An 85,584-nucleotide genomic window follows, 5' to 3' on the forward strand; every position below is an offset into this window, starting at 1 on the left:
GCCAGGTCGGCCCGCGCGCCGGGGATGAGCACGCCGACGTCGTCCCGGCGCAGGGCCCGTGCGCCGCCGGCGGTCGCCGCCCACAGCGCCTCCGCCGGGGTCATCCGCATCTCTCGGACGGCGAGGGCGATGCAGAACGGCATCGACGAGGTGTACGACGAGCCGGGGTTGCAGTCGGTAGCCAGCGCCACGGTGACTCCGGCGTCGAGCAGCCGGCGCGCGTCCGGGTAGGGCGAGCGGGTGGAGAACTCGGCGCCGGGCAGCAGGGTGGCCACGGTGCTGGTGCCCGACCCGTCGCTGTGGGCAGTGCCGGCGAGCGCGTCGATGTCGGCGTCGGACAGGTGGGTGCAGTGGTCCACGCTCGCCGCGCCCAGCTCCACACCGAGCTGGACGCCCGGGCCGGGGCCGAGCTGGTTGGCGTGCAGCCGTACGCCCAGCCCGGCGGCCTGCCCGCAGGCCAGGATGGCGCGGGCGTGGTCCACGTCGAAGGCGCCCCGCTCGCAGAACACGTCGATCCACTTCGCGTACGGTGCGGCGGCGGCAAGCATCGGTCCGCAGACGAGTCCGACGTAGTCGTCGGGGCGGTCGGCGTACTCGGGGGGCACCACGTGGGCGCCGAGGAACGTGGTCTCGCTGCTGGTCTCGGTGGCGATCCGCAGCGAGCGGGCCTCATCGGCGACGTTCAGGCCGTACCCACTCTTGATCTCGATGGTCGTGGTGCCCTGGCGCAGCGCCTCGCCGCGCAGCCGGCGCACGGTGGCCCGCAGCTCGTCGTCGGTGGCGGCCCGGGTCGCGCCGACAGTGGTGCGGATGCCACCGCCGGTATAGCGCTCGCCGGCCATCCGGGCGGCGAACTCGGCGGCCCGGTCCCCGGCGAAGACCAGGTGCGCGTGGCTGTCCACGAAGCCAGGCAGCACGGCGGCGCCACCGGCGTCGATCCGCCGGTCGGCGGCCGGCGCGTACGCGGCCGGCCCGACCCAGGCCACCCGGCCCTCCTCGATCAGCACGGCCGCCTTGCGGCGGATGCCCAGCGGGCCCTCGCCGACGCCGTTGGTGACCAGTTCGCCGATGTTGTCGACCAGCAGACTGCTCATGAGGGGATCACCGCCTCGATGGCCGCCGACAACTCGGCAGGCACGTCGACGCTCAGGTGCCGGCCCTCGGCCACCACCACGCGGCCGTCCACCACCACCTGGTCGACGTCGGCCGCCCCGGCGGCGAAGAACGTCCCCACCGGCGGCACACCGGCGGTGCGGGCGCTGTCCAGTCGTACCGTGACCAGGTCGGCGCGGGCGCCCACGGCGATCCGCCCGGCGTCGGCCCAACCCAGCGCGGCGTGCCCGGCGGCGGTCGCCATGGTCAGCAGGCCCGCCGGCGTGAAGTGGCCACGGCGGCGGGTGCGCAGCCGCTCGTCCAGCTCCACCGCCCGGGCCTCCTCGAACAGGTCGATCACGGCGTGGCTGTCGCTGCCCAGGCTCAGCCGGATCCCCGCGTCCGCCATCCGCCGGGCGGGGCCGATGCCGTCGGCGAGGTCGCGTTCGGTGGTCGGGCAGAGGCACACCCCGGTCCGGCTGTCGCCGAGCAGCGTCAGGTCGCCGCTGGTCGGATGGGTGGCGTGCACGGCTGTGGTGTCCGGCCCGAGCACCCCGTGCTCGGCGAGCAGCGCGGTGGGCGTACGCCCGTGCACGGCCCGGCACTCGTCGTTCTCGGCGGGCTGCTCGGAGAGGTGGACGTGCAGCGGCGCGTTCCGCTCCCGGGCCCAGTCGGCGACCGCGCGCAACTGTTCGGCGGGGACCGCCCGCACCGAGTGCACGGCCGCGCCCACCCGGACGTGCGGGTCCGCCGGTGCGAACGCCGACACCCGCTGCGCCCAGCGGGCCGCGTCGCCGTCGCCGAAACGCCGCTGCGGCCCGGCGAGCGGCCGGCCGTCCACTCCGGCGCTCAGGTAGCAGGTGTCCAGCAGGGTGAGCCGGATGCCGGCGTGCGCGGCGGCCTCGACAAGCGCCGCCCCCATCGCGTTCGGGTCGTCGTACGCGCCGCCGTCGGGCCGGTGGTGCAGGTAGTGGAACTCGCCGACGCCTGTGACCCCCGCGAGGGCCATCTCGGCGTACACGGCGCGGGCCAGCGCCAGGTAGGTGTCCGGGTCCAGCCGGTCCGCCACCGCGTACATCCGGTCCCGCCAGCTGAAGAAGTCGCCCCGGCCGCCGTGGGTACGCCCGCGCAGCGCCCGGTGGAAGGCGTGCGAGTGCACGTTCGCGAGGCCCGGCAGGGTCAGGCCGGGCAGCGGCACGGCGTCGGCGTACACGTCCACACCTGCGCTCGGCCGGCCGGGCGCGGCCAACGCGGTCACCGCGGTGATCACCCCGGCGTCGGTCTCGATGAGCACGTCGGGCGTGGGCTGGGCGAGATCGGGCAGCCAGGCGTACTCGGCGAGCCAGCGCGTCGGGGTCACCGGCATGTCAGCTCCTTGAGCACGCGGGCCAGCGCGCGCACCCCGGCGGCGCAGTCGTCGTCGGTCGCGGCCTCGGCGGGGGAGTGCGACACCCCGGTGGGATTGCGGACGAAGAGCATCGCGGTGGGCAGGTGCGCGGCGAGCACCCCGGCGTCGTGCCCCGCACCGGTCGGCAGCACCGGCGCGTCGAGCAGCGTGGCCAGGCGTCTGGCCAACCCACCGTCGAAGGCGACAAGCGGGGTCACCGACTCCTCGGTGACTGTCACCTCCGTACCGTCGCGGCGGGCCCGCTCGGCGAGCTTGCCGCGCACCGCGTCGACAAGCCCGGTCAGCGTCTCCGGGTCGGCGGCGCGGGCATCCAGCCAACCGGTCACCTTCGACGGGATCGCGTTGGTGGCGTTGGGTTCGACCGCGACCCGGCCCACTGTGGCGTGCGCCCCGCGCAGCCGGGCCTCCTTGTTGGCCGCCAGCACCGTGAACGCGTAGGTCAGCATCGGGTCGCGGCGGTCGGCCATCCGGGTCGTACCCGCGTGGTTGCCCTCGCCGACCACGTCGAAGCGCCAGCGGCCGTGCGGCCAGATCGCGCTGGCCACCCCGACCGGCGCGTCCGTGTCGACGAGCGCGCGGCCCTGCTCGACGTGCAGCTCCACGAAGGCGCCGAACCGGCCCAGCAGATCCGGCCGGGCGCCCGCCGGCGCCGCGCCGAGCGCGTCGGCGAAGCTCACCCCGGCCGCGTCGCGCAGGCCGGCCGCGCGGTCGGCCGCCAGCGCGCCGGTGAGCAGCCGCGAGCCCAGACAGGGTACGCCGAAACGGGCACCCTCCTCCTCGACGAACGCGCCCAGCACCAGCGGCCGGACGGGGGTGACGCCGGCGGCGCGCAGCTCGTCCACGGCCAGGAACGCGCTGACGATGCCGAGCGGCCCGTCGTACGCCCCGCCGTGCGGCACCGAGTCGAAGTGGCTGCCGGTCAACACCGCGTCGGCGCCCTCCGGGTCACCCCAGTGGGCGAACAGGTTGCCGTTGCCGTCCTCGGTGACCGGCAGGCCCCGCCGCTGCGCCTGCGTACGGAACCAGGCCCGTAGCTCCTGCTCCGGCTCGGTCAACGCGTAGCGCAGGTAGCCGCCGCTGCCGGCGTCCCGTCCGACCGACGCGATCTCGTCCCACAGGGCCCGGAAACGGGCGGAAAGGTCGTCGCTCACGCGGGTCCCCCTTCCGTCATGGGCACCCGGACCCCGGTGCGCTCGGCCACCTCGCGGGCGCTGTCGTAGCCGGCGTCGACGTGTCGGATGACGCCCATCGCCGGGTCGTTGGTGAGAACCCGCTCGATCTTCTGCCCCGCCAGGGCGGTGCCGTCGGCCACGCAGACCTGCCCGGCGTGGATCGACCGCCCGATGCCCACGCCACCGCCGTGGTGGATCGACACCCAGGACGCCCCGCTGGCCGTGTTTACCAGGGCGTTGAGCAGCGGCCAGTCGGCGATGGCGTCGGAGCCGTCGGCCATGCCCTCGGTCTCCCGGTACGGGCTGGCGACGCTGCCGGTGTCCAGGTGGTCACGACCGATCACCACCGGGGCGGAGAGCTCACCGGACGCGACCATGTCGTTGAACCGCACACCCGCCCGGTCCCGTTCGCCCTGACCGAGCCAGCAGATCCGGGCCGGCAGGCCCTGGAAGGCGACCCGCTCGCCGGCCAGCTTGATCCATCGGGCCAGTGACTCGTTCTCCGGGAACAGGTCCAGGATGGCCCGGTCCGTGGCCGCGATGTCGGCCGGGTCGCCGGAGAGCGCCGCCCACCGGAACGGGCCCCGGCCCTCGCAGAACAGCGGCCGGATGTACGCGGGCACGAAACCGGGGAAGTCGAAGGCCCGCTGGTAGCCGCCGAGCTGCGCCTCGCCCCGGATCGAGTTGCCGTAGTCGAACACCTCGGCGCCGGCGTCGAGGAAGCCGACCATCGCCTCGACGTGCTTCGCCATCGACGCACGGGCCCGGTCGGTGAACTCGGCCGGCTTCGCGGCGGCGTAGTCGCGGGCGTCGGCCAGCTCGACCCCCACCGGCAGGTACGCCAGCGGGTCGTGCGCGCTGGTCTGGTCGGTCACGATGTCGATAGCGACGCCCCGGTTGAGCAGCTCGGGAAAGACCTCGGCGGCGTTGCCGACGACGCCGACGCTCAACGCCCGCCGCTCCCGCTTCGCCGCGAGGACCCGCTCGACGGCGTCGTTGAGGGAGTCGGCCACCTCGTCGAGGTAGCGGTCGTGCACGCGACGGTCGAGCCGGGTGCGGTCCACGTCCACGATCAGGCAGACGCCGCCGTTCATGGTGACCGCGAGGGGCTGCGCGCCACCCATACCGCCGCAGCCGGCGGTCAGCGTCAGCGTGCCGGCGAGGGTGCTTCCGAACCTCTTCGCGGCCACCGCCGCGAACGTCTCGTAGGTGCCCTGGAGGATGCCCTGAGTGCCGATGTAGATCCACGAGCCGGCGGTCATCTGCCCGTACATGGTCAGGCCGAGCTGTTCGAGGCGGCGGAACTCCGGCCAGGTGGCCCAGTCACCGACCAGGTTCGAGTTGGCCAGCAGCACCCGGGGCGCCCACTCGTGGGTGCGCATGACGCCCACCGGTCGGCCCGACTGCACCAGCATCGTCTCGTCCTCGCGCAGGTCGGTGAGCGTACGGACCAACGCGTGGTACGACGGCCAGTCCCGCGCCGCCTTGCCGGTGCCGCCGTAGACGACCAGATCGTCGGGGCGTTCGGCCACCTCCGGGTCGAGGTTGTTCATCAGCATCCGCAGGGCGGCCTCCTGCTGCCACCCGCGGGTGGTGAGCTGGCTGCCCCGTGCGGCACGGATGGGCTGGGTCATCTGCGGTCTCCTCCGGTCAACCGAGGAACAACTGTCGGCGGGCCGCGGAGGCTTCGAACGCCTCCAGACGGCGTTGGGTGTCGGCCGGCGCGGCGTCGCAGATCGCCTGCAACAGCACCATGGCCAGGGTCATCGGGGCGGTGTGCAGGTCGAAGACGAGCTGGGCGCCGACGGCGGCCGGCAGCAGCACGTCGGCGTGTTCGGCGGCCGGGCTGACCGGCGAGTCGGTGATCGCCACGACGGTCAGTCCGGCGGCACGCGCGTCGCGCAGCGCGTCCAGGGTCTCGCGGGGGTAGCGGGGCAGCACGAAGGCGAGGACGGCGGACGCCCCGGCCTCGGCGGCCTGCTCCAGGCGGTCGGTGAGCAGGCTGCCGCCGTCGTCGAGCACCCGTACGTCCGGGTGCACCTTGGCGGCGAAGTAGGCGAAGTACGCCGCCAGCGGCGCGGCGGCGCGCAGGCCGAGCACCGGCAGCGGCCGGCTGGTCGCGAGCAGCCGGCCGGTCTCGGCGATCCGATCGGTGTCGGCGAGCTGGCCGGCCAGCCGGTCGAGGTTGCCCATCTCGGCGCGTACCGCCTGCTGGAGCTCATTGCCGGCGTCCGTCGGCCCGCCGGGCGTCGTGCTGGTGAGGTCGCGCAGCCGGCGGCGCAGCGACGGATAGCCGTCATGGCCGAGCGCGACGGCGAACCGGGTGACCGACGGCTGGCTGACCCCGGCCAGTTCGGCGACCTCCGCCGCGGAGAGGTACGCCACGGCCGGCGCGTGTTGCACGAGACAGTGCGCGATCCGGCGTTGGGTCGGGGTGAGCCGTACGCCGTCGAACAGGTGGAACACCTGTTCGGCCGACGCCTGGACAGCTCCTTCATTCACTCCGTGACTCTATGCATGAAAACTTTCAGAGGGCAAGCGGCTACGCGGACAGGCTGGATGCCACAGCCGGGGCGGCCATCGATTCGGCAGCGTCGGCGAGCGACATACCCGTGTGGATGGCCAGCCTGGGTGCCGAGCGGATCCCGACGAAAACAGGTGCCCAAGAACCCGGTCCCTGCTGGTTTGCTGGGGAGAGCGAACGTCGTCGGTGTGGGCGAGAGTGCCGTCGGCGAGGGGTCCGGACGAGTGTCGGGCCGACGACCGCCGGGCCGGTGGGCGAGCGCGCTCTCTGTAGTATCCGCACGGCGGTTGAGCAGAGGAGTGCGCATGCAGCCGGTTGGCCCTTACAGGTTCACCCACATGCTGGGCGTCTGCCCTGCCGGGAAGGCATGGGCGGCTATCGACGGGCAGGGCCGATTGGTGACGATCGCCGTGCTGGACGCCGCCGTAGCCGGCACGCCGGGCTGGCGCGAGTCCTTCGCCGCAACGTCCAATGCGTTGGCACAGGCTTCCGGTGGCCAGGCGTTCGCGTACGCCGATTTCTCCGCCACCGAACCGTGGGTGGCGTACCCCGCGGAGGTCGGTCCGGGCGCGGAGCGGTTGTTCCGAGCGCTCGGTCAGGAATACCAGCCGATTCCGGCGGAGGGTGGTGCCACGGCCCCGGTTTCCGGGATACCGCAACAGGTGTCGGGCATTCCCCAGCAGGTCTCGGGGATACCGCAGCAGGTCTCGGGCATTCCCCAGCAGGTGTCTGGTGTCCCGCAGCAGGTATCGGGGCCGCCGCAGCAGGTTTCCGGCGTTCCGCAGTTGACTTCGGGACCGCCGCCGGCGCCGTGGGCGCTGCACGCCGGTCCGTCCGCTGCAGTCCCCGCCCCGACACCCGTGCAACCCGACGCTGACGCGCCGCAATCGCCCGCCGCTGCGCCGGTGGATGCGCCGTCCCATGATCCGTTCTCCGGCTCGATCCGCAGGATCCGGCCGTCGGAGCCGCCGAAGCGGCAGGCCGGGCTCTGGGGCGGACTGGTCGCGCTCGTGCTGGTGGTGGCCGTGGCCAGCGGCGGCCTCGTCTGGATACTCTCCGACGACGAGCCGGCTGGGCCCGGTACGCGACCGACGAGCGGCGTTACCGCGTTTCCGACGGCCGCCGCCGTGGATCCGCCGCTGAAGCCGTGGGCGCAAGCCGCGCCGTACAGCCCGGAGGAGCGCGCCCTGGCGGTCGCCGCGCCGTCGTTGGTCTTCGTCGAGGCGGTGTTCACCGGCTACGTCCGCGACGCCAGCACCAATGCACCGGTCCGGGCCACGCCGATCAGCTTCAGCCGCCGGTGCAGCGCATTCGTGGTCACGCCGGACGGGCATGCCCTCACCAGTAGCGCCTGCGTCAAGCCAACGCAGGACAATGCCCGCCAGATCGCCCTCGACGCCGTGGCCCGGATGCTCGTGCGCGAGAACCAACTGGACGCCGCGCAGGTCGAGACCTATGTGCGTACCAACCTGAGCAAGACCAGGTTCACCGGCATCGACCCCGGGACCGAGCCGGTCACCGAGATTCGTGGTCAGCTCAACACTGCCAAGGGCAATCTGACCACCGACACGGCGATCCCGGCGCAGGTAATCCGGACCCTGCCCAACGAGACCGGGAACACCGCGCTCATCAAGCTTGCGGGGGAAAACCTGCCCGTGGCGGAACTCAATCAGTCGGCGAGCCTCGCGGAAGGCAGTTCGCTGCTGATCCTGGGCTTCACGACCGCTGACACCGACTTCCGCACAGCCTCCTACGGCCCGCAGTCGAAGCTGGTGGACATCACGAGCACCGGCCGGCGGGGCCCGGTGTCCATCTACCGGATCAACCAGGATCTCGGTGCCAGCTCCCATGGCGGCATCGCGCTCGACCCGACCGGCCGGGTCGCTGGCATGATCGACCAGGACCAAGCCCGCCCCGACCGGGCGAATCGGGTGGTGGTGCCGTCGTCGGCCCTGGGCACGCTGCTGGGCGAGGCCGGCGTCGCCAACAGGCTCGGTGATTCCGACAAGCTCTACCGCAGTGCCCTTGACGCCTATTTCGCCGGCGAACACTCGACCGCTATCGCTCAGTTCAGCACCGTCGCGCAGACCTCCCCGGCCAACCTCCTCGCCAAGGCGTACCGGCAGAACGCCGTGGAACGGCAGCAGAACGAAATCGAATCGGGCAACCGGACGACGTGGCCCATGGTGCTGCTCGCCGCCGCCGGCGGTGCGCTGTTTGTCGGTCTGGTCGTCCTCGTGGTGATGCTGGTCCGGCGCCGTAGGAACGTGTGATGACCGGTTCGCTCGACCGAGAAGTGGCGCCGGGGGCCGGCCCGACAGAGCCGTCCTTCCGGCCCATCTCGGCGTTCCTCTCCACCGTCATCGTGGTGGTCGTCGGCGCACTGCTGGTGCACGTGCTTCTCGAGACGTGGGCCCAGGTGCTCACCGGGCCAACGAGCGAGGATCCGCGGGTCAACCTGGATAGCGCCGCGCAGTGGCCCAAGCAGTTGAAGACCGCCCTCTACCTGGGGCTCGCGGCATTGACCGTGGCCAAGGTCGCCACCGACCGCCTGTGGCACCGGTTTCGTACCGGTGCCGACCTCGCCCTGGTGGCGCTGGGGCTGGTGATGGTGCTCACCGGAGTGGTCAACGACTCCTCCACGTCGCTGATGGGCGAGGCGCTGTTCGTCTACTTCCGCGGCGTCATCGTCTTCTACGCCTTACGCGCTGCCGAGCTGAATCAGACGATGATTCGCCGTCTGTTGCTCGTGGTGGCTGCTGTGGTGGGCGTCAACGTACTGCTCGCACTGGTCCAGATGGTCGTCGGTCGCCCGGCCTACCGTGCCCTAGGCTGGGTGGATCTGACCTGGGCGGATCAGAGCCGCGCGCAGGGTCTGCTGTCCCATCCGAATCACCTCGGTCACGTCCTGGGGCTGACTCTGCTCGGCGTCGTCGCGTGGGTGGCGACCACGACCGAAGTCCGACGGCGTTGGTGGGTGGCGGGTGCCGTCATCGCCGTCGCCATGTCAGCTACCCAGTCCCGGGAAACCCTGCTGGGTGTGTTGATCGGCGCGGCGGTCGTCGCGGTGGTGGTCCGGAGCAACCTCCGACGGATCCTCGCCGTCTGCCTGCTCGTGGTTCTGTGTACGGTCACACAGATCGCCGTCCGCCCGGACAACCGGGCCGAGTGGGAACGCCGCATCGGCAACGCGTTCTCGAGCTTTAACCACCCCGCCGGAAGCGAACCGTCCCGGCCTGCGGCGGCACCCGGTACGACGCCGGGGCCTCCCACCGTCAGGCCCTCGGCCCCTGTCACAGCGAAGCCGTCCACACCGGCCACGGGTAAGGCCAGTGGCCTCAAGGCCTCGGTGAAGCCGTCGTCATCTCCCCGGCCGGGCGGTTCCGCATCTCCCCGGCCGGGCGGTTCCGCGCAGCAGGCCACGTCGCCGAGGGCGGTCACGCCGACGGCCACTCGCTCGCCGGCTCCGGTCCGCGAGATCCGGGTGCTCTACCTCCAGCAGGCAGCGAACATTCTGCCGCGTCAACCCGTTCTCGGCTTCGGTATCGGTCAGTTCGGTGGTGTGGTTGCCGAGAAGAACAATCCCAACTGGCACAAGAACCCGAAACTTGGTCCAGGCGGCTTCAATCGCTACGGCTTCCAGGCCGTTCAGGTCGACTCGTTCTGGCTGCATCTGATCATGGAGGTCGGCGTCCTGGGGTTCGCCACCTACCTGGTGTGGCTGTTCCTCGTTGCCAGACCGCTCCTGTCCCGGCCGCGGCATTTGCATCAAGTGGACCGACGCATACCGCCCACCGTCCTATGGGGAATCGCCGCCCTCGTATTCGCCTGTATCGTCGGCTTCTTCTCGCCCTCGATGGAGGATCCGTTGCTCCCGCCGCTGCTCTGGACGGTCGTCGGGCTCGCGTGGTGGGCCGAGCGCCAGCCTGCGGCTGTCGATCAGGAGCCAGACAGAGAAGGTGTTGCGGCCGCGGGTAGCGGTCGCCCCGCAGGGGCGCAGGAGGCCGAGACTCTCGTCCTCGCCACTGACGAGATCCTGGCTACCGCACGTCAGATGCGTCCTCCGACCGAATCCACCTGAGTCGGTCCGACACGGCCCGCGTGACCCTCCGTCCACTTTCGGTAGTGGTGCGGTGGTGTGAGCATCGTTAGAATCCATCTGCCGCGCACGGCGTCCACATCGGCGTCCATCGGTGTGACGGTCCTCCGGAGCGTCGCCAGGACGGCCAGCAGTGACCATCACGGGGGTTTTGGGCATGGGCGATAGCAGCAGAGTCGACGGCTCGTTCGACGGGCGGGTTCCGACCTGTGTGGACGCCATCCCGGACGGCGGTCGGCGCTCGCCGTGAGCGACAGCGTTTCCGTTCTGAGGGCCGCGCAGGTGACCAACCAGGACGGCCATGCGCCGCCGCGATGCCCGGGGGTGTCCGGCCACGACATTGACGCGCCGACTGTTGGTCCCAACGAGCCCGTGCGCACGGCGGTCGACGCGCCGACGGTCGGCCTCATCGAGCCAGTACGACGGATCACCCCGGCAATCTCTGTGTGCATCGCCGTGCGCGACCGCCCGGAGCTGCTGGTCACGTCGATCCGCAGTGTCCTCGGTGGCACCTTCGACGACTTCGAGGTCGTCGTGGTCGATGACGGCTCCACCGTCCCTTCCCAGGAGTGCCTGGCAGCCGCCGGTCTTCTGGCCGACCAACGCATTCGGCTCGTCCGTCAGAAACCCTCGGGCATCAGTGCGGCCCGCAACACGGCGCTGCGCGTCGCCCGCGGTCGGTACATCACCGTCCTCGACTCCGACGACGAGCTCACCGAAGACGGTCTGAGCCACATCCAGGACTTCCTGATAGCGACCGGCGCCGTATGGATCTACACCGACTATCGGGAACTGGCCGGCGGTTCCGTCCGGCAGATCCGCCTTCCGTCCTATCCGACGGCACGCCGCATGCTCTGGTCGGTCCTGGCTCGCCCCCGGCTGCCGTTCAAGCACTCCGGCATGTCCATCGATCGGGAGCTGCTGATCCGGTTGGGCGGATACGACGAGAAACTGCCCATCAAGGTGGATGTCGAACTCGTCCTGCGGGCACTCGCCAGCGGCGTTCATCTGACTCATCTCGGGCATCCGGTCGTCCGGTTCCATCGGCACGTCGGGAGTATCAGCCGGCATCGGCTCGCCGGGCTCGCCGTCTGGTTCCAGCTGATCAGCCGGTACACCCGACCCCGCGTGCCGGGTCTGGCGCTGGGCATCAAGATGCTCCGCGCAGCCAGCGAGATCGGCAAGTTGCTGGTCGCCGCGCTCGGGCGGTGAGCCGCCGTCAGCAGCCCGGCCGCCCCTGCGGTGGCCGGGCTGACTCGGCAACGTCAGCTGGGAGGCAGAAACACCGCGGGGTTCTCGGTGAACATCTTGTTCGCCAGGTTGTAGTCGTCCAACCGGCCGATGTCCAGCCAGAACCCGTCATGCCGCCAGCTGGCGACCCGGCCGGTCCTGGCCAGCAGGTCGAGAACGAGTTGCGGCATGTCGTACGCGCCCACGGGAATCTGTTCGAGCGCCTTCGGTGACATCGCGTAGGCACCCATGGAGACGTCCAGGTTCAGCGTCGGCTTCTCGTCGTAGCCGACCACGTCACCAGACTCGTCGATCTTCAGGATGCCCAGCTCGATCTTCTCTGACCGGGTGTACACGCTGACCGTCACGGGGGCGCCGCTGCCGCGGTGATGCGCCATCAGGGCGTCGAAGTTCAGGTCGGTGAGCAGGTCGCCGTTCATCACGAGAAAATCGTCGAGCAGGGACCCCGCGAGCTGGCGCAGCGGCCCTGCCGTGCCCAGTGGCCGCTCCTCACGGAGGTAGTCGATACGCAGGCCGAGCTTGCTGCCGTCCTCGAAGTACCCCTCAAGCAGGTAGGCCAGGTGACCGGTCAGCAGCGTCACGTCCGTGACGCCGTGTGCCTTGAGCTGGCGGAGCAGAATCTCCAGGATCGGGATGTCGCCGACCGGCATCAGGGGCTTGGGGAAGCTGGTGGTGAAGGGACGCAACCGGGTGCCGCGCCCACCAGCGAGAATGATCGCCCTCATACCGCGTACCGGTCCACGTCGAATCGGTCCAGGTGCGTGCGTACATAGTCGACGACTTGGGCGAGACCGTCACGCAGCGACACCGTGGGTTCCCAGCCGCAGCGTTCCCGCACCCGGTCGATGCCGGCGATCAGCTCGAACACCTCGCTCTGGGCAGGTCGGAGCCGCTGGCTGTCCTCGACGATGTCGACGTTCGGCCGCCCGGCCACCTCCGCGATGAGGCGGGCGAGATCACCGATCGTGATACCCCGGCCGTTGCCGATGTTGGTGACCCGTCCCACGCAGTCGTCCGCACCCGCCACGGCCAGGAAGCCGTCCGCAGTGTCGGTGACGAATGTCAGATCTCGCACCGGCCTCAGATCGCCCAGGGCGATCTTCTCTCGACCAGCCACGACCTGCGCGGCCACGGTGGGAATCACCGCGCGTGCGCTCTGGCGGGGGCCATACGTGTTGAACGGGCGGATTACGGCCACTGGCAGACCGAACGACCGGTGGAACGACTCTGCCACCGCGTCGGCGCCGATCTTCGACGCCGAGTACGGCGACTGGGGCTGGAGGGGGTGCTCCTCGTCGATCGGTGTGTAACGAGCCGTTCCATACGTCTCGGAGGTGGATGTGTGCACCAGCCGCCGTACCCCGAGATCCCGTGCCGCCTCCAGCACGTTCAACGTGCCGCCGACGTTGGTCGCCAGGTACGACGCCGGGGCGACGTAGCTGTAGGGAATCGCAATCAGCGCGGCCAGGTGGAAGACCGTGTCGCAGCCGGCGATCGCGCGACGGACCGCGAAGGGATCGGTGATGTCGGAGTGCACCACCTCCATCGACCCGCGTACCTCCGGATCGACGTCACCGAGCATGCCGAGATCCGACCTGCCGGTGTACCGGACCATGGCGCGTACGTCTGCGCCGGCCCGGACCAACCTCTCGGTCAGGTGGGAGCCGATGAACCCGCCGGCACCGGTGACCAGGACACGGCGCCCCGTCCAAGCCCGATCGGTCGACAACGCGGTCATCCCGTGCCTCTCCTTGTCAGTCATCGGCCGACTCCGGCCGGGTGGCCAGTTCTGTCAGTAGGTCACGAAGGCTCTCCCGCAACGGCGTCTCAATCTTCCAGTGGGTCTCGACCGCGAGCCTGTCCGCGGAGCCCACCTGACAACGGATGTCGCTCTGCCCGGCGGTCACGTCGACGACCGACCAGTCCAGCCCGGCCACGTCCAGCAGAATCTCCAGGACCCGTCGCACCGTGACACCGGAACCCGAGCAGACATTGTAGATTCCGCCCGGTGTTCCCAGCTCCGCCAACTCGACGTAGGCCCGCGCGACATCCCGGACGTCCGTAAAGTCACGCACCGCGTCTAGGTCGGAGACCCGGACCCGCTCGGCGCGACCGGCTGCCACCTCGACCACCCTTCGAGCGAGCGCACCGGTCACGGTGAAGCTGTCCTCGCCGGGACCGACATGGTTGAAGGAGCGGGCAGCGAGCACCGCTATCCGCCCGTCAGCGCCGAGCGCGAGGGCCAGGGACTCGGCGGCAGCCTTGGCGTGGCCGTATGCGCCAACGGGGCGGGGCAACGTCTGCTCGGTCACCGGATTCAGCTCCGGCGGCACGGCCCCGTACTGTGCGGAGGACCCGGCGAGGACGAGACGTACCGGGGCGCCCGACCGGGTGTCGACGCGTCGCAGTTCCTGGCAGAGGTTGTAGGTGGTCTGCACGGCATCGGCCACCACGTCGGCCCCGTCGGCGCCGCGCTGGGGGAGGGTGGCGGCCAGGTGGAACACGACGTCGGGCCGCACCGCCTGAAGTGCCGCCTGCACCTTCCTCGGGTCGCGCAGGTCCACTTGGTGGTAGGTCTCGCCCGGCCCCGCCGGCCGCGGCTGGCGACCCAGCCCGACGACCCGCTGGCCATCAGCGACGAGTAGGCGGCGCAGGTGGGTACCGACCCAACCGCAGGAACCGGTGACGAGCGCGGTGCTCACGAGTCGAGCACCGACCGGTAGATCTCGGCGATCCGCTGCGCGACGAGGCGCTCGTCCAGCCAGCTGCTGCGTTCCCGCCCATCAGCCCGTGCCCCGTGGTCCAACACCTGGCGCACCTGGTTGGCCAGCTCGGTCACCAGATGGTCGCGAGCAGGACCGGTCACCGGGCCTGCCGGGAAGGGCACGACCGCTCCCGGTCGGACGTCGGCCAGCACCTCGACGACATCTCCGACGTCAACGGAGACGACCGGCAGGCCCATCGCCGTGGCCTCCTTGACCACCGTGGGGGAGCCCTCGCTGCCGGGCCGTGAGGTGAACAGAAGGACGTCGGCCGCGTCGTACTTACGGACCAACTCCGCCTCGGGCTGGCCCGGCGCGGACAGGATCAGCTCCTGCACGGAGGGATCCGCACGTCGCAGTTCGGCCAGCGCGTCACGGAAGACGTCGTACCCCTTCACGGGCCGGCCTGGGTCGGCGCCGAAGAGCATCACCCTGGCGGTGGGTGAGATGCCCAGCGCGCGCCGGGCGGCGAGCCGGTCACCCGGTCGGAAAAGCTGGAAGTCGACCCCGTTCGCCACCACGTGACCGGCGGGATCGCCGGCCGTCTCGGCGAGCCGGCGGGACACGTAGATCCGAGCCCGAGTGCCACCCCAGCCGAACTTCGTGACGAGCCGCTGGCGTGGCGCGTTGACGTCACTGCCGTAGAGAGAGAGCACCCGCGCGGGGTGACCGGCGAGCCGGGCGGCGGGAGCCGTCATTCCGTAGTGCACGTGGACGATGTCGTAGCCGCCCGTTCTCGCACGCCGACGAATCCGCGGCGCCGCAGTGAGATAGTCCCGTTTGCCGCGGGACTGCGCGACCACCTCGACGTCGACGTGATGGCCCAACGCCCGCAGCGCAGACACCTGCCGCTGCACGAAGATTCCCCGGTAGCTGCCCTGCTCCGGCCACAGATTGGTCACCGCCAGGATCCGCAGGCTACGTATCTTGGCGGGGGACGGGGACAACTGCTTGTGAGTCTCGTTCACGTTGTTCTCTCTCGTGGTCCGCACGGGTTGTCTCAGGCAGGAGTTTCGGCTGACGGGTACCCGGATCCGCGGTGGGCCCGGACGAGGCCGAGGAGCTTGCGGAAGTCCCCGTTCAGCACCAGCACGGTCACCGCGAGCCCGGCGAGGGTCACGGCGGCGGCGGTCCACGACCAGGTCTGCAGGACGTCCAGGCGGGCCACCAACGCGGCAAGCGTGACCACACCGATGCTGCGTGCCAGAGTCGCCGCCCAGGCTAGTCGGTGCAGCCACCAGACCGTGACGACTGGGATGGTCGCGGTGATGGCCGTGCCCACCAGGTAGCCGATGCCGACTCCCGTGGCACCCATCGATCCGGCCGTGGAGACCGCCACACCCAGCCCGACCAGGCAGCCCACCACAGCGGAGATCACCGGAACCCGGGCCTGCGTCAGCGGTCCGCTGGCCAAAGCGTTCACTGACGGCACCTGGAGGGTGCCCAGGAAGGCGGCGCACAGCATGATCCGCAGCACGGGGGCGCCTGCGGTGTATTCGTCACCGCCGAAGACTCCCAGCACGAGCGGGGTAGCCAGCAGGCCGACCACGAAGACCGGGGCCATCGTCACCGCCAGGGCCCGGGTGGACGCGTCCACCTGCCGGCGTACCGCGGTGGTGTCACCCGCTCCCTGCGCCCCGGCCATAGCGGGGAACAACGCCAGCGCAAGGGCGCGGGGCAGGAACCACAGCGGCGCGATCAGCGCGACGGCCGCGACCAGGTAGGCCACCTCGGACGGGTCGGCGAAGTGTCCGGCGAGAAGCTGCGTCGCCTGGAGGAATCCGGCGCTGGCCAGAGTGCCGATGCTGCCCAGGACGGCGAACATGACGACCTGCCGCCGGTCGAAGCGTCCGCCCTCCGGCGCACCCTCGCGTCGACGCTGGGCGCGCAACCGATGCCGGCACAGTCCGACGAAGATGCCGTACCCCAGGCAGAGCGGCAAAAGATAGGCGGTCTCGCCGGTCGCGATGACCACGACGGTGCTCACCACGGCCAGTGCGGAGGTGGCCAGCTCGATGCGGGCGTACTGCGGGACGAGTCCGTGCCCGTACATGGCCGCCTTGTCCACCGTGTAGAGCGAGTAGGTGGCCGTCAGCACCGCGAGCGTCAGTGTGTCCAGCACGCCCAGGTTGTATATCCGCTGGATCACCAGCCCGGTCGCCGCGCCGAGCACCAGGCAGGCCATCAGGCCGAGTCGGGAGAGGAATCGGTGGACCGCCCAAGCCCCGGGCAGGTCGCCTGCGCCGCGATGAAAGGCGACGAACTTGGACAGCCCGCTGGAAACACCGCCCGGCAGCAGCAGGCTGGCGACCATGCTCGCGGCAAGCATGATGCCGACCAGTCCGTAGGTTGCGCGGTCGGTGGCGTGGCTGGTGAGCGAGCCGTGCACGAGCCGGGTCGCGCCCACCGCAACCAGGGCGAGCATCGAGAGCGCCCCGGTCCGGATGATGGCAGAGCCACCGAGGACCGGGGGTGTCGCCAAGGACGCCATGGTGGCGCCGGTCGTGGTGGCGTCGCCAGGGGTCCGGCCGAGCGGTGGGAGCCCGGGGTCCCGCAGCCGGGCCGCGCTGCCGTCGGAGGGGTTGCCGTATGGCACTGTCGGACCGCCGATGTCTCTATGGGTCGCGACGCGACCGAGGTCGAGCGCTGGCTCCGGTCGGCCAGCGCCGTAACGTCAGCGCTGAGGAGTTCCGCCGACAGTAGGGCGGACCCGGTGTACCGAGGGCCGTAGGATCTGTCAGGCGCACCAGTTGGACCTCGTCATGCTGGCGTCGCTACGTCTGTCTGTCGGGGGATGGTAATGGCCGAAGAGGTCCGCACCGGTGCCGCAACCGGCACCACCACCCCGCCTGACCAGGGCTGGCCGGCGAGGGCGCGCGTTCCCGTGCTGTCAGTTGTAGTGCTGGTCCTCGTTGCCTGCGCAGCATACGTGGGCTGGGGTCGTGGCGTGGGGCAAGCCGAGTCGGCAGCCATGCCCTCCTGGGAGGCGTCCCCTACGCCGGGCTTCCCGGCGTTGCGCGACCTGATGCCGGACAACGTCCGGATCGGATCGGCCGTCGACGGGCGCCTGTTGGCCGTCGACCCCCGGTACCGCGCGACGCTCACGAGCCAGTTCAACGCTGTGACCTCGGAGAACGCGATGAAGTGGGGCAACCTCGAACCATCACCGGACGTGTACGACTGGACGATCAGCGACCAGTTGGTCGACTTCGCCCAGGCCAACGGGCAGGCCGTGTACGGTCACACGCTCTTGTGGCACAGCAGTGTCCCGGCCTGGGTGTCCGAGGAGTGGTCGCCCGAGCAGCTGCGGGCGGTGCTCAAGGAGCACATCAGCACCGTGGTAGGCCGGTACCGGGGCAAGATCTGGGCCTGGGACGTCGTGAACGAGGTGCTCGCCGAGGACGGGTCCCTGAGGAACTCGCTGTGGCTTCGCAAGCTGGGCCCCGGTTACATCGCCGACGCGTTCCGCTGGGCGCACGAAGCCGACCCGGATGCCCGACTGTTCATCAACGACTATGGCACCGAGGGCCGCACCCGCAAGGCTAATGGGCTGCTGCGGTTGGTCAGAGAGTTGCGTGCGGGTGGCGCACCGGTGAACGGCGTCGGCTTCCAGAGCCATCTCCGGGTGGGGTCCGCGCCGAACGACCCGACGGGCAACCTGCGCCGCTTCGCCGCCCTGGGCGTCTCCGTGGCCATCACCGAGCTGGACGTGCGGATCCAGTTGCCGGTGTCCACTGAGAAGCTGCTCGATCAGGCTCTGCTTTACCAACACATGCTGAGGGCGTGTCTTGCCGTGTCCACGTGCGAGTCGATCACGTTGTGGGGCTTCACGGACGCCAGTAGCTGGATTGGTTCGCACTATCCCGGGTACGGCGCCGCCTGCGTCTTCGACACGAAGGTCGAACCGAAGCCGGCGCACGACGCCCTCGCGCAGGAACTGCGCTCCCGCAAGTCGGCACAGCCGAGCTGATCTGGCGCGAAACGCACCCGAACGCCACTAGTCAGGACACCTTACCGCCGCATAGGGTGCTCGTCGCGATCCTCCGTCGGGGAAATTGGGAAAGGAAGGTCGTGTCCGCGCACACTCAGTTCCTCACGCCTGTCACGCCACAGCAGGCGCCAAGGTTCGACCCCGACCTGGGGGTGATCACACCCCCCTCCAACGGCATGGCCCGGACCGTGTTCGCGCGTCCGGCGCCGCGGGCCAACTGGCGTCGACGGTACGTGGCCTGGCTGGTGCTGCTCGACGTGCTCGCCGCCCTGGCCGCCAGCCGGACCGTGGTCGCCCTGCTCGACGAGGCCGATGCCGGCTTCTGGGACCAGCGGGTCCTGGGCAACATCAGTTCGTTCACGCTGGTGGCGAACGTCGGGGTGCCGGTGGGGTGGCTGGTCATGCTCGTCGCGGCCGGCGCGTACGACAGGCGGGCGCTCGGGCTGGGCACCGAGGAGCTGAAGAGGGTGGCGCGGGCCAACCTCGCGATGGCCGCCATGGTGTCCTTCCTGGCGCTCGGTTTCAAGAAGGACCTGTCCCGGGCGACGGTCGCCGCCATCATCATCTGCCTGCTGGTGTACACGCTGGTGGCGCGGTTCGCCGCCCGGGTGGTGCTGCGCCGGGTCCGGCGTACCGGGCGGGCGGCACAGAAGGTGCTGCTGGTCGGTCGGCTCTCCGACGCGCTCGCCCTGCACGAGGTGGTGACCCGCAACTACGGTGCCGGGCTGCATCCGATCGCGATCCACCTGCCCCGTCACCCGAGCCCGGGCGCGCGGGTGACGGCCCCGGTGCCGGTGTACGTGGGCTGGGACCTGGTTCCCTTGGTCCAGCAGATCGGCGCGGACACGATAGCGGTCTGCGGCCCCGCCAGCCTGGAGTCGTACGAGCTGCGCAAGCTGGCCTGGCAGTTGGAGGGCACCGGCCTCAACCTCGTAGTGGTTCCGCAGGTCACCGATGTCACCGGTCCCCGCATCCACGTCCGGCCGATCGAGGGTCTGCCACTGCTCAACGTGGACGAGCCGACGATCTCGGGCCTGTCGCTGCTGGCCAAGAACGTGCTCGACCGGGTCACCGCGCTGGTGGGACTTGTCGTCCTGAGCCCGGTGCTGATCGCCATCGCGGTGGCCATCAAGGCCAGCGGTCCGGGGCCGGTGATGTTCCGCCAGACTCGCATCGGCCACGAGGGCCGGGCGTTCAAGGTCTGGAAGTTCCGGACCATGTACATCGACGCCGAGGAGCGGCTGGCGGCCCTGCGCGACCGGAACGAGAGCGACGGGCTGCTCTTCAAGATCAAGGATGATCCTCGGGTCACCCCGATCGGCCGGCACCTGCGGGCGCTCTCACTGGACGAGCTGCCCCAGCTGATCAATGTGCTGCGGGGGCAGATGTCGCTGGTGGGCCCGCGCCCGCTGCCCACCGAGGACGACGACTACCGCGGTGACGTACGACGGCGGCTGCTGGTGCGACCGGGCATCACCGGCCTCTGGCAGATCTCCGGTCGCTCCGACCTGACCTGGGACGACGCGGTCCGGCTGGACCTGCACTACGTGGACAACTGGTCGCTGCTGTACGACCTGGCCATCCTCTGGAAGACCGTCAGCGTCGTGCTGGCGCGCAGGGGCGCGTACTGATCCGTCGCTGGCACCTGCCCCTACGGCGACGGGCGGCGGCCTCGCGGCCACCGCCCGTCGTCCAGACCAGTCCTACTTCTTGCTGCCGAGGCTGACGATCTCGCCCACCGAGTCCCGCCGGACCGCGTCGTAGAACGTCTTCACCCGCGGCTTGTCGGCGAACACGACGCTCTCCGAACCGACCTGACCGGTGCCCTTGGTGGGGCTGGTCAGGAACGTCATGTTGCCGCCCCGGACCCCGCGCAGCTGCGTGGCCATGTCCAACAGGGACAGGTCCCGGTCCACCGAGACGGAGTTCGAGGTGGCCTTGAGGAAGTCGTTGAGCTTGACGGGGTTGGTGATGATGCCACCGGACGACGCCTTGTCGATGATCGCGCGGATCACCTGCTGCTGGTGACGGATCCGGGCGAAGTCGCCGTCGGCGAACTGCTTGCGCTGACGTGAGTAGTCCAGGGCGGTCTCCCCGTCCATCCGCTGCACACCCTGCTTGAACGTGCGGAACGGCTCGTGGATCGAGGTGAAGCTCTTCTCGGAGTCGATCTCGATGCCGCCCAGCGCGTCGATGATCTCCTTGAAACCGGCGAAGTCGATCACGGCCACATGGTCCACCCGGACCCCGGTGAACGACTCCACGGTCTGCACCATGAGCGGAATCCCACCCCAGGCGTAGGCCGCGTTGACCTTCGCGTCCCGCCCGCCGTGGTTGCCGTCCTTCGACTTGGGCACCGGCACCCAGGTGTCCCGGGGAATCGAGATCAGTTGCGCGCTCGACCGGTCCTTGGGCAGGTGGGCCAGGATGATCGTGTCGGTGCGCGACCCGCTCGTCCGCTCCGGGTCACGGGAATCGCTGCCCAGGATCATGATGTTCGTGGCCCCGGTGACGGCCGGCTGGGGGCGGGACTCCTCCGGCACCCCGTCGAAGGCGTCGACCCGTTCGATGTCCGACTCGACCGACCGGAGGTAGAGCCCGCCGGCCACCGCACCACCGGCACCGAGCACCACCAGCACCAGCAGGCTGATCAGGAGGATCCGCCGCCACCGGCGACGCGGCCGCGGACCGCCCGGCGTTGATCCCTCGGCGGGCTCCAAGGACCCGGCGGCACCGGTGCTCGGTTCCGTCCCGGGCTCCGAGGTCTGTTCACGATGTGGCATGGGCGCGATGCTACTGAAGGCCGTTGCGCGCCGCGTACCCTCGTACAGCCGGCGGATGCTGTCATGTGGACGGTTCCTCGCCCGCCGCCGGTGCGACGTCGACCACCGGTACCCCGGCGACGGCATCGGCATGGCATGGTGGCCGGGTGCGGCTGACCTCGATCCACACGTACCCCGTCAAGGGTTGTCACCGCCTCGACCACGATGGCGCGTTCGTGCAGCCGTGGGGCCTGGCCGGCGACCGACGCTGGATGGTGGTGGACGCCGACGGCGTCGGCGTCACCCAGCGGGAGACCACGCTGCTGGTCGGCCTACGCGCCATGGTGCGCCCGGGCGGCCTGGTGCTGCGCGCGGACGGGCGGCCCGACCTCGACGTGCCGGAGCCGGCCGGCGGCGACCCCGTGGCGGTACGCACCTTCCGCAGCCGGACGATCCGGGTCGAGGCGCTGCCCGCGGGCGCGGCGGCCGACGCCTGGCTCGGCGAGCTGCTCGGCCGGCCCGTCCGGCTGGTCTGGTTGGCCAACCCGGCCCGGCACGTGGCCGCCGGCACGCGCGAACACGACACCGGCGACCAGGTCAGCTTCGCCGACGCCTACCCGCTGCTGCTGACCAACGCCGCCTCCCTCGACGCCCTCAACGGCTGGCTCGCCGACGCGGGAGAGGAGCCGGTGCCGATGACCCGGTTCCGGCCCAACCTGGTCGTCGACGGTGCCCCGGCCTGGGCCGAGGACGGCTGGGCCGGCCGGTCGCTGCGCATCGGTGACCTGCGGCTGCGCGCCGCCGGGCCGTGCGACCGCTGCGTGGTCACCACGACCGACCAGGAGACCGGGGTACGCGCGAAGGAACCGCTGCGCACACTCGGCCGCTACCGAAACGTCGGCCAGAAGCTCCTCTTCGGACTGAACGTGGTCCCCGTCGACAGTGGTGAGGTGCGCATCGGCGACCCGGTCGTCGTCGAAGCCTGACGCGGCGGCAGTTCCGGTTCGTGGATCCGCTGCGGGAGCGCACCCGTCACCGTGCGTCGATGCTGTCTTAGCTTTGGCTTAGCCGGCTTGTCCGCTCCCGCGCCGGTCCGGCAGCATCGCCGACGTGACCGACGGAAGCGCTCCCGGCGGCGTCGACAGCAGAGGCGCCGACGTCCGAGGTGTGGACGTCCGAGACGTCGACATCGAACTCGACCTGGACCCTGCTCCGGACGACCTGGCGGCGTCCCCGTCCGGCCCGGTGCCCTGGCTGGTCGCCACCGGCGTCGTCGTGCTCGCGGCGGTGCTCGGGCTCACCCTGGCCCTGCGCTCCGGCTCCGCCCCGGCCTGCGCGGCCGGCCGGACGCTCGCCGCCGCGCCACCCACCGGCACCGCCACCCACAGCGGCAAGGCGACCTTCTACGACTCGAAGGGCACCGGCGGCAACTGCTCGAACCCGGCGGCGCCAGCCAACCGGCTCTACGTCGCGCTCGGCCCCAGCGAGTACGCCGCAGGTGCCGCCTGCGGCGGTTTCCTCGACGTCACCGGCCCGAAGGGCACCGTGCGCGTCCTGATCATGGACCAGTGTCCGGAGTGCGAGCCGGGGCACCTCGACCTGTCCCGCGAAGCGTTCGCCCGGATCGCCGACCCGGTGCAGGGCCTCGTCCAGGTCACCTACCGCGCGGTGGTCAACCCGCCCCTGCCCGGCCCGCTGAGCTTCCGGATCAAGGAGGGCGCGTCGCAGTTCTGGTTCGCCGTCCGCGTCGGCAACCACGGCAATCCGCTGCGCTCCGTCGAGGTGCGCCAAGGCGCCGACGGCCCGTGGCGGGCAACCGCCCGGCAGGACTACAACTACTGGCTGCTGGCCTCCGGCGCGGGCCCCGGCCCGTACAGCGTGCGGGTCAGCGACGTGTACGGACACCGGGTCACCGTGTCCGGCATCCGGATGGCGCCCGGTCAGGTGCAGTCCACTGTGGTGCGGATGTACGAGCGCGGCGTCGTGGCCAGGACCTCGCGACCGTCCGCGACGGCCCGCCCACCGACCGGCCGACCCGGCGGTACGCCGACAGCGGCACGCCCACCGGCCGAGGTGGCGAAGGCGAACGCCCCGGCCACCCCGGTCGTCGACCGGCCCTCCACCCGCCCGGCCGGGGCAACCGCCCGCTGGTGCGGCTGACCGGCCTGGTGCGGTTGGCGGCTCAGCCGGTCGGTGTCAGGTCGAGCCACATGAGGATCTCGTCGCGGTCGTCACCCGGCGCCACCCGCAGCGCGCCCGGCAGCCGACCGATCTCCCGGTACCCGAGGCCGCGGTAGAACGCGTCCAGCCCCAACCCGTCGCGCACCGTCACGTGCAGCGCCTCGTGGCCCAACTCCCGGCCCAGTCGCGCGGCCTCGCGCATCAGCGCCGACCCGTGCCCCGCACCCTGGGTGTCCGGGTGGACCATCACCCGCTTCAGCACACACCAGTGCGCCTTGAGGCCGAACCGGTTGTCGGCGAAGATCAGCACCGCGACAAGCCGGTCGCCGTCGTACCCGACCAGCAGCCGGTCCGGCCCGTCCGCGATGCCCGCGAACGTCGGGTCGGCGATCGTACGGACATCGGTGGCGGTGACCGGCGGTACGAAACCCACCGCGCCACCGGCGTTGCTGACGTCCACCCACAGGGCGACGATGTCGGCGCGCAGCCGTGGGGTCAGCTCGGGATCAAGGACGAAGCGCAGACTCACGGCGCCCATCCTGACCCGGCGGCCAGGCTCCCGGCCCGTGATCGTGACGCGGCCGACAGCCAGCTCCCGCGGCACGCGGTGTCCGTTGATCGGTGCGGGAGAGGGGATTCGAACCCCCACATCCTTCCGGATACAGGTTCCTAAGACCTGCGCGTCTGCCGTTCCGCCACTCCCGCGTAATCGCAAAGTCTAGAGCGTCTGGCTTCGACGGTGTTGAGCCCGGCCTCCCTCAGGATGGTGAAGGTCGTGCCGTGACTCACCCCGCGCTTTGAGCGTGCGCCAGGTTCAGTCCAGGCCGAGGTCGCGGCGGAGCTTGGCGACGTGCCCGGTGGCCTTGACGTTGTAGAGCGCCCGTTCGATCTTGCCGTCGGCGTCGATGACGAAGGTCGAGCGGATCACGCCGGTGACGGTCTTGCCGTACAGCTGCTTCTCGCCGTACGCCCCGTACGCGGTGAGCACCGACCTGTCTACGTCCGACACCAGTGCGAAGGTGATGGCGTCGCGGTCGCGGAACTTCGCCAGCTTCTCCGGCTTGTCCGGGGAGATGCCGACCACCTCGTAGCCGGCCGCCTGGAGCGAGGCGAGCGAGTCGCGAAAGTCGCAGGCCTGCTTGGTGCAGCCGGGGGTCATCGCCGCCGGGTAGGCGTACAGGACCACCTTGCGGCCCCGCAGGTCGGCCAGGGAGAGCTGGTCGCCGGTGTCGGTGGGGAGGGTGAACTCGGGCGCGGGGTCACCGGGGGAGAGGCGGTCGGGCGCGGTCATGACCCGACCCTACCGCCGTGCGTACCGGTGCCGGCGTCGGCGGCACGCCCTCCTCCGGCAGGGGCATGAGCAGATCTTGGACAGTTTCCGTCAGCTGCTGACGGAAACTGTCCAAGATCTCGGAGCCGGCCAAAGCGAACGGGAAGCGGCCGGCGCGCGACGTCGGGGCCCGCCAAAGGTGATCAAGACCATCCGTTGTTGCCAGAGTCTGGCAACAACAACTCCTAGGAAATAGGCTGACCCGGCCGGTCCCGGTCGGGTCCGCTGACGCGTGGGAGGTCGCGTGGAAACACTGGCGATGCACATCTCGAACGGGATCATCGACGGCCCCGTCGCGGCGGTCTTCGCGGCCCTGGCGCTCGCCGCGCTCACCGGATGCGTCCTGCGCGGCCGGCGGGACCTGGACGACCGGCTCGCCCCGATGGCCGGCCTGGTCGCGGCGTTCATCTTCGCCGTCCAGATGCTCAACTTTCCGATCTTCACGGCCGGTGTGAGCGGTCACCTGCTCGGTGGCGCGCTCGCCGCGATGCTGGTCGGGCCGTGGGTCGGCGCGCTGTGCGTGGCAGTGGTGCTCGTCGTGCAGGCGCTGATCTTCGGCGACGGCGGTGTGGCGATGCTCGGCCTGAACATCACCAACATGGCGCTGCTCGGCACCGCCGCGGCGTACCTGCTGATCGCCGTGCTGTTGCGGGTGCTGCCCCGCACGCGGGCCGGCCTGGCCGTCACCGCGTTCGTCGCGGCGCTGGTCAGCGTGGTGGTCGCGTCCCAGGGCTTCGTCGTCGAGTACTGGCTGGGCGGCACCACCGACCTGGGCGGCAACCTCGCCGGCCTGGCCGGCACGATGGCCGGCGTACACCTACTGATCGGCATCGGCGAGGGCCTGATCACCGCGACCACAGTGCTCACCGTCGCGAAGGTGCGCCCCGACCTGGTGTACGCGCTGCGCGCGCTGCCCACCCCCGCCACCCCCGTCGTCCCGGTTTCCGGAGGTGTCCGATGAAGAACCGTTCCTGGGCGTTCCTGGCCGGCGGTCTGCTGGTCGCCCTGCTGCTCGCCGGTGTCGTGAGCAACTACGCCTCGTCGCACCCGGACGGCCTGGACTCCTCCCTGCTCAAGGGCTGCACCGTCGACGCCGACGACAACATCGTCGGTGGCAGCTGCCCGGCGCAGCAGGCCCGCGAGCACGAGCTGGGGGACAGCCCGCTCGCCGACTACGGCGTGCGGGGCATCGAGAACAGCTTCGTCTCGACAGGTCTCTCCGGGGTGTTCGGGGTGCTGGTGACCTTCGCGATCGGCGTCGGCGGCTTCTGGCTGCTGCGGCGGCGAGGCACCACGTCCACCACCGGCGACGGCCCGGCCACCCGCGACGCGTCGACCACTACCGACGCGACCGGCGACGCGGTCACCGCCAGTGATGCCGGGCACCGCACCGGCACGGCCGGCTGAGCAGGAGGTACGCGGATGGGTGCCGGTCACGGGCACGTGTTGTACCGCGAGTCGACCTCGCCGGTGCACCGGCTCCCGCCCGAGGTCAAGATCGTGGCGATGGTGGTCTTCACGATCGCCGTGGTGGCCACCCCGCGCGAGGCGTTCTGGGCCTTCGGCGCGTACGCCCTGCTGGTGGCCGGGGTGGCGGCGCTGGCCCGGGTGGGGCCGCGCTGGCTGCTCAGTCGCGCGCTGATCGAGCTGCCGTTCGTGCTGTTCGCGGTGGCGCTGCCGTTCCTCGGCGCCGGCGAGCGGGTCGAGGTGCTGGGGCTGCGGCTGTCCGAGGACGGCCTGCACGGGGCGTGGAACATCCTGGCCAAGGGCACTCTCGGTGTCCTCGCCTCGCTGTTGCTCGCGGCGACCACCACCACCCGGGACCTGATCGTCGGGTTGGACCGGCTGCACTGCCCGCAGGTGCTCACCCAGATCGCCACGTTCATGCTGCGCTATCTCGACGTGCTGGTCGGCGAGGCGCGGCGGATGCGGGTGGCGCGGATCTCGCGGGGTGACGACCCCCGCTTCCTGTGGCAGCTGCGCGGCTTCGCCGCCGGCATCGGGGCGCTGTTCCTGCGCGCCTTCGAGCGCGGCGAGCGGGTCTACCTGGCGATGCTGTCGCGGGGCTACACGGGGCGGATGCCCGCGGTGTGGCAGGGCGACGGCGCGGCGACCGCAGGTCAGTGGCTGGTCGCGGCGACCGTGCCGGTGGTGGCGGCCTCCATCGCCGCGACCGCCGTCGTGCTGACATGATCGGTGTCGTGCAGACCGCCCTCTCGCTGGACGTTCGTGGCGTCCGGTACGCGTACCCGGACGGTCACGTGGCCCTGCACGGGGTGGACCTGACGGTGCCGCGCGGTGACCGGGTGGCGCTGCTCGGGCCCAACGGCGCCGGTAAGACGACGCTGGTGCTGCACCTCAACGGCATCCTCACCCCGACCGAGGGCAGCGTGAGCGTCGGTGGGCTGACTGTCACGCCGGACCGGGCGACCCTGGCCGAGGTGCGTCGCCGGGTGGGCATCGTCTTCCAGGACCCGGACGACCAGCTCTTTCTGCCCACGGTGGCGGAGGATGTGGCGTTCGGGCCGGCCAACCTGGGCCTGCGTGGCGCGGAGCTGGCCGCCCGGGTGGACGAGGCGCTGGCCGCCGTCGGGATGAGCGAGCATCGGGCCCGGGCACCGCAGCACCTCTCGTTCGGGCAGCGCCGACGGGTGGCGGTGGCCACCGTGCTGGCCATGCACCCGGAGATCCTGGTGCTTGACGAGCCCTCGTCGAACTTGGACCCGGCGGCCCGGCGTGAGCTGGCCGAGATCCTGCGTGGCCTGCCGGTGACCCTGCTGATGGTCACGCACGACCTGCCGTACGCGGCGGAGCTGTGCGAACGCTCGGTGATCCTGGACGCCGGCCGGATCGTCGCCGACGCACCCACCCACGACCTCCTGAGCAACGAGCCCCTGCTGGCGAGCCACCGCCTGGAACTCCCCTACGGCTTCACCCCACGCCCGTAGCCCCCTGCCGCCGCTCTCGGCGATCTTGCACTTGCTGTCCCGGCCTTTGTCGCGAAAGCCGCAGAACTCCGACACAAAGTGCAAGATCGCGGGGAGGTCAGCGGGTCGGGACCGTGGCTCGGGAGGTGGCGTGCAGGCGTAGGACTCCGGCTGCTGTCGCGCCGACACCGGTGATCAGGACTGCGGCCACCATGGCGCGGGCGACCTCGGGTGACCACGGCACCGGGGCGACCGACCGGGCGAACACCGCGGCGTTCGCCGCGCCCGCGAAGAGGGCCAGGCAGGCGCCGGCCAGCGCCACCACGAAGTCGGCCGCCGGGCGGCGGGCCAGCGCGTAGGCACCGGCGGCGAGCGCGCCCAGACCGGTGAGCAGCGCCCAGACCTGACCGCCCAGCAGCCCGGCGAGGACCCCGCCGACGCCCTGGGCGCCAGCGTCCAGCTCCCGCCCCACGGGGTAGAGCACGGCGACCGCGCCGCCGACGACCAGCAGCGCGCCCACCGCGGACAGCGCCCGGGCGCCGGCCGTGGAGGCGGCGGCGAGCAGGCCGAGCGCGCCCACCGCGAGCAGGCCGACGATGGTCACCGCCCACCAGGTGTACGCGTCCGGCGGTGGCACCCAGTCCAGCGTGCCGGCTATCTGCGCGGGGTCGGCGCCGTCGCGCAGCGGGATCGTCCAGTCCCGGACCCGGTGCTCACGCTCGGGCGCGGCGCGTGCCACGTCCGGTGGTGCCGACTCCTGCCACAGGGCCCTCTGGTCGTGCCAGCGCACGCTGACCCCGTCGTCGACGCGTCGCCAGGACGGCGGAGCGGCCGGGTCGGCGTCGGCCGGCAGCGCCGTGTCCCCGGCGAGGGTGCGGTTGAGGTAGGTGGCGGGGGACCGGCTGTTCTCGTACACGCCGTCCGGACCGACCCGCAGGTACGGCTCGCCGGAGTAGCCGATCACCTCGATGGCCCGGCCCGTGCGGTTGGTCAGCTCCAGTCGGGCACCCGCCTCGATCACCCGTACCGTCAGGCCGGGCCGGGCCGGCGTGACGCCGGTGACGCGGGTGCGGTAGTCGGAGCCGTCCGGGGCGTCCGCGCCGTGCGCGGCGGCGGGCGCCGCGGTGAGCACTGTCGCCGCGCAGGCGGTGGCGGCGATCACTGTGGCGCGCGCCAGCAGGGTACGGATCACTTGCCGGCCGCCGCCACGGCAGCGGTGAGGCCCTGCGGGCTGCGGTCGGCGAGTGGCTGACCGTTGACCAGGACGGTGGGCGTGCCGGTGACGTCGCTGCGGCTGGCCTCCTCGGTGACGTGCTCGGTCCACGTCTTGTACGTGCCATCGGACACGCAGCCGCCGAATGAGCCACGGTCCAGTCCCACGCCGACGCCGATGTCGATCAGCTCGTCGTCGCTGAGCCCGGCGCTGCCCTCGGGCGGCTGCTTGGCGAAGAGCGCCTTGGCGTACTCGTGGAACTTGCCGCCGGCCGCCGCGCAGCCGGAGGCGGCCGAGGAGCGCGTGGAGTACTCGGTGGTGGAGAAGCGGTTGAGGAACGCGACCGGGTGGTAGACCACCTTCGCCTTGTTCTCGGACACGAGCTGCTCCAGCGTCGCTCCGGTGCTCTGCTCGAACTGCTTGCAGACCGGGCAGAGGAAGTCCTCGTAGACGTCGACGGTGACCGGCCCGCCGCCGACGACGATGCCGGTGCCGGGCTCGTTGGCGCCGGGCGGGGTGGTGAAGTCGTCCGAGCGCTGGCTGGACCAGACGCTCCAGCCGATCAGGCCGGCGATGACCAGCACCGCGACGGCGGCGGCGGAGACCCAGAGCGTGCGGCGGCGGCGTCGTTCGCGGGCCAGTTGCTCGCGGACGACCCGAGCCGCGTCCCGCTGCCCCTTGCGACTACTCATCCTCGTCCTCCACGGCCGGTTCGGCGGACAGCCACCCGTCCACCGAGACGGGCGTACGCGGCCAGATCACCAGAAATCCGGCCAGCACCAAGAATCCCAGGTCCCGCAGGATCTCCGGGAGGTAACTCGGGGCCTGTCCCTCGGCGAGCTGCCCGCCGCTGCCGAAGCAGCCGCAGTCGATGGCCAGGCCACGCGTCCAGGCCGAGGAGATCCCCGCGATGAAGACCAGCAGCAGCGCGACGGAGATACCCGCGCTGAGCCGGGTGGCCAGCCCGAGCAGCAGCAGCACGCCCAGGGCCAGCTCGACGAACGGCAGCGCGGCGCCGACCACTGTCGCCACGTCGTACGGCAGCACCTGGTAGGCGTTCACGGCCCTGCCGGAGGCGGCCAGGTCACCGACCTTCGACGCCCCGGCGACCAACCACACGGCGGCGAGGCCGAGGCGGGCGGCCGTGCTGAGCCAGGGGCGGACGGCCGCCCAACGGCCGGCCCGGATGGGGGGTGCGGTCACGTTCATTTGTCGTCCCGTCTGCGCCGGAAGTTCCGGACTCAACCGGTAAGGGCGTCGCCGACGGCCTCGACCAGCTCGTCGCGGGCCCGGGCGACCCGGGAGCGGATGGTGCCCACCGGCACCCCCTCGACGTCGGCGGCCTCGGCGTACGACAGGCCGAGCAGTTGGGTGAGCACGAACGCCGCACGTCGCTCGGGGCTCAGCCGGCGCACGAGGTCGGCGGCGCCGAGCTGCCCGGCCGGGTCGGGATGCGGCCGGTCGGTGTACGCGTTCGCGGCCAGCCGCTCGTCGAGACGGCGACGCCGGATCACCGTCCGCAGATGGTCGGCGCAGGCCCGCCGGGCGATGCCGAGCAGCCACGTGCGGACACTGGACCGGCCCTCGAACGCCGGCAGGGCCCGAAACGCCCGCAGGTAGGTCTCCTGGGTGAGGTCGTCGGCGCTGTCCGGGCCCACCAGAGCGGCCGCGAAGCGCCACACCTCGGCCTGGGTCAGCCGGACGAACACGGCCTGGGCTGCGGGGTCGCCGTCGCGCGCGCTCAGGGCCGACTCGGTCGCCGGGTCCCGGGCGACGTCACCTGTCGCACCGGCGGCACCGGAGTCACGCGGGACGGGGATCACGACAAACCAGGTTACGCGCCGCCGGGTGTGACGTCAGGGTCCTTCGGCCCTTGGATGGTCTGCGCCACGTCGGGAACTTTTCCCCGCCGCCAGCCGACTACCTGCTCATGACACGCGACCTCTCGTGCGCGGCGCTGGCGGCTGGCCACAGGTGAGCCGATCCCCCGCCTCGGGTCGCCGACATCCAGGTCCGTCGGCGACCATGGCCGGCATGACTGTCGCACCCCGCCGCTGGATCGCCCGGCTGGCCGCCGCCGCCGGCCTCCTGGTCACCGTCGTCGCCCTGTTGATCGCGCCCGCCACCCCGGCCAGCGCCCACGCGGTGCTGTCGAGCAGCAGCCCGGCCGCCTCGTCGGTGGTGTCGAGCGGGCCGGCCGAGGTGGTGCTCACGTTCAGCGAGTCGGTCCGCAAGGTGCCCGACAAGATCCGGGTCATCGCGCCGGACGGCGCCCGGGCCGACCGGGGCGAGCCGTCCTTCGAGGGCGGCGTCGTCACCATCCCGGTGGACCCGGCCGGTCAGCGCGGCACCTACCTGGTGACCTTCCGGGTGATCTCCGCCGACAGCCACCCGGTCTCCGGCGCGTTCACCTACTCGGTGGGCGCCCCGTCGGCGCCGCCTGTCGATTCCGGCAACGACAGCCGCGCCGACCCGGTGGTGGAGAACGCCGTGAAGGTGGCCCGCTTCCTCGGCTACGCCGGTCTGGTGCTGCTGGTCGGGCCGGCGCTGGTGCTCGCCGCGCTGTGGCCGCGCCGGCTCTCCCGCCGGGGTCCCACCCGGCTGGCCTGGGTCGGTCTCTCCCTGGTGGCCGTGGCCACCCTGGCCGACCTGTGGTTGCAGGTGCCCTACACCGCCGGTGGCGGCCTCTTCGAGGTGACCGGCGAGGGGTTCGGCAGCGTGTTCGGCAGTGCCTTCGGCGCCGCCCACCTGGTCCGGCTCGGCCTGCTGGCGGCCTCGGCGTTCCTGCTGCGGCCGCTGCTGGCCCGCCCGGCCGGCCGGGCCGACGCGATCATCCTGGCCGTGCTCGGCGGGGCGGCCCTGCTGACCTGGCCGCTGGCCGGGCACCCGGCGGCCTCCCCGGCGCCGGCGGTCTCCGTGGTGGTCGACGCGGTGCACCTGGGCAGCATGGCGGTCTGGCTGGGCGGCCTGCTGATGCTCGCCGTCTTCCTGCTGCGCCAGGCCGACGAGCGGGAGTTGGGCGCGATCCTGCCGATCTGGTCACGCTGGGCGGCGCTCGCCGTGTCGGCCCTGCTGCTGGCGGGCACCGTCCAGGCGCTGATCGAGGTGGCCACCCCGGACGCCCTGTTCACCACCACGTACGGGCGTCTGCTGCTCGCCAAGATCGGGCTGTTCGCGATCGTGATCGCCGTGGCCGCGTACTCCCGGCAGTTGGTCCGTCGACGCACGGCGGCCCAGCGACCGACGCCGGTGCGCCGGGCGGTCCTGGTGGAGTTGGCCGTCACCGTGGTGGTGCTGGGGCTGTCGGCGACGCTGGTGCAGACCACGCCCGCCCGCACCGCCGTGGCCGGGCCGTCCGGCACCCAGGCCGGGCTCTTCTCCACCACGCTGACCAGCTCGCTGTTCACCCTCCAGGTCGAGCTGGACCCGGCCGAGCGGGGCAACAACTCGGTGCACCTGTACGCGTACACCAAGGACAACCAGCCGCAGCCGGTGGCGGAGTGGCGGGCGACCGCCGCGCTGCCCTCGGCCGGGATCGAGCCGATCGAGCTGCCGCTGCTGCCGCTTACCGACAACCACTCCTACGGCGACATCAGCCTGCCGGCCGCCGGCGACTGGCAGTTGAAGATCACCGTTCGTACGTCCGACATCGACCAGGCCACGGTGACCGCCACCGTGCCGATCCGTTAGAGAGGTTTCCCAAGCCCATGATCCGTCTCCGGCGTACCGCAACCGCCGCTGCCGCCCTGGCGTTCACCGCCGTCGCCACCGCCGTGCTCGGCTTCGCCGGGCCGGCGTCCGCCCACGTCACGGTGAACCCGAAGGAGGCGACCCAGGGCGGCTACGCCCGGGTGGCGTTCCGGGTGCCCAACGAGAGTGACACCGCGTCGACCACCAAGCTGGAGGTCGTGCTGCCGGAGAACGCGCCGATCGGCTCGGTGTCGACCATCCCGGTGCCGGGTTGGACGGTGACGACGGAGAAGCGCAAGGTGGACCCGCCGATCGACGTGCACGGCAGCCAGCTCACCGAGGCGGTCTCCAAGATCACCTGGACGGCTACCGGTGACGCGGCGGTCAAGCCGGGCCAGTTCCAGGAGTTCGGCGTCTCCATGGGGCCGCTGCCGAAGGTCGAGTCGATGGTCTTCAAGACCCTCCAGACGTACTCCGACGGCAACATCTCGCGCTGGATCGACGAGCCGCAGCCGGGCGGCGAGGAGCCGGAGAAGCCCGCTCCGGTGCTCACCCTCACCGCCGCGGGGCCGTCGGCGTCGGCTGCCCCGGCCGCTACGGCGGTCGCCGCGGCCGACGACGACGATGACGAGAGCGACGGCACCGCGATCGGCCTCGGCATCGCCGGCCTCGTCGCCGGCCTGGCCGGCCTGGTGCTCGGCGGTCTCGCGTTCGCCCGGACCCGCCGGAGCCCGGTCGCGAAGTCCTGACCCGTCGCTCACCGCTGGCCCGCCGGATTCCGGCGGGCCAGCGTGCTTTCGCCGACCGAAGCCGGCCGTGCCGTCGATATCCCCTGATCAGCCGGTCTACGTCGGTAAGGTCGGCCGGGTATCTGGCTACGGAGGGGGACGCTGCGAATGCGGTTCGTGCGGGTGATCACCGGAATGCTGCTGTTGGTCATCGGGATTCCGGCGCTGTTCGCCGGCGGCGGGCTGTGGCTCGTCACCCGGCACGCCGACCCCGGTGGGACCTTCACCGCCCGGTTCGAGACGGTCCGCACCCCCGGCCACGCGGTAGTGGTCACCGACCTCGACCGGTTGCTGCGGCGGGAGGCGCCCTTCACGCGCGCCGCGCAGACCCGCCTCCGGCTCGACGCCCGTACCCCCGACGGCCCGGCCTTCGTGGGGCTGGCGCCCACCGCCGAGGTGCGTCGGTGGCTGGAGTCGGTGCCGTACGCCTCGGTCCGCCGGGTGGCGTTGGCCCGAGGTCCGCTGCCGGTCCGCACGGACCCGGCGGTCCCTGCGGCGGCTCCGCCCGCCGGTGCGGCAGTCACCCCGCTCGGTCGCCCGTTCTGGGTACGCGAGGGTGTCGGCACCCTCCAGTGGAGCGCCGACGAGCTGAGCGGCGAGTCGATGAGCCTGGTGGTGATGCGCCCGGACGGCCGCGCCGACCTGAGCCTGGATCTGCGCGCCGAACTGAGCGCGGGTTGGGTCGGTCCGGTCACCTGGGGTCTGCTGGCGGTGGGGGTGCTGCTGGTGGCGTGCGCGGTGCTGCTCCTGCTGCGTCCGCCGCGTCCGCGCGAGGTGGTCTTCGTTGTCGAACCGGACCAGGTGCCGGTGCTCGCCGGCCGGCTCGGGGTCACGTCGCTCAGCGGCCTGAGTTCCCGGAATTCCGGTGCGGCCCCGCCGTTGCCGGCGGTGCGACAGCTCGCCCCGGTCGGCTCCGGCGCGGCCGGGTGGCCCCGGTCGGCGTCCGGCGCCGAACCGACCCGGCCGGTCACCCTCGCCGACCTGGACGTGCCGGCCCGGCTGCCCCGCCCGCCGGAGGTGGCGTTGAGCCTGGCGTGGCCGCCCGCCGGCGCCGAACCCACGGCACGGCCGATGCCGACGGACTGAAGCGGCGAGTGGCCCTCCGCGCTGCCGACGCGGAGGGCCACTCTCACCGGGGGATCGGTGCTACCCGAGCGACGCTTGAGATAGGTGAGTCCAGATTAGCGCCGATGGTCGCTACTGGGGAGTTGTGTCCATTTGGTGCGACTTTTCCACGGTCCGGACCGGGCGGGCCACGCGGACCGGCAGGACCACCAGCAGCAGCAGGCTGAGCAGCACATAGCCGTTGCGCGCCACGAAGTCCACCGGGTCGTCGGTGCGGACCGGCGCCACCCCCCAGTCGTGGAACGACACCACGCCGTAAATGATCAACGCGGCGGTGCCCACGGCGAGCCCGGCGAGCCACCGCCGTCGACGGAACTCCTCCGGCCGGTTCGCGCTCAACGCCGCGTCGGCGAGCACCACCACCGCCGGCACGAACCAGTAGATGTGGTGGGTCCAGGTGATCGGGCTGACCAGAGCGCCGACCAGGCCGGTCAGGGTCAGGCCGGTCAGCGCGTCACCGGCACGCGCGGCGCGGGCCGCCCGCCACAGGCCATAACCGGCCACCACGGCGACCACCAGGAGCCACAGCAACCGGTCCGGCTTCTCCGGCGCGGTGAACCGGCTGAGCAGCCCGAAGAGCGACTGGTTGCCGGTGTAGTCGGTGCGACCCACCCGGTCGTTGTCCCACAGCTCCTGCGTCCAGAACCGCCACGAGTCCCCGGGCGCGACCGCCGCCGCGAGCAGCGTCGCCGCCGCCGCCGTCGCGCTCGCCACCGCAGCGGCCCGCCACCGTCGGGTGGCCAGCAGGTACACGATGAAGATGCCCGGGAAGAGCTTGAGCGCCGTCGCCAGCCCCACGCCGACCCCCGCCCAGCGCCGCGCCTGCGGTACGGCGAACAGCAGGTCGGCCAGGATCAGCACGACCAGCAGCATGTTGATCTGCCCGAACGTGATCGTCTCCCGGGTGCTCTCCACCGCCAGCACCAGCAGGACGGCCACGGTCAGGGTGAACGTTCGCGGCAGGTGGTGCCGGGCGATCACCGGCGTCACCAGCCACCGGGTGGTCACCACCACGGCCACCAGAGTGAGCACCGTGAAGATCACCACGGTGGCGCCGAGCCGGATCAGCCCGAACGGCCACAGCAGCAGCGCGCTGAACGGCGGGTACGTGAAGTACAGCTCACCCTGCACCCGGTCCGGCTGGACGTAGTCGTAGAGCGGGTGGCCGGCCGTCCACCAGTCCATCGCCGACATGTAGATCTTCAGGTCGAAGAAGTTGTGCACCAGGCCGGGCAGGTAGAGCGCCGGCAGCACGGCGATCAGCGCCACGATCGCGACCAGCCGACGGACCGTACGGCCGCCGGGATCGTCGTCGGTGACGGCGGGCGGTGCGACGGGTTTGACTGGCACTTGAGAAACCCTAGCGGTCCGTCCGGCCGAGAGCGCGCAGCCGTGGGGCGTGGGCTGCGCGTAGGCTGTCCCGGTGGCTGATCTCCTCGTCTGGATCGACTGTGAGATGACCGGGTTGGACCTTGGCAGTGACAAGCTGATCGAGGTCGCGGCACTGGTCACCGACCCCGACCTCAACGTGCTGGGTGATGGTGTCGACGTGGTGATCCACGCCGACGAGGCCGCGTTGGAGGCGATGCCGGAGATCGTCCAGACCATGCACGCCAAGTCCGGCCTCACCGAGGAGGTCCGCCGCTCGGCGGTCACCCTGGCCGAGGCCGAGGACCGGGTGCTGGAGTACGTCAGCACCTTCGTCAAGGACCCGCGCACCGCGCCACTGTGCGGCAACTCGATCGCCACCGACCGTGGCTTCATCGCCCGGGACATGCCCCGCCTCGACGCGCACCTGCACTACCGCATGATCGACGTGTCGTCGATCAAGGAACTCTGCCGCCGCTGGTACCCCCGGGTGTACTTCGGTCAGCCGCAGAAGGGCCTGGCGCACCGGGCGCTCGCCGACATCCGCGAGAGCATCCGGGAGCTGGAGTACTACCGGCGCACCATCTTCGTTCCGCTTCCCGGCCCGGACGTCGAGACCGCCAAGGGCATCGCCGCCGAGCTCTAGAGCGGGGCCGCGCGGTCGGCGGGGAACCCGCTGGACGCCGTGAGCGGTGGTGTGGCTATTATTGGTCCGCACCCCGCCCGGGGCGATCGACCGGGCGTCGGAGGCGTGGTGGCTGTAGCTCAGTTGGCAGAGCACCGGGTTGTGGTCCCGGTTGTCGTGGGTTCAATTCCCATCAGTCACCCCACTAGTGGATCTCTTCCACTGCGGCTCAGGCCCCCTCTTCGGAGGGGGCCTGAGCCGTCATAGGGGACTGGTAGGGAAAATCAGTCCACCGGTATCCGGTAGATCAGCTCGTATCGCCCGCGCGGCAGCACGATAGTCGCCGTCTCGACCGGCGTGCCCCCGGCGAAGTACGTCCGATCGATCTCGTACACGTCCGCCGGCCTACCAGGCAGACGCAGCGCGTCCGCCTCCGCGTCCAGCGCAGGCCGACTACTGATTCGCTCTTCGAACTCGTCGACGCGCACGCCGATCGCGTCCATTCGGGCGACCACGCCGACGGCCGTGCCGCCCTCGGGCCACTCGACCGGTGTTCCGCCCGTGATGCTCAGCGGCTCGTACGACGTCGAGAGTTGGACCGGCTCGCCGTCGGACAAGAACCGATATGCCGTCCGCATGACGGGAGTGCCCGGCTCGACGCCGAGGCGCACCGCGATCCGCTCATCGGCCTGCTCGTGGCGGCTCTCGTGCTCCCAGGTGGCCTGCTGGCCGGCGCGGGCCGCGTCCCGGGCGAACGGCGACGTCGATCCGGAACTGCTGCGGACGTCGCGGCCGGGTGCACGCCGCACCAGCCGTCGAGTGGCCTGGACGTAGACGCCGGAGCCTGCCCGGCCCTCGACGAGACCTTCACCCTTGAGCACGCTGATCGCCCACTTCGCGACGGTGCGGCTTACGCCGAACCGGGTCATGAGCTTGGTCTCGCTGGGCAACTTGGCACCCGCCGCCAACGCGCCGGACTGGATCTCGGCGCGTAACTCAGCGGCGATCGCCAGATAGGCAGGCGTCTTAGCCATGGGAATACAACCTCCGGTCAGCACGACCAGTCGATCACAGGCAACCTGGCGTGCCAAGTTTGCGCGGCGGGCTTGTTCGGGCGAACCTAGTGCACTAGGTTCCGAATAGCTCCCTGCTATCGGACGGCTCCGGTCAGCAACCATCGCTGCCGGTAGCGGGGAGTCCCAGACGACGTGTTGCCGCAGCACCTTGCCTATGCGGCCACCCACCGGGAAGGGATGTCGATGTGGCACATGATCAAACGAATCGCTCGGCAGTGGCCCCGCTGCGACCCCACGGCCGGCCGGGCCTGGCAAGCCGCGGACCGGCTGGCCGCGCATCAGCGCCTACTCGACCTGGCGGCCCGTCGGCGGGCCGAGCATTTGGCCGACGGGCCGACGCCATGATGGAAGAACCGACCACCGCCCGGGCTGGGGTGGAGGCGCACCACCAGCGGGCGATCCGTGAACTGACCGTGCTTGAGGCACGGCTCGCCGACGAGCACGTGCCGCGCCGCCCCGAGTGGGAGTGCCAGAGTTGTGCGCCGGGCACGTCCTGGCCTTGCCCGCCCGCACAGGTCCGCCTGTTCGAGCTGTACGGCCGCGACCGTATTGGGCTTTCCATGCACGTCGGTGCGCTGTACTACGTCGCCAGCCGGGAGCGGCCCGACGACGACCCGGGCGAGCTGTACGACCGGGTCGTCGGTTGGAATCGCTGATGACACCTGACGGTGGACTTACAGGAATCCGGGGTGTCCCGTCAGCGGGGACACCCCGGATTCCTGTAAGACGAGTCGATGGTGCGTGGGGCTCAGGCGGTCGGCGTGGCGGACGGGGTGCCGGCGCCGTCCGGGGTCGACGTGGCGTCCGGGTCGGCCGGCGGCTCGTACGGCAGGGCGCTGCCCTTGACGTACTCGTCCCAGCTCATGTTCCAGTCGGTCCAGCCGTTGCCGTTCTGGAGCTTGCGCTCGGTGCCCTTGACCGTGATCGGGTCGCCGATCTGGGTGTTCCTGAACAGCCAGTCACCGTTGGCCATCGACACGTTCACGCAGCCGTGCGAGACGTTGACGCTGCCCTGCTGCCCCTCGGACCAGGGGGCCGCGTGGATGAACTCGCCACCCCAGGTGAGTCGCTGCGCGAAGTCAATCTTGGTGCGGTAGCCCTCCTCGGGGCCCAGCTCCTCCATCGTGTCGAACACGGTCTTGCGCAGTTTCTCGATCACGACCATCGTCCCGCTGGACGAGGGGGTGCTCTTCTTGCCCAGGCTGACCGGGATGGTCTTGATCACCGAGCCGTTGCGGGTCACCGTCATCCGCTTGGTCTTGTTGTCCACGGTCATGATCAGCGATGAGCCGATCTTGACGTCCACGGAGAGGTCCGAGCGGCCGTAGTAGCCGTCACCCATCGGCAGGCCACCGGCCTGAACGCGGTAGGAGACCTTGGTGTTCGCCTTCCAGAACTCCTTCGGCCGGTACCGGATCTCGGTGGGACTGACCCAGTGCCAGATGCCCTCCTGGGCCGGCGTCGAGGTCACCGTCATCCGGCGCTGGACGTCGTCGCGGTAGTCCTCCGGCACGGCACGGCTGAACTTCACGATCAGCGGCATCCCGACGCCGACCACCTGGTTGTCGCCGAGGAAGCTGCTCACCCGTACCTGCTTGTCGGGCTTGGCCATCGTGGTGAAGCTGCTGGTCGCGGTGGCCGGCCGGCCGTCGTCGCCGGTGGCGGTGACCGTGGCGGTGTAGCTGGTGCCGTACTCGAGCGCCCCGTTCGGAAGCCACGTCTTGCCATCCTTGGCGAGGGTGCCCTCGACCGCCTTGCCGGCCGCGTCCTTGAGGTCGACAGTGGTCTCCTCGGCGTCCTTCGTGCTGAAGGTAATGCCGGTGGACGCCGGCACGTCCTTGGCATCCGCCGCCGGCTCGCTGATGGTGGCCGCGGCCTTGGGTGCCGGGCTCTCGTCGCCGCCCTGCCACGAGGACGGCTTGCCGCCGTCGCTGTCGGTGCAGGCGGAGGTGAAGGCCAGCGCCACGGCGAGCAGCCCCGCCGCGAGCACGCGGCGTCGCCCACGGGGCCGGATCAGCTGGTCCTGGCTAGCTCGCATGATGTCCTCACAGTCGTGGTCCCTGACCCATCGTCTCCTAATGACGCGCCAGAACCGGCCCCGGTTGCCGAGGGTGAACCGGAACACGCCGATCAGGATGCCGGATTTTTGTTACTATCCGGCGTTTCGTGATTCGGGCTCGTCTTTGCGCGGGACTGAGGGTCGCCGCCGCCGTCGTCGCGGCGCGGGCAGTGCAAGGGTACGCGCCGGCCCGTGCCAACGGCAGGGGCCGGCGCGCAGGAGTCGAACCCTCAGAGCATCGGGCCGGAGCCACCCTTGGGCACCGGCAGAGCGCTGCCCTTCACGAACTCCGACCAGCTCAGGCTCCACGCCGTCCAGCCGTTGCCGGCGACGACCTTGCGCTCGGTGCCCTTGATCGTGATCGGATCACCGATCCGCGTCTTGTCGAACAGCCACTTGGCGTTCGCCATCGACACGTTCACGCAGCCGTGCGAGACGTTGGACCGCCCCTGCACATGCTCCGACCAGGGCGCGGCGTGGATGTACTCGCCACCCCAGGTGAGCCGCTGCGCGAAGTCGATCTCGGTGACGTAGCGGTTGGCCGGGTCCGGATCGTCGCGGGTGTCGAAGACCGTGGACTCCTTCTTCTCCATCACGACCATCGTGCCGCTCGACGACGGGGTGCTCTTCTTGCCCAGGCTCACCGGGATGGTCCGCGACAGCGCACCGTTCTCGTACACCGACATCTTCTTCGTGGCGTTGTCGACCTTCATCACGAACGACCGGCCGATCTTGGCGGTGGCCTTGCGGTCGATGTCGCCGTACTTGCCGTTGCTCAGCGGCACGCCGGCCAGCGCGATCCGCACGGTGATCGTGGTGCCCGGCTGCCAGTACTCCGGTGCGCGGTAGTAGGCCTGGGTGCCGTTGTCGACCCAGTGCCAGGCGCCCGGCTGCGGCGGGTCGGTCTTGACGAACATCCGCTTCTGGACGGCGGCCCGGTCCTTCTTCGGGATGCCCGGGTGGAACTCGGTGACCACCGGCATGGCGACCCCGTAGCTCTTGTCGTCGAAGAGGTAGAGGCCGGACCCGATTGTCGACTTCGGCTTGGCCATCGTGGTGAAGGTGCTGGTGCCCTGGCTCGTCGTGCCGTCGGACCCGGTGGCCGTCACCGTCGCGGTGTAGTTGGTGCCGTACTTCAGGGGAGCCGACGGCACCCAGGCGGAGCCGTCGGTGCGCAGCTTGCCCTCCACCGAGCCCCCGCCGGCCGCGGTCAGGGTGACCGAGGCCACCTTGCCGCCGTCCGGGAGCTTGGCGCTGATCTCCGTGCTCACGGGCTTGTTCTTCGTGCCGTTGGCCGGGCTCAGCGTCAGTGCCGGCCCGCTGGGCGCGCTCGACGCGCCCGATGTCGACGGAGCGGCCGATTCGGGTACGGCACTTGCGTCTGTCGACGTACCGCCGACGAATTCCGGCTTCTTCTGCTCGTCGCCGCACCCGGTCAGTGCCAGCGACGCCGCCAGGGTCAGAGCGCCCACCACCGCCCCGGCTCGCGTGAACCGTGCCATCCCCACCTCTGTTCTCGCGTACCTGGCGGACATCGTGCCGTATCAGTGCCGCGACCCACGCCCCCGTCCCAGGGCTGACGGCCGGTTTGTGGCCATATGCCCAATAAGCTCGACCGAAGGGGGGAGCCGGGTAACCGGATTGGAGCCCGGGTTGGCGGGGTGCTAATGTTCTCTCCGTTGCCGATCGAGCGCCGCTAGCTCAACTGGCAGAGCAGCGGACTCTTAATCCGCGGGTTCGGGGTTCGAGTCCCTGGCGGCGCACCAACGAGCAAGACCCCGACGTGGCAGATCTCTGCCGGGCCGGGGTCTTTTTCGTCTCTCACGCACCCTCGACCATCCCGCGCGCCGCCGTCAGCCACCGCGAAAGCTACGCCGGTACGCCTGCGGGCTGGTGCCGGTGATTCGCTTGAAGCGGTCCCGAAAGGCGGTGGTGGAGCCGAACCCGACCTGCGTCGCCACCCGGTCGACGGGTTGGGCGGTGGTCTCCAGGAGGTGCTGCGCCCGGTGGACGCGGACCCGGTGCAGCCATCGCAGTGGCGTGGTCCCGGTCTGGTCGCGGAACCGCCGGTTCAACGTCCGGGTACTCATCCCGGCGTGGCGGGCGATGTCGGCGAGGGTCAGCTCACGCCGGGAGTTGTCGCGCATCCAGGCCAGCAGCGGTTCCAGGGTCGCCCCCTCGGGGGCCGGTGGTTCGTGCGTGATGAACTGCGCCTGTCCGCCCGCGCGTTCCAGCGGCATGACGGACAACCTCGCCGTCTCGGCGGCGACGGCTGCGCCGTGGTCGCGGCGGACCAGATGCAGGCACAGGTCGAGCCCTGCGGCGGCGCCGGCGGAGGTCAGGAACTGGCCGTTGTCCACGTAGAGCACGTTGGGGTCGACCCGGACCCGCGGATGCCGAGCGGCGAGCTGGTCGGTGGCGACCCAGTGCGTGGTGGCACGGTGTCCGTCGAGCAGGCCGGTGGCGGCGAGGGTGAACGCGCCGCCGCAGATCGAGGCGATCCGGGCGCCGTTCGCGGCGGCCGCGCGCAGCGAGTCGAGGACCGCGGGAGGCGTCGCGGCGCCGGGGTCGGAGACACCCGGCACGATCACGGTGTCGGCGTCGGCGAGGACGTCCAGGCCCCACGGCACCGCGATGCTGAACGCGCCCGCGGTGACCGTCGGCGTGGCGGCGCAGACGAGGACGCGGTAGCCGGCGCTGCCGTCGGGCAGGCGGGTGCGCTGAAAGACCTCCATCGGGGTGGACAGGTCGAACGGGACGACGCTGTCGAGGGCGAGCACGGCCACCGTGTGCATGGCGAAATTCAACCAGTCAGGGCTGTGCGGTGACCGGTGGGCGCGTGCCGGCCGGGCGCCGCGCGACCCGGTCGTACAGGTCTCGGACCGACAGGCCGCCGGTGAAGCACCAGAGCGCGATCACCGGGTCGCAGAGCGCGCAGCCGAACGACGAGTCGTGCAGCGACGCGATGATCGGGGTGCCGTGCCTGTGGTGCAGCACGTCCCAGACCGTGTGCAGGAGCCATCCGACGCCGATGAAGGTGTACGAGGTGAGCCCGGCGTATCCCACCACCAGCAGCAGCGCGCAGAAGGCCAGCTCCCACAGCCCGAACCCGCCACCGCTGATGTAGGCGGCCCCGGCGCCGGTGACGACGAGGGCGTTCAGGCGCCGCCGGTGCGGCTCCGGCACGAGGGAGTTGAGCCCGACGTAGACCAGCCCGATCACCACAGGCATGACATAACGAAGCACGATCCAGCCCGTTCCCGTTGGCGGAAAAGCCTTTCGGAAGGAGCGTAGGAAGGCCCACCGCCGAGGACGAGAGGCGAAAATGCCAGGGTCCGCCTGATTCTCGCCACCCGTCCCCGGCGGGGGTCCCTCCCGGGCCGGCGAGCCTCAGTAGTCGATGGTGATGGCGGCGATCTGGCGGGTGCCGTTGGAGACGATGGCGGGGCCGGCGAAGCGGGAGCTGGCGTAGGTCAGTGCCGTCTTGTGGCCGGGACTGTTGAACCAGGCCTCGATCATCTGCTCGGGCGAGGAGTTGCCCGACGACGCGAACAGGACCTCGTGCCCGCAGTGCGTGAAGGTGCCCGCGTCCAGGTTCTGCTTCACGCAGGCCTCCGCGGCGTCCTGCTCGTTGGTGCGCATCTTGACCTCGGGCAGCCCGAGCGCGCGGCGTCGCTCGTTGAGCAGCACCAGGAGGCGTTGTTCGGCGGCGGACACACCGGCCGGCAGGGCGGCGGTCGACTTCCTGGCCGGCCTGCTCGGCGTCGGTGACGAGGTACGCGTCGGCGTCGCCGATCTGCTGGGGGTGGGGCTCGGGCGTGCGGCGCTCGGGGAGGGTACGGGCGCTGTGGGGGAGGGCGACTCGACAGCAGGTTCGCTCGGCTCGGGGGCGGCGTCGGTGACCTGCGCCGAGGGCTCGGCGGCTGCGGCGCTCGCCGGCTGTTTCGTCGGCCCGTCGGCGTAGGTGGTGAGGACGAGCCCGCCCCCTGCTACCAGGGCGACGGCCGCGACGGCGCCGACCAGGGTCTTGGGGAGCGACAGTGCCGTGAGGCGGGCCTTGGGCACCATCCCGGCCTTCGCGTACGCGCCTGCCGATGTGGCGCCCTGCGAGGAGGCGACGAGCTGGACCTGGTGGGAGACGTCCGACGCGAGGCGGGCCGGGACCGGCGTGAGCGCGAGGCCGGCGAGCAGCCGCTCGGCGGGAACCAGGTCCGAGGTGGTGTTCGGGCAGTACGTGCAGTCGCGGATGTGGCGTGCGAGCCGCTTGCGCCACACCGGCGCCGGTTGACCGTCCCAGTCGGCGGCCGTGTCGAGGAGGCCGGCGCAGCCGGGCCGGGCGATGAGGGCCCGCACCACCAGCCGAGCGGTGTCCAACTGCGCCTTCATCCGGGCCACGCGGACGGTCACGTGGTGCGGGTCGATCTGCAGCGCGTCGACCAGGTCGGCGCGGGACAGGTGACCGGCCTCGACCAGCCACCACAGGGAGAGCAGGTGGCGGTGGTCGTCGTCCAGCCAGCGCGTGGCCAGGACGACCTCCCGGCGCTGATCGGACAGGCGCAGCTGGGTCAGGGTCAGATCCTCGAAGTCCGAACCCGGGGCGACCATGTTGTCGATGTCCTCCGGCGGCGTCGGTGTGGTGTGCCGGTGCTGCCGGTAGGCGCGGACCTCGTTCATGGTGACGGCGACCAGCCAGGATCGGAAGAGCCGCGGATCGCGTACGCCCGCCAGCCCTCGTACGACGCTCAACATCGTGTTCTGCACGACGTCGTCGACGTCCGCGGATCGATTCAGTGCCCGTCCCACGATGTTGTACACCAGTGGCAGGTAGTGCGAGACCAACTCGTCAGTCGCGGCGTGGTCACCGCGGCGGGCCGCGTCCACCACCGCCGACAGGTCGGTTCTGTTCGGGTACGCGTGATAGGTCACGCTCACAACCTCGCCTTCACGGGACATCGTCGTACACCGTGGAGATGGGTTGCGGCCCGCTCAGGTCACACAAACTGAGCTGTCACCTGGTGCTGTTGAGGCGGACGATGGCGCCGTTGAGCGCGGTGGCGAAGAGCGTCCACGCGGCGTACGGGGCCAGCGCGGCACCCGCGACCGGGTCGACGCGGGAGGCGCGGCGGACGAGCGCGAAGTTCGAGGCGTTGAGGGCGGCGATCTCGGCCAGCGCGACGGTGGGCCTGCGGGCCTTGAAGAACAACGCGCTCCAGCCGAAGTTGAGAGCCAGGTTGAGCGCGTAGGCGCGGGTGAAGGCGGCGCGATCGGCACCGTCGGTGCGGTCCAGTACGCGGGCGCCGGCCACCGCGATCAACGCGTACAGCGGCGTCCACGCCAACGGGAACGCCACCGGCGGTGGCTGCCAGCTCGGCTTGCGCAGCCGCCGGTACCAGCCGTTGGAGGTGTCGTTCACCGCTGTCCCGGCGGCGGCCGTGACGGTGACCGCCGCCGCGGTCTTGACGAGGGTCGGTAGTCGCATGGTGTTCAGCTACCCGGCCGGCGGCGGATCAACCACGGGTGGTCGCCGGGGCTGGGCGAAGGCGGGCGACCGCAGGCACCCGCGATGCCTCAAGTAATGCTCAAATTACGTTGATCCCGGCCGATGCCGATGAAGATCCGCATACGCTCACCGGACTCGCGCAGGGCCCCGGACCTTCTCGCCACGCCAACCATCACCCGTGCTCAGACCCAGGATGCGCGAGCGTCATCCGTCCGTCCTATGTGGATCAGTGTGAACACGAAGGAGGGGATAATGCGACGCAGACAACGGCGCATCGCGTTTGTGGTGCTGCCCGCCCTGATGGCGGGCGTCCTCGTGTCGACCGGGCCAGCGGGTGCGGATCCCGCGGGTCCGACCGCCACGGCCGGCTCCGCGCCATCCCAGCTTGAGACCGTGGACCAGGTACGCCGCGTACACGTCAAGCTGGCCGGCGCCGACATGCTGGACAAGGTCGTCGCTGCCGGCTTCGACCTCGAACACGGCCTCCGGCGCGTGCCGACCGGCATCGAGGGCGAGGCGGTGGTCACCGCCGAGCAGATCACCGAACTGACGGCGATGGGCGTCGAGGTCCTCCGCGATGGCGTCGGGTTCGGCTGGAGTGACGAGGCCGATGGCGGCATCGCGGGCGCTGCCGCGCGGGTGGCGCAACCGGCCAGCCACGAGGCGACGGTACGGATCGCCCGTGCCGACTGGTTCACCACCAAGGGCCAGGGCTTCCTCTACGTCGAGGCGCGCACCACCGAGGGGCAGCAGGCCGAACCGGTCGTCGAGATGCAGCTCGAGAACGACTCGGGCAGGCCACGCCGTTCGGCTTCGCCCGGACGATGAGCCGCTTCGTCGACTCGGGGCAGTACATGTTCCACCGCAACCTGTTCAAGCTCGACGCGCGCCCGAACCAGATCCGGGTCACGAGCTCAACCGGCGGCGTCGCCACCGGCACGGTCTCCGACTGGCTTGAGGACGCTCCGCCGCCGCTGACGGCGAACCCGTCCTACAAGTCCGACTTCGTGGACGGCTACCGGCACCCGCAGCAGCTCTACAGCCGCGCGAAGGAGATCGCCCGCCAGTACCCGGACATCGCCGAAATCGTCTACCTCCCGAACCAGACCAACGGCTACCAGCGCAAGGCGCAGGCCACGATCGGCGGTACGGGTCAGTCGGCAGTCGTGGTCAGCTCGGCGGCGTGGGGCCACGAGGGTGGCAACGACGTCACTGTCGAGTTCGTGGACCGGCCGGGGGCGGACCTCCCGCTCACCGTGGAGGTCGCGGGCAAGGCGGTCCGCGTCCTGCTCGGCACCGACGCCTCCGGCGCTCCGGCGAGTACGGCCACCCAGGTCGCGGACGCGCTGATGACCCGGTCCCAGGGCCTCATCGACCGGGCGCACCCGTACCGCACCAACGCGGGCACCGGCATCGTCGCGGCGACGGCCGGCCCGGTCGCGTTGACCGACTTCCTCGACCAGAAGCGCGTCGGCGCACCGGACGGTGAGGTGCCGCGGGGCCCGGTCACCATCCCCGTCCTGCGGATCGGCAAGCACCGTGACGGCAGCAAGCCCGGCGTTCTCATCCAGGCGCAGGACCACGCCCGCGAGTGGGTGCCGGCGACGACCAGCCTGGAGTCGGCCGAGCGCCTGGTGCACAACTACCGGTCCGACCGGGAGACGAAGAAGATCGTCGAGAACACCGACGTCTTCTTCATCCTCTCCAACAACCCCGACGGGGCGAACTACAGCTTTTACAACTTCGCCTCCCAGCGGAAGAACATGACGAACCACTGCCCGAACGCGACCGCCGACCCGGGGCAGCGGAACTCCTGGGGCGTCGACCTGAACCGGAACTACCGGGTCGGGTCGGGCCACGACGGCTACGCGGGAGGGTCGACCAACTGCGTCAGCGGCACCTACCAGGGGCCGGAGGAGCTGTCCGAGCCGGAGTCGAAGAACATCATCTGGCTGGTCGAGAAGTACTCGAACATCAAGTTCATGATGTCCGTGCACTCCAACGGCGGGCAGCTGTTCTGGCAGCCCGGTGCGTACATCGCGGACGGGCGGATCACCACGCCGCGTCCGCCGCTGGGCGACGAGGCGTTCTACTGGCAGTCGGCGTCCCGGATCCTGTCGCAGGTCAAGGCGCACCGGGAGACGGTCGTCACGCCGGAGAACGTCGGCGGCTCGTCCGACGTCCTCTACTCCTCCGCGGGCAACGTGCGCGAGGACCTGTACTACACCTACGGGATCTACGCGTTCGGCTGGGAGGTCGGTGGCTCCGTCTACAACCCGGCCACCGGCGACTGGCAGGGCGGCTCGTTCCAGCCGGAGTGGGTGGGGAACCCCGAGCTGGTCAGCGGCCACGCCGAGACGATGGAGTACGCCAACGGGATCATGGAGATGTTCCGGGTCGCGGCGGACTGGGGCCGGGATCGGAAGAACCCGACGTCCGAGCTCGTTCCCGGCGCCGGGACGTACCGCGGGCCGGTCGACGTGCGCTTCGAGACGAGCGAGCCGGCCACCATCTACTACACGACCGACGGCAGCCGACCGACGCTCCAGTCGCCGCGCTACGCGGCCACCGAGTTCCGGGAGCCGGGGCAGGTGTTCCACGTGACCGAGACGACGACGTTCCGCTGGTTCTCGGTGGACAGCGCCGGCAACATCGAGAAGAACTACGACCCCACGAAGAACGACAGGCGCAACAACTACCGTACGGCGACCATCAAGATCGCCAAGAGGTAATCCGCGTACCGTGATCGTCGCCCCGCCGGTCGGTGTCACCCGCACCGGCGGGGCGGCGGTCAACAGGGCCCGCGCGGGCGTCGGCGGCGCGGATAGGTGCGCGTCCGGTGGGTATGCGGCCCGCATGCCCGCGAGCGAGGATTCGGCAGCCGAACCGGGCCCACCACCGCACCGGCCTTCTCGCGCCGACCGGGCGTTCGCCGCACTGCGGGAGCGGGCGCGCGAGGCGTGGCGCGTACGAGCCTGGCGTTTCCGGCTCTACGGGCTGCTCGCCGTGCAGGCCGCCGTCGCGGCGGGGCTCGCGTGGTTCGTCGTGTACCGGTTCCTCGGCAATCCGTCGCCGGTCTTCGCGCCCACCACTGCGGTCGGCATCGCGGCCGCCGCGATGGGCTCCCGCCTGCGGCGCACCATCGAGTTGCTGGTCGGGGTGGTGCTCGGGCTCGCCGTGGGTGACACGCTCATGCCGCTGTTCGGCATCGGCCCGTGGCAGACCGGTGGGGTCGTCCTGCTGGCGATCATCGTGGCCATCCTGCTCAAGGGTGGCGGGTCGCTGCTCACCCAGGCCGGCGGTACGGCGGTGCTCATCGCCACCCTCGAACCACCGGTCCGTGACCTGTCCATCCCCCGGTTCGTGGACGCCACGGTCGGAGGGCTGATCGGGTTGGCGGTCAGCCTGCTGCTGGTGCCCATCCATCCGCGGCGGACACTGCACCGACTGGCCGAGCCCGTGGTCGGCCCCGCGGTGGTCGCCATGCACCATGTGGCGGCGGCGCTGCGCGTGCGTGATCTCGGGCAGGCGGAGCAGGCCCTGCGCGAGCTGCGGAACATCGGCCCGCAGATCATCGCGTTACGGGACGGGCTGCAGGCCGCCGGGGAGGTGGTTCGACTCGCGCCGCTGCGCTGGCATGAACGCGACTCGTTCGCCATTCACGCGGAGTCGGTCCGGCATCTGGAACGCAGCCTGCACAGTTGCCGATCTCTGGCGAGGCGGCTCACGACGGCGCTCAAGGACGACGAGCCGCTGCCGGAGGAGCTCTCGGCCGCCATCGACCTGCTGGCCGACAGCGCGCAGGACCTACGCGGCGCGATCATCGCCCGAGAGGAGCCACGGGAGCCGCGCGAGCGGATCCTGGAGGCGGTCGAGCTGGTCGGACGCGCGCAGGGCCTGTCCGCCCGCGACCCCACCCGCCTGCACAGTCACCGTCTGGGCTACTCCGGGATGATCGCCGTGGGCGAGTTCCGGACCATCGCCCATGACCTGCTCATCGCCAGCGGCCTGGACCCCGAGGAGGGTGCGGCGCTGGTGCGCCTGGCGATAGGCCGGGGCCAGCACGACTGACCGCAGGGTCGGCCGGTCAGCTGGACGTCCGCTTGGGCAGCAGCAGCTCCTCGTGATCGAGTTCGCGTTCCAGGACGCGCAGTTCCTCGTCGGGCAGCCGACCGCTGTCCCGCCAGCGCACGAGTTCCTCCCGCTGGGCGTCGATCGCCGTCCGGCGGACCTGGAGCGCCGTCTCGTACTCCGGTGAGGTCGGTATCTCGGACGACTCGCTCTGTTCGAGCAGGTCGAGCCGCCCGCGGTAGCGCGCCAGGCGGGCCAGCAACTGGGTGCGGGTGGTGTTGACGGCCACCGCGCTGTCCGGGTCCTCGACGGCGACCTCGTCCAGGCGGGCCAGGGCGGCCTCGACCGCCGCCGAGCGGGCCTCGTTGCGGACGCGGGCCTGGTCGGTCTCGTTGGCGCGTAGCCCGAGCCTGCGCACGAGCGGCGCGAACGTCAGGCCCTGCCCGACGAGTGTGACCAGGACGACCACGAAGGTGCAGAACAGCAGCAGGTCGCGGTCGGGGAAGGGGGCGCCGCTGTGGGTGGTCAACGGCAGGGTGAAGATCGCGGCCAGGCTGATGACACCACGGGTGCCCGACCAGCTCAGCGCGGTCACCTCGCGCGGGGACAGCCGTTGGGCGTTGCGGTCGGCGCGGGCGATCTGGCGGGCGCTGCTGCCGGGCTCGTCGGGGTCGTCCTGCTCGGAGACGCCGCCCAGCCGGGTGTGCAGCGACCGGGGGAGGGACTGGGTCAGCACCAGCCAGGCGGGGCGCAGCAGCAGCACCACGCCGACCGACACCGCGACGGCGATGACGATTGTCGACGTGTCGTACTGGCGCAGGCCCTTCACGACCTCGGGGAGCTGCTGGCCGATCAGCAGGAAGACGAAGCCTTCGAGGAGGAAGTCGACCAGCCGCCACACGGCGCTGGTCTGCAACCGGGCGGCCCCGGAGCCGAGCTGGGGCGTCTGGTGGCCGACGATCAGCCCGGCGATCACCACGGCGAGCACCCCGGAGACGTGCAGCTCCTCGCCCAGCAGGTAGGCCACGAACGGTGTCGCGAGCGAGATGGCGTTGGACATCAACGGGTCGGTGGTGAGCGGTCGGGCCAGCCGGACCAGCCAGGCGACGGCGGCGCCCACTGCGATTCCGCCGATCGCCGCCAGCAGGAACTTCGCCACGGCTCCCGGGAACGAGAACTCGCCACCCACGGCCGCGGCCACCGCGACGCTGAGCATCGTCAGGGCGGTGGCGTCGTTCAGCAGCCCCTCGCCCTGGATGATCGTGACCATCTTCGGCGGCAGGTTGACCCGGCGGCCCACCGCGAGGGCGGCCACCGGGTCGGGCGGCGCGATGGCGGCGCCGACCGCGATCCCGGCGGCGAGTGTCGCGCCGGCGACGAACAGGTGGAACCCGATGCCGACGAGGACTCCGGTGAGGAGCACCAGCAGCACGGACAGGCTGACCACGATGCGCAGGTTGCGGCGGATGTCCAGCAGCGAGGAGTCCAGTGCGGCGCTGTAGAGCAACGGCGGCAGCACGACCATGAGCACGAGGTCGGGATCCAGCTCGATGTTGGGGCCGGGGAGCAGCGCGTACGCGATGCCGATGAGCGGCAGCAGCGCGGCCGCCGGCAGGCCGGTGTGGGCCGCGACCCATCGCACGGCGACGATGACCGCGACGGCGGCGAGCACGAACAGCAACATCGAGTGCGTGCTCACCTGATGACGTCCCCTTCAGCGGCGCGGAGCGGATTTCGGCGGTCGACTGCGGGCTCGTGACCGAGCGACCGGTCGTATCTGTCCGGCCGCGCCCGTGGATGCCGTGCGGACAGCGCAGCACGCAGCGGTAACGAGTTTACCCGCTTGATCAACGGAACCGCCTGGTCGACGAATGGGTGGGGCCCCGCCCGGCCCGGAGCCGCCGCCACTGGTGCAGCCCATTGGCTCACATCTATAGTTGCCGAAATCACCAGATCATGGCCGTGGTCCCTGCGGCCGGATCGTCGAAGCGCTTCGACGATCCGTCGTTCAGGCCCGTCAGCCGGGTGTCGAGCCTGGCCACGCCGGTCTCGGCGTCCTTCGTGACGTCGCTCGTACGACATGAGGAGAAACCGCATGCGGAACAGGCGCCTTCGGCGCGGGATCACCGCGCTCGCGCTCGCACTGCTCGTCCTACCTGCCGTTCCCGGCACGGCGCACGCCGAACCCACCTACCCGTTCCGAGATCCACACCTGCCCGTGCAGGGCCGGGTCGACGACCTGCTCGGCCGGCTCACCCTGGACGAGAAGATCTCGTGGCTGCACCAGTACCAGCCGGCGGTTCCCCGGCTGGGCATCGGCCTGTTCAAGACCGGCACCGAGGCGCTGCACGGGGTCGCCTGGTCCACCGACATCGACAACAACGGCGCGGTCGTGAAGGCTCGCGGCACGTCCTTCCCGCAGCCGGTGGGCATGGCGAGCACCTGGGACACCGACCTGATCCAGCGGGTCGGCTCGGCCGTTGGCGACGAGGCGCGCGGCTACCACGCGCAGAACCCGCGGGTCTGGGGCCTGAACCTCTGGGCGCCGGTGGTCAACCTGCTCCGCGACCCTCGGTGGGGCCGGAACGAGGAGGGCTACTCCGAGGATCCGCTGCTCACGGCGAAGATCTCCACCGCGTACGGCTCGGGGATGACCGGCGGGGACCCGGACCACCTCAAGAGCGCACCGACCCTGAAGCACTACCTGGCCTACAACAACGAGGTCCGGCGCGACGTCACCTCGTCGAACGTGCCCCCACGGGTGCTCAACGAGTACGACCGCGCGGCCTTCCGGCCGGCCATCGCCGCCGACGCGGCGACCGGGGTGATGGCCTCGTACAACCTGGTCAACGGCCGTCCCGCCACGGTTGACCCGGATCTGGCGACTGTGGTGCGCGGCTGGACCGACCAGCCGCTGATGAATGTCACCGACGCCTGGGCGCCGAACAACCTGGTCGCCTCGCAGGGCTACTACGCCACCCAGCCCGAGGCGAACGCCGCGATCATCAAGGCCGGCGTCAACAGCTTCATCACCGACGACACGAACGCCCAGCCGACGGTCACCGCCATCAAGCAGGCCCTCGCCTCCGGCCTGCTCACCGAGGCGGACATCGACGCCCGGATCTCCGAGACCCTGAACGTCCGGTTCCGCCTCGGTGAGTTCGACCCGGGAGGCGGCCGGTACGGCGACATCACCCCGGACGTCATCAACAGCCCCGAGCACCAGCGGCTGGCGCGGCAGGCCGCCGGTGCGGCGATGGTGCTGCTGAAGAACTCCCGACAGGCCCTTCCGCTCAACCCGTCCCGGACCCGCAAGGTGGCAGTGCTCGGCCCGCTGGCCGACACCCTCTACTCCGACTGGTACGGCGCCGACCTGCCGTACGAGGTGACCGCGCTCGACGGCATCCGCGAGCGGCTGGGCGGCTCCGCCAGCGTCAGCGGGCTCGACGGCGCCGACCGGATCGCCCTGAAGGACCCGGCGACCGGCCGGTACGTCACGGCCACCGGCACCACCGACGCCGACCCGGTCGCCGCGACCGGCGCCACCGCCTCGCTCGCCGCCCAGTTCGACGCGGTGGACTGGGGCCAGGGTGTGGTGACGCTGCGCAACGCCGCCAACGGCCGCTACCTCGGCTACAACTGGGGGCCCTTCATCACCCGCGACGAACAGCCGAACGGCTGGTACGTCCAGCAGCAGTTCACGCTGGAGCCGCAGGCCGACGGTACCGTCGCGCTGCGCTACACCGGCTACGAGACGACCGAGAGCTGGTTCGGCGCCAACACGTACGTCACGGTCGGCGACGGCGGCGCCCTCACGCTCGGCGCGTCCACCGCGGCGGACGCGACGCACTTCGCCCGCGAGGTGGTCAGCAGCGGAGTCGACCGCGCCGTCGCGGCGGCCAAGGCGGCCGACACCGCCGTCCTGGTCGTCGGCAGCAACCCGTTCATCAACGGGCGCGAGGCGCACGACCGGACCTCGACGGCGTTGAGCGCCGGCCAGGAAGCGCTGGTCAAGGCGGTGACCAAGGCCAACCCGCACACCGTGCTGGTGCTCCAGACCAGCTACCCGGTCACCATCGGCTGGGAGCAGGAGCACGTTCCGGCCATCGTCTGGACCACCCACGCGGGCGCCGAGACCGGGCACGCCGTCGCCGACGTCCTGTTCGGCGACCGCAACCCGTCCGGCAAGCTCACCCAGACCTGGTACCGCTCCGACCGGCAACTACCGCCGGACCTGCTGGAGTACGACATCATCTCGTCCGGGCAGACCTACCTCTACAGCACCGCGAAGCCGCTCTACCCGTTCGGCCACGGGCTGTCGTACACCCGGTTCCGGTACGGCCAGCCCCGCACCGACGCCCGCTCGGTCGCGGCCGACGGCACGATCTCGGTAAGCGTCGACGTGACCAACACCGGCAGCCGAGCCGGGTCCGAGGTCGTCCAGCTCTACACCCACCAGCGCACCTCCCGGGTGAAGACCCCGATCCGGGCGCTCAAAGCCTTCCAGCGGGTGCAGCTCGCACCCGGGCAGACCCGGGCCGTGACGCTCCGGCTGCCCGTCGCCGACCTGGCGAACTGGGACGTCACCCGCAGCCGGTGGGTGGTCGAGTCGTCCACGTACGACCTGCTGGTCGGCACGAACGCGGACGACATCCGGGCCCGGACGGCGGTCGCGGTGCGCGGTGCGACGATCCCGGCCCGGGACCTCTCCCGGACCACCCGGGCCGAGAACTTCGACAGGCACGCGGGGGTCCGGCTCGTCGACGAGACGAAGGCGCGGGGTACGGCCGTCGGCGCCACCGCCGCCGGTCAGTGGATCGCCTTCGCCGGTTCCGCGCTGCGCCCCGGCGCCCACACCTTCACGGCGAGGGTCGCCAGGGCGGCGGTGGGCGCCGGCACGATCCAGGTCCGGCTGGGTTCGCCCACCGGCCGGCTGCTCGGCACGGCCACCGTGCCCAGCACCGGCGACGACTACCGGTACGTGAGCGTCAGCGCCGAGGTGGCCCGGACCGCCGGCACCCACGACGTGTACCTGGTGTTCGACTCCGCGCTGCGGCTGGCGGACTTCTCCCTCAGGTGACGCGTCGGCTCGGGCCGGGGTGCCGTTCGCCCCGGCCCGAGCCGTCCCGGACCGTGCTGCCTCGGTGGAAGCGCCAGGCCTACGAATTCATCGGATGATCCGTTATGGCGATGGGGGTCAGCCGGCCCCTTTGACCTATTTAGAAGGCATTTACGCATAGACGGGTTACAATCTCGTATTGCAGTCGTCACACGTGTGACTTACGCTCCCGGAGAGAGTTCGTAGCGATTGGCAAAAGAGTGCGGCCGGGCGGCAGGTGCCCCCGCCGGTCCTAAGTGGCGTCGCTGTTCCCTGCTCGTCGCTCGATACACGCCTCAGGCACCACGTCGACGACCAGGAAGGACAGCACGTGAGAACAGCCGCATCCACCACCCGAACGGCATTGATCGCGGCGGCGATGCTCATCGCCGCCACGGTGCCCGCCCTGATGTCACAGCAGCGCCCGGCCGCGGCCGCCGTTCAGGAGACCTACTACGTCGCCCCGGACGGGAACGACAGCAACGCGGGGACCCTCCAGTCGCCGTTCAAGACGGTGCAACGCGCACGCGACGCCGTCCGCAGTGTTAACGCGAACATGACCGGCGACATCACCGTGTACCTGCGCGGCGGCAGATACCCGGTCACCAGCACCATCGAGTTCGGCGCCAGCGACTCCGGCACCAACGGGTTCCGGATCAGTTACGCCGCCTATCCCGGCGAGACGCCGGTCCTCGACGGCGGCGTCCAGGTGACCGGGTGGACCCAGCACAGCGGCAACATCTGGAAGGCGCCGCTGGATCGCAGCACCAAGCTGCGCACGCTCTACGTCAACGACAAGCGGGCGTACATGGCGACCAAGACCGTCAGTTCGGCGGGGTGCTACGGGACGTACAACGTCACCGCCGGTCAGGCGTCCTGGGCGTGGGAGTCGGGCTCGCAGTGCGACGGCGCGAAGTACAGCCAGAGCGACTTCCCCGCCATCCCCCGCAACCAGGACGACATCGAGATCGAGACGGGCACGACCTGGACCACCGCCATCGTGGGGGTCCGCCAGGTGACCACGGACGGCGCGAACCGGGTCGCCCTGTTCCAGCAGCCGGGCGCGGCCATCGCGCAGGGCGCGTTCAACGGCAACGCCCAGGTCGGCGGCAGCCACAAACTCATGAACGCGTACGAGTTCCTCGACGCCCCCGGTGAGTTCTACTTCGACAAGGGCACGAAGACGGTCTACTACTACAAGGCCAGCGCCGACAACATGTCGACCGCCGCGGTCTACGCGCCGAACAACGTCACCACCCTGCTGCGGGTCGCCGGCACCTCGACGAGCAGCCACGCGCGCAACATCACGTTCTCCGGCCTGACCGTGCAGCACTCCGACTGGAACCTGTTCAACGTCGCCGGCTCGTCCTTCAAGCAGGCGCAGCAGGGCAACCTCGGCGCCCAGGTGTACGCCAAGGGCAACTTCCACGTCTACTACTACCGCAACGTGGACGTCACGCCCGGCATCGTCCAGGTGCAGAACGCCGACGGGATCCTCCTGCAACGCAACCGGGTCCAGCACACCGGCGCCGACGGCATCAGCATGGTCAACGACGTGCAGAACTCGCAGTTGGTCGGCAACTACACGAACGACATCGCCGGCTCCGCCATCGACGTCGGCCATCCGCAGCACGTCTACATCGGAGACGGCACGTCGAGCAACCGGGAGAAGTACCTCCCGCAGGTCGAGGGGCTGCCGAAGAACATCGAGATCAAGAACAACTATCTGTACGACAGCGCGGTCCTGTTCAACGGGCACAGCCCCATCTCGGCGTACTTCGTCGACACCCTCACGATCCAGCGCAACCGGATCGAGAAGGCCCCCTGGTCGGGCATCACGATGGGCTGGGGCTGGTGGAACTTCGACGGGTCGTCGGGCTCGATCGCGCCCAACCGGCCGACCACGACGGCGCGGAACAACACCATCAGCTACAACCACATCATCGACACGGTCCAGCGCCTCAGCGACACGGCGCCCATCTACACGCTGGGCAGCCAGCCCGGGACCACGATCACCAACAACTACCTCCAGGGCGTGCCCTCAGGCCACAAGTACGGACTCCACCCCGACGAGGGCTCGGCGTACATCACCTTCCGGGACAACGTCCTGAGCATCGACAAGAACGTCACCTGGATGATCAATTCCGACGACTTCGGTCGGAAGCACGATCTGAGCATCACGCAGATCTACGGTCCGATCAACAAGGTGTCGAACAAGAACCTGCCGAACAGCACGGTCGCCGACATCCTCGTCTCCTCCGACTACGTGTGGCCGGCGGCGGCGTACACCATCGCGGCCAACTCCGGCCTGGAGGACGCCTACCGGGACATCATCCCGGCGAGCAACTTCTCCGCACCGAACTATGTGCTGCCGGCCAGCACGTTCGTCACCAGCGCCACGGCGTCGATCCCGATCCGGAGCACCGGCGATGCCACCAAGTCGGTCTGGCTGGCTCCGTACGGCACGACCACCTTCACCGCCGGGCCGACGATGACCAGGGCTTCCGGCACCGCCACGTCGATCGCCGTGCCGACGAGTCAGGGCGAGTACCGGCTCTACGTCGTCGACGCACAGGGCAACCGGTCGGCCGAATCGACCTCGATCGTCCGGCAGCAGAGCGGCGGCGGCAGTCAGCAGGGCGGGCAGCTCGTGGGCGGCCAGTCCGGCCGTTGCGTCGAGGTCCCCAACTCGTCCACCACCAACGGCACCCAGGTGCAGCTGTGGGACTGCGGCGGGGGCGCGAACCAGCGGTGGACCGCCACCGCCAGCAAGCAGCTGATGGTGTACGGCAACAAGTGCCTGGACGCTTCCGGGGCCGGCACGGCCAACGGCACCCAGGTCATCATCTGGGACTGCCACGGCGGGCTCAACCAGCAGTGGAACGCCAACGCCAACGGCACCATCACGAACGGCCAGTCCGGGCTCTGCCTGGATGCCAACGGCGCCGCCAGCGCCAACGGCACGAAGATCATCCTCTGGTCGTGCAACGGCGGCCCGAACCAGCAGTGGAGCCTGCGGAGCTGACCGACCGACAGCACCCGGGGCCGGGCCGATGACGGCCCGGCCCCGGGCTGTCCGCATCTCCGCCCACACCTCGTCCGGCCAGCATGTGCTACCGGACAACAAGTGGGTAATGGTGGGTGATGAAGACAACCTGGAAGCCGCACGAGAAGCACGGCGGCCTGTCGGAGAAGGACAAGCGTGAGTTGCCGGAGAGCGTTTTCGCGTTCCCCGACAAGCGCAAGGAGCCGATGACCGACGCGAGTCACGTCCGTAACGCCGTCGCTCGCTTCGATCAGGTGCAGGGCGTCACCGACAAGGAGCGCGACCTGGCGTTCCAGAACATCCTCGCCGCCGCGAAGCACTACGGCGTCGACGTCGCGGAGACGAACTGGCGCCAACTCGGCAAACTGCCGCACACGCCGAACCCCGCGCACTGAACGCACCGCGTCCGGCCCCGGGGACGGGTCGCAGGGCCGGGTCGAAGGCGTGTTAGCGTGCTCGTCGTTGTCAGCGGGCGCCGCTAGCTCAACTGGCAGAGCAGCGGACTCTTAATCCGCGGGTTCGGGGTTCGAGTCCCTGGCGGCGCACCAACGATCAAGGCCCTGACCTGGTGGTTCACACCGGGCCGGGGCCTTTTTCGCGTACGTCGGTGGCAAGGGTCCGGGTCAGGGTCCGCGATCCCGCCCTTGCGACGTTCCTGCTGCTCACCCGCGACGATCATCGCTGAACCAATTGACGGGAATCGATTGACTTGAGATGGACAACAAGTAATGTGTTCGTGGGTTCGGTCCGTCCCGGACTGATCGGCGGCAGGAGTTTCTGATGGGTGTGCAACGACGGCGCAAGCCGCGCCGGGCCACGGTGATCGGTGTGGCCGCATCTCTCGTGGCGGGGCTGCTGACCACCCAGGCCGTCGCCGGCCCGGCGAAGGCCGCCGCCGACCTCACCCTGGCCGTGGACGTGGCCGCCGCTCGCCACAAGATCAGCCCGGACATCTACGGCATGAACGGCGGCGACCCGTCGCTCGTCGCTGAACTCGGCACGCCGGTGGCTCGCTGGGGCGGTAATGCGACCAGCCGCTACAACTTCAAGAACCACACCTACAACACGGGCAGCGACTGGTACTTCGAGAACATCGTGGCCGGGCCCGACAACACGGTCGAGGCGTTCGTCCAGCGAAACCGGGACCACGGGACCAAGCAGGTGGTCGCCGTGCCGTTGATCGGATGGGTGGCGAAGGACTCGCCCTCGTCACACCCGTTCGCCTGCGGCTTCCCGGCCACCCGCTTCCCGGAGCAGGACTCGTTCGACCAGTGGGACCCCAACTGCGGCAACGGCCGGCACGCCGACGCGAACCTGACCGGTGCGCTCCCCACGGACACCTCGATCCCGGCCGACGCGTCGTTCGCCGGCGAGATGGTGTCGCATCTGGTGACCCAGTTCGGTCCGGCGTCACGTGGCGGCGTGTCGATCTACGAACTCGACAACGAGCCGGTGCTGTGGAACTCCACCCACCGCGACGTGCATCCCGACCCGGTGAGCTACGACGAGCTGGGCGGCAAGGGCACGGCGACCGCCGCGGCCATCAAGGCCGCCGACCCGCGCGCCGCGGTGCTCGGACCCTCCGGCTGGGGCTACTGCGAATGGGTGGCGTCCGGCGTGGACGGGTGCGCGCCGGGGGCCGACGCAGCCGCGCACGGCGGGCTCAACCTGTCCCAGTGGTACCTGAAGAACATGAAGGACTTCAGCGACGCCCACGGGGGTAAGCGCTTCCTCGACTACTTCGATCAGCACTACTACCCGCAGATCAGCGGCGGCAAGGACCCGGATTCCAACGCGCTGCGGCTGCGGTCCACCCGGTCCCTGTGGGATCCGACGTACGTCGACGAGTCGTGGATCGGCCCCGGCGGGGTGAACGCGCCGCCGTTGCAGTTCATCCGCCAGATGAAGGCATGGGTCGCGCAGTACTACCCCGGCACCAAGGTCGCCATCACCGAGTACAACTGGGGCGCGCTGGACGACATCAACGGCGCCCTCGCACAGGCCGACGTCCTCGGCATCTTCGGGCGCGAGGGTCTGGACCTGGCCACCATCTGGGGCGAACCCAAACCGACCGACCCCGGCGCGTACGCGTTCCGGATGTACCGGAACTACGACGGAGCCGGGAGCAGGTTCGGCGACGTGAGCGTGTCGGCGGTCAGCGGCGATCAGGGTCAGCTCGCGGTCTACGCCGCGCAACGCTCGTCCGACAAGGCGCTCACCGTGCTGGTGGTCAACAAGACGGGCGGCGATCTGACCTCCCGGTTGGCGCTCGCCGGATTCCACGGCGGCGACAAGGCGCAGCGGTTCACCTACAGCCCGGCCGACCTCACCTCGATCGTCCGGGATGCGGATCTGCGGGTGGCCCGGGGCGGCGTCAGCGCGACGTACCCGGCGAACTCCGTGACGCTGCTCGTCCTGCCGCAGCGTCGGCCCTGAGCGTCCACGGGCGACCTCGAACGTGATCGGGTGCGGCGGGTGACGGCCAGCGTCATGCTCGCCGAACTCACGGGCAGCCCGGATACGATCCTCGTCTGCGTTCGGGGAAACTCCGGCTCGGGCAAGAGCAGCATCGCCCGCGAGTTACGACGCCGGCACGGCCGGGGCTGCGCCCTGGTCGAGCAGGACTACCTGCGCCGCATCGTCCTGCGCGAACGGGACAGGCCCGGCGGTGCGGCACCGGCGTTGATCGGGCAGACCGTTCGGTTCGCCCTCGACCACGGGTATCACGTCGTGGTGGAGGGCATCATGCACAGCAGCCGCTATCGCAGCATGCTGACCTCGCTGCGGGACGGCCACCGAGGGCGGTCGCTGTTCTGCTACCTCGACGTGTCCCTGGCCGAGACCCTGCGCCGGCACCTCACCCGCCCGCAGGCCACGGACTTCACCGCCGAGCAGATGAGGGGCTGGTATGTCGCCCGTGACGTCCTGGGCTGGCCCGACGAACTTGTCCTGCCCGAGACCACCGGACTGGACGATGCCGTCGAGGCCATCGCGACCGCCGCCGGGCTGCCCCAGATCGGCCGTGACGACGACCAGCTCCCGAACGTGCCGCTCCCGTAGCGCAGCTCAGTTGGCCACCGGTGGCCGCCCGCCATCCGGCAGGTTGAGTGCCCACCTGTGGCAGCATCGACGGTGTTGAGCGAGGGTGGACCGTTCTACAGGAGTGCGTATGGCGCTGGGTCCCGTACTGGTGATCGGTCTTGATCCGGCGCGGATCCCGGGCTGGGACCCGGAGCCGGTGGTCGCGGCGATAGCCCGCGGTCAGGCCCGTTTCGCGGAGCACGGCGTCGAGGCCGACATGTGCCTGGTGGCGCCGGACGACGACCCCGAGGCCGCGATCGTCGAGGCGCTGACCCGCCGGGACTTCGCCTGTGTGGTGGTCGGCGGCGGCATCCGCAAGCACGAGCCGTTGCTCCCGCTCTTCGAGAGGGTGGTCAACCTTGTCCGGCAGCACGCTCCCGGCGCGGCGATCGCCTTCAACAGCACCCCGGAGGACACTGTCGACGCCGCGCTGCGGTGGCTGCCCGGCGACGTGAGCGGACACCACGACGGCTGAGGCCGTAAGCCTCGCCAGCAGGCGGCGACCGGGATGGTCCGCGACGCCTCGGGTCAGCACGCGGGCAACGCCGAGGGAATAGGTCGGCGGGGTGACATGGATCGCTCCCATGATCAGTCGAGAGACATGGTTGCCTCGGGCTACCGTGTCGTCGGTCAAATGATCAGCGTGAGCGGCTGGCATCCCGGCCGAGTCACGGGCACCGGGTCAGACCCCCTGAAGGAGGTTCCATGGCACGCACCCGCATCGCCGGGACGCTCGCCGCCGTCCTCGTCCTACCGGCCCTCTCCGTCGTCGTCGCGGCGTCACCGGCAGTGGCGGAACCCGCCGCGTCGAAGGCCGCCCAGCCGAGCGACATGCGTGAGCTCACCCGCAAGGACTTCACGCTCGACGGGCGGCCCATCGCGACGCCGCCGCGCTACCAGCCGCGCACCCAGGCCCGCCGGCAGGCGCAGAAGGCGACCGTCGAGACGCCGGCGGTCGGTACGGTCCGGCAGTGGCTCGGCCTCGACGACGTCGAGGGCACCGTCTACCGCAAGGACTACACGCTGCGGGCCGTCGGTGAGCACATCGAGGTCTGGGTCGCCAACGACCTGGCATTCCCGGCCGGCGACTGCCGCGCCCAGGTGCCGTCCTCGACGCAGATCACCGACACGCAGGTGCAGCACCTCGTCGACGAGTTCGACAACAACATGTACCCGAAAGAGACGAACGCCTTCAGCACCCCGCCGGACCGCGACGGCACGAACGCCCAGATCGGGCCGGACGCCGACGGCAACGGCGGTGTCTACACGGGTGCGGGCGACAAGACCGTCACCCTCGTGGACAACGTGCGCGACGACAACTACTACACGTTCCCGGCCGCGCCGACCTACGTCGCCGGCTTCTTCTCGGCGCAGTTCAACGAGCTGCTCGACCGGAACGTGATGACCGTCGATGCGTTCGACTGGCTGCACCGGATGACGGCGAACCCGCCGGACGAGCCCACCGACGACCTGTGCACCAGTCGTGGCGCGCGGCCGAACAGCTACGAGGGCACGTTCGCCCACGAGTGGCAGCACCTCGCGCACTACTACACCGACCCGTTCGAGGGTAACTGGATCAACGAGGGTCTCTCCGACTTCGCCATGTCGCTGACCGGTTACAGCAACTCGAAGGCCACCGTCTTCGACCGGGGAGCGGACAGCCACCTCTACTGCTACCAGGGTTTCGGCACCGTCCAGACGCCGTACAACACCAACCCTCGCGAGTGCGGCGGGCCGGAGAACTCCCTGACCCTGTGGGACGAGAGTCCCGACCCGAACGCGGTGCTCGCCGACTACGGCAGCGCGTACTCGATGATGATGTTCCTGTACGACCGCTACGGCGCGGCCTTCATGTCCCGGCTGCACCGCGACGGCGAGCGGCAGGGCATCGCGAGTCTCGACGCCGAGCTGGAGACCGTCGGCGTGCACGACGTCTACCAGGTCGTCCACGACTTCCAGTCGATGACCCTGCTGGACAAGCTCGTCGGCGAGTCGAAGCTGGGCATCACCCTCGGCGTCGCCAAGAGCCGGGTCACCACGCCGAGCCTGCGCTCCACCGTCAACCTCGCCAGCGCGGCGGCCAACGGCACGCCGGGTGTCGCGCCGAACGGCGCCGACTACGTGCAACTCGGCGCCGCGAAGGGCAAGGTGCTCAGCGGTCGGGATCTGCGTTCGGTGAAGTTCCAGGGCGCGAAGACCCTGCCGGCGCTCCCGCTGGCGTGGACGAGCACCACTTCGGACCCGGACCGTCCGGGCAACGCCGTGCTGTTCTCCGGCAACGCCAACAGCCTGGACTCGGCGGCGGTCACCTCCGTCGAGGTGCCGACCGCGGACCCGACGCTGCGGTTCCTCGCCAAGTACGGCGCGGAGCTCGGCTTCGACTACGGCTACGTGACCGTCTCGACCGACGGCGGCGCCACGTACACGGCGATCCCCGGTGACCACACGGTCGAGGGCCCGCTGGGGCCGGCGCTCAACGGCACGACCGACGGATTCGAGGCACGCTCGTACGACCTGTCGGCGTACGCCGGCAAGACCGTGCTGCTCGGCTTCCGCTACGTCAGCGACGGCGGCGTCAACGAGGGCGGCCTGCTGCTCGACGACATCACCCTCGGCGGGAAGACGCTAAGTGACGGCGCCAGCCTGACGCCGTTCGACTCGCCCACCGAGATCCGGCCGACCCAGGTCAAGAACTGGAACCTGCGGCTCATCGGCATCGACGAGAAGCACTCGATCGCCTGGCAGTTCGAGTCCAACGGCAAGTCCGAGGTCACGATCGGCAAGGTGCAGTTGGCAGTGCTGGACGCGTTCCCCAAGGTCGTCGCCGTGGTGGCGTACGACGAGCCGACCGAGCAGGTGACGCAGTACGCGCCGTACCAACTCACCGTCAACGGCCTCGTACAGCCCGGAGGGGTCGGCTCGCTGAGCTGATCTCCGCCCCGATCGCGGGGGCACCTGCCGTCCTGGCCGACGGCGGGTGCCCCCGCGTCGCTCTTCCCGCAATCGGGACCATCAGTGCTGTGCGGTGGCGTACGGGGAAGCCGGGCACGTTCAGGTCAGGCCGACCTGAAGGACGCGAGAACGTCGAGGTAGTGCGGGTTGGTCATGACGCCCAGCACGTTGCCGAAAGGGTCCACCACCGCCGCGGTGACGAATCCGGCGTCCCCGTGCGACGTGATCGGCTGGTATTCCGTGGCGCCCATCGCGAGGAGTCGGTCCACGGTGGCGTCGAGGTCGTCCACGTGCCAGTGCATGACAGCGCCACCGGGGCCGGTCGCCGAGCCGGCTGGCGCGTACCTGCGGTCGATGATGCCCAGCTCCGCCTGGCAGTCGCCGACGCGGAACTCCGTGTAGGCGGGACGCCCGTCCGGACCGGGCCGCGAGAAGTAGGCCTCCTGGCCCAGGAATCGGGCGTACCAGTCAGTGGCCGCCGCCACGTCGTCCGCCCAGATGTTCAGGGTGGCGAATCCGCGCAGGCTCACCTGGTGTCCTCTCGTCGATGTCGTCCGGTGGTCACGCTATCGGCGAGCACCGACAGCTTCGTCTCCCGACACGGAGACGGCCAGCCGTGTAGCGCGCGGTATGCCGGGTAGTCGCCGCCGTCAGTCCGACGAACGGCGGGAGCCAACGTGGAGACGACGTACCCGGGTGTGGAGGAGCACGGCCTGATCGGTGACCTGCAGACCGCCGCGCTGATCAGCAAGGACGGCACGATCGACTGGTTCTGCGCGCCGCGCTTCGACTCGCCGAGCATCTTCGCCGCCCTGCTGGACCGTGGAAAAGGTGGCCATTTCCAGCTGTCTCCCGACGGTGTCGAGTATTCGAGCAAACAGCTCTACCTACCCGGCACGCCGATCCTGATCACCCGTTTCCACAGCGCCGACGGGGTCGGGGAGCTGTTGGACTTCATGCCCGTCACGGGCGAGCAGGCCACCGACCGGCACCGGTTGATCCGGCTGGTGCGGATGGTCCGGGGGACCATGCGCTTCCGCTTCGACTGCCGGCCGCGGTTCAACTACGCACGAGATCCGTACGAGCTGGAGGTCCACCCGGAGGGCGACGTCTTCCGCAGCTCGACCCTCTCCCTCACCATGACCCCCTTCATGAACGCGGAGGGCCTCGTCGACAGGCGGACGATCCAGCGCGACGCCGAGGGCGTCTGCTTCTCCAACGTGCTGCACGCGGGCGACATCGGTGGCGTCGTCCTGGAGACGGCCTGCCCACACGCACCCCGGGCCCTCAGCACCGCCGAGGCGTGCGAACTGCTCGCCGAGACCAGGGACTACTGGCGTCGGTGGGTCGCCCGTTCGTCCTACACCGGTCGCTGGCGGGAGATGGTCGACAGGTCGGCGATGACGCTCAAGCTCATGACGTACGCCCCGACGGGCGCCCTGGTCGCCGCCCCGACGGCGGGGTTGCCGGAGCAGATCGGCGGACCACGGAACTGGGACTACCGCTACACGTGGATCCGCGACGCCTCGTTCTCGGTGCACGCGCTGCTCAGCATCGGTTTCACCGAGGAGGCCCAGACGTATCTGTCCTGGCTCGAAGCGCGCATCCGGGACGCCCACGACGGCGACTCGCCTCTGCAGATCATGTACCGCGTCGACGGCTCGCCGGACCTTTCCGAGGAGGTGTTGGGCCACCTGGAGGGGTACCGCCGCTCGGCGCCGGTACGGATCGGCAACGGCGCGGCGGGCCAGGTGCAACTGGACATCTACGGCGAGGCGCTCAACTCGCTGCATCTCGCCGACCAGAGCGGGCTGATGACGTCGTACGACGGGTGGCGCAAGACGGCCGGCCTGATGGACTGGCTCTGCGACAACTGGAACCAGCCCGAGGACGGCATCTGGGAGACCCGCTCCGGGCGGCAGGACTTCACCTACGGGCGGATGATGTGCTGGCTCGCGTTCGACCGCGCGATCCGCATCGCCCACGCACGTGGGCGTCCCGCGAGCATCACCCGCTGGGCGGACGAACGCAACGCCGTCTACGAGCAGGTCGTCGCTCGGGGATTCCATCCGGAACGACAGGCCTTCGTGCAGCACTACCGCACCGACATCACCGACGCCTCGCTGCTCGCGATGCCCGGGGTGGGCTTCATCGCGCCGAACGATCCGATGTGGCTGTCGACGTTGCGGGCGATCGACAACGAGCTGGTCTCGGACAGCCTCGTCTACCGCTACGACCCGAAGGCGTCGCCCGACGGGCTCGCCGGCTCCGAGGGCACCTTCAGCATGTGCACCTTCTGGTACGTCCAGGCCCTCGCCCAGTCCGGTCGGCTCGACGACGCCCGGCTGACGTTCGAGAAGATGCTGACGTACAGCACGCCGCTGGGGCTCTACTCGGAGGAGATCGCGCCCACCGGTGAACAGATCGGCAACTTCCCGCAGGCGTTCAGTCACCTCTCGCTGATCAGCACGGCCCATCACCTCGACGCCCTGCTCGACCGGGAGGCGTGAGCGCGGGCGTACGCGTCAGAAGAGGGTGAGTGGTTCGACAGGTATCGGTTCGGGCAGTGCGTCGAGCCCCGGCACGCGCGCCCGTACCTCGTCGTGGAAGCGGCGGGCGAGTGCCGGCGCGTCGGCGTTGTCCGGCGTGTGGATGAACACGGTGGGGAAGCGACCCTCGCGCAGCCAGTCGGCGGCGACCTCGACCCAGCGCTGCCATCCCTGCACCGTCCGGGCGCTGTCGTCGCGGCCCAGGTAACGGACGATCGGGCGGTCGGTCAGCGCGACCGACCGCAGCGGCACCCGTGGCTTCTTGGTCCAGGCGTCGCGTTCCGCGTCGCTGGTCGGCGGACTGGCGAAGAACGCGGTGGTGTCGAAGGGGATCCATTCGGCCGAGGCGGCGGTGAGGGTCTCCTCGAGCCGCCGGATCGCGTGCGGGTCGGTGAAGAACGCCGGGTGGCGAACCTCCACGGCGTACCGGTGGGAGCCCGGGAGCTGGCCGAGGAACCGGTCGAGGGCGGGCACGTCGGCGGGTGAGAACGACCCCGGCAGCTGGATCCAGAGCGCGTGGGCGCGGGGACCGAGGGGCTCGATCGCGTCCAGAAAGGCGCGCAGCGGGTCGCCGACGTCGGTGAGCCGGCGTTCGTGCGTGACGACCTTGGGGAGTTTGAGGACGAACCGGAAGCGGGGATCGGTCTGCGCCGCCCAGGACGTCACGGTGTCCCGAGCCGGCGTCGCGTAGAACGTCGTGTTTCCCTCGACGGCGTCGCACCAGCTCGCGTAGTGCCGCAGGCGCTCTCCGGACGGCAGCGAGTGACCCGGCCACGACCGGTGGGTCCACATCGCGCATCCCACGTGCAGACGCATGACCGCCCCTCCTTCGCTGTGCAGCCGGGCTCACCGTATACGGGCCGGCGCGACGGGCCGGGCCGACGGTGCGGCGGGTAGCGTGCGGCGCCATGCGCGTGCTGTTCGCCAGTCTTGCGTCCGTCGGTCACACCTACCCGTTGATCCCGTTGGCCATCGCCGCCCGCGAGGCCGGTCATGACGTTCACTTCGCCGTTGGCGAGGCGGTGCACGCGCCGCTCGCCGCGAACGGCCTACGGCCGTTCCGCCCCGGCGACGTCTTCTACGAGGCGTACGCCGAGGATCTGGAACCGGAGCTGGCGCGTCTTCGACCCGACCTGGTGGTGCACGAGTGGGGTATGCCGGGAGCCGCCGTCGCCGCCCATCGGGCCGGCATCCCGGGCCTGTGGCACGGGTTCGGTCGTCTGTTTCCCCACGGCATCGGCCTCGAACTGCCCACCGCGAACGCCGAGGTCGCCGGCCGCCCGCATCTCGACATCTGGCCGCCCTCCCTGCAGGACGAGACGTTCCTCGCCACCGAGCGTCGGATCGAGCTGCGGCCGGTCGCCTTCTCGACGCCGGCCCCGCTGCCCCCGGCGGTGCGACACCGGACAAACCGGCCTCTGATCTACCTGTCCCTCGGCACCGCGTTCGGCACGCCGGAGCTGCTCCGGACGGCCATCGCCGGTCTGGCGACGCTGGATGCGCAGGTGGTGGTCGCCGCGGGTCGCGTGCCCCCGGAAGAGCTTGGCGACATCCCCGACCGGGTCACCGTGCACCGCTGGGTGCCGCAGGCGGAGCTGCTGCCGCTCGTGGACGTGGTGGTGCACCACGGCGGCAGTGGCACCACCCTCGGCGCGCTCGCGGCAGGCGTGCCGCAGGTGCTCATTCCGCAGGGCGCCACCCAGTTCGCCGATGCCGAGGCGCTCAGCGCCGCCGGTGTCGCCCTGCGGCTCCTACCGGGTGAGGTGGATGCGGAGGCGGTCGCCGAGCAGACCCGGCGTCTGCTCGCGCCGCACGCCGCGCAGCGTGCGGCGGTCCGTGACGTCGCCGAGGAGATCGCGCGGATGCCCGCACCGGCGTCCGTCGCCCAGCGCCTTCCGGAGTTCGTCGAGTGAGCAGGAAAGTGCGTCAACTCGTGGTTGACGACGGGAGATCGTCAACCTATGGTTGACGCATGACCGAACCTTTCCAGATGAACGACCAAGTCAAGCTCGACGACCTGATCCAGGCGATCAAGAAGGCGCACACCGACGCGCTCGACCAGCTCACCGACGCGGTGATCGCCGCCGACCACCTCGGCGAGGTCGCCGACCACCTGATCGGGCACTTCGTCGATCAGGCCCGGCGCTCGGGCGCCTCGTGGACCGACATCGGCCGCAGCATGGGGGTCAGCAAGCAGGCCGCGCAGAAGCGCTTCGTGGCGAAGGGCTCCACCGAGGCCGCGGCGCTCGACCCCAACGCCGGCTTCGCCAGGTTCACCCCCCGGGCCCGCAACGTGGTGGTGGCCTCGCAGGAGGAGGCCCGTGCCAGCGGTAACGCCGAGATCGGTCCCGAGCACCTGGTGCTGGGCCTGCTGGCCGAGCCGGAGGGCCTTGCCGCCAGGGTGATGGCCGGTCGGGGCGCCACCCCCGAGGCGGTGCGGGAGGCGGTCGGTGCCGTCCTCCCACCGCGCGCGGAGCAGGTTCCGGAGCTCATCCCGTACGACGCGCGCGGCAAGAAGGCGTTGGAGCTGACCTTCCGGGAGGCGCTGCGCCTCGGGCACAACTACATCGGCACCGAGCACATCCTGCTCGCCCTGCTGGAGCAGGAGGACGGCGCTGGCGTGCTCACCAACCTCGGCCTGGACAAGGCGGCGGTCGAGGGCGACCTGTCCGCCGCCCTCGCCGCCGCCGTCGGAAAGAAGTGAGTACCCGGGATCAGGACACCTCGGGGAAGCCGTAGCGCAGGGCGTGCTCCGGATCGGCCGGGTCGATCTGGCGTACGCCCGCGTCGGCGAGCCGCTTGTTGACCTCGTCGAGCTGCTCGCGGACCAGTCGGGCCTCCTCCTCGGTGACCCGGCCCCGGTGCGGCTTGCCGGCGTGCTCCAGCGTGCCGTAGTCGATCTTTTCGGCGCTCTTTCGGGCCTTGGGCGGGCGGACCCGCTCGGCAGTTTTCAGCAACTGCGCCATCGGGACGTCGGTGGCCATCGCGTCGAACTCGCTGGCGGTCAGGACCACCCGTCGTGGCTCGCCGCCGCCGTGCCGGTCGTGGATCTCCACCACCGCCACGTCCAGCGCGGCGTCGTCGATGCTCTCCACCTCGCCCGGGGTGGCGTCGAGCTGCACGGGCCCGGCGACCAGGTCCGGGTGCTCCAGGACGACGACACGAACCACCTCGTCGTCCTGCTGCAGAACGGTGCCGGTGAAGTCGGAGACGTGGATCGTCTTCTTGCCCATGCGCGGAGCTTCTCCTGTCGTAGGCCGGGGTGCCGGACCTGGAAGAAATTACCCGACAGGTGTGCGAATGCCGGCGCTGGTCCTCCTGCGGTGTGTCGTCCCCAACCAGCGTCAGAGGCCGCCTTCGGTGCTGGCCGGGCCGTTGCGGCGGGTCAGCGCGTGTTGAGGCCGTGCCGGCTGGAGCTGCCGGCCGGCAGTCTGTTCAGCTTGGCCCAGGACAGGGTGCCCGTCGTGCGGGTCACCCGGTAGCGCGGTTGGGCCGGAAGGGGTCCGGCGACCTCCGCTGCCCGCCAGAGTCGCGTGGGGTCCTGGTGGAAGCGGTCGTTCGGCTGAATCGGCATGACCATACCGTCCCAAACAAAGGTGTCCATGTATGGAAATACCTATGACGGTCGATCTCGCCACCCGGTTCCCGCATCTCGGGCAGCACCGTGTCCGACGCATTCACGGGCCCGGTCACCCGGTCCCGACGGGAAGGCCCGCCCGCGCGGGCCGCTGCGCGTACGGTGATCCACGACGTGTCCGGCGACGGGAGGTAGGCATGCTCGACCGGCGGCTCCAGCTGCACCTGGCCTCGTGGCTCGGCCAGTGGCCGGCCGGCCCGGGGCTGCACGTGGTCGCCTCGCATCGTCGCCTCAGGCCGGCCTGGGACGGGCGGCTGCGACCGGCCCTCGCCGTCGACACCGGTCGGAGCGCGGTGCTCTCCGTCGCGCCGGACCGGGTGGCGGCGATCCGGGCGTTGGTCGAGCGCGCTCCGGAGCGCATGCTCGCGGCACTGCCGGAAGCCGTCGGCCTGCCCGCCTTCTGCGTGCACGACGGTCCGTTCCGGTGGAGTCTGTCTCCCGCGCCGCTGCCCGACGTGGGGGAGTGGACCGAGTCGACAGCCCCCGGCCTGCCGCCCTGGCTGCGGCTTTTCGACCGGCAGGTGCTCGTGGTCCGCGACGCGGACGGCGCCTATCTCGCCGGAGCCGGGATAAAACGCCACGACGCGTACGGGCACGAACTGGCCATCGGCACCGCGCCTGCGGCTCGGGGCCGGGGCCTCGCCCGTCGGCTGGTGGCGCAGGCGGCGCGGCGGGTCCTGGACGAGGGGGCGGTGCCGACGTACCTGCACGAGAAGGACAATCACGCCTCCGCCCGGGTGGCCGAGGCGGCGGGCTTCCCGGACCGGGGTTGGCGGGCGTACGGGGTCTATCCGCGCTGAGGCGGGGCGGTCGCCGGGCGCCGGTCCCAGTGCGCGGACCGTGGATCCCGGGCCGGATCCACGGTCCGCAACCTGCCCCCAGGCCCCGGTTCTCGGGCGATCGGCCGCGTCGGTGGACGGGTCGATCCGATGTCGATCACGCTACGTATCGAATGTGCCCGGTGCAAGGTGCGAGCTGTCGGGTCGGAGTGTCGAATAACGGACTTGACCTGCGGCGGAGCCGCGCGTTGGGTGTGAACCGGTCAGTGACGCAGCGTGCGGATGAGGTCGAGCACCTGTCGGGTCACCGGGCGGAGCACCCGCAGCCGCGACAACGCGACCAGCCGGTCGATCAGCGGCACCACACCGTCGATCAACTGCCGGGTCTTGACCTGACCGGGCGACCGGTCGTGCACCCAGTAGAGGACGACGCCCATGTACGCCAGCCAGAGCAGCTCGGGCAGTGCGGGGCGCAACTCCGCGTCGACCTTGGCGGTCGAGCCGGTCAGCACTTCGGCGAACAGCTCGATCGCCGCCTGCCGGGGGCCGGACGACTCGGCCGAGAAGGGGCTGAGCGGAGAGGTCGGCTCGGCCGCGGTCTTGAAGAAGGTCGCCGCGAACGCGTGCGACGGCGTCAGCACGTCGATGCCGGCGTGCAGCACCCCGGCCAGCCGGTCGCCGAACGTCACCTCCCGGTCGAGCACCGGTTGGGCCTTCGCCCGGTGCTCGACCTGGGACTGGGCGTAGAACTCCTGGATCAGGTGGTCCTTCGAGCCGAAGTAGTAGTAGGCGTTGCCCACCGCGACGCCGGCCTCCTGCGCGATCGCCCGCATCGTGGTCTGGGCGTAGCCGCGCTCGCGGAACAGCCGCATCGCGGTGTCCCGGATCAGCTGCCGGGTCTGCTCGCCCCGGGCGGTCGCAGGTTCACCCGCAGTGGTCGTCGGCGCCTGTTGCTCGGTCATCGGGGTCACGGTATCCCGCCGGCTCGTCGGTCGACTCGGCCCACGGATCGCGGACCCGTTCCCGGATCGCGGAGGCGGTCGCCACCACCTGCCGGGCCAGCGGCAGCAGATGCGGCCGGGACAGCCGTTCGGCCGCCGACCGGTGGTTGGCCAACGCCCAGAGGCAGGCGAACCAGGCGCCGTCGCCCGCGTACACCTCGCCGGTGTCGGCCACGACGGTCAGGTCACGCAGGGTCGCGTCGTGGTCCAGGCCGGGGAAGCGCCGCCGGGCCTCGGTCGAGCCGGCCGGCACGAACTCCAGGGGTACGAGTTGGGCGCGGGACGCGAGCCACCGGCGGGCGGCCCGGCAGATCGGGCAGTTCGCGTCGAACAGGACGGTGAACCCCCGGACCCCACCGCCGGAGAACGCGGTGGGATCCGAGGGCCCGCCGACCGGTGCGGCGGTCATCGGGTCGCGGGGTTGGTCCCCGGCCCGTCGGCGCCGGGCTGTGCCGCGCCGGGCTGTGCCGCGCGGGGCTGTGCGGCGCCCGGCTGTGGTCCCACCGGTTGGGGTCCCGTCGGGTAGGGCCCGACCGGCTGTGCGCCGACCGGGTAGGGCCCGCTCGGGTGTGCGCTGTGCGGTGCGGGTGGCATGGGGAGCCGGCCGATCGGTGCGATGGGCGGGTGCGTGGCGAGCTGGCGGAGACGGCTGCGGCGGTAGCGGCCCAGTGCGAAGACGTTGAAGAAGTGCAGCGCGCCGAGCACCAGCAGCACCAGGCCGATCTTGAGGGACAGCTCCTCCATTGCCTGACTGGTGGTGAGCACCGGGTCGGGGTGCTTCATGGCCACCGTGACGTAGCCCAGGTTGAGCAGGTAGAAGCCGACCACCAGGAGGCTGTTGACCGCTCGGGCGAGTCGTTCGTCGGCGAACACCTCCTCCAGGAAGACCTGCCCGTTGCGGGACAGCGCCCGAGCCACCCAGATGGTCAGGCCGACGCTGACCGCCAGGTAGATCACGTACATCCAGACCTTGATGTCCATGTGGACGCCTTCCTTGAACGTGTTCAACCTGACGACGTCAGCCTAGAGCGGGTATTGAACATGTTCAAGAAGGGGCGACAGGTGACTGTGGACACTGTGGTGCAGCACTGAGCGCCGTCCGGTCGAGCCCTGGAGCCCGACCGGACGGCGTCGAGACTCAGTGCGCCAGACCCAGGGCCTCGGCCGCCGCGCGGCCGTTGGCGTGGCTCGCGCCGTAGGTGGTGACGAAGGCGCGTACGCCCGCTGGGCGCCACTGTGCCGGCCAGCCCATCTCCACCACGGTCACCGGGTGCTGGGCCGCCAGGTCGGCGATCAGTTCCGGGCCGCCGGGCAGCCGGTGCAGGTGTCGTCCGACAAGCACGATCGGACGTTCGCCGGCCAGCCCGCGCAGCGTGGTCGGGTCGGTCTCGCTGGCGATCACCCGGATCTCCCGAGTGCCGTCGAGGTGCGGGCCGAGGCCCCACGGCACCCGTCCCTCGGCGATGGTGGACTCGGTGTGCAACTGCACCACCAGCGGTTCGTCCAGGCCGGTGACCGCCCCGTGCACCCGCACCGCCCGGCGTGCCACCGCGTACCCTAGATCGGGGTCGGCGGCGGTCGGTGACCCGCCGGCGGTCCGGGTCCAGGCGGCGAGTACGGCGGCGCGGCCGGCCGCCTCCTCGACCCGGGCGATCGGCAGCCGACCGTCGGCGGTCGCCTCGGCGATTTCGGCGGCCACCCGCTCGACGAGCGCGGCGTCGACCTTCGCGCCGATGCAGAGCAGGTCGGCGCCGGCCGACAGGGCCCGGACCGCGGCCGGTCCGACGCCCCCGGCGGCCATCGCGGCGCCCTTCATCTCCAGCGCGTCGGTGATCACCGTGCCGGTGAAGCCGTACTCGGTGCGCAGCAGGTCGATCAGGACGGCCCGGCTGAAGGTGGCCGGGTCGTCTCCGGTCAGCGCCGGCACCCGGATGTGCGCGGTCATCACGGCACGCGCCCCGGCCGCGACGACCGCGGCGAACGGCGGCAGGTCCCGCTGGCGGAGCACCTCCGGCGGTACGTCCACGGTGGGCAGCTCGTGGTGGGAGTCGGCGATGGTGGCGCCGTGGCCGGGGAAGTGCTTGGCGCAGGCCGCGACGCCTGCGGACTGCAGGCCGCGCACGGCGGCGGCCGAGTGGGCGGCCACCCGGACGGGGTCGGCGCCGAAGGAGCGGGTGCCGATCACGGGATTGTCGTCGGCGGTGTTCACGTCGACGGTTGGTGCGAGGTTGACGGTGATGCCGAGCGCGGCCAGTTCGGCGCCGATCGACTGGTAGACCCGTCGGGTCAGCTCCACGTCGTCGACCGCGCCGAGCGCGGCGTTGCCCGGGTACGGGCTGCCGGTGGCGTGCGCCAGCCGCGTCACGTCGCCACCCTCCTCGTCGATGGCGATCAGCACGTCGGCCCGGCCGGCGCGCAGCGCCGCGGTGCCCGCCGCCACCTGCGCGGGGTCGTGCACGTTCGTGCCGAACAGCGTGTGCCCGGCCAGCCCGTCGGCCACCAGGTCGACCGCCCAGTCCGGCGGGACCGGTCCCGGGTACGCGGCGAGCAACGTGCCCAGCGCGAGCCGACGCAGTCCTGGATCGAGCCCCACGTGATCTCCCCCTTCGGTCCTTCGGGCACGAGCGTCGTACCCGCGGTGGTCGTCGCCCTGCCGGGTCGGCCGAGCGCTCTGCCTCCGGGTGGCCGTTACGCTACGGCTACCCGTTCGCAGGTCGGTTTACAGTTAGCAAAGTTTACTAAAACTAGAGGACGTGGCATGAGTGCGACCCGGCTGCCCGGCACCCCCCGCCTGTTGCGGGCGCTCAACGACCGCGCGGCGTTGGAACTGCTGCTGGAGCGTGGGCCGCTCACCCGGGCCCGGCTCGGTGAGCTGACCGGGCTGTCCAAGGTCACCGCCTCGCAACTCGTCGAGCGGCTGGAGGAGCGCGGCCTGGTCAGCCGGGTCGGCGAGCAGGCCGGCGGGCGGGGGCCGAACGCCCAGCTCTACGCGGTGCGTCCGAACAGCGCCCATGTCGTCGGCGTGGACGTCGGGCCGGACCGCGTGGTGGCCGCCTGCGCCGACATCACCGGTGCCGTCATCGGCCGCGTGGAGCAGTCGACACGGGACACCGACGATCCGGTGGGCGTGGTGCACAACGCAGTGGTGCAGGCCGCCAGCAGCGCCCAGGCTCAGCTCAGCAGCGTCCGCCGGATCGTGCTCGGCACGCCGGGTCTGGTCGACCCGCACACCGGCGACATCACCTTCGCGTTCAACCTGCCGCGCTGGCACAGCGGCCTGCTCGCCGCGCTGCGCGACGACCTGCACACGCCTGTGGTCTTCGAGAACGACGTGAACCTGGCCGCGGTGGCCGAGGCGCAGTCCGGCGCCGCACAGGGCGTGGCCGACTTCGTCCTCGTCTGGGTGGGTGCCGGCGTCGGCCTGGCGATCATGCTGGGTGGCCGCCTGCACCACGGCAGCAGCGGCGCGGCCGGTGAGATCGGCTACCTGCCGGTGCCCGGAGCGCCGATCCCGCGCGACGTCTCGCGGCGTGCCAAGCCGGCCTTCCAGCAGGTGATCGGCGGCGACTCGGTACGCGCGGTGGCCCGCGAGCACGGCTACCCGGCCAGCGACGCCGCCGAGGCCGTCCGCGCGGCCGTCGCCGGTGGCGCCGCGGGCGGCCCGATGCTCGACGAGCTGGCCCGTCGGCTCGCGCTCGGCGTGGCAAGCACCTGTGTGGTGCTCGACCCGCCGTTGGTCGTGCTGGCCGGTGAGGTCGGCCAGGCCGGCGGGACGGCACTCGCCGACCGGGTGCAACGGGAGGTCGCGGCGATCACCCTGGTCCGGCCGCGGGTGGTGCCCACCGGCCTCACCGAGGAGCCGATCCTGCGCGGCGCGCTGCGCACCGCCCTGGACGCCGTCCGCGACGAGGTGTTCGGCTCCACCGTCGGCTGAGCCCGCTGGGGCGGTCATGTGAAGGAATATTTCACCGGTGGCAGCGACGCTGCAACCCGTTGCCGGGCCAGGCTGCCAAGCCGCCCACGGCGGGCGGCCCGGGTGGACCTCAGATCAGGTCGCGGCGACGGAAGGTGGCGAACGCCGCCATGGTCAAGCCACCGGTGATCACGAGCAGCACCACCAGCGACGGGCCCCAGGTCAGGCTGTAGAAGCCCGAGCAGGAGCCGGTGCCGGAGCTGCTTGTGCAGAGCTGATTGTCCCAGAAACGCACCTCGCCGTTGAGCCACGCCACGATGTGGCTGGAGAGCATCCACCGGTCCGGCCGCCGGGCGTCGACGATCTCCAGCACCAGCCGGGCGCCCAGCTCCCACACCACGGCGTACGCGGCGGCCACGCCGAGCGCCGCGGAGGTGTGCCGGCCCAGCGTCGCGATGGCGAAGCCCAGGGCCGTGGCCAGCAGCACCAGCACCAGGCCGCGTCCGTGGATCGCGCCCAGCGAACGCCAGAAGTCGCCGCTCAACTGGCCGGCCAGCCCGGCGGTCTGCCCGATCACCCAGAAGGTCGCCAGGTAGACCAGAGAGGCCGCCACCGCCAGCGCCAACACCGTGCCGAGCAGGGTGCCCAGCTTCGCGCCGAGCACCGTCAGCCGGCGCGGTCGCCACAGCAGCAGGTTCACCACGCCGCCAGAGTTCAGATCCGCCCCGATGTACGAGGCGCCGACCAGGAACCCGAACAGCACCAGGAAAGCGATGAGGAAGTAGAGCAGCGGGCGGGCCTGCTGTTCGAAGCTGAACACCCCGGGCAGATAGTCGGCCGCGATCGGCAACCGGTCCTGCCGGATGGGGTCCACCTCCGAGCAGTCGGCCGGGAGGTACTCGTCGGTGTAGCCGGGCGGAAGCGTGCCGTTCTGCCGGGCCAGGCACGCCTGGTGGGTGTCCTCCATGCGCTGCAGCGTCTCGGCGGCCTGCGCCCGCGCAGAGCTGAGCTCGGCGGAGGTTGGCTTGTGCGAGCCCGCCAGTGTCGTCGCCGCCGTGACGGCGAACGCCAGCGCCAGCAGGACGACCATGAGCTGCACGAAGCGGCGCGCGGACAGCCGCTCCAACTCGGCCCGGACCAGGTTCACGCGTCCACTCCCCGTACGTCGAGATCGATCACGGCGTCGTCGGCGCCGGACGGCCGCGCCCAGTCGTCGACCTGGCGCGGGACCGACGGATGCTCGCCGCCGCCGGTCAGCTCCAGAAAGACGCTCTCCAGATCGGGCCGGATCGGCGTCAGCTCGCTCACCCACAGCCCCTGCTCGCCCAGCACCCGGCTGATGACCGTCGGATCGGTCGCCCCGCTCACCACCAGCGCGTCACCCTCGACCGCAGCCGTCAGCTCCGCCGCACCCAGCAGTTCGGCGGCACGGACCGGCTCGGCAACCCGGACCAGGAACTCGTGCCGGTCGTGACCCGCCAGCACCTCGTCCACCCGGCCGGCCGCCACCCGCCGCCCGCGCGAGATGATCGTGACGTGGTCGCAGATCAGTTGGATCTCGCCCAGGATGTGGCTGGACACCAGCACGGTCACCCCGGCCGCCGCGAGCGACCGCATCAGGTCGCGCATCTCGCGGATGCCGGCCGGGTCGAGACCGTTCGCCGGCTCATCCAGGATGAGCAGCCGCGGATCCTTCAGCAGCGCGGACGCCACCGCGAGGCGCTGCTTCATGCCCAGCGAGTAACCCTTCACCCGCTCGTCGCCGCGGTCGCGCAGACCCACCAGCTCCAGCGCCTCGTCCACCCGGGAGATCGACACCCCACCGGCGCGCGCCAGCAGCCGTAGTGTGCGGCGCCCGGTGAAGTTGCCGAAGAACTGCGGACTCTCCACGATCGCGCCGACCCGGCCGGCCACCCGGGGCAGCAGCTCCGGCGACGGCTCGCCCAACACCGTCATCCGCCCGCCGTCGGCCCGGACCAGCCCGAGCAGGGCGCGCAGCGTGGTCGTCTTGCCGGAGCCGTTGGGCCCCAGAAAGCCGTGGATCTGCCCGGCCTCGACCAGCAGGTCGAACCCGTCGACCGCCACCCGTGGGCCGTGGCGCACGCTGCGGAAGGTCTTGCGTAGACCCTCGATCTCGATGACCGCGCTCATCCGCGCGGCTCCACACGTCGATCGGGCATCTGTCGTCCTCCGGCTGTGGTGATCAACGACACGGTGCCTCACCCTATGGCGGGGGCGCCGCCCATGGGGGGCGCCCCGACGCTGCGTGGTTGGATGGTCGGGTGACTGGTGACCTGATCCCCGGCGCTGCCGGCGCCGCGCCTGCCGCCGCTCCCGTGGACCCGGATCTGGTGGTCAGCCTCGACAGCGTCGGCGTACGCCGCTCGGGCACCGCCCTGCTGCAGGACCTGACCTGGCGGGTCGAGCTGGACGAGCGCTGGGTGGTGCTCGGCCCCAACGGCGCGGGCAAGACCACCCTGCTCAACCTGGCCGCCGGCCGGCTGCACCCCACCACCGGCGTCGCGCACGTGCTCGGTGAGCGGATCGGCCGCACCGACGTCAACGAGCTGCGTACCCGCATCGGGCTCTCCACCGCCGCGCTCGCCGAGCGGGTCCCCGCCGACGAGCAGGTCAGCGACGTGGTGGTGACCGCCGCCTGGTCGGTGGTCGGCCGCTGGCGGGAGAGCTACGACCGCGGTGACGAGGCGCGGGCGCGGGCGTTGCTCAGCCAGCTCGGTGTCGGCAACCTCGCCGAGCGCCGCTACGGCACGCTCTCCGAGGGCGAACGCAAGCGCGTCCAGATCGCCCGGGCACTGATGACCGACCCGGAGCTGCTGCTGCTCGACGAGCCCACCGCCGGGCTCGACCTGGGTGGCCGCGAGGACCTGGTCACCCGGCTGGCCGAGCTGGCGTACGACCCGGACGCCCCCGCCATGGTGCTCGTCACCCACCACGTGGAGGAGATCCCGCCCGGGTTCACCCACGCGCTGCTGCTGCGCGAGGGCGCCGTCGTCGCCCAGGGTCTGCTCGCCGAGACGGTGACCGGCGACAACCTCTCCAAGACCTTCGGTCTGCCGCTGGTGGTCGAGCGGTCCGGCGACCGCTACACCGCGCGCGCCGCCTGAGCGGGTGACCGTGTCGCAGACCCGGGTGGTGGTGGTCGGCAGCGCCAACATGGACCTGGTCGCGATGGCGCCGTCGCTGCCCCGGCCGGGCGAGACCATGCTCGGCACCGACTTCGTGATGGTGCCCGGTGGCAAGGGCGCCAACCAGGCCATCGCCGCGGTCCGGGCCGGCGCCTCCTGCGCCTTCCTCGGCGCGATCGGCTCCGACGCGTTCGGCGTGACGCTCCGGGCCCGGATCACGGCGGCCGGCGTGGACACCGGCCACCTTCGGGTGGTCTACGGCGCCTCCGGTGTCGCGCTCGTGATGGTCAACGCGCAGGGGGAGAACGCCATCCTGGTCACCCCCGGCGCGAACGACGCGCTGGTCGGCCTCACCGACGAGGAACTGGCGACGGTGCGCGGGGCGGACGTCCTGGTCGCCCAGCTGGAGATCCCGGTGCAGACGGTGACCGCCGCCGCGCTGGCCGCCCAGGCCGCCGGCACCCGGGTGATCCTCAACGCCGCACCGGCCCGGGACCTCCCACCGGAGCTGCTTCAGGCGGTGGACCTGCTGGTCGTCAACGAGGGCGAGGCGCAGGCGTTCACCGGTCGCGGCCGGGAGGAGCCCCGCGCGCTGCTCGACCTGGTGCCCCGCGCCGTGCTCACCCTCGGCGACGCGGGCGCCTGGTACGTCGACCGGGACGGCGCCGAGGTGCAAGTGCCCGCCGTCGGAGTCGACGTGGTCGACTCCACGGCGGCCGGTGACGCGTTCACTGCCGCGCTGGCGGTCGGCTGGGGCGAGGGGCGGGACGTCGTCGACGCCGTGCGCTGGGCGGCGGCGGCCGGCGCGGCCTGCGTACGCAAGCTCGGCGCCTCGGTGGCCCTGCCGCACCGTGCCGAGATCGACGCGCTGTACGCGCCCGGCTGACCCGTCGTCGGGCACCGTGACGTCGGTACGCCCGACCACGTCACGCCGGCCGGCCGGTGCCCGTGCGGAAGGCCCGCCGGTACGCCGACGGTGACGTCAGCATGATCCGTCCGAAGTGGTGGCGGAAGGTGACCGGGGTGTCGAAGCCCACCGCGCCGGCGATCTGCTCGATCGGGGCTTCGGTCTCCTCCAGCAGCGCCAGACTGGCCCGGACCCGCTGGTCGATGAGCCACCGGATCGGGCTGGTCCCGGTGGCTCGGGTGAAGTGCCGCAGGTAGGTGCGCGGTGACATGTGTGCCCGCGCGGCGAGCCGGGCGATGCTCAACGGCTCGGTGAGGTGCGCGAGCGCCCAGTCGATGCTGGCGGCGATCCGGTCGTCGTCCGGGTCGGCGGTCACCGGCGCCTCGACGAACTGGGCCTGTCCGCCGTCGCGGTGCGGAGGGATCACCAACCGGCGGGCGACCGCGTTGGCGATCGCCGCCCCGTGGTCACGCCGCACCACGTGCACGCTGAGATCGAGGCCGGCGGCGCTGCCGGCGCTGGTGAGCAGGTCGCCGTCATCGAGGTAGAGCACGTCCGGGTCCACCTCGACGCGCGGGTACCGCCGTGCCAGCAGCTCCGCGTACCGCCAGTGGGTGGTGGCCCGCCGCCCGTCCAGCAGGCCGGCGCCGGCCAGCGCGAACGCGCCCGAGCAGATCGACATGATCCGGGCGCCGCGTGCGTGTGCCGTCCGCAGCGCTGCCACCAGCGCGGGCGACGGGTCGGCTGTCACGTCCGGCACGCCGGGCACGATCACCGTCCGCGCCGCCGCCAGTTCCGCCAGGCCGTACGGGGTGTGCAGGCTGACTCCGCCGACGACCGGGACCGGCCCGGGCTTCTCGGCGCAGATCACCAGGTCGTACCAGTCGACGTCGAACTCGGGGCGCGGCAGCCCGAACACCTCGGTGACGATGCCGGTCTCGAACACCGACATCCCCGGGTACGCGAGCACGGCGACGCGGTGAGCGGCCGGCCGTCGCGGCGTTGGCAGCGGGCGCGGGCGCGTCTGCACCGCACTGTTCGGCATGGCGGGATGTTAGCGCAGGACGTCGTTCCCGCCACTCGTCCCGGCCGCCCGGTGCGGCCACGATCAGTGTCATGACCTTTGCTTTCGCTGTCCCGCCGGCCGCTGCGGACGTCGCAGTCGCCCACTTTTCCGCCCGCCTCAGCGTCCAGACCGATGTGAGTGACGTGCACGCCGACCTGGCGGCCCGTACCCCCGGGCTGGTGGTGGTCGACTCCCGGGGCGTGGCCGGCTGGGTGCAGGGGCACCTGCCGGGAGCGGTGCACCTGCCCACCGCCGAGATCGCCGCCCGGGCGTCCGACCTGATCCCCGCCGGCACGGCGGTGGTCACCTACTGCTGGGGGCCGGGCTGCAACGGCGCGACCCGGGCGGCGCTGGAGTTCGCCCGGCTCGGTGTTCCGGTCAAGGAGATGCTCGGTGGGCTCGAGTACTGGGTACGGGAGGGACTGCCGGTGGAGACGGAGACCGGGCTGACCCGACGTCCCGTCGACGAGCTGACCGCACCAAGGGGGACGATCACCTGCGACTGCTGACCCGGCCACCGGCCCGCGGCCGGCGCGTGCGTCTCAGCCGGCAGGCTCGTCGCTGAGCTTCTCGCCGCGTCGCCGCAGCATGCCGAGACCGGGGATGCCCGCCACGGCGAGCTTGAGATCACGGGTGACGTCCAACAGGTCGTGCAGGTCGGGCCCGACCCGGTCCAGCGTCGCCAGGATCGGCAGGATGTCGGCGGTCAGGTGCTCCTTGAGCTTGGGCAACTCGTCGATCAGGTGGATCGCCGCGGTGATCTCCTCGTGGCTCAGCTCCTCGACGAACCGCCCGGTCATCGGCGCGGCCCGGCGCAGCGCCGGCTCGTACGCCGCCAGCAGCTCCGCCGCCGTGGTCGCCGCCTGCGCGGCGGTGCCCACGGTGACCGCGGCGCTGCCGGCCACCGCCTCGGCCTCGGTGACCACCGTGCCGGCGAGGTGCGCAACCTTCTCGGCCTCGGTGACCACCACGGCGGCGGCCGTCGCCACCTCGCTGGCGGTGTCGATGGCGGTGGTCGCGGCGGCGCTGATCACCGCTACCTCGCGGACCGCCGCCTCGGCGTCGGTGAGCACCGCGTCGGTCCGGTCCAGGGTCGTCTCGATCCGGTCCACCACGCCGTTGATCCTGGCCAGCAGCGCTTCCACCCCGTCGAGCACCGCGAACGCGCGGGCGGGCACGGCGGCGAACGAGGCCGCCGAGCCGAGCGCCTGATCGAGGGCGGAGCGGGTCAGGCCGACCACGGCGCCTGGTGTGGGGAGGGGAATCGCCATGGGACCAAGTGTGCGTCGGCCCCGCCACAACCGCTCGCGGGCGATCACCGGTGCGGTCCGCGGCGGTAGGGTGCCGGCATGTCGGCCGCCTCGCCGCACCACCCTCCGAGCACCCGCGCGGCCGTCCTGCTCGCCGTGCTCGCGGCGGTGGCCGCCGCGCTCGGCACGGCGGTGCTGGTCCGCGCGGACGCCGGCCTCTTCGTGCGGCAGGTCACCGTCGACGGCGTGCCGATGACCGAGGTACGCGCCGGCCCGCCGACACCGGACGCGCGGCGGCCCGGCGTGGTGATCGCGCACGGGTTCGCCGGTTCGGGGCGGCTGATGCGCCCGATCGCCGACACCGTGGCCCGCCGAGGAGCGGTAGCCCTGCTGTTCGACTTCGCCGGGCACGGCGCCAACGCGGCCCGACTCGGCCCCGACATGTCACCCGCGACGCTCGCCGCCGACCTGGACGCCGCGGTCGCACATCTGCGCGCCCAGCCGGACGTGGACCCGGCCCAGATCATGCTGGTGGGTCACTCGATGGGCGCGGGCGCGGTGACCCGGTACGCGGCCGCGCATCCGGAGATCGCCCGGACCGTGGCGATCTCACTGCCCGGCTCCGGCGAACTGCCGCCGGGTCGCCCGGCGGAGTTGTTGCTCATCGTCGGCGGCGCGGAGTTTCCCGCGTTCCGGCGCGCGGCCGACGACGCGGTGCGGCGCGGGGCGGCGGTCGGCCGGCGGCCAGCGGTGGTGGTGCCCGGGGTGGAGCACATCTCGGTGCTCTTCGCGCCCCGCACCCACGAGGAGATCGCCGACTGGCTGCCCAGCGTCGACGGGAGCGCGCCGCCCCGACCGCTGGTCCGGCTCGCCGGGGCGGCGCTGCTGGTGTTCGCGTTCGCCATCGGCGTCGTCCCGTTGGCTGCCCTGCTCCTGGGCCGGCGGGCCGGCGCAGGAGCGGCGTCGGTCGGCGGCGGGAAACCGCTGCGTGGTCTCGTCCTGCTCGGGCTGGCCGTCCTCGCGAGCGGTCTCGCGGCGTCGGCCGCCGCCGTCCTGCCGACCAACCGTCTCCCGCTCGCGGTCGGCGGATACGTCACGGGCTTCCTGCTGGTCAGCGGGTTGCTGGTGAGCGGTGGCCAACGCTGGCTGCCCGCCGCGACGCGAGCGCCCGGCGTGGCCGTGGACGAGACCGCTCGTCGTACGCCGGCACGGACCACAGTCGCCGCGCTGGCGCTGACGGCGTACGCCGTCCTCGCCGTGGGGCTGCCGATCCACCTCGGGCTGACCTCGGCGCTGCCGGTCGGCGCCCGCTGGTGGCTGCTCCCGGTGGTGCTGGGCGCGTGCCTGCTGTTCCTGCTGGGCGTCGAGCAGGTCGCGGCCGGCCGGACCTGGCGTCGTCTGCTTGTCGTCGCGGTCACCGTGCTCGTGCTGAGCACGTCGGCGGTGGTCGGCCTGGCACCCGGGTTCGTGCTGCTGGTGGTGCCGTTGTTCGCCGTGCTGCTCGGCTGGCACGTGCTGTGGGCGGCGGTGCTGCGCCGGTACGCGACCCCGCGCTGGCTGCCGGCGCTCGTGGGCGCCGCCCTGCTGGGCTGGCCGATCGCCACCACCCTGCCCCTGGCCTGACGGCTCCGCCGTCGAGTTGAGGCCCGGCCGGGGGTCTAACGGCCGGCGCGGGCGACCCGCAGCGCCCACCAGATCAGTGGGACCTGCATCGGCACCCGGCCGTAGGCGACGGCCCGTTTCGACGGCCGCCGGTGCCGCCAGTCCACAGCCATCTTCACGTTGGCCGGCAGCACGGCGACGAACAGCGCTGCGGCGGCCCGACCGCCGGCTTGCCGGGTCGCGGGGTGCGCCACCGCCGCCGCCACCGCCAGCTCGGCGACCCCGCTGGCGTACGTCCAGAGCCGGGCCGGCCCGGGCAGCGCGCGCGGCACGATCGGGTCGTAGAAACCGGGGCGCAGCAGGTGGGTGACGCCGGCCGTGGCGAGCAGCCCGGCGAGCGCGACGGCCTCGCCACGTCGGGTGGTCATCGATGGTCCCCCTGCTGTTCGACGGCGCGCTGCACGGCCCGGTAGATCTGCCCGAACCGTAGCGCGTCCGGCGTGCGCAGCAGCATGTGCTCCTGACCGTGGTGCTGCACCCACAGCTCGTGCACGTGGCTGCCGCGCTCGTACGAGCGGTCCAGCCAGCCGAGGGGAATCTCCAGGAACGGGGCCAGCGCCAGCGCCCCCACCGCGCAGGCGGCCAGGATGATCAGCGCCAGTTGCCAGTTGCCCCGATCCTGTGCCGACCAGGCCAGCGAGACCACGCAGACCAGCGCGACGAGGGGCGGCAGCGACAGCAGCAGGACCAGCACACCGCGACCCAGCACCCGGCCGCGTACGGCGAGGGTCTTCTGCCCTCGTTCGTGCCAGACGAACGTCACGTCGGGCAGGGCGATCACCTGACCGCCGGCCCGGATCGACTCGGAGGTCACCTGCACCGCGTCGTCCCGGTAATAGAGGGTCATCACTAAGCCTAACCACCGGCAGGCAACTCGCGCGCCTCGGCGGCGGCCGCGACAGTTCCGTCAGCGGTCGACGGAACTGCCCCAGATCGGCGAACGGCGAGGGGGCTAGCGGCGCGCGGTGGGCCGGGCGGCCGGCTGGGTGTGCTCCATCGCGCGCTGCACCGCCCGGTAGATCTGCCCGAAGCGCAGGGCGTCGCCGGTGTGCAGCAACCGCACCGGCTGCCCGCGCCAGCGGGCCCAGATCTCCATCTGCCGGCTGCCCCTGGCGTACGAGCGGTCCAGGTATTCGAAGAGGAAGTCGGCGACCGGGCCGACGGCCAGCCCGACCAGCACCGAGGCGCCGACGATGGCGATGGTCACGGTGGGGGAGCGGTGCAGCCAGACGGCCAGGCCGATGCCGAGCACGGCCGCGACAAGTGGGCCGGCCAGCGCGGCGCCGAGCGCGCCTCGCCCGACCAGCACCCGCCAGGAGCGGCTGCCCCGGCGGTGCCAGACCATGGTGATCTCGGCCAGCGAGTAGCTGCGGCCGTCGACCTGGACGGCGGTGGAGGTGACCTGCACCGACCTGTCGTCGTAATACGTGATCATGGCTGGACTCCCGCCCGAGGGGCTGACACCACACTACTTACCCCAACGAGCCGGGTCGTAAGGTTGGCACGCGACTTCGACGAGGAAGTGAGGGCAGCGTGGGCGAGTTCGTTCGGCTGGAGACCACTGACGGCATCGGCACCATCCGGCTGGAGCGGCCGCCGATGAACGCGCTCAACACCCAGGTGCAGGAGGAGTTGCGCGCCGCCGCCACGGCGGCCACCGCCGACCCCGAGGTCCGCGCCGTCATCGTGTACGGCGGGGAGAAGGTCTTCGCCGCCGGGGCGGACATCAAGCAGATGGCCGACATGTCCTACGTGGACATGGCTGACCGGGCGGCTGCCCTTTCCAGCGCGCTCGGCGCGATCGCCCGCATCCCCAAGCCGGTGGTCGCCGCGATCACCGGCTACGCCCTGGGCGGGGGCTGCGAGCTGGCGCTGGCCTGCGACTGGCGGGTCGTGGCCGAGGACGCCAAGCTCGGCCAGCCGGAGATCAGGCTCGGCATCATCCCCGGTGCGGGCGGCACCCAGCGGCTGGCCCGCCTGGTCGGGCCGGCGCGCGCGAAGGATCTGATCATGTCGGGGCGGATGGTGGACGCGCAGGAGGCGCTGCGGATCGGCCTGGCCGACCGGGTCGCCCCGGCTGCCGAGGTGTACGACGCGGCGGTCGCGCTCGTCACGCCGTACCTCAATGGGCCGGTGCAGGCGCTGCGCGCGGCGAAGCTGGCTGTCGACGGCGGCCTGGACATGGACCTGAACTCCGGCCTGGCCTGGGAGAGTCAGCTCTTCGCGGCGCTGTTCGCGACCGACGACCGGCGCGAGGGCATGGCGGCGTTCGTCGAGAAGCGCAAGCCGGACTTCACCGGCCGCTGACGGTCAGGGCCTGTTTTATAAGAACTGGCCGGCCTGCGGCGGGCCCGGACGACGACCGACGGCGTTGCGGTTTCGTCCGGATACAACACCGGTTTAATTCCCCAAACCCCGCGGGGCGGGTGGCCCCCCCCGCGGCCCCCCCGCGCGACCGCCCGAAAAAAAAAAGCCCCGAACCT

The 85,584-nt window shown here is 71.2% G+C and carries 76 protein-coding genes, 4 tRNA genes and 1 pseudogene; 39 read left to right on the plus strand and 42 right to left on the minus strand.

Going from position 1 to position 85,584, the window contains the following annotated elements:
- From hutI to AB0B97_RS15330, 5 genes are all read right to left on the minus strand, one after another.
- Positions 1-1,094: imidazolonepropionase (hutI, locus tag AB0B97_RS15310; RefSeq protein WP_357494013.1), on the minus strand; the 1,094-nt coding region annotated here is incomplete at its 3' end.
- Positions 1,091-2,458, minus strand: coding sequence for a formimidoylglutamate deiminase (locus AB0B97_RS15315; protein WP_357494015.1), 1,368 nt, complete (start codon positions 2,456-2,458; stop codon positions 1,091-1,093). The genes hutI and AB0B97_RS15315, both read right to left, overlap by 4 nt.
- Positions 2,449-3,651: an allantoate amidohydrolase gene (locus tag AB0B97_RS15320; RefSeq protein WP_357494017.1), complete on the minus strand. Its 1,203-nt coding sequence runs from the start codon at positions 3,649-3,651 to the stop codon at positions 2,449-2,451. The genes AB0B97_RS15315 and AB0B97_RS15320 overlap by 10 nt, the downstream gene beginning before the upstream one ends.
- The gene (hutU, locus tag AB0B97_RS15325) at positions 3,648-5,306 is read right to left on the minus strand and encodes a urocanate hydratase (RefSeq protein WP_357494019.1); all 1,659 of its coding nucleotides are present in this window, start codon (positions 5,304-5,306) and stop codon (positions 3,648-3,650) included. Before hutU ends, AB0B97_RS15320 begins: the two co-directional genes overlap by 4 nt.
- 16 nt (positions 5,307-5,322) lie before the next feature.
- Entirely contained in the window at positions 5,323-6,174 is an 852-nt protein-coding gene (locus AB0B97_RS15330) for a MurR/RpiR family transcriptional regulator (protein ID WP_357494021.1), read from the minus strand.
- A gap of 327 nt (positions 6,175-6,501) precedes the next feature.
- Here AB0B97_RS15330 and AB0B97_RS15335 point away from each other — a divergent pair, with 327 nt between their 5' ends.
- From AB0B97_RS15335 to AB0B97_RS15345, 3 genes are all read left to right on the plus strand, one after another.
- Positions 6,502-8,469 (plus strand): trypsin-like peptidase domain-containing protein, encoded by a 1,968-nt coding sequence (locus AB0B97_RS15335; RefSeq protein WP_357494023.1) that lies wholly within the window; start codon positions 6,502-6,504, stop codon positions 8,467-8,469.
- Positions 8,469-10,277, plus strand: coding sequence for a hypothetical protein (locus AB0B97_RS15340; protein ID WP_357494025.1), 1,809 nt, complete (start codon positions 8,469-8,471; stop codon positions 10,275-10,277). Before AB0B97_RS15335 ends, AB0B97_RS15340 begins: the two co-directional genes overlap by 1 nt.
- 300 nt (positions 10,278-10,577) lie before the next feature.
- Positions 10,578-11,507, plus strand: a complete 930-nt coding sequence (locus AB0B97_RS15345) for a glycosyltransferase (protein ID WP_357494027.1) — start codon at positions 10,578-10,580, stop codon at positions 11,505-11,507.
- Positions 11,508-11,560: 53 nt separating this feature from the next.
- Here AB0B97_RS15345 and AB0B97_RS15350 read toward each other — a convergent pair whose 3' ends face one another.
- The 5 genes from AB0B97_RS15350 to AB0B97_RS15370 form a co-directional block, all read right to left on the minus strand.
- Positions 11,561-12,271, minus strand: a complete 711-nt coding sequence (locus tag AB0B97_RS15350; protein WP_357494029.1) for a nucleotidyltransferase family protein — start codon at positions 12,269-12,271, stop codon at positions 11,561-11,563.
- A complete protein-coding gene (locus AB0B97_RS15355; protein WP_357494031.1) occupies positions 12,268-13,308 on the minus strand; it encodes a GDP-mannose 4,6-dehydratase in 1,041 nt (346 codons plus the stop codon). Before AB0B97_RS15355 ends, AB0B97_RS15350 begins: the two co-directional genes overlap by 4 nt.
- Positions 13,301-14,248: an NAD-dependent epimerase/dehydratase family protein gene (locus tag AB0B97_RS15360; RefSeq protein WP_357494033.1), complete on the minus strand. Its 948-nt coding sequence runs from the start codon at positions 14,246-14,248 to the stop codon at positions 13,301-13,303. Before AB0B97_RS15360 ends, AB0B97_RS15355 begins: the two co-directional genes overlap by 8 nt.
- A complete protein-coding gene (locus AB0B97_RS15365) occupies positions 14,245-15,210 on the minus strand; it encodes a glycosyltransferase (RefSeq protein WP_357494035.1) in 966 nt (321 codons plus the stop codon). The genes AB0B97_RS15360 and AB0B97_RS15365 overlap by 4 nt, the downstream gene beginning before the upstream one ends.
- A gap of 98 nt (positions 15,211-15,308) precedes the next feature.
- Positions 15,309-16,790 (minus strand): lipopolysaccharide biosynthesis protein, encoded by a 1,482-nt coding sequence (locus AB0B97_RS15370; protein ID WP_357494037.1) that lies wholly within the window; start codon positions 16,788-16,790, stop codon positions 15,309-15,311.
- 318 nt (positions 16,791-17,108) lie between these two features.
- On the opposite strand from AB0B97_RS15370, the gene AB0B97_RS15375 reads away from it, so the two are divergent.
- Positions 17,109-18,278, plus strand: coding sequence for an endo-1,4-beta-xylanase (locus tag AB0B97_RS15375; protein ID WP_357494039.1), 1,170 nt, complete (start codon positions 17,109-17,111; stop codon positions 18,276-18,278).
- Between the two features lie 197 nt (positions 18,279-18,475).
- Positions 18,476-19,930 carry a sugar transferase gene (locus AB0B97_RS15380; protein WP_234581560.1) on the plus strand — a complete coding sequence of 485 codons (1,455 nt, stop codon included), beginning with the start codon at positions 18,476-18,478 and terminating at the stop codon, positions 19,928-19,930.
- Between the two features lie 72 nt (positions 19,931-20,002).
- Here AB0B97_RS15380 and AB0B97_RS15385 read toward each other — a convergent pair whose 3' ends face one another.
- Entirely contained in the window at positions 20,003-21,082 is a 1,080-nt protein-coding gene (locus AB0B97_RS15385; protein WP_357494041.1) for an LCP family protein, read from the minus strand.
- A 146-nt stretch (positions 21,083-21,228) separates the two neighbouring features.
- Between AB0B97_RS15385 and AB0B97_RS15390 the strand changes: the two genes are divergently transcribed.
- Positions 21,229-22,047 (plus strand): MOSC N-terminal beta barrel domain-containing protein, encoded by an 819-nt coding sequence (locus tag AB0B97_RS15390; RefSeq protein WP_357494043.1) that lies wholly within the window; start codon positions 21,229-21,231, stop codon positions 22,045-22,047.
- A 124-nt stretch (positions 22,048-22,171) separates the two neighbouring features.
- A complete protein-coding gene (locus tag AB0B97_RS15395) occupies positions 22,172-23,221 on the plus strand; it encodes an expansin EXLX1 family cellulose-binding protein (RefSeq protein WP_357494045.1) in 1,050 nt (349 codons plus the stop codon).
- 22 nt (positions 23,222-23,243) lie between these two features.
- Here AB0B97_RS15395 and AB0B97_RS15400 read toward each other — a convergent pair whose 3' ends face one another.
- The 3 genes from AB0B97_RS15400 to bcp all read right to left on the minus strand — a co-directional run bounded on the left by AB0B97_RS15400 (position 23,244) and on the right by bcp (position 24,533).
- Positions 23,244-23,771, minus strand: coding sequence for a GNAT family N-acetyltransferase (locus AB0B97_RS15400; protein ID WP_357494047.1), 528 nt, complete (start codon positions 23,769-23,771; stop codon positions 23,244-23,246).
- A 93-nt stretch (positions 23,772-23,864) separates the two neighbouring features.
- A tRNA-Leu gene (locus AB0B97_RS15405) sits at positions 23,865-23,947 on the minus strand.
- A 109-nt stretch (positions 23,948-24,056) separates the two neighbouring features.
- Positions 24,057-24,533 (minus strand): thioredoxin-dependent thiol peroxidase, encoded by a 477-nt coding sequence (gene bcp, locus AB0B97_RS15410; RefSeq protein ID WP_234581438.1) that lies wholly within the window; start codon positions 24,531-24,533, stop codon positions 24,057-24,059.
- A gap of 283 nt (positions 24,534-24,816) precedes the next feature.
- Between bcp and AB0B97_RS15415 the strand changes: the two genes are divergently transcribed.
- The 4 genes from AB0B97_RS15415 to AB0B97_RS15430 are packed head-to-tail and all read left to right on the plus strand — an operon-like array spanning position 24,817 to position 27,520.
- Positions 24,817-25,533 carry an energy-coupling factor ABC transporter permease gene (locus tag AB0B97_RS15415; RefSeq protein WP_357494049.1) on the plus strand — a complete coding sequence of 239 codons (717 nt, stop codon included), beginning with the start codon at positions 24,817-24,819 and terminating at the stop codon, positions 25,531-25,533.
- A complete protein-coding gene (locus tag AB0B97_RS15420; protein ID WP_357494051.1) occupies positions 25,530-25,979 on the plus strand; it encodes a PDGLE domain-containing protein in 450 nt (149 codons plus the stop codon). The genes AB0B97_RS15415 and AB0B97_RS15420 overlap by 4 nt, the downstream gene beginning before the upstream one ends.
- Before the next feature lie 15 nt (positions 25,980-25,994).
- Positions 25,995-26,765: a cobalt ECF transporter T component CbiQ gene (gene cbiQ / locus AB0B97_RS15425; RefSeq protein ID WP_357494053.1), complete on the plus strand. Its 771-nt coding sequence runs from the start codon at positions 25,995-25,997 to the stop codon at positions 26,763-26,765.
- Positions 26,762-27,520, plus strand: a complete 759-nt coding sequence (locus AB0B97_RS15430) for an ABC transporter ATP-binding protein (protein WP_357494055.1) — start codon at positions 26,762-26,764, stop codon at positions 27,518-27,520. The genes cbiQ and AB0B97_RS15430 overlap by 4 nt, the downstream gene beginning before the upstream one ends.
- Positions 27,521-27,617: 97 nt before the next feature.
- On the opposite strand, the gene AB0B97_RS15435 is transcribed toward AB0B97_RS15430, so the two are convergent.
- The 4 genes from AB0B97_RS15435 to AB0B97_RS15450 are packed head-to-tail and all read right to left on the minus strand — an operon-like array spanning position 27,618 to position 30,535.
- Complete coding sequence (locus AB0B97_RS15435; RefSeq protein ID WP_357494057.1) at positions 27,618-28,691, minus strand: hypothetical protein; 1,074 nt, start codon at positions 28,689-28,691, stop codon at positions 27,618-27,620.
- A complete protein-coding gene (locus AB0B97_RS15440; RefSeq protein ID WP_234581425.1) occupies positions 28,688-29,404 on the minus strand; it encodes a thioredoxin domain-containing protein in 717 nt (238 codons plus the stop codon). The genes AB0B97_RS15435 and AB0B97_RS15440 overlap by 4 nt, the downstream gene beginning before the upstream one ends.
- Entirely contained in the window at positions 29,397-29,921 is a 525-nt protein-coding gene (locus tag AB0B97_RS15445) for a MauE/DoxX family redox-associated membrane protein (protein WP_357494059.1), read from the minus strand. The genes AB0B97_RS15440 and AB0B97_RS15445 overlap by 8 nt, the downstream gene beginning before the upstream one ends.
- A gap of 32 nt (positions 29,922-29,953) precedes the next feature.
- A complete protein-coding gene (locus AB0B97_RS15450) occupies positions 29,954-30,535 on the minus strand; it encodes a sigma-70 family RNA polymerase sigma factor (protein ID WP_357494061.1) in 582 nt (193 codons plus the stop codon).
- Positions 30,536-30,737: 202 nt separating this feature from the next.
- Between AB0B97_RS15450 and AB0B97_RS15455 the strand changes: the two genes are divergently transcribed.
- The 3 genes and pseudogenes from AB0B97_RS15455 to AB0B97_RS15465 all read left to right on the plus strand — a co-directional run.
- Positions 30,738-32,402: a copper resistance protein CopC gene (locus tag AB0B97_RS15455; protein ID WP_357494063.1), complete on the plus strand. Its 1,665-nt coding sequence runs from the start codon at positions 30,738-30,740 to the stop codon at positions 32,400-32,402.
- A 17-nt stretch (positions 32,403-32,419) separates the two neighbouring features.
- Entirely contained in the window at positions 32,420-33,151 is a 732-nt protein-coding gene (locus AB0B97_RS15460) for a YcnI family protein (protein WP_357494065.1), read from the plus strand.
- A gap of 675 nt (positions 33,152-33,826) precedes the next feature.
- A pseudogene (locus tag AB0B97_RS15465) lies at positions 33,827-34,105 on the plus strand (hypothetical protein); the annotation flags it as partial.
- Between the two features lie 282 nt (positions 34,106-34,387).
- Here the strand turns inward: AB0B97_RS15465 and AB0B97_RS15470 are convergent.
- Positions 34,388-35,665: a glycosyltransferase 87 family protein gene (locus tag AB0B97_RS15470; RefSeq protein ID WP_357494067.1), complete on the minus strand. Its 1,278-nt coding sequence runs from the start codon at positions 35,663-35,665 to the stop codon at positions 34,388-34,390.
- 73 nt (positions 35,666-35,738) lie between these two features.
- Between AB0B97_RS15470 and orn the strand changes: the two genes are divergently transcribed.
- Both orn and AB0B97_RS15480 read left to right on the plus strand, forming a co-directional pair.
- Positions 35,739-36,329, plus strand: coding sequence for an oligoribonuclease (gene orn / locus AB0B97_RS15475; protein WP_308195323.1), 591 nt, complete (start codon positions 35,739-35,741; stop codon positions 36,327-36,329).
- Between the two features lie 108 nt (positions 36,330-36,437).
- Positions 36,438-36,513: transfer RNA gene (locus AB0B97_RS15480), tRNA-His, on the plus strand.
- Positions 36,514-36,592: 79 nt separating this feature from the next.
- On the opposite strand, the gene AB0B97_RS15485 is transcribed toward AB0B97_RS15480, so the two are convergent.
- Positions 36,593-37,366, minus strand: a complete 774-nt coding sequence (locus AB0B97_RS15485) for a GntR family transcriptional regulator (protein ID WP_357494069.1) — start codon at positions 37,364-37,366, stop codon at positions 36,593-36,595.
- Between the two features lie 359 nt (positions 37,367-37,725).
- On the opposite strand from AB0B97_RS15485, the gene AB0B97_RS15490 reads away from it, so the two are divergent.
- Entirely contained in the window at positions 37,726-38,040 is a 315-nt protein-coding gene (locus tag AB0B97_RS15490; RefSeq protein WP_357494071.1) for a hypothetical protein, read from the plus strand.
- A 92-nt stretch (positions 38,041-38,132) separates the two neighbouring features.
- Here AB0B97_RS15490 and AB0B97_RS15495 read toward each other — a convergent pair whose 3' ends face one another.
- Together AB0B97_RS15495 and AB0B97_RS15500 are read right to left on the minus strand one after the other, a co-directional pair.
- A complete protein-coding gene (locus tag AB0B97_RS15495; RefSeq protein ID WP_357494073.1) occupies positions 38,133-39,422 on the minus strand; it encodes an Ig-like domain-containing protein in 1,290 nt (429 codons plus the stop codon).
- Positions 39,423-39,673: 251 nt separating this feature from the next.
- The gene (locus tag AB0B97_RS15500; protein ID WP_357494074.1) at positions 39,674-40,945 is read right to left on the minus strand and encodes an Ig-like domain-containing protein; all 1,272 of its coding nucleotides are present in this window, start codon (positions 40,943-40,945) and stop codon (positions 39,674-39,676) included.
- A gap of 188 nt (positions 40,946-41,133) precedes the next feature.
- Here AB0B97_RS15500 and AB0B97_RS15505 point away from each other — a divergent pair.
- Positions 41,134-41,209 (plus strand) — tRNA-Lys (locus AB0B97_RS15505).
- A gap of 87 nt (positions 41,210-41,296) precedes the next feature.
- On the opposite strand, the gene AB0B97_RS15510 is transcribed toward AB0B97_RS15505, so the two are convergent.
- The 4 genes from AB0B97_RS15510 to AB0B97_RS15525 all read right to left on the minus strand — a co-directional run bounded on the left by AB0B97_RS15510 (position 41,297) and on the right by AB0B97_RS15525 (position 44,922).
- Positions 41,297-42,238 (minus strand): helix-turn-helix domain-containing protein, encoded by a 942-nt coding sequence (locus tag AB0B97_RS15510; RefSeq protein ID WP_357494076.1) that lies wholly within the window; start codon positions 42,236-42,238, stop codon positions 41,297-41,299.
- Between the two features lie 16 nt (positions 42,239-42,254).
- Positions 42,255-42,674 carry a DUF6010 family protein gene (locus tag AB0B97_RS15515; RefSeq protein ID WP_357494077.1) on the minus strand — a complete coding sequence of 140 codons (420 nt, stop codon included), beginning with the start codon at positions 42,672-42,674 and terminating at the stop codon, positions 42,255-42,257.
- Positions 42,675-42,833: 159 nt separating this feature from the next.
- Entirely contained in the window at positions 42,834-44,369 is a 1,536-nt protein-coding gene (locus AB0B97_RS15520) for a sigma-70 family RNA polymerase sigma factor (RefSeq protein ID WP_357494079.1), read from the minus strand.
- Positions 44,370-44,451: 82 nt separating this feature from the next.
- Positions 44,452-44,922, minus strand: coding sequence for a TspO/MBR family protein (locus AB0B97_RS15525; protein WP_030331183.1), 471 nt, complete (start codon positions 44,920-44,922; stop codon positions 44,452-44,454).
- A 252-nt stretch (positions 44,923-45,174) separates the two neighbouring features.
- On the opposite strand from AB0B97_RS15525, the gene AB0B97_RS15530 reads away from it, so the two are divergent.
- The 3 genes from AB0B97_RS15530 to AB0B97_RS15540 all read left to right on the plus strand — a co-directional run bounded on the left by AB0B97_RS15530 (position 45,175) and on the right by AB0B97_RS15540 (position 49,014).
- Positions 45,175-45,771, plus strand: coding sequence for a hypothetical protein (locus tag AB0B97_RS15530; RefSeq protein ID WP_357494080.1), 597 nt, complete (start codon positions 45,175-45,177; stop codon positions 45,769-45,771).
- The gene (locus AB0B97_RS15535; protein ID WP_357494082.1) at positions 45,768-47,675 is read left to right on the plus strand and encodes a M14 family metallopeptidase; all 1,908 of its coding nucleotides are present in this window, start codon (positions 45,768-45,770) and stop codon (positions 47,673-47,675) included. Before AB0B97_RS15530 ends, AB0B97_RS15535 begins: the two co-directional genes overlap by 4 nt.
- 124 nt (positions 47,676-47,799) lie before the next feature.
- Positions 47,800-49,014 carry an FUSC family protein gene (locus AB0B97_RS15540; RefSeq protein ID WP_357494084.1) on the plus strand — a complete coding sequence of 405 codons (1,215 nt, stop codon included), beginning with the start codon at positions 47,800-47,802 and terminating at the stop codon, positions 49,012-49,014.
- Positions 49,015-49,030: 16 nt separating this feature from the next.
- Here AB0B97_RS15540 and AB0B97_RS15545 read toward each other — a convergent pair whose 3' ends face one another.
- Positions 49,031-50,698 (minus strand): Na+/H+ antiporter, encoded by a 1,668-nt coding sequence (locus tag AB0B97_RS15545; RefSeq protein WP_357494284.1) that lies wholly within the window; start codon positions 50,696-50,698, stop codon positions 49,031-49,033.
- A 411-nt stretch (positions 50,699-51,109) separates the two neighbouring features.
- Between AB0B97_RS15545 and AB0B97_RS15550 the strand changes: the two genes are divergently transcribed.
- The 8 genes from AB0B97_RS15550 to AB0B97_RS15585 all read left to right on the plus strand — a co-directional run bounded on the left by AB0B97_RS15550 (position 51,110) and on the right by AB0B97_RS15585 (position 63,170).
- Positions 51,110-54,094 carry a glycoside hydrolase family 3 C-terminal domain-containing protein gene (locus AB0B97_RS15550; RefSeq protein WP_357494086.1) on the plus strand — a complete coding sequence of 995 codons (2,985 nt, stop codon included), beginning with the start codon at positions 51,110-51,112 and terminating at the stop codon, positions 54,092-54,094.
- Between the two features lie 349 nt (positions 54,095-54,443).
- Positions 54,444-57,137, plus strand: a complete 2,694-nt coding sequence (locus tag AB0B97_RS15555) for an RICIN domain-containing protein (RefSeq protein ID WP_357494088.1) — start codon at positions 54,444-54,446, stop codon at positions 57,135-57,137.
- Positions 57,138-57,256: 119 nt separating this feature from the next.
- Complete coding sequence (locus tag AB0B97_RS15560) at positions 57,257-57,553, plus strand: DUF6582 domain-containing protein (protein ID WP_234581390.1); 297 nt, start codon at positions 57,257-57,259, stop codon at positions 57,551-57,553.
- 77 nt (positions 57,554-57,630) lie between these two features.
- Positions 57,631-57,706, plus strand: a tRNA-Lys gene (locus tag AB0B97_RS15565).
- A gap of 232 nt (positions 57,707-57,938) precedes the next feature.
- Positions 57,939-59,594 carry a glycoside hydrolase family 44 protein gene (locus tag AB0B97_RS15570; protein ID WP_357494090.1) on the plus strand — a complete coding sequence of 552 codons (1,656 nt, stop codon included), beginning with the start codon at positions 57,939-57,941 and terminating at the stop codon, positions 59,592-59,594.
- 54 nt (positions 59,595-59,648) lie between these two features.
- The gene (locus tag AB0B97_RS15575) at positions 59,649-60,218 is read left to right on the plus strand and encodes a kinase (RefSeq protein ID WP_357494286.1); all 570 of its coding nucleotides are present in this window, start codon (positions 59,649-59,651) and stop codon (positions 60,216-60,218) included.
- Positions 60,219-60,327: 109 nt separating this feature from the next.
- The gene (locus AB0B97_RS15580; RefSeq protein ID WP_357494092.1) at positions 60,328-60,714 is read left to right on the plus strand and encodes a hypothetical protein; all 387 of its coding nucleotides are present in this window, start codon (positions 60,328-60,330) and stop codon (positions 60,712-60,714) included.
- A 230-nt stretch (positions 60,715-60,944) separates the two neighbouring features.
- Complete coding sequence (locus tag AB0B97_RS15585; RefSeq protein WP_357494094.1) at positions 60,945-63,170, plus strand: peptidase M6 immune inhibitor A; 2,226 nt, start codon at positions 60,945-60,947, stop codon at positions 63,168-63,170.
- A gap of 125 nt (positions 63,171-63,295) precedes the next feature.
- On the opposite strand, the gene AB0B97_RS15590 is transcribed toward AB0B97_RS15585, so the two are convergent.
- Positions 63,296-63,721: a VOC family protein gene (locus AB0B97_RS15590; RefSeq protein ID WP_357494096.1), complete on the minus strand. Its 426-nt coding sequence runs from the start codon at positions 63,719-63,721 to the stop codon at positions 63,296-63,298.
- A 147-nt stretch (positions 63,722-63,868) separates the two neighbouring features.
- Between AB0B97_RS15590 and AB0B97_RS15595 the strand changes: the two genes are divergently transcribed.
- The gene (locus AB0B97_RS15595) at positions 63,869-65,701 is read left to right on the plus strand and encodes a glycoside hydrolase family 15 protein (protein ID WP_357494098.1); all 1,833 of its coding nucleotides are present in this window, start codon (positions 63,869-63,871) and stop codon (positions 65,699-65,701) included.
- A 15-nt stretch (positions 65,702-65,716) separates the two neighbouring features.
- On the opposite strand, the gene AB0B97_RS15600 is transcribed toward AB0B97_RS15595, so the two are convergent.
- Positions 65,717-66,532 (minus strand): DUF72 domain-containing protein, encoded by an 816-nt coding sequence (locus tag AB0B97_RS15600; RefSeq protein ID WP_357494288.1) that lies wholly within the window; start codon positions 66,530-66,532, stop codon positions 65,717-65,719.
- A gap of 116 nt (positions 66,533-66,648) precedes the next feature.
- Between AB0B97_RS15600 and AB0B97_RS15605 the strand changes: the two genes are divergently transcribed.
- The gene (locus AB0B97_RS15605) at positions 66,649-67,653 is read left to right on the plus strand and encodes a glycosyltransferase (RefSeq protein WP_357494100.1); all 1,005 of its coding nucleotides are present in this window, start codon (positions 66,649-66,651) and stop codon (positions 67,651-67,653) included.
- A gap of 59 nt (positions 67,654-67,712) precedes the next feature.
- Positions 67,713-68,444 carry a Clp protease N-terminal domain-containing protein gene (locus tag AB0B97_RS15610; protein WP_234581381.1) on the plus strand — a complete coding sequence of 244 codons (732 nt, stop codon included), beginning with the start codon at positions 67,713-67,715 and terminating at the stop codon, positions 68,442-68,444.
- A 10-nt stretch (positions 68,445-68,454) separates the two neighbouring features.
- Here AB0B97_RS15610 and AB0B97_RS15615 read toward each other — a convergent pair whose 3' ends face one another.
- Positions 68,455-68,973: a hypothetical protein gene (locus tag AB0B97_RS15615; protein ID WP_357494102.1), complete on the minus strand. Its 519-nt coding sequence runs from the start codon at positions 68,971-68,973 to the stop codon at positions 68,455-68,457.
- Positions 68,974-69,125: 152 nt separating this feature from the next.
- Complete coding sequence (locus tag AB0B97_RS15620) at positions 69,126-69,314, minus strand: DNA repair protein (protein ID WP_234581379.1); 189 nt, start codon at positions 69,312-69,314, stop codon at positions 69,126-69,128.
- Positions 69,315-69,514: 200 nt separating this feature from the next.
- Here AB0B97_RS15620 and AB0B97_RS15625 point away from each other — a divergent pair, with 200 nt between their 5' ends.
- The gene (locus AB0B97_RS15625) at positions 69,515-70,177 is read left to right on the plus strand and encodes a GNAT family N-acetyltransferase (protein WP_357494104.1); all 663 of its coding nucleotides are present in this window, start codon (positions 69,515-69,517) and stop codon (positions 70,175-70,177) included.
- A gap of 242 nt (positions 70,178-70,419) precedes the next feature.
- Here the strand turns inward: AB0B97_RS15625 and AB0B97_RS15630 are convergent, their stop codons facing one another.
- The 4 genes from AB0B97_RS15630 to AB0B97_RS15645 form a co-directional block, all read right to left on the minus strand.
- A complete protein-coding gene (locus tag AB0B97_RS15630) occupies positions 70,420-71,118 on the minus strand; it encodes a TetR family transcriptional regulator (protein ID WP_357494106.1) in 699 nt (232 codons plus the stop codon).
- Entirely contained in the window at positions 71,081-71,566 is a 486-nt protein-coding gene (locus AB0B97_RS15635) for a DCC1-like thiol-disulfide oxidoreductase family protein (RefSeq protein ID WP_357494108.1), read from the minus strand. Before AB0B97_RS15635 ends, AB0B97_RS15630 begins: the two co-directional genes overlap by 38 nt.
- Entirely contained in the window at positions 71,563-72,138 is a 576-nt protein-coding gene (locus tag AB0B97_RS15640) for a hypothetical protein (protein WP_357494110.1), read from the minus strand. Before AB0B97_RS15640 ends, AB0B97_RS15635 begins: the two co-directional genes overlap by 4 nt.
- Positions 72,139-72,295: 157 nt before the next feature.
- The gene (locus tag AB0B97_RS15645) at positions 72,296-73,750 is read right to left on the minus strand and encodes a glycoside hydrolase family 3 N-terminal domain-containing protein (protein ID WP_357494112.1); all 1,455 of its coding nucleotides are present in this window, start codon (positions 73,748-73,750) and stop codon (positions 72,296-72,298) included.
- Positions 73,751-73,915: 165 nt separating this feature from the next.
- Between AB0B97_RS15645 and AB0B97_RS15650 the strand changes: the two genes are divergently transcribed.
- A complete protein-coding gene (locus AB0B97_RS15650; protein WP_234581370.1) occupies positions 73,916-75,091 on the plus strand; it encodes an ROK family transcriptional regulator in 1,176 nt (391 codons plus the stop codon).
- Positions 75,092-75,200: 109 nt separating this feature from the next.
- On the opposite strand, the gene AB0B97_RS15655 is transcribed toward AB0B97_RS15650, so the two are convergent.
- On the minus strand, positions 75,201-76,217 hold the full coding sequence (locus tag AB0B97_RS15655) for an ABC transporter permease subunit (RefSeq protein WP_357494114.1): 1,017 nt from the start codon (positions 76,215-76,217) through the stop codon (positions 75,201-75,203).
- On the minus strand, positions 76,214-77,221 hold the full coding sequence (locus tag AB0B97_RS15660; RefSeq protein WP_234581366.1) for an ATP-binding cassette domain-containing protein: 1,008 nt from the start codon (positions 77,219-77,221) through the stop codon (positions 76,214-76,216). Before AB0B97_RS15660 ends, AB0B97_RS15655 begins: the two co-directional genes overlap by 4 nt.
- 131 nt (positions 77,222-77,352) lie before the next feature.
- Here AB0B97_RS15660 and AB0B97_RS15665 point away from each other — a divergent pair, with 131 nt between their 5' ends.
- Both AB0B97_RS15665 and AB0B97_RS15670 read left to right on the plus strand, forming a co-directional pair.
- Positions 77,353-78,195 carry an ABC transporter ATP-binding protein gene (locus AB0B97_RS15665; RefSeq protein WP_234581363.1) on the plus strand — a complete coding sequence of 281 codons (843 nt, stop codon included), beginning with the start codon at positions 77,353-77,355 and terminating at the stop codon, positions 78,193-78,195.
- 10 nt (positions 78,196-78,205) lie between these two features.
- Positions 78,206-79,102: a ribokinase gene (locus AB0B97_RS15670; RefSeq protein ID WP_357494290.1), complete on the plus strand. Its 897-nt coding sequence runs from the start codon at positions 78,206-78,208 to the stop codon at positions 79,100-79,102.
- A gap of 40 nt (positions 79,103-79,142) precedes the next feature.
- On the opposite strand, the gene ftrA is transcribed toward AB0B97_RS15670, so the two are convergent.
- Positions 79,143-80,168, minus strand: coding sequence for a transcriptional regulator FtrA (ftrA, locus tag AB0B97_RS15675; RefSeq protein ID WP_357494117.1), 1,026 nt, complete (start codon positions 80,166-80,168; stop codon positions 79,143-79,145).
- Between the two features lie 71 nt (positions 80,169-80,239).
- Here ftrA and AB0B97_RS15680 point away from each other — a divergent pair, with 71 nt between their 5' ends.
- Positions 80,240-80,698 carry a rhodanese-like domain-containing protein gene (locus AB0B97_RS15680; RefSeq protein WP_357494119.1) on the plus strand — a complete coding sequence of 153 codons (459 nt, stop codon included), beginning with the start codon at positions 80,240-80,242 and terminating at the stop codon, positions 80,696-80,698.
- 33 nt (positions 80,699-80,731) lie between these two features.
- Here the strand turns inward: AB0B97_RS15680 and AB0B97_RS15685 are convergent, their stop codons facing one another.
- The gene (locus AB0B97_RS15685; protein WP_234581361.1) at positions 80,732-81,460 is read right to left on the minus strand and encodes a hypothetical protein; all 729 of its coding nucleotides are present in this window, start codon (positions 81,458-81,460) and stop codon (positions 80,732-80,734) included.
- A 78-nt stretch (positions 81,461-81,538) separates the two neighbouring features.
- On the opposite strand from AB0B97_RS15685, the gene AB0B97_RS15690 reads away from it, so the two are divergent.
- Positions 81,539-83,062 carry an alpha/beta fold hydrolase gene (locus AB0B97_RS15690; RefSeq protein ID WP_357494121.1) on the plus strand — a complete coding sequence of 508 codons (1,524 nt, stop codon included), beginning with the start codon at positions 81,539-81,541 and terminating at the stop codon, positions 83,060-83,062.
- A gap of 35 nt (positions 83,063-83,097) precedes the next feature.
- On the opposite strand, the gene AB0B97_RS15695 is transcribed toward AB0B97_RS15690, so the two are convergent.
- The 3 genes from AB0B97_RS15695 to AB0B97_RS15705 form a co-directional block, all read right to left on the minus strand.
- On the minus strand, positions 83,098-83,469 hold the full coding sequence (locus tag AB0B97_RS15695) for a hypothetical protein (RefSeq protein WP_357494123.1): 372 nt from the start codon (positions 83,467-83,469) through the stop codon (positions 83,098-83,100).
- Positions 83,466-83,948 carry a DUF6232 family protein gene (locus AB0B97_RS15700; RefSeq protein ID WP_234581355.1) on the minus strand — a complete coding sequence of 161 codons (483 nt, stop codon included), beginning with the start codon at positions 83,946-83,948 and terminating at the stop codon, positions 83,466-83,468. Before AB0B97_RS15700 ends, AB0B97_RS15695 begins: the two co-directional genes overlap by 4 nt.
- 105 nt (positions 83,949-84,053) lie before the next feature.
- A complete protein-coding gene (locus AB0B97_RS15705; RefSeq protein ID WP_357494125.1) occupies positions 84,054-84,536 on the minus strand; it encodes a DUF6232 family protein in 483 nt (160 codons plus the stop codon).
- A 98-nt stretch (positions 84,537-84,634) separates the two neighbouring features.
- Here AB0B97_RS15705 and AB0B97_RS15710 point away from each other — a divergent pair, with 98 nt between their 5' ends.
- Entirely contained in the window at positions 84,635-85,408 is a 774-nt protein-coding gene (locus tag AB0B97_RS15710) for an enoyl-CoA hydratase-related protein (protein WP_357494127.1), read from the plus strand.
- The last annotated feature ends 176 nt before the right edge of the window (positions 85,409-85,584 follow it).

This window comes from Micromonospora sp. NPDC049004 (genome assembly GCF_040649315.1).
GTDB lineage: Bacteria > Actinomycetota > Actinomycetes > Mycobacteriales > Micromonosporaceae > Micromonospora.

What these genes read in the sequence shown, in the direction of transcription:
- AB0B97_RS15350 (WP_357494029.1), bottom strand. Translation starts at nt 12,271, where the DNA reads ATGAGGGCGATCATTCTCGCTGGTGGGCGCGGCACCCGGTTGCGTCCC.
- AB0B97_RS15620 (WP_234581379.1), bottom strand. Translation starts at nt 69,314, where the DNA reads ATGCCGATTCAGCCGAACGACCGCTTCCACCAGGACCCCACGCGACTC.
- AB0B97_RS15495 (WP_357494073.1), bottom strand. Translation starts at nt 39,422, where the DNA reads ATGCGAGCTAGCCAGGACCAGCTGATCCGGCCCCGTGGGCGACGCCGC.
- AB0B97_RS15525 (WP_030331183.1), bottom strand. Translation starts at nt 44,922, where the DNA reads ATGCGACTACCGACCCTCGTCAAGACCGCGGCGGCGGTCACCGTCACG.
- AB0B97_RS15680 (WP_357494119.1), top strand. Translation starts at nt 80,240, where the DNA reads ATGACCTTTGCTTTCGCTGTCCCGCCGGCCGCTGCGGACGTCGCAGTC.
- AB0B97_RS15355 (WP_357494031.1), bottom strand. Translation starts at nt 13,308, where the DNA reads ATGACTGACAAGGAGAGGCACGGGATGACCGCGTTGTCGACCGATCGG.
- AB0B97_RS15625 (WP_357494104.1), top strand. Translation starts at nt 69,515, where the DNA reads ATGCTCGACCGGCGGCTCCAGCTGCACCTGGCCTCGTGGCTCGGCCAG.
- AB0B97_RS15460 (WP_357494065.1), top strand. Translation starts at nt 32,420, where the DNA reads ATGATCCGTCTCCGGCGTACCGCAACCGCCGCTGCCGCCCTGGCGTTC.
- AB0B97_RS15610 (WP_234581381.1), top strand. Translation starts at nt 67,713, where the DNA reads ATGACCGAACCTTTCCAGATGAACGACCAAGTCAAGCTCGACGACCTG.
- AB0B97_RS15420 (WP_357494051.1), top strand. Translation starts at nt 25,530, where the DNA reads ATGAAGAACCGTTCCTGGGCGTTCCTGGCCGGCGGTCTGCTGGTCGCC.
- cbiQ (WP_357494053.1), top strand. Translation starts at nt 25,995, where the DNA reads ATGGGTGCCGGTCACGGGCACGTGTTGTACCGCGAGTCGACCTCGCCG.
- AB0B97_RS15375 (WP_357494039.1), top strand. Translation starts at nt 17,109, where the DNA reads ATGGCCGAAGAGGTCCGCACCGGTGCCGCAACCGGCACCACCACCCCG.
- ftrA (WP_357494117.1), bottom strand. Translation starts at nt 80,168, where the DNA reads ATGCCGAACAGTGCGGTGCAGACGCGCCCGCGCCCGCTGCCAACGCCG.
- bcp (WP_234581438.1), bottom strand. Translation starts at nt 24,533, where the DNA reads ATGACCGCGCCCGACCGCCTCTCCCCCGGTGACCCCGCGCCCGAGTTC.
- AB0B97_RS15695 (WP_357494123.1), bottom strand. Translation starts at nt 83,469, where the DNA reads ATGACCACCCGACGTGGCGAGGCCGTCGCGCTCGCCGGGCTGCTCGCC.
- AB0B97_RS15335 (WP_357494023.1), top strand. Translation starts at nt 6,502, where the DNA reads ATGCAGCCGGTTGGCCCTTACAGGTTCACCCACATGCTGGGCGTCTGC.
- AB0B97_RS15490 (WP_357494071.1), top strand. Translation starts at nt 37,726, where the DNA reads ATGATGGAAGAACCGACCACCGCCCGGGCTGGGGTGGAGGCGCACCAC.
- AB0B97_RS15540 (WP_357494084.1), top strand. Translation starts at nt 47,800, where the DNA reads ATGCCCGCGAGCGAGGATTCGGCAGCCGAACCGGGCCCACCACCGCAC.
- AB0B97_RS15385 (WP_357494041.1), bottom strand. Translation starts at nt 21,082, where the DNA reads ATGCCACATCGTGAACAGACCTCGGAGCCCGGGACGGAACCGAGCACC.
- AB0B97_RS15440 (WP_234581425.1), bottom strand. Translation starts at nt 29,404, where the DNA reads ATGAGTAGTCGCAAGGGGCAGCGGGACGCGGCTCGGGTCGTCCGCGAG.
- AB0B97_RS15315 (WP_357494015.1), bottom strand. Translation starts at nt 2,458, where the DNA reads ATGCCGGTGACCCCGACGCGCTGGCTCGCCGAGTACGCCTGGCTGCCC.
- AB0B97_RS15690 (WP_357494121.1), top strand. Translation starts at nt 81,539, where the DNA reads ATGTCGGCCGCCTCGCCGCACCACCCTCCGAGCACCCGCGCGGCCGTC.
- AB0B97_RS15600 (WP_357494288.1), bottom strand. Translation starts at nt 66,532, where the DNA reads ATGTGGACCCACCGGTCGTGGCCGGGTCACTCGCTGCCGTCCGGAGAG.
- AB0B97_RS15615 (WP_357494102.1), bottom strand. Translation starts at nt 68,973, where the DNA reads ATGGGCAAGAAGACGATCCACGTCTCCGACTTCACCGGCACCGTTCTG.
- AB0B97_RS15630 (WP_357494106.1), bottom strand. Translation starts at nt 71,118, where the DNA reads ATGACCGAGCAACAGGCGCCGACGACCACTGCGGGTGAACCTGCGACC.
- hutU (WP_357494019.1), bottom strand. Translation starts at nt 5,306, where the DNA reads ATGACCCAGCCCATCCGTGCCGCACGGGGCAGCCAGCTCACCACCCGC.
- AB0B97_RS15455 (WP_357494063.1), top strand. Translation starts at nt 30,738, where the DNA reads ATGGCCGGCATGACTGTCGCACCCCGCCGCTGGATCGCCCGGCTGGCC.
- AB0B97_RS15635 (WP_357494108.1), bottom strand. Translation starts at nt 71,566, where the DNA reads ATGACCGCCGCACCGGTCGGCGGGCCCTCGGATCCCACCGCGTTCTCC.
- AB0B97_RS15650 (WP_234581370.1), top strand. Translation starts at nt 73,916, where the DNA reads ATGAGTGCGACCCGGCTGCCCGGCACCCCCCGCCTGTTGCGGGCGCTC.
- AB0B97_RS15340 (WP_357494025.1), top strand. Translation starts at nt 8,469, where the DNA reads ATGACCGGTTCGCTCGACCGAGAAGTGGCGCCGGGGGCCGGCCCGACA.
- AB0B97_RS15700 (WP_234581355.1), bottom strand. Translation starts at nt 83,948, where the DNA reads ATGACCCTCTATTACCGGGACGACGCGGTGCAGGTGACCTCCGAGTCG.
- AB0B97_RS15705 (WP_357494125.1), bottom strand. Translation starts at nt 84,536, where the DNA reads ATGATCACGTATTACGACGACAGGTCGGTGCAGGTCACCTCCACCGCC.
- AB0B97_RS15445 (WP_357494059.1), bottom strand. Translation starts at nt 29,921, where the DNA reads ATGAACGTGACCGCACCCCCCATCCGGGCCGGCCGTTGGGCGGCCGTC.
- AB0B97_RS15515 (WP_357494077.1), bottom strand. Translation starts at nt 42,674, where the DNA reads ATGCCTGTGGTGATCGGGCTGGTCTACGTCGGGCTCAACTCCCTCGTG.
- AB0B97_RS15585 (WP_357494094.1), top strand. Translation starts at nt 60,945, where the DNA reads ATGGCACGCACCCGCATCGCCGGGACGCTCGCCGCCGTCCTCGTCCTA.
- AB0B97_RS15605 (WP_357494100.1), top strand. Translation starts at nt 66,649, where the DNA reads ATGCGCGTGCTGTTCGCCAGTCTTGCGTCCGTCGGTCACACCTACCCG.
- AB0B97_RS15640 (WP_357494110.1), bottom strand. Translation starts at nt 72,138, where the DNA reads ATGGACATCAAGGTCTGGATGTACGTGATCTACCTGGCGGTCAGCGTC.
- AB0B97_RS15430 (WP_357494055.1), top strand. Translation starts at nt 26,762, where the DNA reads ATGATCGGTGTCGTGCAGACCGCCCTCTCGCTGGACGTTCGTGGCGTC.
- AB0B97_RS15660 (WP_234581366.1), bottom strand. Translation starts at nt 77,221, where the DNA reads ATGAGCGCGGTCATCGAGATCGAGGGTCTACGCAAGACCTTCCGCAGC.
- AB0B97_RS15570 (WP_357494090.1), top strand. Translation starts at nt 57,939, where the DNA reads ATGGGTGTGCAACGACGGCGCAAGCCGCGCCGGGCCACGGTGATCGGT.
- AB0B97_RS15380 (WP_234581560.1), top strand. Translation starts at nt 18,476, where the DNA reads ATGGCCCGGACCGTGTTCGCGCGTCCGGCGCCGCGGGCCAACTGGCGT.
- AB0B97_RS15510 (WP_357494076.1), bottom strand. Translation starts at nt 42,238, where the DNA reads ATGCACACGGTGGCCGTGCTCGCCCTCGACAGCGTCGTCCCGTTCGAC.
- AB0B97_RS15550 (WP_357494086.1), top strand. Translation starts at nt 51,110, where the DNA reads ATGCGGAACAGGCGCCTTCGGCGCGGGATCACCGCGCTCGCGCTCGCA.
- AB0B97_RS15535 (WP_357494082.1), top strand. Translation starts at nt 45,768, where the DNA reads ATGAGCCGCTTCGTCGACTCGGGGCAGTACATGTTCCACCGCAACCTG.
- AB0B97_RS15560 (WP_234581390.1), top strand. Translation starts at nt 57,257, where the DNA reads ATGAAGACAACCTGGAAGCCGCACGAGAAGCACGGCGGCCTGTCGGAG.
- AB0B97_RS15545 (WP_357494284.1), bottom strand. Translation starts at nt 50,698, where the DNA reads ATGTTGCTGTTCGTGCTCGCCGCCGTCGCGGTCATCGTCGCCGTGCGA.
- AB0B97_RS15685 (WP_234581361.1), bottom strand. Translation starts at nt 81,460, where the DNA reads ATGGCGATTCCCCTCCCCACACCAGGCGCCGTGGTCGGCCTGACCCGC.
- AB0B97_RS15580 (WP_357494092.1), top strand. Translation starts at nt 60,328, where the DNA reads ATGGCGCTGGGTCCCGTACTGGTGATCGGTCTTGATCCGGCGCGGATC.
- AB0B97_RS15575 (WP_357494286.1), top strand. Translation starts at nt 59,649, where the DNA reads ATGCTCGCCGAACTCACGGGCAGCCCGGATACGATCCTCGTCTGCGTT.
- AB0B97_RS15500 (WP_357494074.1), bottom strand. Translation starts at nt 40,945, where the DNA reads ATGGCACGGTTCACGCGAGCCGGGGCGGTGGTGGGCGCTCTGACCCTG.